Here is a 115,343-nt window from a genome sequence, read left to right as displayed (position 1 = left end):
CGGCGCTCGCGCTGCTGGTACGAACGGATCGCCTCGTCGAAAGCCTCTTCGTCAAAATCAGGCCACAAGCGATCCGTGAAATAGAACTCGGTATAGGCCAACTGCCACACCAGGAAATTACTGATGCGCTGCTCGCCACCGGTGCGGATGAACAGATCGGGCTCCGGCGCATCGGCAAGACACAGGAAAGGCGCCAGATCGGCCTCGGAGTAGGCATCGCGCTTGTCGGGATGCGCAGCAAGCATGCTGTTTACTGCATTGACGATGTCCCAACGACCGCCATAATTCGCCGCCACCGACAGGGTCAGTGCGGTATTGCCCGCCGTCATGGCCTCGGCATCGCGGATCGTCTGCACGAGGGTGGCATCGAAACGCGACAGATCACCGACGATGCGCAGACGGATATTGTTCTTGTGCAACCGGGCAACCTCCGCCTGCAGGGCCTGCAGGAAGAGATTCATGAGGAAAGAAACCTCCTCCTGCGGCCGCCGCCAGTTTTCGGAGCTGAACGCAAACAGGGTGAGGTTTTCAATGCCACGCTCGATGCACAGCTTGACCATGCTGCGCACCGTTTCCACGCCACGTTTGTGGCCCGCTACGCGCGGCAGAAACCGCTTGCGCGCCCAGCGGCCATTGCCATCCATAACGATGGCAATGTGCCGCGGCACCGCTGATGTTTCCGGGATTTCGCGCGTAGAGCTGAACAAACGCGACAAAGGCATGGTGGCCGGGCTCCGCGCGAGGGATAAAGAATCGAAACGACTGAGGATTGCGATGCGAGGCTCAGACCTGCAGCAGATCCTGTTCTTTCTGGGCAAGCATCTTGTCGACTTCGGCAATGTACTTGTCAGTCAGCTTCTGCACATCGTCCTGGGCCTTACGCTCTTCGTCCTCGGCAATGTCCTTGGCCTTGAGCGCATCCTTCAGCGACGAGTTCGCATCACGACGCAGATTGCGGATGGCAACCTTGGCATCCTCGCCCTCGCCCTTCACAACCTTGATCAGCTCGCGACGACGCTCCTCGGTCAGTGCGGGCATCGGCACGCGCACCACGTCACCGACGGCGGAGGGATTCAGCCCCAGATCCGAATCACGAATGGCCTTCTCGACCTTGGCCAGCATGGTCTTTTCCCATGGCTGCACGCCCAGCGTGCGGGCATCCAGCAAGCTCACATTGGCGACTTGCGTGAGCTGGGTCGGCGAACCGTAGTAGTCCACCATGATGTGATCCAGCAAGCCGGTCGATGCACGGCCGGTACGCACTTTGCCGAGGTCGTTCTTCAAGACCTCGATCGACTTCTGCATCTTGCCTTCAACTGTTTTCTTCAGATCGGGAATCATGCTCTGCCCTTTATACGTATACCAAAGTACCTTCGTCCTCGCCCTGAACGACGCGTAGCAGCGCGCCCGGCTTGAAGATACTGAAAACCTTGATCGGCAACTTCTGGTCGCGACACAGCGCAAAGGCCGTGGCATCCAGCACCTGAAGATTGCGTGCGATGGCCTCGTCGAAGGTCACCGTCGTATAACGCGTCGCCGACGGATCTTTCTTCGGATCAGCCGTATAGATACCGTCAACCTTCGTTGCTTTCAAGACGATCTGCGCACCGATCTCGCTCCCACGCAGTGCTGCAGCCGTATCGGTGGTAAAAAATGGATTGCCCGTGCCGGCTGCGAAGATGACGATCTTGCCTTCCTCGAGGTGGCGGATGGCACGACCGCGAATGTACGGCTCGACCACTTGATCAACACGCAGCGCAGACTGGACGCGCGCGGTCAGCCCGGCATGCCCGAATGCATCGGCCAGCGCCATGGCGTTCATGATGGTTGCCAACATACCCATATAGTCGGCGGTGGCGCGATCCATTCCGGATGCCGCACCCGCCATACCGCGGAAGATGTTGCCTCCACCGATCACGATGCCGATCTCCACGCCCAGGCGAGCGATCTCCGCCACATCCTTGACGATGCCCGAAACCACAGACTGGTTGATGCCATAAGCATCATCACCCATCAGTGCCTCGCCGGAGAGTTTGAGCAGAATGCGTTTGTAGGCAGCAGCCATCTTTTCTCCTATCGGGTATCACGGACCATTGCGGTCCGCCTATCGGCAACGTGGGCTCTTGCGAGCCCACGTCCAGAACTACTTAGCGTGCAGCTGCGGCAGCTGCCGCTTGGGCAGCGACTTCGGCAGCGAAGTCGTTCACCTTCTTCTCGATGCCTTCGCCGACGATGAACAGCGTGAAGCTGGCCACCGATGCGGACTTGGCCTTGAGCAGTTGCTCGATGGTTTGCTTGCCATCTTCAGCCTTCACGAACACCTGGCTCAGCAGCGTCACTTCCTTGAGGAACTTCTGCACCGTGCCTTCGGCGATCTTGGCCAGCATGTCTTCCGGCTTGCCGGATTCCTTGGCTTTCTCGATCGCCACGCGACGTTCGGTTTCGATCAACGCTGCATCGACACCCGACGCGTCCAGTGCCTTTGGCTTGCTGGCTGCGATGTGCATGGCGATGTCACGGCCGAGACCTTCTTCGCCGCCAACGATGTCAACCAGCACGCCAACCTTGGCACCGCCGTGGATGTACTGCTCGGCCTTGCCTTGCGCTTCGACGCGCTGGAAGCGACGGATCGAAATGTTCTCACCGATCTTGCCGACCAGTGCCACGCGCACGGCATCAACCGTCGAATCCTGCAGCGGCAGCGCAGCGATGGCAGCGACATCGGCCGGGTTCTTGGTAGCAACGAGTTCGGCAACAGCCTTGCTGAAAGCCAGGAAGTCGTCGTTCTTGGCAACGAAGTCGGTTTCGCAATTCACTTCGACGATGGAAGCCAGCTTGCCATCGGCAGAGATGTAAGTTGCGACAATACCTTCGGCCGTCACGCGGCTGGCAGCCTTGCCGGCCTTGTTGCCCAGCTTGACGCGCAGGATCTCTTCAGCCTTGGCCAGATCGCCATCGGCCTCGGTCAAAGCCTTCTTGCATTCCATCATCGGCGCGTCGGTTTTTGCGCGCAGTTCACCCACCATGCTTGCGGTAATTGCAGCCATGCTTGCTCTCCAGATTTTCAATCAAGCCACCCTGCGCTCGTTGCTGATCAACAAACGCAAGGTCGCAAATACGATTGCACACAAAAAACAGCCGGTTGCGCCAGCGATCAATTGACGCCCACGCCCCCGGCTGCGATTTTCAGATTGCAGTATTACGCTTGTGCAGCAGCGCCTTCCTGCACTTCGACGAAGTCGTCGGACACGGCTGCCACGACGTCTTGCACGAGGTTGTTCTTGCCTTCGATCACTGCATCGGCAATGCCTTGTGCATACAGGCGGATTGCGCGGCTGGAGTCATCATTGCCTGGAATGACGTAGTCGACGCCTTCCGGGCTGTGGTTGGTATCAACCACGGCCACAACCGGAATACCCAGCTTCTTGGCTTCGGTGATGGCGATCTTGTGGTAGCCGACGTCGATCACGAAGATCGCGTCCGGCAGGCCGTTCATGTCCTTGATACCGCCGATGGACTTTTGCAGCTTCTCGAGCTCGCGCTTTGCCATCAGGGCTTCTTTCTTGGAGAGGCGATCTTGCGAGCCTTCCTCGAACATCTGTTCCATTTCCTTCAGGCGCTTGATCGAGCCCTTGACCGTCTTGAAGTTGGTCAGCATGCCGCCGAGCCAACGCTCATCAACGTAAGGCATGCCGGCGCGTTGCGCTTCTTCGGCAATGATTTCGCGAGCCTGGCGCTTGGTGCTGACCAGCATCACGGTGCCCTTGTTGGCAGCGAGCTTCTTCACGAAGCTGATGGCTTCGTTGTACTTCTGGAGGGTCTTCTCCAGATTGACGATGTGGATCTTGTTGCGATGGCCGAAGATGTACGGAGCCATCTTGGGATTCCAGAAACGGGTCTGGTGACCGAAGTGAACACCAGCCTCCAGCATTTGACGCATGGTTACAGACATTTTGATACTCCAGATTTCAGGGTTTAGCCTCCGCCTGCGGTTGCATGCAAACTGCCATGCACAGCGCCCTTGAGAAGAACTTCAGAACTTCCTCAGGGACGAACCCGATCCGCCGGCGTGCGAATTTGTGTTGCTTCCGCTGTACTGAAAGCGACACAGCCGAGCATTGTAGCAGCGGGAGCCTTGAAAATTCAAGTCAAAAGCGCAGTCCGGACTGGCGCTCACATTGCCCCGACCCGCCAAGTGCGTTAGCCTTGACCCTTCCCCGTTTCACAAAGTGCTGTAGCAATGAGTGTTGTCATCAAGACCCCCGAAGAGATCGAAAAGATGCGCGTTGCAGGCCGTCTGGCCTCCGAAGTCCTCGATTTCATTACCCCGCACGTCCAGCCCGGTATCACCACCGAAGCGCTCGACAAGCTTTGTCACGACTATATGGTCAATGTGCAAGGCACGATTCCGGCACCACTCAACTACTGCCCGCCGGGCTACACGCCCTACCCCAAATCGGTCTGCACCTCGGTCAACCACCAGGTCTGCCACGGCATTCCCGGCCCCAAGGCGCTTAAAAAAGGCGACGTCCTGAACATCGACGTGACCGTCATCAAGGACGGCTTTCATGGCGACACCAGCCGCATGTTCATCGTTGGCGACGCCAGCATCCAGGCCAAACGCCTGAGCCAGATCACGTATGAGTGCATGTGGCTGGGGATTGCGGCCGTCAAGCCGGGCGCGACACTGGGCGATATCGGTCACGTCATCCAGAAGCATGCCGAAGGCGCAGGCTTCTCCATCGTGCGCGAGTTCTGCGGCCACGGCATCGGCCGCAAGTTCCACGAAGAGCCGCAGATCGTGCATTACGGCCGTCCCGGCACGGGCATGGCGCTACGCGAAGGCATGATCTTCACCATCGAGCCGATGATCAATGCCGGCAAGGCCGCGATTTCCGAGCTCCCCGATGGCTGGACCATCGTTACGCGCGATCGCTCGCTGTCGGCACAGTGGGAGCACACCCTGGTCGTCACAGCCGACGGCGCGGAAGTACTGACAGTCTCCGAAGGTTACCCGGCGATTCCCGACTTCGTCAGCGGCACCGGCGTCCGCCTCGCCAGCTGACGCATGAGCCTCTCCGCTCCTACACCTGACCGCGGTCAGATCGACGCGCTGCGCAAGAAGCTGGCGGAGGGCAATGCTCTGCTGCGCCAGACTTACGAAACCGACAAGCGTTCCGCGCGCCTGCTGCAAGGGCGCTCACGTCTCGTCGATGGCGTGCTGGGCGAGCTCTGGCAACTCTGTGCGCTCCCGCCTGAAGTAACGCTGGTCGCCGTGGGCGGCTACGGGCGGGGCGAGCTCTACCCTTATTCGGACGTCGACATCCTCGTGTTGATGCCAACGGATGAGCCGGACGAAGTCTTGCGCGGCAAGGTCGAACGCTACATCGGCTTCCTGTGGGATCTGGGCCTCGACATCGGTCACAGCGTACGCACGGTCGATGAATGCATGATCGAATCGGCGCAGGACGTCACCGTGATGACGACCATGCTGGAATCGCGGCGCCTGACCGGCAGCCTGCCGCTGTATCGCGAGTTCCTGCGACGCATCTACATCGAGTTCAACCCGGAGTCGTTTTTCCACGCCAAGTGCGCGGAGCAGGAACAGCGTTACAACCGCTTCAATCAGACGCCTTACGCGCTGGAGCCGAACTGCAAGGAAAGCCCGGGCGGTCTGCGCGACCTGCAAGTCATCATCTGGATCTCCCTGGCAGCCGGCCTCGGCACGCGCTGGTCGAATCTGGCCAAGCAAGGGCTCATCACGCGCGAGGAAATGCGCGACCTGAATGCCGTCGAACGCTTCATGCAGCAAGTGCGTATCCGCTTGCATTACATCGCAGGTCGCCGCGAAGACCGCGTGATTTTCGATGTACAGGAAGCGTTGGCGCGCGCTTTCGGCCTTGAAGCCACCAAGGCCAAGCGCGCATCGGAAGTGATGATGCAGCGCTACTACCGCGCCGCAAAGAAGATCACTCAGCTCAACACGCTGATCCTGCAGAACATCGGCGCCCGTTACGCGCAGATCTCGCACACCGAATCACGGCCGATCGACGAGCACTTCCAGATCACGGGCGAATTGCTCGACATCGTCGACGACCAGGTTTTCGAGCGTCATCCCCCTGCAATGCTCGAAAGCTATCTGCTGATGCAGAAGCACCACGAGCTCAAGGGCATGAGCGCGCGCACGCTGCGTGCGCTGTGGCATGGCCGCAAACTGATCAATGCGGCGTTCCGCCGCGACCCGGTCAATCGCGCCAACTTCGTATCGATCTTCCAGCAGCCGCGCGGCCAGACCCACGAGCTGCGCCGCATGAACCAGTACGAAACGCTGGGCGCCTATATCCCGGCATTCGGTCGCATCGTCGGTCAGATGCAACACGATCTGTTCCACGTTTACACGGTCGATCAGCACATCCTGCAGGTCGTGCGTAATGTTCGCCGCTTTGCGCTGGAAGAGCACGGTCACGAGTACCCGCTGATGACGCGCTTGATGGCCGAGTTCCAGCGCCCCTGGGTGCTTTATCTCGCTGCGCTGTTTCACGACATCGCCAAGGGACGCGGTGGCGATCACTCCAAGCTAGGCATGGCGGACGCGCGCCGTTTCTGTCGCGAGCACGGCTTCGTCAAGGAAGATGTCGAGCTCGTCGTCTGGCTGGTCGAACAACACCTGGGCATGTCACAAGTGGCGCAGAAGAAGGATCTCGCCGACCCGGACGTCATCCGCAACTTCGCTGCAATGGCCGGGACGGAACGTCGTCTCACAGCGCTCTACCTGCTCACGCACGCCGATATCCGCGGCACCAGCCCCAAAGTGTGGAACGGCTGGAAAGGCAAACTGCTGGAAGATCTGTTCATGGCCAGCCGTCAGCTTCTGCGTGGCGACACGCCGCAACAGGCACTCGGCCTCGACGAACGCCGCGAACAAGTGCGCGAACGTCTGCGCTTCTATGGCCTTGTTCCAGACGTTGAGAACGCGCTGTGGGCCGATCTGGACACGGTGTATTTCCTGCGCCACGACATCGAGGAAATCGCCTGGCATACACGCATGCTTTATCACTGCGCGCATACCGAACGCCCCATCGTCAAAGCACGCCCCAGCCCGATCGAAAAAGGCCTGCAGGTCATGGTCTACACGCCCGACCAGAAAGATCTGTTCGTGCGTCTGTGTGCCTACTTCAGTCGCATGGGTTACACCATTCTCGACGCCAAGATCCACACCACCAACCGCGGCTACGCACTGGACAGCTTCGTCGTCTTCGACCCCGGCCATGACAGCGACTATCGAGACGTCATCAGCCTGATCGAACACGAACTGGCAGACAAACTCGCCAACCAGACAGCGATCGATGCCCCCACCTCCGGTCGAGTGTCCCGCCAGCTGAAGCATTTCCCGATCACGCCTGCCGTCAGCTTGCAACCGGACGAACGCGGTCAGCGCTTCATCCTTTCCATTGTTGCCGCCGACCGACCTGGTCTGCTCTTCACCGTGGCACGCACGCTGGCCGAACATGGCATCAACCTGCATACAGCCAAGATCGCCACACTGGGTGAGCGCGCGGAAGACACCTTCCTTGTGAGCAGCCCGTCACTCGAGAACAGCGGCAAGACCGTGCAGCTGGAGTCAGATCTGATGGAGCGCCTGCGGGTCTAGAACACGCCATCAAAGGGCTACGCGTATCGCCGGCCTTGTTGGCTTGCTCGCTGTGCTCAACAGAAAAGCAATTCAGGACAGTCCAAGCGCGGCCTGTGTGTTGGCAGTTGTTTGCCTTGCAATCTGCGCAAGCTCCACGCCACGCAATTCGGCCAGGACAGCCGCGAAACGCGCGACGTTCTCCGGCTCGTTGCGTCCTTGCGGCAACCAGGTCGGCGGAATGTCCGGCGCGTCGGATTCGAGTACCAGCGCTTCGAGCGGCAAGCGCGCCGCCAGTTCGCGAATACGCGTGGAGCCGCTATAGGTCATTGCACCGCCGAAGCCCAGCACGAAACCCAGATCGATAAAGATCTGCGCCTGCTGCACGCTACCGTTGAAGGCGTGTGCAATGCCGCCACGTGGTTTGTAGCGACGCAGGTACTTGAGTACACGATCCTGCGAGCGGCGCACATGCAATATGACAGGAAGATCAAACTCACGTGCCAGCTTGAGCTGTTCGACGAAGAACCATTCCTGACGTGCTGGATCGGCACCCTCGACAAAACCATCGAGGCCGATCTCACCGACCGCACACACGCCACCGCGTGCCAGTTGTTCACGCAGGATGTCGATGTCCGATTCCCGGGCTGCGTCGACGTACAGGGGGTGGATACCGAGGGCGCAGACGCTGCCCGGCAAGCGTGCAGCCAGCTCGCGTACGCTTTCAAAATTGAAGACGCCCACGGCAGGAATGACGAAACGCGATACACCGGCGGCCTGCGCACGCTGGATCACAGCATCGCGATCCGTGTCGAACTCGCCCGCATCGAGATGAATGTGCGAATCGATCAGCGTCAGCGCCGCAGCAGTCAGGTCAGGCAAGGGAGGGACGGAAGCCGCGGACGTGCTCATCTGACCAGCCCTCGCCGAGCGGCGTCAGCCCGCGCAGAAACGATTGGGCTCACCACCCAGCCAGGCGGATGAGTCCTTCGCCAGTCGGGTCACAGCCTCACGCAAAGCCATCGCGCCGGCTGCGGGGCTGGTCTCCTGCATCGGCACGGTTACATCAAAACCCTGTCTCAGCGATGCGGCTGGCACGCCTGTCTGCGCATCGCGCACAACGATGGCGTCTGCCGCCACCACTGCCCGCGACTTGCCGCTGGCATCTACTTCGATGATGAACTCGGCAAGGCTGAACTGCAGGCGGCAGCGCCCGTTGCCATCCGGCGCAAGTTGGCGCACCAGCCCGGTCTCCACCATCGACGCAGGGCTGGCGGCCCAGCGGTTGAGTGCATATTTGCCACGCCGCGTAGGCTGCGCGGCTTCGCGATACTGCATGTCCAGCGAGGCCACCAAGGGCTGGGCCACGACCTGCACGTTGCGTAAGGCCACAGGGCTGCGCGCAGCGCCGGCGGGGAACATGCCACCGAGATCGTGTTGCGTCAGCGTAGGTGCGGCATTCGGCAGAGAGCACGCTGCCACGAGCAGAAGCGTAGCCAAGGGCAGCAGGCTTTTCAGCTGGATGTTTTTCATTTTGATTCTCTCGGCGCGGCTGTCTCACCTGGTCCAAGCAAGCCAGGCTGCTGGCCCAGCAAGAAGCTTTGCGGCGAACGCTGGATGTCATTCAGGAAGAAATTGAGCTGCGCCGAGGTGCTCTGCAGCTCTGTGGTCAGCGCATTGATACGCGGCAAGGTGTCGCCCACCAAGCCGCTCTGCAGATCCGCACCGAGACGATCGATACGCGTCCCCGCCGCCTCGACCCTGCCCAGCGTGCGGTTCCAGTTATCGATGGCCGGCGAGAGCTTCTTGCTTACCTCGCTGAACTGGGCAACCGCCGTGTGCAGCTGCTCAGCAGTCTGCGGCGACACGATGCGGCGCACATCGCCCACCAGCAGCGGAGCCTGCTCCAATGTCTTGTTCAGATGCTCGGTGCTACTCGCCAGGTTCTTGAGCATCGTATCCATGCGGTCGATATTTTCCGGCCGCATCAATCGCGCGAAATTCTGCGAAGCCTCGTCGAGTCGGCCGATAACCTTGCGGCCCGTATCACTCGCCTGTTCGATCAAGCCGGGCTGCAACGCGATGCGCACAGGGTCTTGCCCCTTGGGCAACAAGGGGCGCGGATCCTTGCCCGTGTCATCGAGCAGTACGAAAGCATTACCGGTCAGGCCCTGGAAGCCCAGCGTGGCGACCGTGCCGTAAGTCATCGGCACGTCCTTGCGGACGCGAATCTGAACGATCACCTTGTAGGGGTCGGTATCGTCCAGATCGATGGACATGACCCGCCCCACCCGCACGCCGCGAAAGCGTACGGCAGCCTGATTGTTGAGCCCGGTGACGCCCTTGCTGGTCTCGAGCTCGTAGGTGCGGAACTCCTCTCCTCCGCCACCGAACCACCACAGGGTCAGCAGAATGCCGCTGATCAGCAGCAATGCCACCAAGCCCACAGCGAAGGCATGCGCGCGATTTTCCATTGTCTCCAGCGCCTCGGTTTCTTGTCTGGACGCGCTAGCGCATCCACGGTGTCATGGGTTCGTCGTACTGCCGCAGCGACCGGAAAAAGGTGTCGATGAAGGCATGATCGAGACACATGATTTCTTCCGGCGTGTCACAGGCCAGTATACGGCGATCCGCCATCACGGCAACGCGATTCGCCAGTGCCAGCAGGCTGTCTACGTCGTGCGTGACGAACACGACGGTCAAGCCCAGTGAGTCATGCAGGCTGCGAACCAGGCTCACGAAGCCCGCGCTTCGATCAGGATCCAGGCCCGCCGTAGGCTCATCCAGCAATAATAGTTCCGGCTCCAGCGCCAGGGCTCGAGCCAGCGCGGCACGCTTGATCATGCCGCCCGACAACTGGGCAGGCATCTGCCGCGCCGTATGCGGATCGAGTTCGACGAGCGCCAGACGGCTCATCACCAGCGTTTCCACTTCGTCTTCGTGCAGGCCGCCAAGTTCCCGCAAGGGAAAGGCGATGTTGTCGTAGACAGTCAGGGCCGAGAACAGGGCGCCGTGCTGGAACAGCATGCCGAAGCGTTGCCGGCGCAGACGCCGTTCGCGGTAGCTCCCCTGGTCATAGCGCTCACCGAATAGACGCACTTCACCCGAGGTTGGCGCCGACAGACCGGCAATGTGGCGCAGCAGAGTCGTCTTGCCCTCGCCCGAGCCGCCGACCAGCGCCAGCAGATCGCCCTGCTTCACCGACAGGTTGATGCCATCGTGCACCTGCAAGCGCCCGAAACTGGTCTTGACGTCCACGATATCGACCACACTCATCGCGGCACCCCCAGGGTGCGCGTCAGCACGGCAAAGATCGCGTCGATGATGATCACGGCCGTGATGCTGCTCACCACCGACGCCGTGGTATTCGTCGACAAGCTCTCGGTGTTCGGTTTGACTCGCAAACCATAGTGGCAGCCGATCATGGCGATGGTCATGCCGAATACCGCACCTTTGCCCAATCCGATGCCGATATTGCCAAGCGGCACCACGGTGGGCAGACGCTCGAAAAAATTCCAGATGTCGATATTCAGCTGCATTTTGGCGGCCAGTGCGCCGCCCACCAATGCCAGCCCGGACGTCCAGGCCACCAGCAATGGCATGGCCAGCGTCAGCGCCACGACCTTGGGCAGGATCAGGCGCTGATGACGCGACACCCCCATCGCGGCCAGCGCATCGATCTCCTCCGTCACGCGCATGACCCCAAGCTGCGCGGTGATGGCCGAGCCGGAACGACCCGCCACCAGAATGGCCACCAGCACCGGGCCCAGCTCTCGGATGACGCCAAAGCCCAGGATGTTGATCAGAAAGGTTTCAGCACCGAAATTCTGCAACTGCAGCGCTGACAGATAGCTCAGCACGATGCCGATCAGAAAGCCCAGCAAGGCCGCTACCGGCAAGGCCTGCACGCCGGTCTTGTATGCCGCAGCCGAAGTCTCGACCCAGGGAATTTCTCCCGGGTGCTGCGGTAGCCGCCATAGCTCGGAGGTGACGTGCCCGATGAGTTCGATCATGCCGCGCACATGACTGCCCACCTCCAGCAATCCCTGACCCAGGCGCTGGAACAGGGAATGCATGCGATGTGGCGGCGGTGGCGGCTCAGGTTCTGGCGGGTGCTGGATGCGCTCGAATGAGTTGACCAGCAGGCCCGGCATGACGAGTGCCTCAGGGTAGCGCTGACCCCAGGTGCGCCACAGCAGCAACGCGCCGAAGGCGTCGAGGCGTTCGACCCCCGACAGATCCCAACTCATCTCGGCGGCCGAACTGGCCAGATCGCGCCGCAAGGCATGCAGGCGCGGGCGCATGCAGGCAAGCGTCCAGTGCCCATGCAGGGCAAAGCCGGCGCGGGTGATATCAATGCGCGGCGGCGTCAAGGCTTCTGCATGGTGGGCCCGCAACTTCATCGATTTGCGCTCCGCAGCGCTGCGCGACCGTGCCGGGTAAAGATCACGATCAGCCCGCTGCCAATGGGGTCTGCTGCCCTGCTGCTTGAATCGGCTGTTTGCTGACTTTGAGGCGCAGCGTGCGACCCAGTCGCGCCCACTGCTGCTCTTCTTCCTGCAAGGCCGCGGCGGTCAGCGGCATGTCGTGCAACCAGTCGGCCGCTGCATGCAGGACGTGGCCGCGCTTGTCGCGCTCCACGCCAAGACCGGTCGGCGAACGCGTATCGCGCGCGCGATGTACGACGACAGCCAGGCGCAAGCACAGGATCAGATCCCAGTCCGGGCTGTCCGGATCAATCGACTGGACGCGCTCGAGCTTGCCACGATGCGCCAGGGCCAGACGCGCGAGGCGCCCCTGATCCATGCGCGAAAACCCCGGCATATCCGCATTGGCGAGGATGTATGCGGTGTGCTTGTGATAGCTCGAATGCGCGACCGACAGACCGATCTCATGCAACAGCGCTGCCCATTCGAGGAAGCGGCGATCAGGACTCTCCGGATCCGCGCACTCCGGATGCAACTGGGTCAGCAAGCTCAAGGCGGTGTCAGCGACGCGGCGCGCCTGCTTGCGTTCGACCTGGTAGCGCTTCGTAAACGCCGCGACGGTGGCATCACGCAGGTCATGTCGATGGTAGCGACCCAGCAGGTCGTAGAGCACGCCAAGCCGCAAGGCGCCATCCGAGAACACCATGTGCTCGAGCTCGAACTCCTTGAAGATCGCCGACAAGATGGCAAAGCCACCCATGAAAACGGGCATGCGATCGGACTTCAGCCCTTCAAGCTGCAGGTTGTCGACATGTCCGGCCTTGAGCATCACGTTGCGCAGCTTTTCAAGACCGTCGCGCGTGATGCCACTGGACGAGAAACCATTGAGCTCGAGCACGTCGCACACGGCCTTGGCCGAACCACTGGAGCCGACCGCCAGTTCCCAGCCGCTTTGCTTGTACGCACTGACGATGGCCTGCAACTCCTGGCGCGCGGCCAGTTCGGCCTCGCGCATGCTGGCGCGCTCGATTGCACCATCCGGGAAATAGCGCAGCGTGTAGCTGACGCAACCCATGTAGAGCGATTCCAGCTGGATGGGCTCAAAGCTGCGGCCGATGATGAACTCGGTCGAACCGCCGCCGATGTCCACGACCAGCTGCTGCAGGTCTGGCTCGGGCAAGGTGTGGGCCACGCCAACGTAGATAAGACGTGCTTCCTCACGGCCGGCAATGACTTCGATCGGGAAACCCAGCGCTTCTTCGGCGCGGACGAGAAATTCGGGGCTGTTCTTGGCTACACGCAGGGTATTGGTGGCAACACAACGCACGGCATCCGGCGCAAAGCCGCGCAAGCGCTCGTTGAAACGCCGTAAAGCCGTGAGGCCGCGCATCTGCGCAGCCTGATCGAGCATCTTGTCTGGCCCCAGCCCTGCCGCAAGGCGCACTGGCTCCTTGAGATTGTCCAGCGCATAGATCTGGTCGCCGACCACGCGGCCAACGATCAGCCGGAAGCTGTTCGAGCCGAGATCCACAGCGCAGACGAGTTCATGATTCATGGCTTGAGCGACTTCCTGAAACGGTTAGGGCGCATTGTATCGCGGATACCCGGAGGCCCAAGCTTGCCCGCCAAGGCCTCAGCAAAAAGAGCGCCCGATATCGCATGCCGCCCCAAAGCACGAATTGGCGTCTTTTTTTCAGCCCATTGCCGTAACCAAACTGCAATGAAAGTGTCACACAATAGCCACTGCTCCGCATCAGCATGGCATGAGGCCAGTCATCCCCGTGCTGGTCGCCCATATATCCGCTCCCGCATTCGGGCCACTCCGGAAAGCCACTCGATGAACCATTCCGACCACAAACGCGTTGCCCCGCCCGAGGGCCTGATCAATCGCGAGGTTTCCCTGCTGGCTTTCCAGCGACGCGTGCTGGCGCAGGCCGCCGACGAAACCGTGCCGCTGCTCGAACGGCTGAAGTTCCTGTGCATCGTCTCAAGCAACCTCGACGAATTCTTCGAGATCCGCATCGCCGGCCTGAAAGAACAGATTCGCACCGGCACCGTGCTGCCCGGCGGCATCCGCCCGCAGGCGCTGTATGACGAAGTCTGCGGCGAAGTCCACAAGATCGTTGCCGAGCAATACGCGCTGCTCAATGACAACATCCTGCCTGCCATGGAGCAGGAAGGCATCGTCTTCTTCCGCCGCTCGCTGTGGACCGATGCGCAACGCGAATGGATCGGCCAGCACTTCCTCAACGAAGTCATGCCGGTGCTGACGCCGGTCGGGCTCGATCCGGCCCACCCCTTCCCGCGCGTGCTCAACAAGAGCTTGAACTTTGCTGTCGAACTCGAAGGGCGCGATGCCTTCGGTCGCAACAGCAATGCCGCCATCGTGCAGGCGCCGCGTTCGCTGCCGCGCGTGATCCGCCTGCCGCGCGAGCTGACCGGTGTCGACAACGGCTTCGTATTCCTCTCGTCCGTCGTGCATGCGCATGTCGGCGAATTGTTCTCCGGCATGAACGTGCTCGGCTGCTACCAGTTCCGCGTCACGCGCAACAGCGACCTGTTCGTCGATGAAGAAGAAGTGAAGGATCTGCGCAAGACGCTGCAAGGTGAATTGCAGCAGCGCAACTTCGGCGACGCCGTGCGTCTCGAAGTCGCCGACAACTGCTCGCCGCAGATGACCGACTTCCTGTTGCAGCAATTCGAACTCGGCCGTGACGAGCTGTATCGCGTGCCCGGCATCGTCAATCTCGTGCGCCTGATGCAGGTGCCCGACTGGGTCGAGCGCCCCGACCTGAAGTACGCGCCATTCGTGCCGGCGCTGCCCAAGGGCCTCGACAAGCGCAGCAATATGTTCGATGCCATCCGCAAGGGCGACATCCTGCTGCACCACCCCTTCCAGAGTTTCTCGCCCGTCGTCGAACTGCTGAGCACGGCTGCGGACGATCCGCAGGTGCTCGCCATCCGCATGACCGTGTATCGCACCGGCACCGACTCCGTGCTGATGGAGCAGTTGCTGCGCGCCGCGCGCAAGGGCAAGGAAGTGAATGTCGTGGTCGAGCTGATGGCGCGCTTCGACGAAGAGGCCAACATCAACTGGGCGGCCAAGCTGGAAGATGCCGGCGCCCACGTCGTGTACGGCGTGTTCGGCTACAAGACGCATGCCAAGATGCTGCTGATCGTGCGTCGCGAGGAAGACGAAAATGGCAAAAGCATACTGCGCCGCTACGTCCACCTCGGCACCGGCAACTATCACCCGCGCACCACGCGCTTCTATACCGACTTCGGCCTGATGACGGTCAACGAGGAAATCGGCGCCGACGCGCACGAAGTCTTCAAGCAGCTGACCGGCCTCGGCCGCGCCGAGACCCTGCGTCACCTGTGGCAGGCCCCCTTCTCCCTGCAACCCAGCGTGGTGGCCGCCATCGATGCGGAAGCCGACATCGCTCGTCAGGGTCGCAAGGGCCGCATCATCGCCAAGATGAATGCGCTCATGGAAGGCGAGACCATCCAGGCGCTGTACGACGCCTCGCAAGCCGGCGTGGAGATCGATCTCATCGTACGCGGCCCCTGCGCGCTACGCCCCGGCGTGCCAGGCATGTCGGAGAACATCAAGGTGCGCTCCGTCGTCGGCCGCTTCCTTGAGCACTCACGCATCTTCTATTTCAACGCCGATGGCGAGGAGAAGCTCTACCTTTCCAGCGCCGACTGGATGGATCGCAACTTCTTCCGCCGCATCGAGGCCGCCTTCCCCATCCTCGATCCGAAGATCAAACGCCGCGTCATCAAGGAAGGCCTCAAGCCCTACCTGATGGACAACAGCCAGGCCTGGGAGATGGACGGCGAATCAGGCACCTACCGCAAGCGCAGCAGTCGCGGCGCACGTCACTGCGCGCAAGATCTGCTGCTCAGGGAAGTCGGTGGCGTAGGCGGTATTGTGGGTTGACCCCGTCAATTCGGCCGACGGAATCCATCAGTCCGTACGCTTCGCATAGCGCTGCGCCAGCACCGCGCAGACCATCAGCTGTATCTGATGGAACAGCATCAGCGGTAAGACGATAGCGCCCACCGCATGCACGGGGAACAGGACTTTGGCCATCGGCACGCCGGTGGCCAGGCTCTTCTTCGAGCCGCAGAACACAATGGTGATCTCGTCTTCCTTGCTGAAGCCGAGACGCCTGGCGGCGAAGCGCGTCACTCCCAAAGCAATGGCCAGCAATACTAGGCTGACGACGATCAGGCCGCCCAGGGCAGGCAAAGGCATCTGTTGCCACAACCCCTGGTTAACCGCCTCGCTGAACGCGGTGTAGACCACCAGCAGGATGGAGCCTTGATCGACATACTTGAGCATGCCCTTGTTGCGATCTACCCAGGCTCCGATCCACTTGCGGGCGATCTGCCCCGCGATGAAGGGCACCAGCAACTGCAGGCAGATATCGGCAATGCTCTTCCAGGCATTCGTCTCCGCATCGTGATGCGTTGCCAGCAAAACCCCCACCAGCAAGGGCGTCACGAAAATGCCGAGCAGGCTCGATGCGGAAGCACTGCACACGGCGGCAGGCACGTTGCCACGCGCGATGGCAACAAAGGCAATCGATGACTGCACGGTCGAAGGCAACGCGCACAGGAACAGGATGCCGGTATAGAGCTCGGGCGTCACCAAGGGGGCGAGCACAGGCTTGAGGGCCAGCCCCAGCAGGGGAAACAGCGCGAACGTGCTCAGCATCACCACCAGATGCAGCCGCCAGTGCGTCGCACCGGCAATCACCGCTTCGCGAGACAGCTTGGCGCCGTGCAGGAAGAACAACAGGCCGATCGCGACATTGGTGACGATGTTGAACACATGCGCCGCCTCCCCTTTGCAAGGTAGCAGCGAAGCGATGAGGACAGTCGTGACGAGCGCGAGAGTGAAATTGTCCGGAAGGTAACTTGGGCGTGACATGAGATTTTCTTGATGAAGGTAAAGCTGGATGCAAGCGATCGCACAGCGAAGCGTCGCCCGGCCGACAGCGTAGAGGATTTGGCCCGGGCTTGGGCATCAACCGAACGATAAACAACATCACAGCGGCAAGGCGCAGCAGCGACGGCGGGCTATGGCATGCAGGAAATTGCCGGAAATGCACGCTAGCCAGCCCGAAGGCCGCATCCGGTGCTGTACGTCCGGGCAAGACACGGCATGCCGCGCAGGCGCACAACTAGATTCCTTTACGGAGCCCCCCGCTTGCAAGGAAAGGATCTGTCATGAACCCACAGTCAAAATATCTCGCCCTGGGCGCATTGACGCTTGGCTTGCAAGGCTGCCCCTCGTCCACCGTCCCCTTTGATCCCGGCAGCACGACTGACACCACACCACCCGTGGCGAGTGTGAAGGTCGACACATCGCTTACTACCGTCGACCAATCCGGCGTATCGAGCACCCACCTGCAGGAAAGTCGCGAGGCCACCGGCCAGGTACCCGGCAGGCCGCAGAACGTGGTCGCAACCGTCTCCACCGCCTCCGAACTGGATATCACCGCCTCCGCCTCGGACAACGAGAGCGGCATCAAGGAGCTGGTCCTCAAAGTCAATCGCACGGTGTATTACATCCCCTCCGACCCGAACCTTCCGCCCTCCCCGGCGCTGATGCCTACCCAGGAACTCAAGCGCATCACAAATACCCTCTCGAACGGACAGGTTCCGAAGCTGGCCATCACGGCACTCCGCACGGGCATCGCAGCAGAACGCCACTTCGTCAACAGCAATGGCACGACGGTGACGGGCTCCGGCGTAGTCCTCAAGTACTTCGTGGAATCGAAGAACTTCAACGGTCAGGTCACCAATACCGATGCGGTCACGATCGTCAGCGGCCGGGTTCAATAAACACGGCAGGCGAATACCGGGAGGTCGCTCACTGCATTCATCCGGCACCTCGGGACAAACTGCATACCGCCGGCCAGATCCAGCGGACGTTCATGAAGAAATTCGGCCCGCCACCAACGCATGGCCGATCATGCAAAGTGGCTGGTAGCCCCCGAAACCCTGCGCTACCATGAGCCCCATCGGAACCAATGGAAATTCGACATGACACGCCAATTTCGCCTGATTGCAAGTCTCTGCCTGTGCACGTCGCTCGCCGCCTGCGTCTATCCCTACCCTGCGCCGTATACGACGACAATGGTCCCAGCGAGTTTTGACCGCTCGTGGGACGCTGCTCTGGGCGCGGCTGCCGATGCAGGCGTGCAGATCAGCTCTGCAGATCAGGCCTCTGGCCGCATCACTGGCAGCAAGGCTGGTGCATCGGTCGTGATTCTGCTGCTACGGCAAAACGATGGCAGCTTGCAGGTGAGCTTCAACGCACCCGACTCGCGTGAAATCAACCCGACGCTGAATGATCGCTGGCTTAGCGCCTACAACCGTCGCATGGGGCGTTGAACACGCCTGTCTTCAGGTCAGGGCGAACACGCCAGACGCAGATCGGCGTAGTCGCCCGCAGCCTTGGCGCCGGTGTTGTCCGTGTCGGTCATGACGGCAACGCCAAGTAGCTTGCCGGGCGCCTTGCCCCAGGCGCGTTTGTAATCCTCGATCACATTGCGACTCACGCTCTGCCAGGCACCCACGGTATCCGGCGCAATCGCAATCATCTTGACCTGACTGGTGTGAGCAGAAGGAATCAAGCTGCCGGTGGGCACCTTGTCACTCCAGGTGTACATGAGCACGGCATAAGGCAGGTCTTTGCCGAGAAAAGTCTTCGCGCGACTGAAACGACGCTTCTCAACGGCCGGCAAGGTCTCGATGTCGCCATCAAAGGCGACGATGACACGAAGCGGCGAGTCTTCCTTGCTCTTGTCCCGGTTGTCGGCGCCGGGGATCGGCCCGCTCGTGCGCCAGCGCCAGGCCAACACAGGCTGCGCGGGGATAGCGGGCTTGAAGGCTGTCGCGTCGAACGAAGCCGAACCCTCTGCCTCGGCGTGCAGGATGCTGCTCCCGCCCTCTTCCACTACGCCGTAGCGCGTATCCTTCTTCATTTTGGACAACGGGCGATGCTCCCAGCTGGCGCCGCCTGCGCCGAAACCGAGTGAGCGAGGCGTACAGGCGTCCTGGGCGCTGACCTGTCCGCTCAGGCAAGTCAGTATCAGGGTGCCAAGAAAGAAGGGAACTCGGGTCATGCGCAATCTCCTATGCCAAGCGGGCATCTTACTGCATCCGGCCTGGCCATCCCGGGCAGCACAGGAGCAAGACCGTCAGACGACGCGTCTGTGGGCAATCAACGCCGCGGCGGCGCCCAGTCCGTCAATCCATAGCGCGACAGGATCTCCTTGAGTTGCCCGCTCTTGCGCAGGGAGCGAAGCTCCTTGTCAATCAACTCAGCCAGTTCGCGTGAGTTGCCAAATCTGGGAGACACCGCCACGTAGGTGAAATCCTGCGCAAAGCACCCCGACTCCTTGAGCTGGATCTGGGGCTGTGTCGCAAGCAGATGGCGCACCACATTGTCGTCTTCAATGAAGCCATCCAGTCGTGACATGAAAACCATGGCAGCGAGGCGCGAAGTGAGCGCGTCCCCTGTCTGCAGGTCGAAGCTGTCAGGCTTGCCTTGAATGAGTTTGTTCAGCTGCGGTCCGTAGCTGTAGCCCTTGATGACGCCGATGCGGACGTGTTCCAGTGACGCAGGGCCCGTATAGCGCCAGGGATTGCCGACGCGCGTATAGAAGCAGTAGCTCGCCCTGGCAATCGGTTCGTGCGTGAAAGAAAAGCCCGGCGCCTCCTCGGGATACACCGTGGTGATCAGCGTGTAGCGTCCCTGCCGGGCTTCCTGCAACGCCCGCGCATAGTTCTCGTTCTCGTACCTGAGAACGTGACCGTGCCGTTCAAGAATCTGGCGCAGCACATCCACGATATAACCCTCGCGCGGGCTACCTGCCTTGCAGCTATAGGGGCACCAGTAATCCGGACTCACCACACTGACGGTCTCTGCGTGGGAAGCGGAAGAGGCCAGCGTCAACAATGACAGCGCACACCAGGCACTTCGCCACAAGCGGACGCTCCGCATGCGATATGGAACTCAGGCCACCGATAAGCGTTTGCCTTCGCCGCAGAATTCGCGGTACCAGGCAACGAAATCTTCGGGCGGCAGCGGGCGGCAATACAGATAGCCCTGCGCAACGTGGCAGCCGAGCTTGCCAAGAAGCGTAATCGTACTGCGCTGCTCGACCCCTTCTGCCACCAGCGTCAGGTTCAGCGCACGGCCGAGGGACACGATGGCTTCGACGATGGCGCGGTCGGCCTTGTCGGTTTCGATACCACGGATGAAAGAGCCGTCGACCTTGAGCTTCTGGATCGGCAGGTGCTTGAGGTAGCCGAGGCTGGAGTAGCCCGTGCCGAAGTCATCGATCGCCAGCGATATGCCCATGGTCTTGAGCTTCTCCAGCGCCGCGGCCGTGACGCCGGACTCGTGCATGACGATGCTCTCGGTGAGCTCAAGTTCGAGCTGCTCAGCCTTGATGCCATAAAGCTGCATCGCTTCTTCGACGCGCCGTACGAACTCGGGTTGGCGGAACTGCAGCGCCGACACGTTGACCGCCACCGGGAACGAACCGATGCCATCCGCATTCCACTCGGCACGCTGGCGGCAGGACTCGCGCAGCACCCAGTCGCCGATCTGCAGGATCAGGCCGCACTCTTCGGCGATGCGGATGAATTTTCCGGGCGGCACAACGCCGAACTCTTCGCTCTCCCAACGGATCAGCGCCTCGACGCCGACGAGTTTGCGCGTGGCGACCTCGATCTGCGGTTGATAGTAGAGCGTGAATTCGTCGCGATCCGCAGCGCAGCGCAATGCGTGCTCGAGCGACAGGCTCTCGACCGCAGTCTCCGACAGAGAGGGTTCAAACAGCTGGTAGTTGTTCCGGCCCTGTGCCTTGGCGTGATACATGGCAACGTCCGCATTGCGGATCAGCTCATCGGCGTCGACACCATTCTCTGGATAGGCCGCAATGCCGATCGACGGGGTGATGGCCAGCTCATGGCCCTCGACACGGGCCGTCGGCGCGAGCACGCCCAGGATATGTTCGGCAACCCGCTCGGCGTCCTGTATCGAACGCACCTTGTAGAGCATGACGATGAACTCATCGCCTCCGAGACGAGAGACGGTATCGGATGCGCGCACGGCACGCTTGAGGCGCTCGGCCACCGTTTGCAGCAAACCATCGCCGACCGAGTGCCCGAGCGTGTCGTTGATGATCTTGAAGCGGTCGAGGTCGATGAACAGCACAGCGACCTGATGGCCCTCACGCTCGGCATGCAGCAAGGCCACCCGCAGGCGTTCCATCAACATGGCCCGGTTCGGCAGGCCGGTCAGCGTGTCATGGTGCGCCATGTAGCTGATGCGCTCCTCCTGCGCCTTGCGCTCGGAGATGTCGCTGAAGATGCCCGCGTAATTGGTGATGGCACCATCGCGATTGGTGACGGGGCTCATGGAAAGCCATTGCGGATACGCCGTGCCATCGCGACGCTGGTCCCACACTTCTCCCGCCCAATGGCCATGCACGCGCAGGGCCTGCCACATCTCTTCGTAGAAAGCTTCGTCATGCAGACCGGTGCGCAGGAAGCTGGCAGGCCGGTCGACGGCTTCCTCTTCCGTCGTGCCGGAGACATCGGTGAAAGCCTGGTTCACGTAAACCACGTTGCCTTCGAGATCTGTCACGAAAATCGCTTCGCGTGTCTTGCGGAACACCGAGGTCCAGATCCATGACTCACGCTCGCGCCGGCCAAGTTCGTCAGCCAGCTCACCCAGTACGCGATGCACGTGCACCACTTCATCATTCTCGGGCAGCATCGGCTTTTCAGCCTCGTTACGCACGTAGCGCCCATCCTTGACGGCATCGATCTCGCCAGCCAACTCCACGACAGGCTTGACGATATAGCGGCGCGCCAGGCGCAGGCAGGGCACGGCAGCCAGCGCGCAGGCCAGCAAGGGGACAAACAAGGCGGCGAGAAACACCAGCAAGGCGCGCAAGCGCATGGTGGCTTTGTCATGCAACAGGATCAGCCGTCCCCTGCCCCCGGAAAACTCGGGCACGAACGACAAGGCAAAGGCACGGCCGTAGTTCCGCCAGTTGCCGAAGCGACCCAGGGAAGCTGCCGTCGTCACGGGATGATTCGTGTAGACCTGCGTGGCCAGATCGGGCGCTTCGCGCAGCACCTCATCTTCGGGTATTTGCGTCACGTCACCGAGGCGGCGGTTGCCCGGCAACAGCCACAGGGTTTCGAAACCTTCGCGCGCCGCGGCCTCCTTGATGTCTTCGCTGACCTTGGTGACGAAAATGCCGACGTACCCGACCTGGCGTCGCTTGTCGTCGAACTGGGCGACCACGGGTGCCACGGCTGCCTGCGTCAGCTCGCCGTCAACCATGCGCCACAGCAGACCACGGTCGTAAGCCGGCAAGGCCAGCTCCGAACGCAGCACGGGCCGCAGCGGGCCAGCCCCTGCATTGGTTGGCAAAGGCTCGGCACCACCCGTGGTGATCTGGCCAAACAAGGGCGAGGTGAAACGCCCCATCGCGAAATGCTCGCCACGGCTGTCGAAATAGCCGAGCGGCTCGCCGTCGCGATCATAGGCAACGACCAGCGCCTTGAGGGTGAAACCGACGTGCGCCAGACGCAGGACAATGGCCTGTTGGTCGGCGATGAAGTCTGCAGCGTTGATGTCACGGCGGCCGTACAGCGCGGTGATGGAATCGAGGCGCAATGCCAGCGTGGAGTCAGCCGCCAGCTCGCTGACGATGCGCTGACTTTGCGCTACCTGCCGCTTGAGCGCCGTGCCCAGCTCGGCCTGCACGTTGTCGAAGCTACGGCTGACCGACAGCTCGTAATAGACAAGTACTCCCCAGGCCATGAGGACTGCGGACACCAGCATGACCAGTCCCATGCTGAACCCGAGCAAGACCAGCACCTTGCGTTCAAGACTGAGTCTTTGCAGCAGAGCCTCGACAGGGCGCAGGATGAAATTCATGGGCAAAGCTCAGTCGGCAACGAGTTTGTCGGCGGGCAAGTCAAAACTGGAAGGCTCGGCAGGCAACCAGATCGCAAACTCCCCCCGGAATCTGCGACGCCCCTCAGGGCTTACTGTGCCTTATCGACCCGAATGCCACAAAGGTTTAGCCCCTGATTCTGCCCCAGAGTACGCTCAGCTCGAACCGCCGCTGCCCGGCGGGGCAGCGCAACCACGCTTTCACGGGTAAGCCCCGGCGTCTCGTGGCCGGTTTTCAGCCTTCGAGAGGCTGCGGCCGCTTGTCGAAGAAGGCGGCCAGCTTTTCGGCCGCGAGCGGACGTGACATGAGGTACCCCTGTGCCTGCGGGCAACCATTGGCCTTCAGAAACGACAGTTGCTCTTCGGTTTCCACGCCCTCGGCAATCACGTCCAGTTCCAGCACGTGCGCGAGGGAGAGCACGGCCTGCACGATCTCACGATCATGCTTGTCCGAAACCATGCGCGCGATGAAGGACTGGTCGATCTTGAGCCGGTCGATGGGCAGGCGCGACAAGTAGCTGAGGCTGGAATAGCCAGTGCCGAAATCGTCAATGGCGATGAACAGGCCGAGCGCCTTCAGCTGTTCGAGCACCAGGGTGCTCTCGGCCACGTTCTGCATCAGCCCGCTTTCGGTGATCTCGAGCTCCAGTCGGGATGGCGGCAGGCCCGTTGTCTTGAGAATCCATTTCACGCGATCAACGAGATTGCCGGCATGCAGCTGGCTGACCGACACATTGACACTCATACGGATCGGCGCGTAGCCCAGCTTGTCCCACGCCACAGCCTGCTTGCAGGCTGTTTCCAGGACCCAGTCGCCGACCAGCGGCATCAAGCCGATCTCCTCTGCGATCGGAATCAGCTGCACAGGCGGCACGATGCCGCGCCCCGGATGCACCCAGCGCAACAAGGCCTCGACACCCGTGACGCGCCGCGAACCGACCTCGAACTGCGGCTGGAAGAACAGCACCAGCTCGTTGCGACGCAGGGCCTGACGCACGTTGGCTTCGGCCTCGATGCGATTGATGGCCTCATCGGTCATCTGTGTGTTGTAGAACTGGGCACCGCCGCCGCGTTGGGTCTTGGCCCGATGTAGCGCGGAGTTGGCATTGCGCAGCAGGGTCTCCATGTCTTCGCCATCGCGCGGGAACAGCGAAATACCCGCCGTGGCGCCAATCTGCAGTTCGCGATCTTTCAGCTGCAACGGCAGGCCGATGGCCTCGATGAGCTCGTTGGCCAGCAATAACACATCGTCAGAACGGGCCGCATCCGTCAGCAACACGACGAAGGTATCGGCGGAGACCCGCGCCACGGTGTCTTCCTGACCCACATGCTGCTGTATGCGACTGGCCACCTCGCGCAACACCTGGTCGCCGGTGGCCTGACCAAAACTCTCATTGATGAGGGTGAAACGATCGAGGTCGACTGCCAGCAGCGCCAGCTGCTGACCACTGCGCTGGCCATGATGGATGGCCTGCACGGTGCGATCGAGCAACAGGCTGCGATTCGGTAGCCCCGTCAAGGCGTCGTAGTTGGCGAGGTAGCGGATGCGCGATTCGTATTCCTTGCGGTCACGCACATCTCGCGCAATCGTCGACAGAAACTCGATCGAGCCATCCGGATTCGGATGCGCGATCAGCACCAGCGACACCGGAATGTACTCGCCATGCAGGTTCATCAACTCGGTCTCGCCGCGCCAGGTACCGAACTGCATGGCGTGCGGCATGGCTTCGCGCATCAGCAACTCGCGCGTTGCTGCCGGCAGGTACTCGCTTGCATTCAGACCATGCGGCGGCAACACCTGCAGATCGAGCACTTTCTGGCCGCCTGCGTTGATGTACTTCATCGTCATGTCCACATCGCAGATGGAGACGAAGTCCGGCGTTGCCTCGAGAATGGTTGCGAGCTGCTGGCGGGCTACTTCAAGTGCGTGGCGGGCATCCCGGTCAGCCGTCTCGCGCAGCGCGCGGCGCACGGCGGGCCCGAGCCGGCCGAGATTGGTCTTCAATACGTAGTCGGTCGCGCCATTTCTCAGCGCTTCGATGGCCCGCTCCTCGCCGATGGTGCCGGAGACGAAAATGAAGGGCACATCACTTGCCAGTTCGTGGGCTATCTCCAGCGAACGCAGGCCGTTCATGCTGGGCATGGAATAGTCGGACAGGATGATATTGGGCTCGAACTCGGCCAGCGTCATGACCAGGTCGGCTTCGCTCCACACCCGCCGCGTGACGAACTGCAGCTTGTGACGCGACAACTCGTAGGAGACGAGCTCGGCATCCAGAGCTGAGTCCTCGACGAGCAGGATACGTAACTGCTCCTGTGTAGAAAATGCGTCTTCTTTCATTTCAGGGTTCATGCTGCTTTTCCCACCTGCCACGTCACGACGAGTTACGACCTCGACAAACCGTCTTCAGTTTCCAGCACGATGATTGATTGCCAGCCAGTACATGCCTGCCTGGCGCGCAACTTCGGTCAGATCTTCAAAGTTCACCGGCTTGACGACATAGCTGTTCGCACCGAGGTCGTAGCTCTTAACGACATCCTTTTCCTCTTGTGAAGAGGTCATCACGACCACGGGGATACTTTTTGTTTCGGGATCGCCCTTGAGCGTCGCCAGAACCTCGAGTCCGTCGACGCGCGGCATCTTCAGGTCCAGCAGGATCAGGCCCGGCAGAGCTGCCGCGCGCTGGGCATAGGCTCCCCGGCAATAGACGTAGTCGAGTGCCTCCTGCCCATCCTTCAGCCAGATGATGCGGTTGAACAACTTTGCGCTTTGCAGACCACGCATGCTCAACTCCGCGTCGAGGGGGTTGTCCTCGACGAGCAGGATTTCAACATGCTCAATTTCTTCCATGGTCAAACTCCTTCGGTAGCGTGAAATAGAACGTGGCCCCCTGGTCGAGCACGCTATCTGCCCATACCCGCCCGCCATGCCGGGTGATAATGCGGTGCACCAGCGCAAGTCCCACGCCCGTGCCAGCAAAATCAGATGCGTCGTGCAGACGCTGGAAGACCCCGAACAATTTCGCCTTGTAGCGAGGGTCGAAACCGGCACCGTTGTCGCGTACGAAGAATACATAATCATCGTCTTCCGAGATGGAGCCAATCTCGATCAGCGGGCGCTCCCGCTTGGCGCTGAACTTCAGTGCATTGGAGAGCAGATTGCTCCACACCTGCGCGATCAGGGAGCGGTCTCCTTCAACCTCTGGCAAGGTTCCCAGCAGCAATTCGGCAACAGGCCCCTGATGCTGGGCAGCCAGCGTGGAGAACGTCGATTCCGCCAGGCCGTGCATGTCCAGCACGGTGGGCTGGATAGCTTTGCGGCCAAGCCGCGAGAAAGTCAGCAGATCATCGATCAAGGCCCCCATGCGGGCAGCTTCGCTCTGGATGATGCCGAGCAGGCGCAACCCTTCCGCACTGAGCGTGCTGCTCGCATCCTGCGCCAGGATTTTCGAGAACCCCGTGACAGCGCGCACGGGGGAGCGCAAATCATGCGAAACGGAATAGCTGAAACTCTCCAGCTCCCGATTGGCTTCTTCGAGCTGGGCGGTGCGCTGCGTCACACGCTGCTCCAGCTCGCGATTGAGCGTACGCGCCATCTCTTCGGCCGTACGCCTGTCGTGAATGTCGGAGATGGAGCCGATCCACTCCATCGCCTTGCCATTGTCATCAATACTGGCAACGGCGCGCAGTGTCACGAAACGGCATTCCCGCGTGGCCTGATGCCACAAGCGCACCTCGATCTCGAAAGCCTGGCCTTCGGCCAGCGCCTGAGCCCAGGCCAGGTCCATCGTCTCCCGGTCATCCACGTGAAACGCGTTACGCCAGCCCAAACCCATATAAGCCTGCGAGCTCTGGCCCGTGTAGGCCTCCCATTGGGGGTGTTCGCTGCGCCAGGCGCCATGCTCGTCAGCCAGCCAGGTAACCGCCGCACTGGCCGAGACCAGCACACGATTGCGGCGTTCGCTGACCTGTAGCGCGCGCTGTGCAGCGTTGCGATCACTCACTTCCTGCGCCAACGCCTGGTTGGACGCTTCCAGCGCCACTGCACGCTTGCCGATTTCAGCCAGCATGTCGTTGAAGGCTTCCACCAGAAAGCCGATCTCGTCGCTGCTGGTTTTCTGCGCGCGCAAGGTGAAGTCCCGGCCGTCGACAACGCGACGCGCCACTTCGGTGACGGACAGCACGGGCCCCGTCACTGACCGCTGCAGCCTGTTGGAAAGCAGGAAGGCCACCAGCAGGCTCAACACCATCACGGCCAGCAGGATCCCCAGAGAGGCCAGCAGACGATGGCTTGCGTCGCTCGAACTCTCGATGAACAAGGTGCCGAGGATTTCCTCGTTATCCACCATCCGCTGGTACAGGCTCAGGCGCCCCCCCTCCTCGTGCAGGCCTTCGACACCCGGCAAGCGCGGAATGATGTGCTCCTCGCCGTCGCGTTTGGCATAGGAAGCGAACAGCTCCCCCTTGGCCGTGTAGATGGCGGCTGCCTTGACCGCGGGGGCTGCCTCCAGCAAGGCCAGGTTCTCGGCGGCTTCCTTCTTGTCGTTGAACGCCAGGGCTGGCGCGCTGGCGCGATTGACCACATTGGCCAGGGTCGCCAGCTCCGTCGCCACGAAGCCGCGATACTGCCGCCAGTCATTCAGCATCATGGCGGTGCCAGCGATCAGCAAGGAGAAGAAGGTGGTGATGAGCACCACCAGCATGATCTTCAAACGGATGGAATGAACGGGGATGCCTGTCGTCATGGGGTCACCGTAACGACCTGGCGCGCCACGCTCAACAGGCGGGAGCTGATTTTGAGAGCGCCACGCTCCGCCGCCGGCAGCGAGACATCGAAGCGCACCTGATCATCGATCAGCACGAAATTGATGACGCTGCCGAAGGCCAGCGCATCATCCAGTTCGGTAACAGTCAGCACAGGCTGATTGCGTGTGGCACTCAATATGCGGCCAAGTCGGCTGCTGGCCGCGGTGCCGACAAACAGCACATGACTGCGCACAATGGCATCACCGCCCGACACGCGCTTCACCTGGATGGCATGGCCACTGACCGAGCGGCCCGCCGTCAGGCGCAATAACTCGCTGGCCACCTCGTCGGCATCCACGACGCAAATGACAAGGGGCGCATCAGCCTGCTCGAATGCGATGGATGGCCAATCCACGTAGCTCGTGAACTTGAACAGGAACGTCGCTTTGACCTTGGCCTCGGACGGCCCCTCCGGCACGTCTGCGCTGGCAATCCCGATGACGCCGGCCAGCAACGCAACGGCAAGCCCCGCTTGCAACAGCAGCCTGCGCAAGGGCCGCATCAGGCACATGCCAGTCAGAACGAAGCGGAGGATGTCGTGGCCGCCCCGCATCAGAACCCCACGCTCAAGCCAAGATAAACCGCCGGACCATACTCGCTGCCGGTCTGCACCGTCCCGAACTCGCGGTGCTCGCCACCCTGTGCGTTCAGCACGGCCAGCGTCAGGCTGGTATCACTCAGGATGCGGTACGCCCCGTTGATGTCCAGCGCGGTATAGGAAGGCACGACCGGCTGCGGTAGCGCAGCGACATGCCGCAGATTTGCCGTGAAGCTCAGCTTGCTGGATGCGTCCCAGGTACTACGCGCCTGCCACTGATATTTCGGGTCATTGCCAAGGGAGCTCTGCTCGCCGATGCTGCCCGGATCGGCTGCGTATTTCTGACGCATGCTTACGAAGCCTGCGTCGAACCGCCACGCCCGGTTCAGGCGATACGTCGCCCAGCCTTCCAGCCCGTAGGTGTGGCCACTCAAGCCATTGTTGAACTCCAGCGCACCATTGCCATTGATACGCCCTGCGCGCAACTTGCGGAAGCGCTCATAGAAGGTCGTCAGCGAATACGACAAGGACTGGCTTGCCTGCGCACGCAAGCCGATCTCGGCCGTGTTCGCAATCTCGGACTCGAAGTCCGGCCCACCGGCCACGAGATAGGGAGGCTTCTCCGGCGTATATAGATCGCGATCGATGCGGCTCGGTGCCCGCACGGAACGCGACAGGCCACTCCAGATCACCACGTCGTCGCTGATGCCGTGACTCAGGCGCAGGTTCGGCAGAAATTCCCAATGCGTATAACCGTTGTACTCCGCACGCAGGCCCGCCGAAGCGCGCGTCCTGTCGAAGAGCATCAGATCGTCCTGCGCGAACACGCTGCCCCAGCGCAAGGTCTTTTCGGCGGGCAACAGGGTCAGCGCCGTGCCATTGCTCACACTATCCTGCGCCATACGGTAGCTCGCGCCAAAAATGAAATTCTGGCGCTCGCTGATCTTCATGTCATGCTGGCCGAGCACATCGAAAATATTCAGATGCTCTTCGAATACGCCGGGCGCATGGCGATGGGTATTGTCGTAGATGAAACGCACCGTCTGACGACTACCTGCCGACGTCTCACCGCTCCAGCGCAGCAACAAGTTGGCGCCGGTCAGGGTTTGCCGCTCCGGGCGGACCGGGTCAGCCGAGCCGTCATAGGCGTCGCCCGACACTGTGTACCCATTGCCGGCTTCGCCAATGTCGAAACGGAAGCCGGCCTGGGTTTTCTGCCAGGCGTCCGAGGCGCCGACACCATCTGCCCGTTCAGTCTGTTCGTAATTGTCGCGCTTGGCATAGAAGCGATAGGCCGAGCCAGCGCCCGCCCGCGCACCGTAACGCGCAGCCGCATCATGCTGCTGGGTGCCGGTGGACGCGGTCGCCAACCCGCCCTGCGTCTCGCTTGCCCGGCGCGTGATGATGTTGATGACGCCATTGACGGCGTTTGAACCCCACAAAGTGGCGCCCGGCCCACTGATCACCTCGATGCGATCGACATCGGGCAGGAAAACATCCTGCGCATCCCACAGCACACCCGAAAACAAGGGCGTGTAGAGCGAGCGGCCATCGAGCTGCACCAGCAACTTGTTGGCGGCCGTCGAATTGAACCCGCGGGCGCTGATGGCATATTCGCGCCCGTTCAGACGCGCGACCTGGAGATTGGGAGCCAGCCGCAAGACCTCGGGCAGGCTACGCGCGCCTGAGCGGCGTATGTCGTCGGCAGTGATCACATAGATCGAAGCAGCGGCTTTGGCCAGCGGCTCGGGGCGCCGCGAGACGGACGTCACCCTGATGCTGGACAGCTGCTCCAGGCTCAGGTCGGATAGCTCATCTTTGGTCGTTGCGGCGGCGAGCGTCGGCACACAGCCAATCAGGCCACCGATAAGCAAACCACGGGCGATCGCCGATAAACCTCGCAACCCGTGGCAGCCAGGAGATGGAACGAGTGCAGAGAAAGAAAAACGGACAGCTGGGCCAACGGCAAACTTACCGGCGAGTGTCACGGAGCGCCCGGCCCCCGACCATTCCCGGCAGAAAGAACACGTGACATGCCTGCGCACCTTGCCCCTCCCCTGAAAGCTTGCGTCGAACACCGCGTCGAATGCCCGCCACCTCTCACAACGATTCTTTGAACATCGGCCGCAAAGACGCGTCCTGAAGCCGTTCCTGCTTTGCACAACAGCTTGCAAATCGCATAAAACGGGCGGCTCGACAGTATAGCCGCGAGATTCGACGGGCAGAATGCGCGCTCAACGCCCTGAACAGCCCCTTGTTCTCACTTCTACCTGCTGAGCCTCTCTGCTGGAGCGCCTGCGTGCGCAACAAACATTCCCGGCTCGCCCGCGTTTTGAGGGGGTGGCCCGCGTCGATATAATTGCCGCCTGCTCGCAGTCAGCCTCTCTGCTCAGCCACCTCACGCAGCAAACTCCCGTCGCGGGCGACGCATCGACCATCCGGAAAAACATCAAGTGACTGATTCAAAGGACCTTTCGAGCCACACCCCGATGATGCAGCAGTACCTGCGTCTCAAGGCTCAGCACCCCGACCTGTTGCTGTTCTATCGCATGGGCGACTTCTACGAGTTGTTCTACGAAGACGCCGAGCGCGCTGCGCGCCTGCTGGATATCACCCTCACGACGCGCGGCCAATCCGCCGGCGTACCGATCAAGATGTGCGGCGTGCCGTTTCATGCGCTCGAGCCCTACCTCGTCAAACTGGTCAAGATTGGCGAGTCTGCCGTGATATGCGAGCAAGTCGGCGACCCCGCCACCAGCAAGGGGCCGGTCGAACGCGCAGTTGCCCGCATCGTCACGCCGGGCACGCTGACCGACGCAGCCCTGCTGGACGACCGGGCCGATGCGCCCCTCCTGGCTGTGCAACTGCATCGCGGCGTGCTCGGGCTGGCCTGGTTGAACCTGGCCAATGGCGACTTCCGGATTGTAGAAACGACACCCGAATCACTGATCAGCCACCTCGAGCGCCTGCGCCCGGCCGAGGCCCTGATTCCCGACAGCCTCAAGCTGCCGGCGCTCGAGTCGCGCGTGCCCGCCATCCGCCGCCTCGCGGACTGGCAGTTCGACGCCAAGACCGGCACCGAATTGCTGACCAGCCACTTCGGCACGCGCGATCTGGCCGGGTTCTCCGCTGAGGGACTGGACGTGGCGCTGGCCGCCGCCGCCGCAATGTTCGACTATGCGCGCACCACGCAGCGCCAATCGCTCGGGCACATCACGCGCCTGCAGGTCGAGCGCGACGATGACTATCTGCGCCTTGACGCCCACACGCGCCGTAACCTGGAAATCTCCGAAACACTGCGTGGCGAGCCCTCGCCCACGCTGCTGTCCCTGCTCGACCTGTGCCAGACCAGCATGGGCTCACGCTGGCTACGGCATTGCCTGCACCACCCGCTATCCAATCGGCACGAATGCCGTTTGCGCCACCAGACGGTCGGCGCCTTGCTCGGCGATGCGGGCAACGGGCCAATGAGTGCCATTGCCGATGCACTACGCCCGATTGCCGACATCGAACGCATTGCCACGCGCATCGCCCTGCGCAGTGTGCGCCCGCGCGAGCTGGCCAGCCTGCGCGAAAGCCTTGCCGGGCTGGATGCGCTACGTGCGCCGCTGCCCGTCGAGCAGGCGGACCTTGCGGCCCGCCTGCAGCGCGAACTGGCCACGCCAGTGGAAGCCTTGCTCCAGCTGCAAGCATCCATTGCACTTGAACCCGGCGCGCAGGTGCGCGATGGCGGCGTCATCGCCACCGGCTACGACGCGGAGCTCGACGAGCTGCGCGACATCCAGTCCAACTGCGGCGCTTTCCTTCTGGAGCTTGAAGCCAGAGAACGCGAACGCACCGGCATCAGCACGCTCAAGGTCGAGTTCAATCGCGTGCACGGCTTCTACATCGAAGTCACCCACGCCAACACAGGCAAGGTGCCGGACGACTACCGCCGTCGCCAGACGATGAAGAACGCCGAGCGCTACATCACGCCCGAGCTGAAGACCTTCGAAGACAAGGCGCTATCGGCACAGGACCGCGCCCTGGCGCGCGAGAAGATGCTCTACGAGCAGGTGCTCGAACAGCTCGTACCCCAAGTCACGACGCTGCAGCGCATCGCCCACGCGGTGGCCTTGCTCGATGGCCTGAATGCCTTCGCGCAAGCCGCGGCACGCTACGACTACCGCGCACCCGAACTGGTCGACGAACCCGTCATCGATATTCGCGAGGGTCGCCATCCCGTCGTCGAGCGACAGGTCGACAGCTTCATCAGCAATGACGTACAGCTCGTACCGACGCGTCGCATGCTGCTCGTGACTGGCCCGAACATGGGCGGTAAATCGACCTATATGCGTCAGGTGGCGCTCATCGTGTTGCTCGCACATTGCGGCTGCTTCGTCCCCGCTTCGCGCTGCCGCATCGGTCCGGTAGATGCCATCTTCACGCGTATCGGCGCCTCCGACGATCTGGCCTCCGGCCGTTCGACCTTCATGGTCGAAATGACCGAAGCTGCCGCCATTCTCAACGGCGCGACAGATCGCAGCCTTGTGCTCATGGACGAGATCGGCCGTGGTACATCCACCTTCGACGGCATGGCATTGGCATTCTCGATCGCCAAGCACCTGCTCGACAAGAACCAGAGCTACGCGCTGTTCTCGACGCACTACTTCGAGCTGACACGCCTCGGCCACGAATATCCGGAATGCGCCAACGTGCACCTTGGCGCAGTCGAACATGGCCACAGCATCGTCTTCCTGCACGCCGTGGAAGAAGGCCCCGCATCGCAAAGCTACGGGATCGAAGTGGCCGCGCTGGCTGGCATCCCGGCCGGTGTCGTGCGCGATGCCAAACGCCGCCTGCGCGCGCTGGAAAGTCGCGAAGTGGCGAGTGGGCCACAGGACGACCTGTTTGCTTCGCTGCCCGAACCGGAACCCACCAGCGTGAGCCACCCTGCACTCACGCAATTGTCAGAACTCGATCCCGACAATATGAGCCCGCGTGAGGCGCTGGAAGCGTTGTATGCGTTGCGCAAGGCATTGCACTAGTCCATGACGATAGAGCCTGTCACCGCTGCCGACATCGATTCATTCATCGAATATCTGAACGACCATCTTGCAGATAACGGAGTCGGCGATCGCTATTTCCAGCCGATGCCGAAAGGTACTTCGCGGGTACTTCCTCAGATGGAGGATGCTTTCCGCGCAGGCTTGGGAATACACGTCGGCAAAGCGGGCTGGCGCCAGGTCTGGGTTGCCCGAAACTCGGGCCGGAAAATCATCGGCCATATCGACCTTCGCTCGCGCCCCGAGCCCTTCTCGGAACATCGCTGCCTTCTCGGTATGGGCGTGGATCGCGATCACCGCAAATCAGGGCTGGGCACGGCCTTGCTCTCTCACGCAGTTCGATGGGCAACAGAGATTGCAAGACTCGAATGGATAGATCTTCAGGTCTTGAGCGGCAACGAACCCGCCATACGACTGTACCTTCGCGCTGGATTCATCAAGACCGGCGAGTTGCCAGAGATGTTCAGAATCGACGGGCAGTCACTCTCTTACACATCGATGAGCAAGCGCCTCACGGCGACGTGATCGGGATCAGCGTTGGCCTTCGAACGCCCGGTCCGACGAACGCTGTAAAGAAAAAAGCGCATCGATCGATGCGCTTTTTTCTTTGGAACGCCCACATCACGTCACGGCATTGGCATGACACCCAGCGTGCTCTGCCGCACCAGCAACTCGTGCACCAGCAGCGGGTTCTCGGGCACTGCGCAAGACTCCGGATACGGCTCGCCACGACGCTCGCAGATGCGTCGCACGAGCAGGCGCAAAGCGATCTCGGCCATCAGCGGTGTGTCCTGATGCATGGTCGTTAGCGGTGGCGAGAAGAATGCACTCTGACGGTCGTTGTCGATGCCCATCACGGCGAGATCCTCGGGTACGCGCAGGCCCATCTGGCGCGCTTCGAACAGCACGCCGAGTGCCATGCGGTCGCTGCCGACAAATACCGCGTCGAGCTCGGGGCACATCTCTTTCAGGCGGCGCAGTGCCGGCCCACCGGTAGGCGCTTCCCAGTCACCCTCGACACAGAGATTGCCCGACTCCGGCTGCCCGCCTTCTGCCAGCGCGGCACGCCAGCCTTCAACGCGTTGCTGCGCGACGGAGCGATCCATCGGGCCGGAAATGTGGCCGATATGATGGCGATGCAGGCTCAACAGGTGACGCGTGGCGATCTTGCCCGCCTGAAAATTATCGAAGCCAACCGTGTCGATATTCCCGCGCTTGCGCGCGTTGATCACTACGAGCGGCATCGGCAGGTCATTGACGGGATAGTCATCCAGCCAGGCATGGCTGTCACCGATTTCCGGCCCTGCCCAGATCACGCCGTCGACCTGCCGGTCGATCAGATGGTTGAGCATGATCTCGACGCTGCTGCGCGAAAACTCACGCATCTCTTTTATCAGAAGTGCATAACCGAGGTGGTCAGCCTGGCGCACCATGCCGGTGTAGGCATCGCCCGTCGTCAGGTAGCCAATGGCGGCATTGCTGACTACGCCAAGCGTATAGCTGCGCCCGCTGGTGAGTTGGCGTGCCAGCGCGCTTGGCCGGAAGCCCAGCGTTTCGATGCACTTGAGCACGCGTGCGCGCGTTTCTTCCGTGACGTGCTCGCTGCGGTTGATGACACGCGAGGCCGTCTGCTTCGATACGCCCGCCATCTTGGCGACGTCAGCCAGGGTCGGGCGGCGCCCCTTCGTATTGTGTTGCTCTGTCACTTGTGTTTACTCCCTGCGAGGGTCACATCATCAATATCACAGCGCATGCTGCCTGGCACCGGGCTGCACAATCAGTTTGCGACGTCGCCCAGCGTACTCTGACGAACGATCAGGCGATGCGTCAGCATCGAGCTTTCTTCCTGCGCACAACCTGCAGGATAAGGCTCGCCGTGACGATCGCATATGCGACGCACCAACTGGCGCAGCGCCACCTCGGCCATGCGCGGCGTGTCCTGCGTCATGGTGGTCAGGGGCGGCGTGAAAAATGCACTTTGTGGGTCGTTGTCGATGCCCATCACGGCCAGCGTCCCCGGGACATCGATCCCCAGCCGCTGCGCTTCCATCAGGACGCCAAGCGCCATCCGGTCGCTACTGACGAATACGGCATCCAGATCGGGACATAACTCCAGCAAGCGCTGCAGGCCAGGGCCACCGGATTCGGCCTCCCAACTACCCTCCACGCAGTAAGCCTTGCATTCGGGCAGCCCGGCTTCATCCAGCGCAGCTTGCCAGCCTTCGATGCGGCGTTGCGCCACCCAGCGATTGTTCGGCCCGGAGAGATGGCCAATGCGGCGACGCTGCAGACTCAGCAAATGCCGCGTCGCATTCTGCCCGGCCAGGAAGTTATCGAAGCCCACGACATCGACGCCGGCCCGCGGTCGCGCGTTGATCGCCACGAGGGGCATCGGCAAGTCGTCAAGGGGGTAGTCGTCCAGCCAGTCATGGCTGTTGCCGATCTCCGGACCGGCCAGAATGATGCCGTCGACCTGACGCTCCAGCATCTGCCCCAACATGGCATCGACACTGGCGCGCGAGAAGTCGCTCATTTCCTTGTTGAGCAGCGCGTAGCCCATGCCGTCAGCCTGACGCACCATGCCGACATAGGCATCACCGCACATGAGGTGACCGACCGCGGTGTTGTTGACCACGCCAAGCGTGAGACTGCGCCCGGCAGTCAGTTGGCGCGCCAGCGTGCTCGGGCGGAAGCCCAAGACTTCGATGCATTGCAATACACGCGCACGGGTCTCATCCGTCACCTGCGCGCTGCCATTGACCACGCGTGAGGCCGTCTGCTTTGACACCCCAGCCATTCTGGCGACGTCAGCAAGCGTCACACGTCGTCCAGCCGTGTTCGTGGTGTCCATCAGTATCCCAGCAGTGGTCTGTTCGCCGCGAGGCGATCTTTATTGTGCGCGCGTGTGCGCGTTATACGTTTTCGCTGGATTATGCCTGAATCGGATTTGTAAGCACGAAGTAAGCTTTGTTAAGCGGGATTAACCGCAGCAGCAACGGACAGACAACCCGCCCCCGCAACCGACATACAATTGCGGCCCGACGGCAAACCCTCCCCCGATACTCCATGTCTTCATCCATCGATATCAGCGAACAGAAAGGCGTGCGCTACCTGCACTTCGGCTCCGAATGGGTACAGGGCGCCATGCGCATCGCGCGCCCGGTCAATCTGGAGCTGGCCTATACGCGCGAGATGATGGCTGGCCTGCTGATGCGCGACGAGAAGGCCTGGCCACGGCGCATCCTGCTGATCGGCTTGGGCGCCGCTTCGCTGACCAAGTACTGCTACTGGAAATTGCCGCAATCGCGACTGACCGTCGTCGAGATCGACGCACGCGTGGTCGCCGCCACGCAGCAGTTCTTCAAGCTGCCGCCACAGGACGAACGCCTGCACATCGAGATCGGCGATGGTGTCGAATACATGCAGGAAGGCAAGAGCCTGTTCGACTACATCCTGGTCGACGGCTACGATGAAAACGCCAAGGTCGGCGCGCTCGACTCCCTGCCGTTTTACCAGGCCTGCTGTTCACGCCTGTCCGAAAGCGGCTTGCTGGCAGTGAACCTGTTCGGCCGCACGCGACGCTACGGCCCAAGCATCCAGCGCATGTCAGAAGCATTCGACACGCGCGCTATGGCCTTTCCTTCATGCGACAGCGGCAATGTGATCGCCTTTGCGGCGCGTGGCGAAGCGGTGGAAGTCAGCGCACGTCAGCTGCGCGAGCGCGCCGCCAAACTGGCTGAAGAGACGGGCCTCGACCTGCGCCCGACGGTGAGCCGGCTGGAAGAAGCCAAGGTGCTCGAAGGCGGCGTGCTGCGTTTCTGAGCACGCCCTTGTCCGCAACGAGTACTTACATCGGGCGCACGATCTGGTGCAGTACCAGCGCCGTCGCGCCGATCGCCACCGCTTGTTCGCCGAACCGCGCAACGCTGACTTTCGGCGGGCGTATCAGACCATCTGCAGCGCGCTCATTGAGCGTGGCCAACGCCATATCGACATAGTGCGTGCCGAAGCGACTGCACTGCCCGCCCAGCACAACCTGCGCCGGGTCGAAGGTGGACCAGAGGTTATGGATCAGCACGCCGAGGTAGTGCCCGGCGTTCTCGAGAATCTGCTGTACGGAGTCATCATTGGCCTCGACACGGGCCAGGAACTCCTGCGGTGTGATGCCGGCCGCGCGCGCCATGGCCCCCAGACTGACGATCTCCTCAGCCGTGCGATACGTGCCTTCCGACTTGAGCTGCTGGTTGCCGACATCGCCTGCAAACCCGCCATGCCCGCTCAACAAGCGGTCACTGACGAACACGCCCGCCCCGATGCTCAAACCGAGATGGATGTAGAGCAGCGGCTCCTCGACCTCCGTACAGGCAAACTCCACCTCGCCCAGTGCGGCCGTCGCTGCGCGGCGCTGCACATAGACCGGTAGCTTCGAAATGCCCGCGGCGGCCAGAGCTGTATTCAGCTCGGCACGTACCGGCACATCACGCCAACCGAAATTTGGGGAAAAATGCAGGATGCCGCTCACCGCGTGCACCGGCCCGGGCACCCCCAGCCCGACACCAAGCACCGTGCGGTGTTGCGCCAGCATCGCGCGCACGACTTCGGCGATGCCTCCGGCAAGAACCGCCATGACCTCCTTGACGTCCTTGGTGTCCATCGTGCGTTGTGTGGTGGCGATCACTTCACCCGTCAGCGTCGTCGCAACGACGTCAATCTGGCCAACCTTCAGATCTGCACCGATCAAGGCCAGCTTCTCGGTATTCAAACGCAGTGGCGTGGGACGGCGACCGATACTACCCGTCACCAGCGCATCGTCTTCCGACAACCAGCCTTCATCAATCAGCTCCTGCACCAGCTGGCTCACCGTCGATTTCGTCAGCCCGGTGTTGGTTGCCAGATCGGCACGCGAAAGACCCGGCTGCCCTCTGATAAGCCGGATCATTGCCATGCGGTTTATGTTCTTCAGGAAACTTTGGTCGCCGGTAATAGCCATTACTTTTCACCTGGACTCTTGCCCATGACGTTCGAATACACAGAGCGCCCGCTACGGGCTATCCACTTTGATTTTTATTTGCGTGCTTACGTGCCGCAGACTGGCGCACGCCAGGCAATACCCGATTGATTGTAACGTGCTTGCCTGATTAATTTTTATTCGCGCCACTCGCGGATTTTTGCGGGCAATGACAAACCGCACAAATTGGCGCTATAGGCAGATTTGGCATTTCTGAAATTTATCAAAGGCGTCAAATCCGCAGAAAAAAGCTCCGACGGTAGTGACACCCGCCGGAGCCTGGAGTTCTCTGAAATGGAAAATCAGTTTTCGTTCTTGGTCAACGACACCTTGTCCGTCTGCGTACCCTTGGCTTTGTCGAAGCTTCGCAGACCGGCAATACCCAGCATGCCGGAGACCAGTACCCAAAGCTCATCGGCCTTGAGTACCGGCGGGGGATTCTGGTTGGCCGGGACCCAGCCACGCGACTGGAACCACGCCCAGCTCCATACCATCAGCGGGTAAAGGACAAACTGGTATGCCAATGCCACGCCGCCCACCCAGCCAATGAAGGGGCGCCAACCGGCGACAAACACACTTGCATGCTGCGCCTCGGTCTTGTCGATCTCCATCTGCCCCTTGACCAGCTCGGTCTCGATGGCCTTTTCCTGCAACGCAATTTTCAAGCGCTCTTCATCCGACGTGAACAGGTCGTCGGCCACTTTTCCGATACCTGTCACCAGCTCGCCAATACCCAGCAGTGGAGTCATGTCAGCCCCTTCATCGTGCGATTGATCCAGCCGAGCAGGAACTTGCTTTGCCCGCGATCCTTGTTACAGATCTCCGCATAGCGCGCCACCTTGGCCAGCGCGTACTTGAGCACGAAGACCCCCTCGTCAAGCTCGTTGAGCGCAGCCAGTGTCTTGGGGCCGATGCGTCCGTCAGGCATCGCACTCACGACGAGCTGCGCAAGCTTGGCAGCGGTTCCGGTTCCCGCGTTAACCGCGAAATCAAAAATGCTCGCGGCAATTGCCTGCTGCTTGATCTCATCCCCCGCGATGGGATCCCAGAACGCGGCCTTGTAAAACTCGCGCACCAGGCGTGACAACTCCAGGTTACCCATGTCGCCGCGGTCGATGATCACCCAACCGGGCCAGCTGCCATGAAAATTGCGGGCGATGCCCGCATAGGTCTGACCACCGCGATCATTCGCCACGTTGCTCAGCTTGTATCCGCCTTCGTTCTGGATCATTGCTTCGAAGGCTGGACTGAAGTCCGCCATGACTGCACCTCCCACAAGTAGAAAACCTGCAAGCCCTATGGCACCTGAACGGGCATCCACTGCAAGTTAGGAAGTGGTCCAATCGCCGGCTGCTAAAATGCCCTTTTGGCCGACAGCCACACCCGGTCTGCCTTCTTCACCAGCCCGCCGGGCGATCCCCCCAATGACAACCTCGACACCTTCGCTCAAGTCCCGCTTCGTACTCCGTGCCTTGCTCGCCCACGCGTCGCCCATCCTCATCGCGCAACTGGCATCGATGAGTACGACCATCGTCGACACCGTCATTGCGGGCTACGCGGGCACTGTCGATCTGGCAGCGGTAGGCATCGGCTCCGGCATTTACATCTCTGTGATGCTGGCCTTCGCGGGCATCGTGCAAGGGCTCACACCGATTGCTGCCCAGCACTTCGGTGCAAGGCGCATTTCGGAATTGCCTGCGAGTTTCCAGCAAGGCATCTGGCTGGCCGCAGGGCTTGCGCTGCTCGGCATGGTGTTGATGATCTTTCCCGGCTGGCTATTGAACGCCAGCAGCATGACGCCGGAGATTGAAGCGCGCACGCGGGCCTACCTCACCGCACTCGCTTTCGTCCTGCCGGGTACGCTGATCTACCGCACTTGCGGCGGCATGCTCAATGCCATCGGCGCGCCACGCATGCTGATGTTTTTCGGCCTCGCCAATGCCGGCGTCCACGCACTACTCGCACCCACCCTCGCATTCGGCTGGCTCGGCACGACACCACTGGGCGCTGTCGGCTGTGCCATCTCCAACGTCATCATCACCTCGTCGCTAGCGATCGCAGGGCTGGTCTACCTCGCGCGCTCACAACGCTCGCAGGCTTTGCACCTGCTGTCCGGCTGGCAAGCGCCGTCGCTTGCACGCATCGGCGAAATCCTGCGCATCGGCTTGCCGATCGGCATGTCGGCTTTCGTCGAGATCACCAGCTTCGCGCTGATTGCGCTGATGGTTGCCCCGCTCGGCCCGATCGCCGTCGGCGGCCATCGTATCCTCGGCAGCTTCGGCGGCGTTTGCTACATGCTGCCGCTCTCCATCTCCATCGCCACGCTGGCAATGGTGGGCCAGGCGGCAGGCGCGCAAGACTGGCCACACGTACGCAAGACCGTTCGCGTCGGCATGCTGCTCGGTGTCGGCGCATCCACGAGCCTGGCCTTGCTGCTGTGGGCCAGCGGTGACGCGCTGATCCGCGTCTACACCCCCGACCCGGCCGTGCAGCAGCTCGCCATCAGCCTCATCGGATTGATCGCGTTTTACCAGCTCTTTGACGCGGTACAGACAGTCGCGGCGCAGGCCTTGCGCGGCCTCAAACAGAGCATCGGCCCGATGACCATCCACATCATCTGCTTCTGGGGAGTCGGCATGGCAGGAGGCTGGTGGCTTTGCTACCGCGGCTTTACCCCGCTCGGCATTGCACCCATGGGGCTAGGCGGCTTCTGGTGGGCTGCGACGCTGGCCACCATCGTTGCCAGCGCCATGTTCGCAGCGCTGCTCAGGGCCTCGCTGCAGAAAACAAAAACCACGCAGATCACTTCACGCGCGACGTCGGAGGCGTAGGCGGAACCTCCACAGGAGTTCCGCCCTATGCCGACGCCTCGCGCCCCAACCAGTCGTTGCGCAGCTTGGTGACGGCGGCCGTGGCGCCGGGAGAGCGCACGAGCGCACACTCATCCATGCGCGGCGGCTCGAAGCGCACGCTTGCTGTCGTCAGCTCATCGCGACGGAAATAACTCAGCTCGAACACCTGGCCCTTGTCGTAGCGCAGCAAGAGATTGTCGAGATTGCCGGCGGTTACGCGCAAACCATCGAGCGCCACCAACTCGTCGCCCGCCGACAGGCCTGCGCGCTGCGCACTACCGCCATCCAGGACATTCGCCAGCTTCAGCGCACTGCCCTCTGCGCGAGTCTTGATGCCCAAGCCGGAGAGCAAGTTGCCACGCTTCCGCTCGAGTGCAATGCCATAGGGCTTGAGCAGCTTTTCGAAGGGCACATCGCTGATACCTTCGACCCAGGCGACGATCTCGCGCGACACGTCCACGCCAGTTGCCTGCTTGATGATGGCAGCCATCTCACCCTCGCCCACACCGCGCCCTTGCAAGGCATAGTCAGTCCACAAATGCAGCATGACGTTATCCAGCGAACGCTTGCCTTGCGTCGCTGCGCGTATGGTCAGATCCAGCCCGGCAGCAACCAGTGAGCCCTTGGTGTAGTAGCTGACGATGGCATTCGGACTGTTCTCGTCCTGACGGTAATACTTGATCCAGGCATCGAAGGACGACTCCGCCACGCTCTGCTTGTGGCGCCCGCTGTGTCGCTCGACGCCAGCGATGGTCTTGGCCAGCATGCCGAGATAGTCGGCCTGCGAGATGAGCCCGCTGCGCACCAGAGCGATATCGTCGTAGTACGAAGTAAAACCTTCGAAGACCCACAGCAGACTCGTGTAGCCCTCCTCGCTCAGCGTGTAGGGCAGGAAGCGCGCCGGCTTGATGCGTTTGACGTTCCACGAGTGGAAGTACTCGTGGCTGCACAGGCCGAGAAAACCACGGTAGCGCTCGTCGATGGAAGTCGTGCCCGGCACCGGCAGGTCGTTGCGCGAACATAGCAGCGCCGTCGATGAACGATGCTCAAGCCCGCCGTAGCCATCGCCGACCGCCATCACGAGGAACAGGTAGTTCTTGAACGGCGCCTTGCCGCCAAAGAACTCTATTTGCCATTCGCATATTTTCTTCAAGTCGGCGCACAGGCGCTTCTCGTCGAAACGCGTGCGCCCGGTGACAGCCACCTGATGCGGCACGCCGCCAGCGCTGAACTTGAGCAGCTTGAACGTGCCCATCTCGACGGGATGGTCGACCAGCTCGTCGTAGTCGGCCGCCGTATATACGCCGAAGCCACCGAGCTTCGCCGTGCCGCGTGCGGCAGTCAGCGTAGTGGCCACGCGCCACGCCGCGAAGCCCTCGCCCGCGGGGCGCCTCAACTCGACCTCATGTGGCAGATGCTCGCGGCCGGCGACACTCAGGAACATCTGCGTGCCATTGAAGAAGCCATGCGTCTGGTCGAGATGCGCACAACGCACGGACAGATCCCACGCATAGATCTCGGCAACGACTTCCAGCGGTGCATCGCCGGTCAGCTTGCCGGTGCTCCAGGTGTGCTTGTCCTGCTTCGTCAACACGACTTTGCGCGTGCCTTGCGTGGCACGCAGCGTGACAATGTTCTTGGCGAATTCACGGATCATGTAGCTGCCGGGCAACCAGGCCGGCAGGCTCAGCGATACGCCCGCCAGGTCTGGTTGAGGCACACTCAGACTGACGCGAAACAGATGGGCTGCCGCGTCGGCGATCTCAACGGTGTAGCGCAGGGGAGGCAATTTCATCGGGGCACCGCGGAAGGAGGATCAGTGGCCCAACGATACTACCGATTGCCGTGGCCCGCAGCACACGCGCCTGCAATCTGCAGCCGAACGACGGCTTTCGCTCAACTCACCACAGCTGCGCTGGCACTTCGGGCATCCGACACGATGCGCCCTTGTTGCAGACGAACCTGGCGCCCACATTTTTCTGCGAGATGTTCGTCATGCGTGACCAGCATCAAGGTCGTTCCCGACTCGCGGTTAAGCTCGAAGATGAGCTCGATGATCTGCTGACCGGTCGCCACGTCAAGATTGCCTGTCGGCTCATCAGCAAGCAGCATGGCTGGCTGCATGGCGAAGGCTCGTGCCAGCGCAACGCGTTGCTGCTCACCACCAGAGAGATGTTTGGGGTAATGCTTGAGCCGCGCGCCGAGGCCGACGCGCTCGAGCCAGCGCACGGCAGTTGCACGCGCATCTTTGCGCCCGGCCAGTTCGAGCGGCATCATCACATTCTCCTCTGCCGTCAGCGCTGGCAGCAGCTGGAAGGACTGGAACACGAAGCCCAGCGAAGCACCGCGCAGGCTAGCTCGCGCATCTTCGTCGAGCTTGAAGATATCCTGCTCCATCAGGCGCACGGTGCCGGCACTGGGCTCATCCAGCCCGGCCAGCAAGGCGAGCAAAGTGGATTTTCCGGAACCTGAAGCGCCAACGATTGCCACAGTCTCACCGCCACTGATCGACAGATGGATGTCTTGCAGAATCGTCAGCGTGCCACCATCTGCCAAGGCTACGGTTTTGTTGAGGCCGTCGGCCTCCAATACTTTTTTTCCAGCGAGCTTATTCATGTTGCGATTCTTTTTCCTGTCACTGGTTCTGACGCTTTCGATTGTCACCGGCACCGCAAATGCCGCCGGCATTCTTGTCATGGGCGACAGCCTGTCTGCCGGCTACGGCATCGACCAGAGCAAGGCCTGGCCGAACCTCCTGATACAAAAACTTCAGCATGAAGGCTACCGATACGAAGTCCACAACGCCAGCATCAGCGGTGAAACAACCTCGGGTGGCCGCACACGTATCGCCGAAGCCCTGGCACGCACGAAACCGCAAGTCGTCATTCTCGAACTTGGCGCCAACGACGGCTTGCGCGGTCTGTCGTTGAAGGCGATGCGCGACAACCTCGATGCAATGATCAACGCCGCGCAAACTTCCGGCGCCAAAGTTCTGTTGATCGGTATGCGCATGCCACCCAATCTCGGACAAGCGTATACGGATAAGTTCCACGCCAGCTTCGACGAGCTGGCCAAAGCCCGCAAGACAGCCTTCTTGCCGTTCTTCCTGGATGGCGTGGCAACCAAGCGTGAGTTGATCCAGGCCGACGGATTGCACCCTGTCGCCGCCGCGCAGCCAACCCTTCTCGCCAACGTGTGGCCGAAGCTGCAACCGCTGCTCATGCGCTGATTCAGGCCGCTCGTGCGCTGCAGCGTGTCTCCATCAGGCCCGACACCTATGATGTCGCCTGAGTATCCACACGACACATTGCATGCAATTTCTGCGTCGGCTGTTCTTTTTTGCCCTCCTCCTGACAACGCACGCGCATGCCGCCGAGAGCGTTTCACTGCGCGTTATGGCGCTTCCCGACAATCGGCACCTGTACTACACCAAGCTACTGGAAGCCGCGCTGCGCAATGCGGGTTACGAACCTCGCTTCGAGTGGATTGCCACTGCGCCGCAAGCGCGTATCTGGAGAATGCTCTCAGACAACGACATCTCGCTGATGTGGGGCGTACAGACGACTGAGCGCGACACCCAGTTCGCCTCCGTCACCAACAACCTCACCAACGGCCTGATCGGGCAGCGTGTTTTTCTCGTCAAGCAAGGACAGGAAGGGGCTTACGCCAGCGTTCGCTCGCTGGACGATTTACGCGCCCTCGGGAAAGTGGGCGGTGTCGGGACGGGATGGTTCGATGCAGAGCTATGGCAATTGAACAAGTTGCCCGTGCTCGTCAAAGCGGGCGACTGGCGCCTGCTGTTCCGCATGGTTGCGAGTGGTGATCGCAATGTTGATTACGTCGTGCGGGGCATCAATGAAATCGTGAACGAGGCGCGCGACCATCCTGGTCTGGCCATTGAATCGCACCTGATTCTCATGCATGACCGCGACATGCGCTTCTACCTCTCTCCGGCCGCAACGCGTTACAAGTCCATCATCGAGCGCGCGCTGGCCCAGGCAGATCTCGATGGGCTGAAGAAGAGGACGATTGCGCAGTACATCCTGCCGGAACTCGAAACGCTTCAACTCGACAAGCGCGTCAAGCTCAAGCTGGTCACACCAGCGCCCTGAAAGCAGAAAGCCTCACCGGCTTGCGGCGAGGCTTTCATTTTCGTGACCTGATCAGGATCGCGACTCAGGCCCTTCTCAGGAAGGCCACCAGCGCCATGATGAGGAACACGATGAAGCAGACCTTGGCGATCCAGGCGGCTGTACCGGCGATCACGCCGAAACCAAGAACCGCTGCGATGATCGCAACGACCAGAAAAACAACGGCATAGTGAAGCATGTCAATCTCCTCGTAGTAGATGCGTATTAGCGCGTGATGTCTCAGTTGGTGGCGTCTTTGGCTTTGTCCTTGAGCTCACCAGCCTCTTCCTTGATCGCACTGCCGGCGTCCTTCGCTGCGTCACCGATATCTTCGGCAGCGTCCTTGGCCTTCTCGTGCGGGCGGTTGTCCATTGCATCGCCCACCTTGTCGGTAATCTTTTCGCCGGTCGTCTGTTTCTCGCAGGCTGCCAGGGCGAAGACGCTGGCGCCGATCATGAGCAGATATGAGAATTTCATCTTGTGTCCCTTTCTGTTGATGGATCCGGCCGGACAAAAGGCCGGCTCTCTGGTGAGAAACAGGCTGGCACGATTGGCTGCCAACGCCCGTCTCTTCACATGAGCGACCTGTCGCAAGCGGCGTGCCGCACTGGCGGAAAAAGAAAAGCCACCTGCAAAGGTGGCTTTTCCACGACCGCCGGCAAGCCGGAAGAGACGCCCGCTACATGAGTTCGGCACGGTTCCGGAAGTGCTCGAGCGCTTCTGGGTTCGCCAGGGCTTCGACGTTCTTCACCTCCTGCCCGTGCACCACAGCGCGTACGGCCAGTTCGACAATCTTGCCGCTCTTGGTACGCGGGATGTCTGGCACTTGCAGGATCTTCGCCGGGACGTGGCGCGGGCTGGCATTCTGACGAATGACTTGCTTGATGCTCGCCACCAGTTCATCGTCCAGCGCCAGCCCCTCACGCAATTTCACGAACAACACGACGCGGACGTCGCCCTCGAAGTCCTGACCGATGACGATCGACTCCAGCACCTCGGGCAGTTTTTCCACCTGACGATAGATCTCGGCCGTACCGATGCGCACGCCCCCCGGATTGAGGGTCGCATCCGACCGGCCATAGATGATCATGCCGACATGCCCGCCCGCATGGTGCACCTCCTCGCTCCAGTCACCGTGGCACCAGATATTCGGGAAGCGCTCGAAATAGGCGGCGTGATAACGCGCGCCGTCCGGATCATTCCAGAAAGCCACAGGCATGCAGGGAAATGGCCTGGTGCACACCAGCTCCCCTTTGCCCGCTTCGAGAGGCTTGCCGGTTTCGTCGAACACCTCTACGGCAAGCCCCAGCCCCTTGGCTTGCAACTCGCCACGCCACACCGGGCCATTCGGATTGCCGAGTACGAAGCAGGAAACGATATCGGTGCCGCCAGAAACGGATGACAAGCATATATCTGACTTGATATCGCGATAGACGTATTCGAAGCCTTCTGGCGACAAGGGGCTGCCCGTCGACAGGACAGCACGTAGCGCCGAGAGGTCGTGCGTCACAGCGGGATTCAGACCGAGCTTGGCCGCCGCATCGATGTACTTGGCCGAAGTGCCGAACAGTGAGCAACGCTCGGCACTGACGAAATCCCATAGCAACTGGCCGCGACTGACGAAGGGCGAGCCGTCGTAGAGCAATAGCGTCGCACCGGACGCCAGCGACGACACCAGCCAGTTCCACATCATCCAGCCGCAGGTAGTGAAGTAGAAAACGCGATCATCCGGCCTGATGTCACTGTGCAGCTGATGCTCCTTCATATGCTGCAGCAGCGTGCCGCCAACACCATGCACGATGCATTTCGGTACGCCAGTCGTACCCGACGAGAACATGATGTAGAGCGGCGCGTTGAACGGCATATCGACGAAGTCGATATGTTCCTCACTGGCATGTGGCGCGAGGAAGTCGGCCCACATCGCGCCGCCACGGATCGCCTCCAGCGCATGCTCGCTCTGCGTGTAAGGCACGATGACCGTTGCGCTCAGCGATGGCAGCTGGGCCACGATCTCGGCGATGCGCGCCATCGCGTCCAGGGTCTTGCCTCCGTAGAACACGCCATCTGCAGCGATCAGCACCTTGGGCTCAATCTGGCCGAAACGGTCGAGCACGCCTTGTACGCCGAAGTCCTGCGAGGCCGATGAGAAAACCGCACCCAGACTGCTCGTGGCCAGCATGGCGATAGCAGTCTCGGGCATATTGGGCATGTACGCGGCGACGCGATCGCCGGGCCCAACACCGGCGGCCCGTAAGGCGGCGGCCAGACGCGCGACCTCGGCGTAAAGCGTTGCGTGACTGAGACGACGCTGCAGCTTGTCCTCCCCCTGGAAGACAATGGCATCTGCAGCGTCGCGGCGTCGCAGCAGGTTTCGCGCGAAATTCAGTTGAGCATCAGGGAACCAGCGCGCGCCCGGCATCCTGTCGCCATCGCGCAGCAGGTCTGCATTGTCGTCACTCCCCTTCTTGCCGAGGACGCCACAGAAATCCCACACAGCCGACCAGAAGTCCGTGGCCTGCGTGACCGACCAGCGATGCAGCTCGGTGTAGTCGGTAAAAGTCCGCGCATGGCGCTGCGCGACGAATTGCGTGAAGGCAGTCAGCCGGGTGGCCGCAATATGCGCTGCATCGGGTTGCCACAAGGGCGCAGCAGACGACAGATCACTCATAAATTGGCAGCTCCTGAGTGGGCCCGGGGGACCACTGACGGAACGCCCCGGAAGACTTTGCACTCTAGCCGAACTCATTCGGCCAGCACAGCGGGGCAAACCTGCGTTCATCTGCAGGCGCCATATCCTCAACGCATTGCGCAATAACAAGCAGGCGCCTAAGAAAGCTGCCACAGCACGCGGTGTCCGGGCGAAAATACGGTTTTCGTATCTCACGCGCAGGGACAAGAAGAATGGAACGTGAATCCATGGAATTCGATGTGCTGGTTGTTGGCGGCGGCCCGGCCGGGCTGGCTGCAGCAATCCGCCTCAAGCAGGCCGCGCAGGAAGCCGGTCGTGAAGTCTCCGTCTGCCTGATAGAGAAAGGCAGCGAGCTCGGGGCGCACATCCTCTCCGGTGCCGTCATCGACCCGAAGGGCCTGGATGAATTGCTGCCGAACTGGAAGACCGATGGCGCACCGCTGACCACTCAGGTCACGGAAGACCGCTTCATGTTCCTGACCCCGACCGGCAGCCAGCAGGTGCCGGAAGCGGCGATGATTCCGAGCCTGCGCAACCACGGCAACTACATCGGCAGTCTCGGCCAGCTCGTGCGCTGGCTCGGCCAGCAGGCCGAAGCGCTGGGCGTGGAGATCTACCCCGGCTTCGCCGGCGCGGAGGTGCTCTACAACGAGAATGGCGCCGTCATAGGTGTCGCGACCGGCGACATGGGCGTGCAGCGCGACGGCTCGCAAGGCCCGAACTACCAGCCGGGCATGGCACTGCTCGCCAGCTATACGTTGTTTGCCGAGGGTTGCCGTGGCCACCTCGGCAAGCAGCTCGAGGCACGCTTCAACTTGCGCGCCGGTGTAGATCCGCAAACCTACGGCCTGGGCATCAAGGAACTGTGGGAAGTGCCTGCCGAGAAACATCAACCGGGTCTGGTGATGCACACCGCAGGCTGGCCGCTCGGCTCGGAGACCTATGGCGGCAGCTTCCTGTACCACTACGGCGAGCGCCGCGTTGCGGTCGGTTTCGTGCTGGGTCTGGGTTACAGCAATCCGTACATGTCGGCTTTCGAGGAATTCCAGCGCTACAAGACGCACGCGGTCATCCGCGAGCAACTCACCGGTGGCAAGCGCCTGGCCTACGGTGCGCGCGCGCTCGCCGCAGGCGGTCTGCAATCCTTGCCCAAGCTCGTTTTCCCGGGTGGCGCGCTGATCGGCGACGACGCCGGTTTCCTCAATGCCGCACGCATCAAGGGCACGCACACGGCAATCAAGTCCGGCATGCTGGCTGCAGATGCGGCCTTTGCTGCCATAACAGCATCGCGCAAGCAGGACGAGCTGAGCGCCTATCCGGAGACCTTCAAGGCCAGCTGGCTACACAGCGAGCTGCATGCCACGCGCAACTTCAAGCCGCTGATGAGCAAGGGCCTGTGGCTGGGCACGCTGGCTTTCGGCATGGAGCAGAAGCTGCTCGGCGCACGCGCCCCCTGGACGCTTCATAACTCGGCCGATCACCTCAAGCTCAAGCAGGCCGCAGACAGCAAGCCGATCGACTATCCGAAGCCCGATGGCGTGCTGACCTTTGACCGGCTCTCCTCCGTGTTCCTGTCGAACACCAATCATGAGGAAGACCAGCCCTGCCATCTGCAGTTGAAGAACCCGGCTGTGGCGATCGGCATCAACTACGAGCAATACGCTTCACCCGAGCAGCGATACTGCCCGGCCGGTGTGTATGAGATCGTGCAGGACGGTGGCTCCAATGGGAATTCGCCACGCCTGCAGATCAACGCCCAGAACTGCGTGCACTGCAAGAGCTGCGACATCAAGGACCCGACGCAGAACATCAACTGGGTTGCGCCGCAGGGTGGCGAAGGACCGATCTACACCGAGATGTAACACCTGGTCACATTCAGAGGCGGGTTCGACCGGAGGCATACAGGCTTCACGGTCGGCCCGCTTTTTTCGTTGTCCAGCCCGGCAAATGTCACATTCTGGGTCGACGTGACATCCTTCGCTCGGGGCAATCCCTTACCTTTGGCGCCGTACCAGAGGCTCTGCCGCGAGACCGTGAAAAATCTCGCAGATGGCGGTGAAACCCGACTGCCGTCGATCGGAACTTAGTGCAAGGATGCAACCAACGCGTCGCCAACGGAACCGGTCACAGAACCTCCGGTGCGACGCGTAGAAGAAAGACAAGAGACAAATCGAGGCAGACAACACAAAGAGGAGGCCCACTGGCAATGCGGTGGGAAGACATCATGACAATGCAGGCAGCACAACAAGTAGCCCAGGGTGCAGGCTTCATCATCGAAGCCACCAGTCACTGCCGCAACGGCAAACTGCCGCGCTGGACCTTCCTGATCCAGGGCATCAATGGCAATACACGTCACGGCATGATCGGCACCAACGAGCAGGGACGCGGGCTCTATTTTTATGCGTCGCCCCTAGGGCAATCTGCAGCACGTCAGCAACTCATTGCAGCGGACGATCTGTTCCTGCCCGACACCCTCAGCCGCCATCAGGCCAATGACGAAATCATGAAGCTGCTTAATCGCCTCGACTGGGAGAGCCCGCAATACGCGCTTCAGGCAAAGGCCCCACGCGCCCAGCTTTACGCTGTTCGCTGACAGCTGATCCGGAGGCATCGAACGACGCCACCTCGCTTCGAAGACAACAATAAAAAAGGACGCCTGAGCGTCCTTTTTTTTGTTGAAACACACGTAATGCTTATTGCGCGGTTTCAGGTGCAGCGGCCGGAGCGGCTTCGTCCAGCAGTGCCTTCATCGACAGCTTGACCTTGCCGCGATCATCGGTTTCCAGAACCTTGACGCGTACGACCTGGCCTTCCTTGAGGTAGTCGCTCACCGCGTTCACGCGTTCCTTGGCGATCTGCGAGACGTGCAGCAGACCGTCACGGCCCGGCATGATGTTCACGATCGCGCCGAAGTCCAGGATGCGAATGACCGGGCCTTCGTAGACCTTGCCGATTTCGACTTCGGCCGTGATCGCATCGATGCGACGACGTGCCTCGTCGGACTTGGCCTGATCGGTCGAGGAGATGGTGATGGTGCCGTCGTCCTGGATGTCGATCACGCAACCGGTTTCTTCGGTCAGCGCACGGATCACGGCGCCGCCCTTGCCGATCACGTCACGGATCTTTTCCGGATTGATCTTGAACGAGGTCATGCGTGGCGCGAAGGCCGACAGTTGCGCCGGGCTGTTCAGGCTGGTTTCCATCAGGCCGAGGATATGCAGACGACCTTCCTTGGCTTGCTCCAGCGCCTTGTTCATGATGGCCGGGCTGATCGAATCGATCTTCAGGTCCATCTGCAGCGCGGTGATACCGTTGGTGGTACCGGCCACCTTGAAGTCCATGTCGCCGAGGTGATCTTCGTCACCCAGGATGTCGGTCAGCACGGCGAAGCGACCACCGTCCTTGATCAGACCCATGGCGATACCGGCAACAGGTGCCTTCAGCGGCACGCCTGCGTCCATCATTGCCAGCGAACCGCCGCAGACGGACGCCATCGACGAGGAGCCGTTCGATTCCATGATTTCCGACACGACGCGGATCGTGTAGCCGAATTCCTTGGCATCCGGCAGCACGGCTGCGAGCGCACGCTTGGCCAGACGGCCGTGGCCGATTTCGCGACGCTTCGGCTGACCGACACGGCCGGTTTCACCGGTCGAGTACGGAGGGAAGTTGTAGTGCAGCATGTAACGCTCTTTGTACTCACCGGCGATGGCGTCGATGATCTGCTCGTCACGGCCCGTACCCAGCGTCGTGACAACCAGCGCCTGTGTTTCACCACGGGTGAACAGTGCCGAACCGTGAGCGCGCGGCAGCACGCCGGTACGGATATCGATCGGGCGCACGGTGCGCGTATCACGGCCATCAATACGTGGCTGACCTTCGAGGATGCGGCTGCGAACGATGGCTGATTCGAGTTCGAACAGCACGTTCTTGACGTCGTTTTCCTTCGGCGCGCCTTCTGCGCCCGTGACCAGCGCAGCAACGGCCTTCTTCGTCACATCCTTCAGCAAACCGCTACGCACGGACTTGCTGGTGGTGCCGAAAGCCGCTTCCAGATCCGCTTGCGCCACTTCCTTGACGGCAGCGTGCAGCGCTTCGTTCTTGGCAGGTGCGCTCCAGTCCCACTCTGGCTTGCCGGCAACTTCGACGAGCTCATGGATGGCCTGGATGACTTTCTGCATCTCCTGGTGACCGAACACCACGGCGCCGAGCATCACATCTTCGGGCAGTTGGTTGGCTTCCGATTCGACCATCAGCACGCCGACTTCGGTACCGGCGACGACCAGATCCATCTGGCTGTCCTTGAGCTGGCTCACGGTCGGGTTCAGGACGTACTGGCCATCGATGTAACCGACGCGTGCAGCGCCAATCGGGCCATTGAATGGCAGGCCGGAAACAGCCAGCGCAGCGGAAGTCGCGATCATCGCCAGGATGTCACCATCGACTTCAGGGTTCTGCGACAACACGGTCGCGACCACTTGCACTTCGTTGTAGAAACCATCGGGGAACAGCGGGCGGATCGGGCGATCGATCAGACGCGAGGTCAGTGTCTCCTTCTCGGTCGGACGGCCTTCACGCTTGAAGAAGCCACCCGGGATACGGCCCGCAGCGTAAAACTTCTCCATGTAATCGACGGTCAGCGGGAAGAAGTCCTGACCTGGCTTGGCATCCTTGGCACCGACCACGGTTGCCAGCACGACGGTGTCATCAACCGTGACGATTACGGCGCCATGCGCCTGGCGAGCCATTTCGCCGGTTTCGAGCGTGACGGTATGTTGACCGTACTGAAAGCTTTTCTTGATAGCTGTAGGCACTTGGAATCCTTTCAATCAGACGTGCGTGTTGCCGCACACGCGGCAGACGCTTGGGAATACTGGAACAGCTGGAATTGCAAAGCATGAACCCCGCGATCCGCCGCCTGCAGGCGCAAGGCGAAAGACCGCGAAAAACTCGTCGGGGAATGCGGAGCTATGGAGGGCGCGATAGAACAGGACAACAAAAACAAAAAGCCGGCGTACCCTCAAAGGGCTGTCGCCGGCTTCGCCTGCCTAGTTTGCAAGCGCTCCTTGCGGAGCGCCACGACCAGCCAGAGTCTGCATTTGCGTATTACTTACGCAGGCCCAGACGTTCGATCAGGGTGCGGTAGCTGTCGTACTTCTTGCCCTTGAGGTAGTCCAGCAGCTTGCGGCGCTGGCTGACCATCTTGAGCAGACCACGGCGGGAGTGGTGATCCTTGGAGTTGACCTTGAAATGATCGGTCAAACCGTTGATACGCGCCGTCAGCAGCGCGATCTGCACTTCAGGCGAACCGGTATCGCCTTGGGCGCGTTGGTATTCGCCAACAACCTGTGCCTTGATTTCAGTCGTAATAGCCATATACGTTAACTCGTTGTCTGTACACTTTGGTGAGTCCGCGATTGTAGTACGGCGCGGGCCCGCAGGCAAGCCCCTGTCGGCATTGAATTTTCGCCCTAGTCGTCCGGCTGTCCTGCCAGTTCCGGAAACATCACGTCGGTGAAACCGAATTTGGTCAGGTCACGGATCCGGCGCGGATAGAGGACGCCATCCAGGTGATCGCATTCGTGCTGGACCACGATGGCGTGGAAACCGCTGACTTCCCGCCGGATCTCCCGCCCATACTGGTCGAAACCGCTGTAGCGCAATTGTGTATAGCGCGACACCAACCCCCGCATGCCCGGAACGGACAGACATCCTTCCCAACCTTCCTCCATCTCGTCGGAAAGGACTTCAAGCACGGGATTGATGAGGATGGTCTCGGGCACTGCCTTGGCATCCGGGTAGCGCTCGTTGCTGGCGAACCCGAAAATCACGACGCGCAGATCCACACCGATCTGTGGCGCGGCCAGTCCGACGCCACGCTCGTGACGCATGGTGTCGAACATATCGGTAATCAGGTCATGCAGGTCCGGCGTATCAAAAGCCTGGACTTCCTGCGCGCGACGCAGCAGGCGCGCGTCGCCCATGCGCAATACCGGTCGAATCATGGGGTGACCGCGAAGAAGTGCTGCAGCAGCGCCTTCACCTGCCCCATGGCCTGATGCAGGGTCTGCTCGATCACGTCCATCGTGATGCCATGTGCGCTGTCGCCACGGCCGGCTGCGTAATTGGCCACGACGCCGATGGCCGCATAAGGCAGCTCGAGCTCGCGCGCCAACACTGCCTCCGGCATGCCGGTCATGCCGACGATATCGGCGCCATCACGTTCCAGACGGTTGATTTCCGCAGCGGACTCCAGACGCGGGCCTTGAGTCGCGGCATAGACGGCACCGTCGATCATGGCCTGATTGGCTGCCTTGGCCGCCGCCAGCAGGCGCGCGCGCAGGATCGGGCAGTACGGCTCGGTGAAGTCGACATGGACGACCTTGGTTTCGCCGTCGAAGTATGTCGCTTCACGACCGGAGGTGTAGTCAATGATCTGGTCCGGTGCGACCAGCGCGCCGGGCAGCATGTCAGCACGAATACCGCCGACCGAGGCAACCGAGATGACGCCATCCACGCCTGCATTCTTGAGCGCCCACATATTGGCGCGGTAGTTCACCTTGTGCGGCGGAATGGTGTGCCCATAGCCATGACGCGCCAGGAAGACCACTTCTTGCCCGCTGATGCGGCCAAACAACAAGGCACCGGAGGGCTCGCCATAAGGCGTACGCACCACCTCACGACGCTCAACGTCGAGGCTGGAAAGCTTGCTTAAACCACTACCACCAATGATTGCGAGCATGGAAACCGGACAGCTGTTTGAGAGCCTTGAATGTTAGCACGCAGGCCCCCCGCGGATTCTGGATGGAGGATCGAGCTGCGCGAGTGCCACGGGCTATCACCAGGGGTTTGACGGCCCGCCGTACGTCGCCTGAGCGCAACACCTCTGACCAGCTGCACGGGCTGAATTCCGCCACTGGCATAGGCCGGAATCCGTACCAATTCGGTGCAGCACACCAAACACGGGCACAAGCCGAAGTCCTTGTAAGCATTGATTACACGCGGGACAACCCGGATGCGCGAATCGAGAATTGCGGCACCGCGTCATGTCATTTTCATAAATATCGCCAGCAAACCCCCGCCCCGCCTGAGTTTTGCCGTTAGTGACAATTTCAATTTTTTTGTCAAATTTATGGCGACAGTGCATTTTTCCGGTGATAGGATCGCGCCGTCCGTGGAAGCAAAAGAACACGCTGCGGGCACCCAAAAGTGGCAAGGGGCAGCAAGACTTCCGCTGACATAGAAACAAGAACGACCATTTCATTGGCCAGGAGACTAGAACATGCTTAGCAAATCAATCATCGCGGCCGCGCTCGCACTGGTAGGTACCAGTGCCTTCGCTGCTGCCGACGCCCCCTCGGGCTGGACCAAATGCGCCCAACCCGGCGCGACCTGCACCATGAGCGGCACACACCAGGCAGCCATGGGTAAGTCCGGCGTGTTCGGTTACGCCACCTTCACGGGCAGCTTTGCATGCTCCCTGACCAATTTCCCGAGCGCACCGAGCAATTCGTCCTGGTGCTCATATGACCCGGCAGCCAGCAGCAGCTCGTCGTCCACCGCATCCAGCGTTGCGTCAAGCAGCGTGTCCTCCAGCTCTTCGTCGAAGTCCAGCTCATCGGTCGCGTCGAGCAGCGTGGCTTCCTCGGTGGCTTCCAGCAGCGTCGCCTCGAGCGTTGCTTCCAGCAGCGTGGCGTCTTCCGTAGCTTCCAGCTCGGCAGCCTCCAGCGTTGCCAGCGGCACCATCGATGCACGTACCCTGACCGGCGCTACCACTCCGCTGCAGAACGTGAACGGCTCGTACACCTATGGCGTGCGCAACTATGCAGCACCGGCCACCATCGACGGTCTGCACAACCCGTCCAACTACAAGGCCGCTCCTGTCCTGCCGACCTGGCAATTCGCAACGGTTGACCCAACCGGCGGCGCATTGACGAACGGCGAACGTGACGTGGCACCTGCCAACGGCTGGCACACCTACTCGCAGCAGGGCAAGGTCACGGTCACCGGCGGTTCCGCTGCTTCGACCAATCGCATCTACACCGTCTTCAACGGCCAGCAATTCGTCGCTGCACTGGCTGAGGCCGGCCTGGATCCAAAGATCATCCGCGTCGTCGGTCACATCGACCTGCGTTACAGCAGCAACAACACCGTGTTCAAGGAATACACCAGCTACCTCGACCAGAAGTTCGGCGGCTCGATCATGCTGCCATCGAACACGACGGTCGTCGGTATCAACAGTGCAGCGGGTGTTGCCCCACGCATTACCGGCACGACGATCCTGATCGGTGGCGAACTGGCCAACGGTGCGGCGGATGCAGAAACGGGCTACAAGGCCTGGATCGCAGCCGGCAAGGCCAGCGATGACTACCCGACCTGGACGCGCAACATCATTCTGCGCAACCTGCGTATCGATGCTCCATGGGACGTGAATCCGGAAGACTCGGGCAACGCCTATGCAGACGCTATGACCCTGTCGCGCGCGCAAAACATCTACATCGAGCGCCTGTCGATGGGTGATGGCGACACGCCTGACTCGCTGGCTGGCGACACGCGCCACGACGGTCTGCTGGACATCGTTCGCGGCAGTGACTACATCACCCTGACCGGCAACTACTTCTACAAGCACCACAAGACGACGCTTATTGGCAACGGTGACTCCGGTCGTGCGTGGAGCGATGAAGGCCGCCTGCATGTGACGCTGTTCAACAACTTCTACGACCGCCTGGAATCGCGTCTGCCACTGAACCGTTATGGCCAGGTGCACATGTTCAACAACTACATCTACGCTCGCACCGATGGCAGCGCACCTGCTGACCTGAAGTTTGGCAGTGGTGTTGATCCACGCTACAAGTCGAACATGCTCGTACAGAACATGTACTTCGAGATCACGGAACTGGCCACGGACAGCTTCTGCAAGAAGGGCATCGACGGCGGCAACGGCACCAACCCGATCGGCTTCCGTTCTTCCGGTCACCTGATGCTGTCGAACAAGAAGGTCAACAACGTCGCGAACACCACGCCAGTGGCCTGGGATGGTCAGTGCGGCTACGCAGCACCGACCGGCGCCAACATCTGGACGCCTCCGTACAGCTACTCGCTGCGTACGGCTGCCGCGACCAAGGACTATGTGTCGGCCAACGCCGGCGCGGGTTCGCCAGTCTGGCGCCTGCCACGTGACGCAAACGGCCTGTAAGACAACGCCGACAAGTACGTAACCAACAAGAAGCAAGGCAGTAATTTGAATGGGCAAGTCCACGGACTTGCCCATTTTTCATTGGAGAGACGCTTTAAGTTCCCCCTAAGCGACGGGCCCCAAGATTCAAACCGTCGACAGGCACCCGCCTGCCACGCTTGAACAAGGAGCTCATCATGAAAATCCGTACCGTTCTCTCTGCACTGGCCGCAACAAGCAGTCTCATCCTCATTGCCCTGCCTGGCCAGGCCTCTGCTTTCACCATTCCCAACTACCACGTCACCCAGGCGCAGATTGATTCACTGCAGGCGGGAGCATCCGCCAACGACGTGATCGAGGCCCTCGGCAAGCCGGAAGACACGGCGAGCTGGCGTGATGGCACCCGTTCGATGGTGTATGAGACTTACGACAATGCGGACGGCAACCGCCGCGTCTATGTTGACCTGGATAGCAGCGGCAAGATGATTGACGTCGAAGTGCTCACGCCGTAAGCCTGCTTCCGGCAGACTGACCCCGGCGGCGGGAACTTTCCCGCCGTGTCGTTTCTCATCTGTATGCGTGCCGCTCTACCGCAAAAGTACGGGCGGCACGACGCCACAACTGTCACGGAGCACGACTGGCAATGCGACTACTACTCGTGGAAGACGACCACATGATTGGCGAAGCGGTGCTGGATCTGCTGCGCGCCGATAGCTACGCCGTTGACTGGGTGCGAGACGGTCACATGGCGGATACCGCAATCGCGACACAGGACTACGATCTGATCCTGCTCGATCTTGGGCTACCGCTCAAGGATGGTCTCGACGTATTGCGCGGTCTGCGTGCCCGCAAGTCACGCACGCCCGTGCTGATCGCCACGGCACGCGACGCCATCGTGCAACGCGTGGCCGGCCTCGACGCAGGGGCTGATGACTACATCATCAAACCCTACGATCTCGACGAATTGCTGGCCCGTATCCGTGCCCTGATCCGCCGTAGCGCGGGACGCGCCGAACCCATATACGAACACCGCAACATCAGCATCAACCCGGGGACACGCGAAGTGCTGGTCGATGGCCAGGCGGTCATCCTGTCATCACGCGAATGGGCTGTGCTGGAGCCTCTGCTGGCCCGCCCTGGCATGATCCTGTCGCGCGCGCAGCTCGAAGAAAAACTCTTCAGCTGGAAAGACGAGATCAACAGCAATGCTGTCGAAGTCTACATTCATGGCCTGCGCAAGAAGCTTGGCGCGGGCTTGATCCAGAACGTGCGTGGCGTAGGCTATCTCGTCCCGAAGACCTGAAACCCGCCCATGCCCAGCGCATACTCCATTCGCCGTCGCCTGATCATCCTGCTGGGGTTCGCCATCACGCTGGCCACGCTGATCCAGGCCGGCGTGGCCTATCGCGTGGCCCTGCGCGAAGTCGACGATATTTCCGACTATCACATGACGCAGATCGCGTTCGCCGTGCGTCGCGGCATGCCGGAATCCGCCCTGCCCCCGCGCGAGCATCACGCGCTGGAAGAAGAGGATCGCAGCTTCAGCCTGCGAGTCACGCCGCTTGCCAGCCCACAGGGCTCCGCCTTCAAGCGCGGCTTCTCGACACAGCGTGTCGGAGAAAGGGAGTTCCGCATCTTTACCCTGCCGACGCAGACACAGCTCATCGAAGTCATGCACAACGAGGCCGTACGCAGCAACAACGCGCGCCAGCTGGCCCTACGCACCATCCTGCCCATCCTGATCCTCGGCCCCCTCCTGCTGCTGACTGTCTGGTGGGGCATCTCACGCGCGCTGCGGCCGCTGGTCAAATCGCGCAACGAAATCGCGCAGCGCGGCGCCGATGATCTGCATGCGCTCGAGACACAGGGCGTGCCGGAAGAATTGCTGCCTTTCATCCTCGAGATCAACGTGCTGTTCACACGTATCAGCAAAGCCTTCGTGGCCCAGCAACACTTCGTTGCCGACGCCGCTCACGAACTGCGCTCGCCGCTTGCAGCCCTGCGCTTGCAGGTGCAGGGCCTGCAGCGTGCCACGACAACCGAAGCACGCAGCGTCGCGGCCGAGCGCGTGATGGCCGGCATCGACCGGGCCACGCGACTGATCGAACAGATGCTGGTGCTGGCACGCGAAGAAGCCACCGAACCTGAACTCACGCCTTGTGATCTGCCACAGATTGCGCGCCTGGCCATCTCCGATGTCTTGCCGCTGGCACAGGCACGCCATATCGATATCGGCGCCAATCTCGCCGACGAAGCCAAGGACACTTTCAGCGTGCCCGGCAATGCCGAGGCCTTGCGCATCCTGCTGCGCAACCTGCTCGACAATGCGGTGAAGTACGCGCCAGAAAATGGTGTCGTCAATCTCACCCTGCAGCGTGAGTCCGGGCACATCGCCTTGAGCGTGGAAGACAATGGCCCGGGCATCCATGGGCAGGAGCGCACCCGTATCTTCGAGCGCTTCCACCGCGGCGGCGACCACGAGATCGGCGGCAGCGGTCTCGGCCTGGCGATCGTCCAGGCGATCGCCAGACGCCATCACATCCGCCTGGAATTGGGCGACTCCTCACAACTCGGCGGCCTGGCCATCACCCTGCGCTTTGCTGCGGCCTGAGGCCTGGCTCAAACAAGTCGCCGGGATTTGTTCTCCCCCGGCTCTTGAAATCGCGCATGCACGCCGCAACTGCTATCGACGACCAACGCGGCGCCCCCTCTTTCACACAGCAGCACGGAGCATCCATGATCGACCTGCATTACTGGACAACCCCCAACGGCCACAAGATCACGCTTTTTCTCGAAGAGACGGGTCTGCCCTACAAGCTTTTCCCCGTTGCCATCGGCAAGGGGGAGCAGTTCAAGCCGGAGTTCCTGAAGATTGCGCCGAACAACCGCATTCCGGCCATCGTCGATCACGCACCTGCCGACGGCGCCGAACCCATCTCCATCTTCGAATCCGGCGCCATCCTGCTCTACCTCGCTGACAAGACGCAGCAGCTGATCCCGCAAGACCTGCGCGGCCGCACAGAAACGATCCAGTGGCTGTTCTGGCAAATGGGCGGCCTCGGCCCGATGGCCGGCCAGAATCACCATTTCACGCAGTACAGCGAAGCCATTCCCTACGCCATCGAGCGTTACGTCAAGGAAACCGCCCGCCTTTACGCTGTGCTCAACAAGCGCCTCGCCGATCGCGAATTCATCGCAGGTGAATATTCCATTGCGGATATCGCCTGCTACCCGTGGATCGTGCCGCACGAGAAGCAACGCCAGAACCTCGATGACTTCCCCAACCTCAAGCGCTGGTTCGAAGCCATCCAGGCACGCCCCGCTACCAAGCGCGCCTACGCGCGTGCCCAGGAAGTGAATCCAGGCAGTGCTCCCGCAGTGAATGAGGCATCGAAGAAGATTCTCTTCGGACAGGATGCCAATACCGTGCGCTAGGAGCGCCACGCCATCGGCGCTGGGAACATGACAATCGATTTCAAGGAATCGGCCCGTCGTGACCCGCGCCCTCTTCCCGGGCTCAACCCGATCCGGACCTGCGCCGCGCCGCCAGATCGGGCGCGTCACGCATTCCACTTATATGTTCATTCAAGCATGAGATTTGGCCCGGACGCTGTTTGAGGCACAATTACGAGCTCTACCGGATGCACCCCGCCGTCGCGCCAGTTCCGCACCCTCCCGTTCTCCGGTGCCGACGGCTACGCGCAGAATGAAAAAAATGTTCAGCTTCGATCACATCTCTCACGCCACCCTGCCCACGCACCACGGCGATTTTGTTGCCTACGCCTTCCGCGAGTCCGACCCCGGCCGCGAATGCCTGGAACACCTTGCATTGGTACGTGGCGACGTCCAGAACGCCAGCGATGTGCTGGTGCGCGTGCACTCCGAATGCCTCACCGGTGATGTGTTCGGTTCGCGCCGCTGCGATTGCGGCGAGCAGCTGGACCTTGCTCTGCAACGCGTGGCCGAAGCCGGTCGTGGTGTGGTGATTTATGTGCGCGGCCATGAAGGGCGTGCCATCGGCCTGGTCAACAAGATCGCCGCTTACGCGCAGCAGGACGAAGGCCTCGACACCGTGGAGGCCAACATCGCCATCGGCCAACCCGTCGACGCACGGCGCTACGATGCAGCCGCTGAAATCCTGCGTCATCTGGGCATCAAGAGCATTCAGCTACTCAGCAACAACCCCCGCAAAGCCACCGAACTCAAGGCCCTCGGCATCACGGTCAGCGAACAGTTGCCGCATGAAACCGCTTCGCATGCGCTGAACCACCACTATCTCAGCACCAAGCGCGACCGTATGGGGCATTTGCTGGAACTGCCCTCCGATACCCGGGAGCGCTGAGTCCCATCCGGCATCTGGCGCAACAGCCTGGCTTCGCGGCGAGCGAGCCCGGCGGCAAGGCTTAGCTTGTGATCAGCCGTTGATCACGGCCAGGATAGCGCGACGCAACGGCGCCACCAGCGCCGCACGGTCCAGGTCTCCGCAATGCAGCGCGCGCTGGCGCAGCCCTTCGAACAGCGCAATCAGCATGTGCAGCCGGCCAAGACGCTGCGGATCCTGCCGATATGCCAGCGCTTGCTCGCTCGACATCAGCATCTCGTCGAGGCGCTTGCTCAACATCTCCTCCGCGGCGTGCAGCTTGCTGGCGACAGCAGGGTTGCGCGCGGCCTCGGCGGAGACTTCGGCCATCAGGGCCACGTGCGGCAGGTCGGTGTTCGTGCGCACCGATTCGGGCACGTCATCGAGAATCGACTCCAGCACGTCGCGTCCGTCACTGACGATGGCCCGCAGGATCGCCAGCACATCCTCCGTGTGACGATCCACGATGCCGAAGATGATCTCTTCCTTGCTCTCGAAGTAGTTGTAGATGTGGCCGGCACTCATGCCCGCACTCTTCGAGATCTCCGCCATGCTGGCGCCATGAAAACCTTTCTGGCGAAAGCATTCCGCGGCCGCATCCAGCACCTGGTCACGGCGCGCCTGGGCGGCCACCGGGTCGAAGTGCTTGCGTGGGCTCTTGTTCATGTCCTGTCCCCGTGTTCAGCTCTTGCCTTCGACTACGCCGCCACCGAGCACCTTGTACAGCGTGACCAGATTCGTCTGGCGTGACAGGCGCGAGGCAATCAGCACCAGTTGCGAAGCGTACAGCGAACGCTGCGCGTCGAGCACGCCGAGGTAGCTGTCGATGCCGCTGCGCAGGCGCGCTTCCGACAACTTGAGGCTCTCGGTGTTGGCATCGACCACGGTGCGCTGTGCATCCAGCGCCTCGTCTATCGTGCCGCGCACCGCCAGTGCATCAGCCACTTCGCGGAAAGCCACCTGGATCGCCTTGTCATACTGCGCGAGCGCAATATCGCGATCGGTCTTCGCCACATCGAGGTTGGCCGAGCGACGGCCATAGTCAAAGATCGGCAGGCTGATCTGCGGCGCGAAGCTCCAGATGCCCGAGCCCGAATTGAACAGTGCATCGAGCGCATTGCTGGCATAACCCGCCGACGCCGTCAGCGTGATGCTGGGGAAGAAGGCCGCACGTGCCGCGCCGATATTGGCATTGGCCGCCTGCAAGCTGTGCTCGGCCCGACGGATATCCGGGCGCAGCTGCAGCACTTCAGAAGGTACGCCTGCGGGCAGGTCACGCAGCGCACTCACATTGGCAGACAGTTCGGGCGGCAGCAGATTCGCAGGCAGCTGTGTGCCGATCAGGACGGTCAGGGCATTCTCGTCCACCGCGACCTGCTGGACGTAAATGGCCACATCCCTGCGTGCTGCCTCCACGGTACTCAAGGACTGCTGCAGCGTCAGCCCGGAAGCAGCCCCAAGTTCGAAGGTCCGCTGTGTCAGCGCATGCGACTCCTGGCGACTCTTGTAGGTGTCCTTCGACAGCTGCAGACGCTCGCGGTCCGCAGCGAGGTTCAGGTAGGTATTGGCCACCTCGGCAATCAGCGCAATCTGCGCGCTGCGCTGCGCCTCATCAGTCGCGAGGAAGTTCTGCAGCGCCGCGTCCTTCAGGTTCTGCACGCGGCCGAAGAAATCCAGCTCGTAGCTCGAGAAGCCGACGCCCACGTTGTAGGTGTGCGAGATCTGCGGCTGGCCGCTCGAGTTGAGCGTGGCGGCGGTGCGCGAAGCGGTTTCACCCGCGACGGCGCGCACCGTGGGCAACAGGTCAGCACGCTGGATCTGGTACAACGCGCGCGCCTTCTCGATGTTGAGCGCGGCCACGCGCAAGTCACGGTTGTTCGCCAGTGAAAGCTCGATGAGCTTGCGCAGGCGCTCGTCGGTGAAGAACTCTCGCCAGCCGATATCGGCGACGACGGTCCGGTCCGTGCCCTGCACGGCAGGCTTGTACGCGGGCCCCTGCGGCCAGCTGGCGGCAGTCGGCGCAACGGGTGTCGCGTAGTCAGGCGCGAGGTTCACGCAAGCGCTCAGCGCCAGCGACACCGCCAGGCCCAGGGCGGACTTACGAATCAATGACGAGTACATATCAGTTTCCCTCCTGCGAAGGATGAGGCAAGGCCGCGGGCGCATTGCCCTCACCGGCCTTGCTCTTGAAAAGACTGCGCACGACCACGAAGAACACCGGCACGAAGAAAATGCCGAGCACGGTCGAAGTGATCATGCCGCCGAGCACGCCGGTACCGATGGCGTTCTGGCTACCCGAGCCGGCACCGTGCGATATGGCGAGCGGCACGACACCCAGCCCGAAGGCCAGCGAGGTCATGAGGATGGGGCGCAAGCGCAGTCGCACGGCTTCCAGCGTAGCGTCGAAGAGACCCTTGCCGTGTTCCATCTGCTCCTTGGCGAACTCCACGATCAGGATCGCGTTCTTCGATGCGAGACCGATCGTCGTCAGCAAGGCGACCTGGAAGTACACATCGTTGGACAAGCCACGCGCACCCGCCGCGAGCAAGGCACCCACCACACCGAGCGGCACCACCAGAATCACCGAGAACGGCACCGACCAGCTTTCGTACAGTGCAGCCAGGCACAGGAACACCACCAGCAGCGAGATGGCATACAGCGCGGGCGCCTGCGCACCCGAGCGACGCTCTTCGAACGAGGTGCCGGTCCATTCATAGCCGATGCCCGCAGGCATCTTGGCCATGATTTCCTCCACCGCCGCCATGGCATCACCCGAGCTGAGACCCGGCGCGCCCTGGCCCTGCAGCTCGACCGAAGGCTGGCCGTTGTAGCGCTCCAGACGTGGCGAGCCATAGTCCCAGTGCGCCTTCGCAAACGCCGAGAACGGCACCATGTCGCCCTTGTTGTTACGCACGTACCACTTGTCCAGGTCTTCCGGCAGCATGCGTGCCGATGCGTCGGCCTGGATGTACACCTTCTTGATACGACCGCGGTCGATGAAATCATTCACGTACTGACTGCCCCACGCCGTCGACAAGGTGCTGTTGATATCGGCCACCGTAATGCCGAGTGCGCCGGCACGCGCATGATCGATATCCAGCTTGTATTCGGGCTGGTCGTTCTGGCCGTTCGGACGCACGGCAACCAGCCGCTTGTCCTGCGCAGCCATGCCGAGGAACTGGTTGCGCGCGGCAATCAGCGCCTCATGACCGAGGCCGCCGCGATCCTGCAGCTGCACATCGAAACCATTCGACGTACCGAGCTCGATCACCGCAGGTGGAACGAAGGCGAACACCATTGCATCGCGGATCTTGGCGAACGCGCCCATGGCACGCCCGGCAACCGCCTTCACGGAGTTCTCCGCGCCCTTGCGCTCGCTCCAGTCCTTCATCTGCACGAAGCCGAGCCCCATGTTCTGGCCCGAACCGCCGAAGCTGAAACCGGCAATCGTGAACAGCGAAGCCACGTTGGCCTTCTCGTCTTCGAGGAAGTGATGCTCGACCTGCTCCAGCACCTTGAGGGTGCGCTCCTGCGTCGCGCCGGCTGGCAGCATGACTTGCGTGAACATGATCCCCTGATCCTCTTCCGGCAGGAAGGAGGTCGGCAAGCGCATGAACATGAACACCATCACGCCGATGAAGGCTGCGTAGATCACGAGGTAGCGACCGGTGCGCTTGATCATGCGGCCCACGATGGACTCATAGCGCTGCGTGCCGCGGTCAAACATGGAGTTGAACCAGTCGAAGAAACGCCCCTTGCCAGCGTGATGCCCCTTTTCGACCGGTTTGAGGATGGTCGCGCACAGCGCCGGCGTAAGCACCAGCGCCACGATCACGGACAGCACCATGGACGACACGATGGTGATCGAGAACTGGCGATAGATCACGCCCGTGGAGCCGCCGAAGAATGCCATCGGCACGAACACTGCCGACAACACCAGCGCAATACCGATCAGCGCTCCCGTGATCTGGTCCATGGATTTGCGCGTTGCCTCCTTCGGCGAAATCCCCTCCTCGGTCATGACGCGCTCGACGTTCTCGACCACGACGATGGCATCATCCACCAGCAAGCCGATGGCCAGCACCACGCCGAACATGGTCAGCGTATTGATCGAATAACCGAAGGCGGAAAGCACGCCGAAGGTGCCCAGCAACACCACCGGCACGGCAATCGTCGGGATCAGCGTGGCGCGGAAGTTCTGCAGGAACAGGTACATTACAAGGAAGACGAGCACGATGGCTTCGGCCAGCGTCTTCACCACTTCCTCGATCGAGATCTTCACGAAGGGCGTGGTGTCGTATGGATAGACAGCATCCATGCCGGCCGGGAAGAAACGACTCAGTTCGCTGATCTTGGCTTTCACCGCATCGGCCGTTTCAAGCGCATTCGAACCAGCCGCCAGCTTGATACCGATACCGGCCGCAGGCTTGCCGTTGAAGCGCGCCACGAAGCCGTAGTTGTCTGCCCCCAGTTCGATACGCGCAACATCACGCAGGTAGACATTGCCGCCCTGCGTGGAGGTACGCAGCAACACATTGCCGAACTGCTCGACCGTCTGCAGGCGACTCTGAGCGGTAATCGAGGCATTCAACTGCTGACCGGGCACGGCGGGGGTCGCCCCCAGCTGGCCTGCCGACACCTGCGCGTTCTGCGCCTGCAAAGCAGCCGTCACGTCAGACGGCGTGAGTTTGTAGTTGTTGAGCCTGGAGGGATCCAGCCAGATGCGCATGGCATACGGCGCACCGAACACCTGCACTTCGCCGACGCCCGTCACGCGAGACAAAGGATCCTGCACGTTGCTGACGAGGTAGTCCGACAGGTCCGTCTGGCCAAGGCTACCGTCCTTCGAGACGAACCCCACCACCAGCAGGAAGTTGCGTGCTGACTTGGCGACCTGCACGCCTTGCTGCTGCACGGCTTGCGGTAGCAGCGGCAGGGCAAGCTGCAGCTTGTTCTGCACCTGCACCTGGGCGATGTCGGGATTGGTGTCTGCGTTGAAGGTCAGCGTGATCGACACGCGCCCCGACGAGTCACTCGACGAGCCCATGTAGAGCAGGCCGTCGAGGCCGGTCATCTTCTGCTCGATGACCTGCGTGACCGAGTCTTCCACCGTCTTCGCGGAAGCACCCGGGTAGGTTGCGTTGATGACCACGGCCGGCGGCGCAATGGTCGGGTACTGGGCGATCGGCAACTGCTCGATGGAGAGCAGGCCGGCCAGCATGATGATGATGGCGATCACCCATGCAAAGATGGGCCGATCAATGAAAAAACGTGCCATGAGTGCGCCCCTTTACTTTGCTGCACTACTGTTGGCAACGCCGGCCGCCGGCGCAGAAGCCTGCTCGGCAGGTACAGCCGTCGCGCTGGCACCCGGACGCACCTTCTGCAAACCATCGACGATCAGGCGATCACCGGGCTGCAAACCCTCGTTAACCACCCACTGGTTACCTTGGGCGCGCTGGATCTTCAGGGTACGTTGCTCGACTTTGTCCTCTGCGTTGAGAACCATCGCCGTCGCATTGCCCTTCGGGTCGCGCGTCACGCCTTGTTGCGGCACCACGATGGCCTGATCGCGCACGCCCTCCTCCACCACGGCACGCACATACAGACCTGGCAGCAACTGGCGATCAGGGTTCGGGAAGACTGCACGCAACGTCACCGAGCCGGTTCCCTGATCGACGGTGACGTCGGAGAAAGTCATCCTGCCCTGATGCGCGTAGGTGCTGCCGTCTTCGAGCAGCAGCTTCACCGACGCCGAACCCGTATTCTTCAGGCGCCCGTCGCCAAGCTCGCGGCGCAGGCGCATCAGATCGCTTGCAGACTGCGTGACATCGACATAGATGGGATCGAGCTGCTGGATCGTCGTCAGCGCCGTCGCCTGATTGGCCGTCAGCAAGGCGCCAGGCGTCACACTGGACTTGCCGATACGGCCGGCGATCGGCGCTGAAATGCGCGCGTACGCGAGGTTGATGCGCGCTGTCGCGAGATTGGCCTTGGCCACCGCCACGTCAGCTTCAGCCTGTTTGCTCGTTGCAAGCGCGTCATCGCGGTCCTGCTGGCTCACGGCCTTGATCGCCACCAGCTCTTCATAGCGCTTGGCGCGCGCAGTCGTCGACGCCACATTGGCTTCCGCCCTGGCCAAGGCAGCCTGCGCACTGTCGAAGCTCGCCTGGAAAGTTGCCGCGTCGATCTGGTACAGCGGCTCACCTGCCTTCACTTCCGCGCCCTCGCGGAATAGCCGCTCCTTCAGGATGCCGCCCACCTGCGGCCGCACTTCGGCGATCTGGTAAGCCACGGTACGCCCCGCCAGCTCGGTGGTAATCGGCAGGCGCTGCGCCGCCACGGTGAACACCCCGACCCGTTGAGCGCCGGCAGCGCCACCCGGCGCCCCTCCCTGCTGCTTGCTGCACGCAACCAACAAGAAGAGACCGGCAAGAAGAACAAGACCGGTGCGAGCCCGGGTCAGCGGAAGGTCAGCATGCATGAAGCACCTCGGAACAGGATCAGGATGAGTCACCACGGATCATGGCGACCGGCAGTACAATGAAGAATGAACGATCATTCTAAATTGATGCAGCGCACACAGCCAAGTAGGAAAATAGAAAAATCCTGTTAATTCCGCATTTTTTTCTGACGGGATGGTTCCCGCCCCAGACAGAGCCCGTGAGGCAGCGTCACGCGGTTTTCCCACGGCTTCCACCACGGAGCGAGGACCACTCGTGGTAGCAACGGCCCCTGTGGAGGCCCCGTTGGGTGACGGAATACGGCGAAGCGGCGTCGATGCGGTCGCGCCCGACTTTCAACTGGCAGGCCTTGCGATCATTCCGCCGCGATCGACTTGTCGAGCCCGCGCAGCAGGGGCAGCACCACATCCAGGGTCGGCGTTGCCACGTTCTGCTGGCGCGCGAAGGCCTGTACCTGGCCAAGCAATGCATCGACCTCGAGCCGGCGGCCGGCCAGCGTGTCCTGCAGCATCGACGAGCGATTGTCACGCGAGGTGCTGGGGCCACCACTTTGCAGAATGGCCTGCACGTCTTCGTCCTGGCGCAGATCCCAGCCCAGCGAAGCGGCGACGTCGAGCACTTCGCTCATGACCTTGCGCACCAGATCGGGCAAGCCCGGCGTCTCGGCGCGCTGTCTGCCGGTCAGCCGCGTGAGTGCAGAGATGGGGTTACCTGATGCGTTGAGCAGCAGTTTCTTCCAGATGACGCGACGGATGTCTGCGGCGACTTCCGGGTTCAATCCTGCAGCCTTGAAGGCGGCTATCGTCGCTGCAAGACGTGGCGTGCTGACGCCGGATGGCTCGCCGATGACAAAACGGGTCGGGCCGTGATTGGTGATGACACCGGGCTCGCTGACCTCGTTCGGCGAATACACGACACCACCGAGTACGGCATCGCTGCCGAGCACGTTCCAGAGCTTCTGGTTGGCATCGAGCAATTCGAGCGTGCCAGACTTGCTGGCGCTATTGCCTAGGCCATGACTCCACCACCACGGAATGCCGTTGGTGAGGAACAACACAGGCACATCGGGCTTGCGCAGGCGTGCGATGCGCTCCGCTTCGCTGCCGAGCGAATGCGCCTTGAGGCCGACGACGATCAGATCCTGCGGCGGCAACTCGGCGGGGTTGTCAGTCGCGATAACCGGGCGCCCGACAATCTCGTCCGTCGGCGTGCGCAGGATCACACCGCGCTCGCGGATCGCCTGCAGGTGCGCGCCGCGCGCGACGACGGAGATATCGCCCGGGAATGTCGCGGCGAGTCGTGCTGCAACGTTGCCGCCGACGGCCCCTGCCCCATATACGCAGATATTCATGATGCTTGCCTCGTGATTCTGGTGACGCGTCAGGCCTTGATGGCTTCCAGCGCTGCCACGTGTATGACATCCGCCTTGACGTTGGAAGTCTTAGCGTAAGGGCCGTACTTCGGTTCGGCAAATACGCGATTCAGCATAGGTTCGAAGAATTCCAGCGGCAGGTGTTCGTAGTCGGGATCGAACGCAGCACCATCGTATTTCTCGCAGAACTCGACGGTCTGCTGGTACTGCGGATGCGCCAGGTACTTGTCGCGCGAGTTGCGGTCGCGGCCCTGGAAATGGAAGAAGTAGTAACCCTGAAACAGGTTGTGCTGCTCGACCATCCAGTGATTCGCTGGCGTCACGAAAGGCTTGACGATGGCGGCGGCGATGTCGGCGTGGTTGTAGCTGCCGAGCGAGTCGCCGATGTCATGGATCAGCGCGCAGACGACGTACTCCTCGTCCTTGCCATCGCGATGCGCACGCGTGGCCGTTTGCAGCGAATGGTCGAGACGGTCGATGAGGAAGCCGTCCGTATCGCCTTGCAGCAACAGAAGGTGATCAAGGATGCGCTCCGGCAGGCGACGCTTGTAGACCATGCGACGACGCAGCAGGATGTCGGAATCCGCTTGCGTGCGGTCTTTCATGTGGCGGAAGGAAACGGATTCTTCGGTCATGGTGATCCTCGTTTCGACGCAAACGTCGGGCTTGATAAAAACTGACAAGCCTCAACTTCGTCATTCCCGCGAAAGCGGGAATCCAGTGGCTTTATCAACCTCACGGCAACGCCGCTGGATTCCCGCTTTCGCGGGAATGACGTTCAATTTTGGTGTTGGTTACAAACGCGACGTCACGTCGTAAGACTGGCCCAGGTGATACTTACCCACCGTCGCCGCTGTCTTGTCCGTGTTCTCGTGCAGGGTCTGGTAACGCAGGTCACGGATGAAACGCGACAGCGCACTGTCGGCATCGAGCGCGCTCGAGCCAGCAATCTGCGATGCCAGTTCGATGGTCTTCACGGCTGCGCCGAGTGCCTGGTACTTGGCGTTCATCGAGAACAGCTCGGCCGCAGCAACGTCCTTCGGCCACAGCCATGCTGCGCGATACACCAACCAGCGCGCGGAATCGATGGCGATGCGGATCTGGCCCATGCGCAGTTGCGTGTAGCTGTCACCCGCCGTGCCACGCTTCGGCAGGTAGTCCTTGAGAATGTCGAAGACACCTTCGGAACCGCCGATGTATTGCGCGGCGAAGCTGAGGTGGCTCTTCGCCTGCCATTTGCCCTTGGCAGATTCGCCCGGGCCGCCGAGCACGTTCTTGTCTTCGACGAACAGATCCTTCAACACCAGCACCGGGCTGAACGCACCGCGCATGCCGAGCGGATTCCACGAACCCTTCTCGATGGTCAGGCCGGGCGCGCCTTGCGGGATCGCGAAGGAGATGTGGCCGTCGGGTGGCGGCACGTCCTTGATGATGGTCGACAGCGTGTTGTAGTGAACGATGTCGGCGAGCGTGGCGTAGTTCTTCACGCCATTGAGCACCCAGCCACCATCGACCTTCTCGGCCGTCGTCTGCAGGTTGTAGAGACCGCGTGCAGTACGTCCCGGCTCACTACCCGTCGAGTTGAGCCACACGCCCTTTTCGATGATGGGGCGGATCAGGCGCTCGCGTTGCTCCGGCGTGCCGATCTGGTCGACACGGTGCGAAGCGTTGTAGTGGATGTGGATGCACTGCGCGGTCGACAGACAGTAGCGCGCCGTCTGCTCGACGACCAGCAGGGAGACCAGCGGGTCGGTGCCGAGTGCGCCGCCGCCGAGTCCGCCGATGTCTTCGCGCAGTGATGCGCCAGCGACGCCTGCATCGAACAGGTCCTTCATGTTCTCGACGGGCGAGCCGGTTGCCGCTTCATATTGCTGCGCTCGTTTTGCGAATTTCTCGCGGCCCAGCGCGCCTACGACTTCGTAGACCTCCTGGTGCTTCTTGCTGAATGAAAAGTCCATCTCGTTCTTTCGCTATCTATCGTTGCTGTCAATCGTGGTACTGCGTGGGAAAAACTGAAAATCAGACGGCATAGCCGGGATCGTCGCGGTCGATCTTGCGGCGGAAAGCCGCCCACTCGACGCGCGCATGTGGCGACCAGCTGTTGTCGGCGTAGATGCGCTTGCCCCGCTCGATGGTGCGTGCGAGCACGTCCGGATCGATCGGCGCGATCTCGCCGCCGGCCTGCGCTGCCAGCTGGATCTGGCAAGCGCGCTCGATGCGTGCAATCAGCGCGAAGGCTTCGCCGATGGTGCGGCCGGCGGAGAGCGTGCCGTGGTTGCGCAGGAACAGCACGCTGCCATCGCCGAGGGCGGCAACGAGCTTGGCGCACTCTTTCGAGTCGATGCCCGAACCACCGTAGTCGTAGTAACGCGTGCGCACCTGCAGCAGGATGGCGTTCTGCGAGATCGGCAGCAGACCACCCTTCTGCGTCGCGACACCGGTGCCGGCGACGGAATGCAGATGCATGATGGCGTTCACGTCGGGGCGTGCCGCGTAGATGCCGCCGTGGATTTCATCGGCTGCCGGATTCACGCCGTGCTCGCTGGCGCTCAGCACATTGCCATCGGTGTCGATCTTCACCAGCGACGAAGCGGTGATCTCCTCGAAGAACAAGCCGAAGGGATTGACCAGATACTGGTTCGTCGTGCCGGGCACGCGCACCGAGAAGTGTGTGCCGAGCAGGTCATGCCAGCCGAACTGGCCGGCGAGGCGGTAGGCGGCGGCGAGATCGAGGCGTGCAGCCCACTCTTCGGGTGAAAACTGCTCGGGGACACTCTTGAGATGCTGCAGATCATTGACGGACATGGCTGCTCCTTGAAACGGGTTGGGATCTGGTTGGATTCGGGCGTTGCTCAATGCACGGCCGAGCTGGCTTTCGATTCATTCGCGGGGATTCGGAAACCGGCTTTCTCCGCCGAGCCGATGAGCTTCGGCAGTTCGCCTTCCCACGCGAGGTATGCGCGCGAGGCTTCCGCATTGCCAAGGTGACGGTCGTAGAGCCAGAACAGGAAGTCGATGCGCTCGGCGTCGGGCGGGGTCTGTGGCGACTCCTCGACGACGAGGCCAGCCACGCGCCAGGCGTCTGCATCACCGCGCACGACGAGAACAGTCTGCGAGGCGTTGCGCTCGATCAGATCATGCGCAACGAGTTGCGCCGCATCACGATCGTGGGCGAACACCAGCAAGGTCTGCGCACTGGCGATCTCCTCTGGTAGCACAGCGAGGCGCGAGCGATTCGCCCACAGCACACCAACCGGATGTGCCTTGCGGAAATCTGCACTGGCATCGACAGAGATGGCGCGCGCGCCCTGTTCCAGCAACTGCTTCGCCTTCGCACTGTCGATCTCTTCAGCAGCGGGACGCACCGGCGTCTCCAGCGTTGCCTTGCCTTGTTCGAGCGACGCTGTTGCAGCGTCGTAACGCAGTACAACGGCATCCCAGCCGAGCTGACGCAACCAATGCGCGGTCACGTCGGCACGCACTTGCTGGTCATCGGCGAGCACAAGGCGCGCACCGCGCACCGCAGCCCACTTGTCGAGCGTCTGCACGATCTGACCACCTGCGACCGACACGGCGCCGGGCAAGTGGCCGGCGAGGAATTCGTCCGGCGTGCGCACGTCGAAGAGATAAGTCGTGCGGCTGGCGTCCTTGCGCCAGGCATCGAATTGCGCCACGTCGATATACGGCACATCGAAGCGGGCAGCGAGTGCAGCAGAGCGCTTCAGGCCTTGCGCGCGCGCTGCATCACTGGCCGGGCCATAAGCGGCCACGCGGCCCTTCTCCACCGGCAGGCCAGCAAGCTTCCAGCCCTGCGTGCCACCTTCCAGCGCCGCGACGCGGTTCGGCACGCCGGCGTTGATGAGCGCCTGCGCACCGATGATGCCGCGCGTGCGGCCAGCGCAGGAGACGACGACGAAGGTATCCGGCGACGGCACGAGGTCAGCGAAGCGGTAGACCAGCTCGGCGCTCGGGCAACTGATGGCGCTCGGCACATGAAAGCGGTCGTACTCTTCGAGCGTGCGGCTATCGAGCACGACGATGTCGGCCTTCTCCTCGATGAGTTTCGACAGCGCTTCGGCCTTGATGGCGGGTGTGTGATACGCATGCTCGACGACTTCGGCGAACGCCTTGCTCGGCACGTGGATGCTGGTGAACAGCGAACCACCCGCCGCACGCCATGCTTCGACGCCGCCCTGCAGCTTGTTTACATCGGTGTAACCCAAGGCATCCAGACGCTTTGCAGCGAGCACACCATTGCCACCCTCGCCGATCAGCACGATGCGCGTAGCCGTGCGCGGCACGAGGCGCGCGATGTCGCGTTCGAGGCGGCTGTACGGCAGGTTCGTCCCGAACAGCAGATGCCCTTCACCGAACAGGCCTTCTTCGCGCACATCCAGCAAGGCGATCTCGGCGCCGTCATCAAGCCATGCTTCGAGCGTGGCCACGTCGATCAGGTTGGGGGTGTATTCGTTGCTCATGAAAAACTCCAGATGATTTCAGGCGGCCTCGGCTTCGCGGACCGAGGTAGCGTTGGTGTGCAGCGTGATCGGCGACTGGCCGGCATCGAAATGCAGATGGCAGGACACGACATGCCCCGGCGCAACCGTGCGCAAGGCAGGCGCCACGCTGCGGCAGGTGTCCGTCGCATGCGGGCAGCGCGTGTTGAAGCGGCAACCGCTTGGTGGATTGAAGGGGTTGGGCAGGTCGCCCGCCAGCAGATGCTTGTCGGCGATGCGGCTCTTCGACGGATCCATCACCGGCACAGCATCGATCAACGCCTGCGTGTAGGGATGCGCCGGGCGCTTCCACAACTCGGTCCGTGGCGCGATCTCGACGATCTGGCCGAGATACATCACCGCCACGCGATCGGCGAGATGCTGCACAACCGACAGATCGTGGCTGATGAACAGGTAGGCCATGCTGCGCTCGCGCTGCAGGTCCGACAGGAGATTCAGAATCTGCGCCTGTAGCGATACGTCGAGCGCCGACACGGGTTCATCGCAGACGATGAGGGCTGGGTCGAGTGCCAATGCGCGCGCAATGGCGATACGCTGGCGCTGGCCGCCAGAGAACTCGTGCGGCAAGCGGTTGATGACATCCGGGTGCAGGCCGACTTTCTCCATCAGCGCCAGTACATGCTGATGCCGCTCGGCTTTGTCACCGACTTCGTGGAACTTGAGCGGGTCTTCGATCAGCTTGCCGATGCGCTGACGCGGATCGAGCGAGCCGCCTGGGTCCTGGAACACCATCTGGAAGCGCCGACGATGCGGACGCAGTTTCGTCGGCGATAGATGCGTGATGTCCACGCCGTCGAGATGGATCGAACCCGACTGCGGTTCCAGCAGCCGCATGATGGCTTTGCCCAACGACGACTTGCCGCAACCGGACTCACCGACGAGGCCCAGCGTCTCGCCGGCCTTCACATCGAACGACACCTTGTCGACGGCCGTCATGTGGCCGCGCTGTGTGCGGTAGCCGACTTCGAGATCTTTTACTTCGAGCAACGCGCCCATCACGCCACCCTCGCCAACGGCTGTTCTGCCGGTGCGCGCTCGATGAACTGGATGCCTTTCGTGGCAACTGCAGCAGCAACCTCCGCCGCATCGAGTTGCTCGCTCTTGTGGCACGCAATGAGACCATGCCCTGCATGAGATTTAAGCTCGGGGCGCACGCTGTGGCAAACGTGGTCCGCCATATCGCAACGCGTGCTGAAGGCGCAACCGGCGGGCAGTTGCGTAAGTTGCGGCACAAGACCGGGGATTTCCTGCAGGCGCTGTGGCGTGCCGACGCTGTCCTGCTCGAGGCGCGGCTTGGCACCCATCAGGCGTTGCGTATAGGGGTGCAACGGCTGCTCGAAGAGACCATTCACGCCTTGTTGCTCAACCTTGCGGCCGGCGTACATGACCAGCACACGATCAGCCGTCTCGGCGACAACGCCAAGATCGTGCGTGATGAGGATCAGCGCCATTCCCAGATCGCGCTGCAGGCGATGCAGCAGGTGGAGTATCTGCGCCTGGATGGTCACGTCCAGCGCCGTCGTCGGTTCATCGGCGATCAGCACCGAAGGCTTCGATGCCAATGCCATGGCGATGGCCGCGCGCTGGCGCATGCCGCCGGAGAAACGATGCGGGTATTCGTCGAGACGGCGGCGCGGCTCGGGGATGTGCACGAGTTCGAGCAGCTCTTCGGCACGCTTGCGCGCCGCTTCCTTGCTCACCTTTTCATGTGCGCGAATGGCTTCGACAATCTGGTCGCCGATGGTCATCACCGGGTTCAGCGCAGCCATCGGGTCCTGGAAAATGATCGCCATGCGATTGCCACGCAGGTCGCGCATCTGGCGCTCGGGCAGCGTGGTCAGTTCGCGATCTTCGAAACGGATCGAACCGCTGACTTTCGTGGATGGCGTCAGCAAGCGCATTAATGCCAGCGCGGTCACGGATTTTCCGCAGCCGGATTCGCCGACGATGGCCAGCGTCTCGCCGGCATCGACGGAGAACGACAGCTTGTCGACCGCCGTGAGCGTGCCGCCCGGTGTCTTGAAGTGGATGGAGAGATCTTTTACTTCGAGCAGACTCATGATGCTTACCTCACTGGCGTGCGCGGATTGAGCACGTCGTTCAAACCATTGCCGAGCAACATGAAGCCCATCACCGTGATGAAGATGGCGAGGCCGGGCAACGCCGTCATGTACCAGGCCGTGCGCAGCACCGCCCTGCCCGCGCCGACCATGCCGCCCCAGGACATGACGGTGGTATCGCCGAGGCCAAGGAAGGACAGCGAGGCTTCGGCCAGGATCACCTGCGCGATCATTACGGAGGCAGCAACCATGACCGGCGACAGGCTGTTCGGCAGGATGTGCTTGAGAATGATGCGCACGTGGCCCATGCCGATGGTGATGGCGGCGCTCACGAAGTCGTACTGGCGCACCCGCATCGCCTCGGCACGCACCAGACGTGCGATCTGCGGCCAGGATGTGAGGCCGATGGCGAGCGCGATGCTGCCACCCGATGGGCCGAGGATGATCACCAGCGCGATCGTGAACAACAGCGTCGGCATGGTCAGGAAGATTTCCGTGAAGCGCATCAGGCTGTCATCGACGAAGCCGCCGAAGTAGCCGCTCAGCACACCGATGACAGTGCCGACCAGCACGGCCAACGAGGTCGCTGCAAAACCGATGAACAGGGACTGGCGTGCGCCGTGGAAGATGGCGGCGGCCATGTCGCGACCGAGCATGTCGGTGCCAAGTAGATAGTGCGCATCCTGCCCCGGCCAGATGGAGGCCTGCGCCACCATGTCGCGCGGGTCGCCCGGATACAGCACGGAAGCAAACGCGGCGCTGAACAGCACGAGGATCAGGATCACGCTGCCCGTGACGGCTGCATGCGAACGGAAGAAGCGACGCCGGAAAGACGTGTGGTCGATCGCAGCAACCCTGGTCGGCTCGACCGCGGCTACAACGGAATCGATGGAAGCGGTCGCAGCACTCATTGCGCCACCTCGATACGTGGGTCGAGCACGACGTAAAGCAGGTCGACCAGCAGATTCATGAAGATCACCATCAGCGAGCTGCACAGGAAGATGGCGAGGAACAGGTTTATGTCGCGCGCAGCGACGGCGTCATAGGCAAGACGCCCGATGCCGGGCCAGCCGAACACGGTTTCGATGACGACAGTGCCACCGAACAGGCCACCGAGTTGCAGGCCGGTGATCGTGACGATGGGCAGCAAGGCATTACGCAAAACGTGACGCGTGATGACGCGCCACTCCGACACACCCTTGGCGCGTGCCGTGCGCACGAAGTCGAGGCCATACACCTCCAGCATTGCCGAGCGCGTCAGGCGCACATACATCGACAGGAAGAAGCAACCCAGCGACAACGCAGGCAGCACGAGATGCCTGGCGACGTCGAGCGCGTATTCCCAGTGGTTGGCGTAGTCCATGCCAACCGTGACCATGCCCGCGACCGGTAACCAGCGCAGCTGAATCGAGAACAGCACGATGAGCATCAGGCCGATCCAGAACAGCGGCGTGGCGAAGCCGATGGTCGAGATGACGGAGATGGCGGTGTCAAGCACGCTGCCGCGATATTTCGCGGCCAGTGCACCGAGCGCCACACCGACGACCAGCGCGAAGCCGATGCTGGAGAGAGACAGCAGAACAGTCGCCGGCAGACGCTCGAGAATGAGCGACGACACCGGCATATTATCGCGGAACGAATAGCCCAGATCGAAATGCAGGACCCTGTTGATGAAATGCACGAACTGCATGTGCGCGGGCACGTCGAGGCCGTAGAGCTCACGCATCTGGTCCATGTATTCCTTCGTCGCACCGCCCGACTCGGCAGCGATCACGTCCACCATGTCGCCCGGTGCTGTCTTGAGCAGCAGGAATGACAGGAGGACGATGATCACCGAGGTCGGAATGACCTGCAGCAGGCGACGCGTAACGTATTTGCCGGGCTTTTTCATTTGCTACTTTTCTGCGTTACAGGACCGGCTTCTGACCGCCGTCGACCGGGATCAGCGCGCCGACCACATAGCTCGCTCGCTCACTGGCGACGAAGGTCACCACGTCGGCCACTTCTTCTGCGCGGCCGAAGCGGCGCAGCGGTGCCGAGGCCTCGCCCTGCTGGCGCGCCTGCGCCTTGTCGATGCCGAGACGCTGCGCTTCGAACGTCAGCGTCTGCTCGACGCGTTCGGTCAGCGTGACACCGGGGTTCACCGCGTTGATGCGGATGCCGAACTTCGCGTAGTACTGCGCGAGGCCGATGGTCGACAGCAGCAGTGCTGCGTTCGCCGAGCCCCCGGTGATGTGCGTTTCGTTGGGAATCTTGCCGCCCGTGCCGACGATATTCACGATGGCACCGACCTGTTGCGTCGGCGGCGTGTCGCCCGTCAGGCCAAGTGCTTCAGCACGTTCTCGGAAGCGCTTGAGCACGGCATCCTGTGCGTGCACGTAAGGGAAGAACTTGGCGTCCAGCGCAGCCTTCCAGCTGGCTGCATCGAGCTCTTTCGCGGCCTTGCGCTTTGCGGCACCCGCGCTGTTCACCAGCACATCGATAGGGCCGACTTCGCGCTCGACTTCGGCGACGACGCGCTCCGCTTCATCCGGGTTGCTCAGGTCGCCGACGGCGCCGTGAACCTTGAAGCCTTCCTTGGCCAGCACGTCGCGTGCGGTGGCAATGTTGTCTGCGCTGCGCGAGACGATGGCGACCTTCGCGCCCTCGGCGAGGAAGCTGCGTGCCGCGGCCAGGCCGAGGCCCTTGCTGCCGCCGGTGACGAGCACGATCTTGTTGGCGAGCTTCAGATCCATATGTTTTTCCTTCCGTCCTTGAATCGGTTCGTGGGTTTCGGCAAGCCGAGGTTGTCGCGCAGGGTGCGGCCTTCGTATTCGGTACGGAACAGGCCGCGACGCTGCAGGACGGGAATGACGTGATCGACGAATTCCTCGAGGTTGCCCGGCAGCCAGGGCGGCATCAGGTTGAAGCCGTCGGCGCCGCCTTCGCGCAACCAGCTTTCCATCTGGTCGGCGATCTGCTCGGCCGTGCCAGCGACGATCCAGTGACCGCGCGACCCGACGACGCGCTCGTAGAGCTGGCGCAGCGTGAGACCGTCGCGGCGCGCCATGTCGAGCAGCAAGCGCTGGCGACTCTGGTTGCCTTGCGTGAGCGGTAGCTCGGGCACCGGGCCATCGAGCGGATAGGCCGACAGGTCGACGCCACCGAGATGGCGCGACAACACGACCCAGCCGATCTGCGGATCGATGAGGTCCTGCAGGCGCTGGAATTTCTCCTGCGCTTCGGCTTCGCTGCGACCGACGATGGGCATCAGGCCCGGCATGACCTTGACGTGATTCGGCGAGCGTCCGGCCGCTTCCACCTGCGCCTTGATGTCGGCGTAGAAGGCCTTGGCCTGTGTGAGGTCGGGCTGCGCGGTGAAGATGACTTCCGCCGTCTTCGCCGCGAAGTCACGGCCATCATCCGACGAGCCGGCCTGCACCAGCACCGGATAGCCTTGCGGCGAGCGCGGCAGGTTCAGCGGTCCGCGCGCCGAGAAGTATTCGCCTTTGAAGTTGCTGACGTGCAGCTTCTCCGGGTCGAAGAAGCGTCCCGAATCCTTGTCGTGCAGGAAGGCATCGTCCTCCCAGCTGTCCCACAGGCGCGTCGTGACATCGACGAACTCCAGCGCGCGGCGATAGCGCAAACCATGCTCGAGCAATTCGCCGCGATTGAAGTTGAGCGCTTCCTTGTCGTTCCATGAGGTAACGATGTTCCAGCCCGCACGGCCGTTGCTGAAATGATCGAGCGTCGAGAACTTGCGCGCCACGTGGTACGGCTCGAAATAGCTGGTGGACACCGTCGCGACGAGACCGATGCGCTCGGTCACCGCCGCCAGTGCGGACAGCAACGCGATGGGCTCGGGCCGCAGCACGCGCGAGGTACGCCCGATGCTTTCGTCATCGGGGTACTGCGCAGCCATCTGGTCGCCGAAGAAGATCATGTCCAGCTTGCCCCGCTCCGCCACCTGCGCGAGGTGACGGAAGTAGGACAGATCGGTGGCACCGCCGGGCGGCACATCCGGGTGGCGCCACGCTGCGATGTGGTGGCCCACATCCAGCGGAAACACACCCAACTTCATCTTGCCGCTCATGCTGTGCTCCGCTCGCTTACTTCGACAGCCAGACGTCGCGGAACGAGGAACGCGCACCGTCCGGGTTGAAGTCGAGGCCATGCACGCGCTTGTTGTAGAGCGTGAAGAACGGTGCATCCATGATCGGCAGCAGTGGCAGGTCGGCCAGCTCGATACGCTGCAGTTCGTGGAACAGCTTCACGCGCTTCGCCGGATCGGTCTCGCGCTGATAGCCCTCGACCACCTTGTCCATCGCCGGGTTGTTGTAGCCACCGGCATTGACGTAAGGCACGCCCTTGGAAGCGCCCTTCGACCACAGCAGACGCGTCAGGCCCATCTCCGGGTCGAACAACACGGAGTAGCCCTGGATGTTTATGTCGTAGTCATAGTCCGTGAACACCTTCTTCAGGTAAGCCGGCGGATCGTTGGAGATCGGCTTGAGATCGATACCGATCTTCTTCAGGTTCTGGCGGATGTATTCGCCAGCTGGCACAAAGGCGTCTGCACTCGGCGACAGGTCAGCCGTCAGCGAGAAGCGGATACCGTCAGCCTTCTTCGGATAGCCGGCTTCGTCGAGCAGCTTTTCAGCCTTGGCCAGGTCGTACGGATACTTCGGCTTGTCGGTCGTGTAGTACTTCGTCAGCGACGGAGGAATCGGACCATCGACAGGCTGCGACAAGCCGTACCAGACGGTATTGATCAGGCCTTGTTTGTCGATGGCATGCGCAATCGCCTGGCGCACTTTCACATTGCCGGTGATCGGGCGACGCTGATTGAAGTCGAAGAAGTAGATCTGCGAGTTGTAGGCATAGCCGCGCGAATCGAACACGAGGTTCGGATCCTTGCGCAGGCGCGCCACGTCGGAGAACGGCACACCGGCGTATGGCAGGTACAGGATTTCTCCCGTCTCCAGCGCAGCGGCACGACCGGCTGCGTCAGGGATGTTGCGAACGATCACCTTGTCCAGGTAAGGCTTGCCCTTGTCCCAGTACTCAGGGTTGCGCTCCAGCTCGACGTATTGGCCCTTCTTCCATTCCTTGAACTTGAACGGACCCGTGCCGACCGGCTTCTGGTTGTACGGATTGGTGCGGATGTCCGTGCCCTCGTAGAGGTGCTTCGGAATGATCTGCGCTTCAGCCGAGTTCAGCGAACTCAGGATCACAGGTGCCGGGCGCTCGAGGCGCAGGATCACCGTGTAGGGATCAGGTGCTTCCACATCCTTGATCGGTGCGAACGTGATGCGGCCGCGCGGGTGTACCTTTTTCAACACTTCGAGGAAGCTGTACTGCACGTCGGCCGACGTGAACAACACGCCGTCGTGCCACTTCACATCCTTGCGCAGCTTCAGCGTGATGGCGAGGCCATCCTTGGACACGTCCCAGCTCGTCACCAGCGCCGGTTGCGGCTTCTGGTTGGCGTCATAGGTCAGCAAGCCGTCGAAGATGTTCGCGGAAACAGCCGAGTTGGCGTACTGGTTGTGATACGTCACGTTGAGCACGGCCGGCTCGGGGTCGATCGCCGTGATCAGGGTGCCGCCGCGCACCGGTGTTGCCGCAGCCTGGGCGAATGCCACGCCCGACATCAATGTCGAAACGAGTGCCGCAGCCGCAAAAACGCCGCTACGCATGCCGCTCATTCCACTCTTTTTCCCGCCCGTTGCCATTGTCATTTTCCTCAGAATTATCAGTTGCTTGAATCGAGACGGGCGACTATATCCAAAGTGATATGCGCGTCGAAAGAAACAAGTTCTGCTTTTCTTAGAGGAAATTGCGTATAGGTTTATGCGACTTTCTTCGCAGCTAATCCGTGTTTGTGATTATGAAAATGGCAATTTTTATTGCCACTCTATATTTCCATATGGCATTTCTAAAATAAAAAAGGCGCACCACGAAAACCGCGGCGCGCCTTGCTTTTGAGCCTCATCAAAATCATCCGGCATGTGCCGGAAAGATTTTGTGTTCGCTTCTATACAGTCAGGCCGTCAGCCTGCTTTTCCGCCTCTTTCTGCCAGATCGAATGCGCGTACTCGGCACCGGTCAACTCGAATGCACCGGAGCCGGTAATCCGTTGCAGATGCAGGTCGTAATCTTCAAGGAAAAAATCGCGGCTGATAGCGGAAACGAGTCGCGGCACACCTGTAGTGAGGCTCGACACGTCGCCCACGTGGCGTCCGTAACTCGTGATCGCGGAATAATTGAAGCAGTGGATGTTCCTCAACAGCGGCGCGCGACCCGGCACCTTCTCCGTGAATTCGTAGCCCGCGCCCAGGTATGGGAAACGCAGCGCGGAGGACTGCGCATCGCGCTCGGCATCCACGACCGGCTTGTCGGCCCACACGGCGATGTCTTCCGCGAATGCGGCGAGTTCGGGGCGAAGCGCTGCATCAATGCGGTAGCCGGTGCCGGCAATCACGTAGTCGAATTCGAACAGCTCGCCATCCACATCCAGTTCGACGCCGCCTTCGATCAGCGTGGCCCCGCGCACGCTGGCGTTGAAGTGCAGATGGAAGTTGTCGAAGCGCGTCGCGCGCTGCACCGTCTCCAGCATCGGACCCGGGCTGCGCCCACGTAGATGCTGTGCGAGGCGCCAGCGTTCTGTGTCCGGCAGATCGAAGAAATGATTCGCTGCGCCCGGATACGTCACCTGCTTGCCCGGCGAAGCACGCACCACGTCGGCACTGCGCGCGAAGAGATGCACACGCGCGGCACCGGCCTCCAGTGCGACACCCGCAGCATCGAAGGCCGACGAAGCCGCGCCGATCACGGCAACGCGTTTGCCAGCCAGTGCGGCGAAATCGATCGCGTCATCGGTATGCGCCCGCAGGTTCGCCGGCAGCTGCTCGATGAGCTGCGGAATGAAAGGCAGCCCGCCACCGACAGCACCTGTCGCCAGCACGATCTTGCGCGCAGTCTCGACGAACGCCTTGCCCTCTGCTTCAAGGTGCAAACGGAAAAAGTCCACGCCCTCACTGCTCGCCCGCACCGCCTCTACGCGCAACAGCCGCGTGCCGAAGCGCACAGGCACACGCAGCGTCTTGCGCACCCAGGCGAGGTAGTCGATCCAGTCCGACGTCGCGACACGGGTGATCGCCTCGTAGGCCGCTTCGCCATGTTGCGTCTCGTACCAGGCGCGGAAGCTCAGCGCAGGGATGCCCAGGTCCGGGCCGGTATTCTTTTTCGCAGTACGCAGCACGCGCATGCGCGCCTTGGTCTGCCAGGCGCCGACGGTATTCTCATCGGCCGAGTCGATCACGCTGACATTGTGAATGCCATTACGGCGCAGACCGAACGCCGTGGTCACTCCACTCTGGCCACCACCGACGATGAGCACATCGTGATCGACACCCTCGCGCGACGGCACCCAGTTCTCCGGCGCATCACCGAGATAGCGCAACGAGCGCGCGACTTCCTTTTCGAGTTGTTCCAGAGCTTCTGCGGTATTACTCATCACTACTTTCCTGATCAATCTGTCTTGCCAGGCTTGCTGGCGAAATAGCTTTGCGGCCGCTTCAGGCCGAGGTTGTCGCGCAAGGTGCGGCCCTCGTATTCGCGGCGGAAAAGACCACGCCGCTGCAACTCCGGCACGACGTGATCGACGAAATCATTGAGACCCGCGGGCAGCACAGCCGGCATGATGTTGAAACCATCGGCGGCCTCTTCCAGGAACCAGCTCTCCAGCTCATCGGCGATCTGGCTGGCCGTGCCATGCACTGCGTGATGGCCACGCGCACCGGCGACCTGCTTGTAGAGATCGCGGATCGTCAGCTTGTCACGACGTGCCGCTTCGACCAGGAGCGCCTGGCGACCCTTGCCGGCATTGGTGGCGGGCAACTCGGGCAGAGGCCCGTCGATATCCGCTCCGGACAGATCGACATTGCCAAGCATTGCCGACAGCAACGACAGGCCGACGACGGGGTCCAGCAACTCCTGCAACTGCGCATGCTTCTCCGCAGCCTCGGTCGCGCTGGCGCCAACCACGGTAGAGAATCCTGGCATGATCTTGATGTCTTCCGGCGCACGGTCGTACGCCGCCGCACGCGATTTGACATCGGCATAGAAGTCGCGGGCGCCGGCAATCGAGGACTGCGCGGTAAAAACCACTTCCGCGAACTGCGCTGCCAGATCGCGACCAGCCTCCGAGGCTCCCGCCTGCACCTGCACAGGGTGACCCTGCGGTGGGCGCGCGACGTTGAGCGGACCCTTCACCGAGAAATGCTCGCCACGGTGATTGAGGAAGTGCAGCTTGTCCTGGTCGAAGAAGACGCCCGAAGACTTGTCGCGCAGAAACGCATCGTCGTCCCAGCTGTCCCAAAGACGCGCGACCACGGCCGCAAACTCTTGCGCACGGTCGTAGCGATCCGCGTGCTCGGGGTGTTTGTCGCGGCTGAAGTTCTGCGCTTCTGCCTCGTTGTTCGAGGTAATCAGGTTCCAGCCTGCGCGGCCGCCGCTGATGTGATCCAGCGTGGCGAACTTGCGCGCCAACGCATAGGGCTCGTTATAGGTGCTCGTCGCCGTGGCGACCAGACCGATATGTGATGTCACCGCCGCCAACGCAGGCAACAAGGTCAGCGGTTCGAGAAAGACACTGCGTGAGGCAATGCGACTCAGCGATTCGAGATGCTCGGCGCCGCGCAGGGCCGAACTGTCGGAGAGAAACAGCAGGTCGAACTTGCCGCGCTCGGCAGTCTGCGCGAGCTCTACATAATGGCGGAAGTTCGTGCCCGCATCAGCCGCCGCTTCTGGATGCCGCCAGCCCGCGACGTGGTGGCCGGTTGGGTACAGAAATACACCCAGCCTGATCTTGTCCTGCCTGCTCCTGCTCATTGCTCTCTTCTTCCGGATATCTTTAATGCATAAACCAAAGTGATAATCCGGCAATTTCAGAAGCACCGCCGAATCCACGCCGCAGGATGTTAATCCTCGCGATATTCGCGTTTCAAATTGAAATTTACTGCGCTGCTTATACCTAAATATCGGTTAGTACTTTAGTCGTAGGCTGCTAGGCTCCCGCCCAAATTCACGGAAGCATCAGGAAAACGAAATGGGCGCAAAGGAAGAGTTGAAGGTTGCTGAACGCTGGTCGCCCGTCGAGCAGCGCGTGCGTGAAGAGCTGGCCGCCACAGCGCGTGCGCTGGCCGAACTGGGCTGGACCAAGCTGATCTTCAACCACATCACCGCGCGCATTCCGGACGATCCCGAACGCTTCCTGATCAATCCGTACGGCCTGTTCTACGATCAGGTGCGCGCGTCCGACTTCGTCAAGATCGACTACGACGGCAACCTCGTCGGCGAGAACAAGTGGGAAGCAGGCCGTGCTGGCTTCGTCATCCACAGTGCGGTGTATCGCGCACGCCCGGATGTGTTCGCGACGATCCACACACACACCGACGGCGGCACCATCGTGTCGACGCTGGAAGAAGGTCTGCTGCCACTCACGCTCGAAGCGGCGCAGTTCTACGGCCGCGTTGGCTATCACAGCTATGAAGGCATGGCGCACGACACGGACGAGCGCGAGCGCATTGCCGAAGCACTCGGCCAGCATCCCGCGCTGATCCTGCGCAATCACGGCCTGGTCGTGACCGGCTCGACGATCGCTGAAGCTTTCCATCGCAACTACAACCTCGAGTACGCCTGCCGTATCCAGGCAGCGGCACTCGCGACAGGTCGCCCGCTCACTTATATCTCGCACGAAGCGGCGACGAAGACGGTGCAGCAGGTTGTCGGCAGCCCCAAGCGCAGCGAACCGCTGCTCGAAGCGATCCGTCGCCGTCTCGACCAGAAAGATCCTTCGTATCGGCTGTAGGTGTTTGCGTAGCCCGGACGAAGCGCAGCGTAATCCGGGGCAGGTCTCACGATCATGCATGCATTCGTCAGCGCCGAGCCGCAACCAATGTAGGAGCGGGTCATGCCCGCGACAACGCAGGCATCAATGTAGCGCTGGCCTTGTTATACGTGCGGTGTCGCGGGCATGGCCCGCTCCTACACGCAACACCGCAAATCGCACGCCACGAACGTTTTTGAAATACTGAATCACCACCATGGCAAACAAAGCCAAGCAGCTGGCGCTCGGGCTATTCATCCGCGCACACGGTCATCACCTCGCGGCCTGGAAACAGCCCAACGTACCGAATGAGGCCGGGCTGACGCTCGCGCACTATCGCAACATCGTCACCACAGCAGAACGCGCCAAGCTGGATTTCGTCTTCCTCGCCGACAGCATGGGCGTGCGCGCCAGTGTGCAGCCCGACGCCGCTTTCGAGCGCACGCCGCACCTCACACACTTCGAACCGATCACGCTGCTGTCCGCACTCGCGACGTTCACCCAGCACATCGGTCTGGTTGCCACTGCATCGACGACATACTACGAGCCCTTCCACGTGGCGCGCCTGTTCGCGTCGCTCGACTACCTCAGCGGTGGTCGTGCAGCCTGGAACGTCGTCACCTCGAATGGCGTCGGCGAAGCAGAAAACTTCTCCGCGCAAGCACACCCGAAACACGATGCACGCTACGCACGCGCCATCGAATTCCTCGACGTGGTGAAGAAGCTGTGGGACAGCTGGGAAGACGACGCTTTCACGTGGAATGAAAACTCCGGCGTGGTGTTCGACAAGTCGAAGCTGCATCAACCGAATCACGTCGGCGAACACTTCAGCGTCGCCGGCCCGCTCAATGTGTCGCGCCCGCCGCAGGGCCACCCGATCATCGTGCAGGCAGGCGGCTCCGGCCCCGGCATCGAGCTCGCCGCGCTCACCGCCGACGTCGTGTTCGCCGTGCATCCCACACTCGCCGACGGCCAGGCCTTCTACTCGAAACTGAAGGGCCGTCTGAGCGACGCGGGTCGCGATCCTGCGAGTCTCAAGATCATGCCCGGCATCTTCCCCGTCGTCGGCCGCAGTCGGGCCGAGGCAGACGAGAAGTATGCGCAGTTGCAGGAAAGCCTCGACCCGGTGCTCGCCATTTCGCAGCTATCCAATCTGCTCGACGGAGTCGACCTGTCCGGCTACCCGCTCGATGGGCCTGTGCCCGATCTGCCCGGCACCAACGCAAGCGTCACGCGCCTCAAGGTGTTGCGCGAGACGGCAGAACGCGACGGCCTCAACCTGCTGCAACTCGCGCAGCGCATCGCTGGCTCGCGTGGTCACCACCAGGTGTTCGGCACGGCTGCCGACATCGCCGACCGCATGGAAGAATGGTTCCACAAGGAAGCCGCTGACGGCTTCAATCTGCTCCCCGCCACCTTGCCCGGTGGCCTCGAAGACTTCGCCGAACTGGTCGTGCCTGAGTTGCAACGTCGCGGCCTGTTCCGCACCGAATACAGCGGCGCGAGCTTGCGCGAAAACCTGGGGCTTTCACGCCCGGTACATCCGGCGCTTCGCACTTCGAGCGCGGCGTGATCTGCGCACGTCTTTCGTCGAGCGCTCAGAAAAAAATCATCGTCATCCCGGCGAAGGCCGGATAGGTTTAGGAACGGTGATGCACCTAGATGAACCGAGATGCAAATTTTGCTTTTTGCATCAGTGGGTTAATACGCTAGAGCATACACCCAGAGAGCACCTAGATGCATGCAGATGAACCGTCTAGCACGGTGCATTTGTGAGTATCGATGTGCGTACGAAATCCTAAACCGAGGCTGTCGCAATGGCACTTTCAGACAAGACAATCCGGGCGCTTTGCCCGGCCGACAAAATCTACCGCAAGGCCGATACAGGGGGCCTTGAAATCGAAGTCAAACCGCAGGGTCGCAAGACTTGGCGCCTGCGTTATCGCGTCCGTGTGGGTGCCGCATGGGTGGCACGTATGGGCACGCTGGGCACCTATCCTGATGTAAGCCTTGCGGAAGCGCGAGACAGGGCCGCAGCGATGCGCGCGCTCATCAAACAGGGCTTTGACCCGGTTCATCATGCGCGCATGGAACGCGCGGGTCTCGCGACGGATCGCGCAAACAGCTTTGAGGCGGTCTGTCGTCGCGCACTTGCCGAGAAGTCGCGCACGTACAAGCCAGACACCCTGCAGCAAATGACGCGCGGCCTTGAAGCGCACTTCTTTCCCAAGCTGGGCACCTTGCCTGTCCGCGCCCTGAGTGCTGCCGAGCTTCGGGAAGTCACCGCCGCATGCAATGCGGCCGCACCCAGCCATTGCCGCAAGCTGCTGCGCTTCGTGGTGTCTGCGCTGCGCACCGCCAAGGTCGACGGGCTGGTCGACACGAATGTGGGAGAGGATTTGCGCGGCCTGTTTCCGCGTCCCGAGTCGACACCCCGGGCAGCGCATACGGGGCTTGAGGCGGTCTCCGGTTTGATGCGTGCGGTCTATAGCCTTGCAGACCCGCGCAAGCGTAATGGCCTGACCCTGTTGGCGATCTTGATGCCGCGCCCCTCTGAGCTGTGCGCTATGCGCTGGGACCAGATCGACTTTACGGGTGCGACGTGGACCGTAGATGCCATCGACATGAAGATGAAACGCCAGCACGTCCAGCCCTTGCCAACCCAAGCCCTTGCCATCCTGCGTGAATTGAAGATGCTTTCAGGCGGTTCCGATTGGGTATTTCCGCTGGGTAGCGATGGTGACAAACACATTGCAAGGCAAAACCTCAATTCATGGCTGCGTGAGCTGGGAGACGCGTCAAAGGGCCACACAGCGCACGGTTTCAGGAGCATGGGCAGCACGCTGTTGCACGAAGCCATGTTCAATTCAGACGCGGTGGAACTCTCGCTTGCGCATGCCTTGCCGGGGGCAGTGCGGCGCATTTATGCGCGAGGCGGGATGCTGGACTATCGGCGTGCCATGCTCGCGCGCTGGGCGGGCTTCCTTGATGCGGTCGGGCGTGGTGGCACGGTGGACGACGCGTTCGCGATGCTGGGCGAGGGGCAACGGCTGGCTGCTTGATGCACGCCCATTAAAAAATTTCATCATGAGTCACCAAAAGAACAGGGCGCTACGGCGCCTTTTTTTCTTGCGCACTTCATTGGCTTGATTAGTCAGGGGAAGGGCTCTTAAAAACATGCCTTATGCATAAGCCATCCGTGCGCAGAAACTGCAGGCAACCGTTAGGAAGTGGAATAAACTGCAAGTAAATGCTTATAAATCAATTACTTGCGTGTTGCAAAGGTGGTTTTCTTCGGTCTAGGATGCATCACGATTCATCGGGAGATAACACCATGCTTAGTGATGCACACAATCCCGCCAGCGATCCCGTTGGCGTTCCGACTTACGTGACCATGCAGCAACTGGCGGACGTGGTCCGTTGCAGCAAGCGCGCCGTCCAATACTGGGAGGAATCAGGCGTCATTCCGCCCGCCATGCGTATCGGTCGCTTCGTGCGCTTTGACCTGCATGCGTCATTGGCTGCACTGCGTGAAAGGGCAATCGCAACGCAGCGCGCGAAGGAAGAAGCAGCGCTGCGCGCAAGGGAGCCAGCATGAGCACGCCCACGTTCCCCGAGGTCATGGAAGCTTGCCGCGCAGCCGCCAAGAATGCCCGCCACGTCCGCACGGTGATGGCCGATAAAGAGTTGTGGATCACCGTCGATGGCGGGCGCTTTACGCCCTTCCTCGCTCGGTTCCACGCCACGCAGGAAGAGAAAGCGGAAGCCCTGCTAGACGCTTGCCTGCTGCGTGACCATGCCGTCATCATCGAGCAGATCAGCAATGACGTACTGTCCGAGCTGCTGAAAAAAGCAAGCGACAACGCCAAAAAATAACGCACTGCGCGGGAAGACCCGGACAGTGCGCAAGGCATAAAACGATCAATGCCAGTGTAGACGCCCGGGCTCTCCGCAACAAGGAGACCCCATGAGTTCAGATTCAGGAATTAGCCCGGGCTACTTCAGCCTGCGCTATCAAATCGACGACGTTTACTCGGTGCGCTTTGTGTGGAAACGCCCGCGCTACTTCATGCGCGTGTGGAAACCTGAGACGCCTCAGCCCGACGTGCTAGCCCGGTTGGTCATGGCACCGCCGTTTAAAGAGGCATGGCTTACTTTCGTGACAAACGTCGAATTGCTTGAAGTCTGGGAGACTGAAGCTGTCGCGGGGTATCAGCAATGAACAAACCCGAACGCGCCCCTGTCGCCGTCCCAATCACTGACGATGAACGCGTACGGCATATTTCATTTGTCGATGATGTGCACTCCCCTGTTGTTCGTACGCGAGTCATCGGCTTTGAAGGGCTGGCAGGGTTTTTAAGCGCCCCCACACTGGGGCCCAAAGACGGCCCTGCAATTATCCCCGGACACATTCCACCGGGTGCGCGCAAAGCAGAGCGGGTTATCAGCGTGGACTTTCTGATGCTGGACGTAGAAGGCTCGACGGAAAACGTCAAAGACGAACACGCCCAGCCATGCAGGGACGAGCACGGTGATATCAAGAAAAGGGTGATTGGCCCGCAGCCACCTGACCCGCAAACCATGCTTGACGAGCTGGAGAAAATGGCTTTTCGTGCCATGTTGCATACGTCATATTCACACGCGTCGCAGAGCCCGCGTTATCGGCTGGTGTTCGATCTGTCGCGCCCACTCAAGCGGGATGAAGTTCGCCCACTCATGCAGTACGTCGCGTGGGTGCTGGGGATTAATGGTTGCGTCGACACGTCCTGCATGGAACCGGCACGGCTGTTTTTTTTGCCCCGTTGCCCGAGCGAAGAACGCCGTGATCTTTTTCTCTTCGGGATGGTGGACGGCGATGCACTGGAGGTGGATGCCATGCTGGCACAAGCCAAAGGTATCGACGAAGCCGCGAAAACCGTCAGGAAACCTGCGCCCGATTCGGTGAATGTGATTGACGCTTACAACGCAAAAAACAGCGTAACGGCCGTTCTCGAGCGTTGTGGCTATATCCCGAAAGGTCCGGGGCGCTGGATGCATCCAGACTCTGGTACGGGAGTACCCGGCGTGCGCTTGCTGTCTGCGACTGGGGAGGTAGAGCGGGTATTTTCCAGCCACAGCAAGTGCAAGCTTGCTGATGAGCATTCGCATGATGCCTTTGATTGCTTCCGCATCCTTGAGCATGGTGGTGATAGGACTGCCGCGCTAAAAGCCGCTGCGCTGGCGTTGGGCATGCCTGCGCCTATCAAGAGGCCGGTTAAGTTCGGTTCGGTAGCGTTGGCAGGCAAAGCCGCGATTGACGACTTTGAATCTTATCTGCCTTCCGCGCAGTACCTGCACCGCCCCACGGGCGCGCTTTGGCCTGCAAAGTCGGTGAATGCTCGCGTGGCGTGGATGGAAGAGAAAAACAAACGCACAGCCCCCGCGAAATGGCTGGATATGTACCGTCCTATTGACCAGCTTGTGTGGGCGCCGGGACGTCCCGACATCATTGTGGACGAGGTGTTTCTAACGGCTGGATGGGTGAAGAAGCCCGGGGCGCGTGTGCTGAATCAATATCAGCCACCGCTTTGCATTCCGGGCGATGCGAAACAGGCCGGGCCGTGGCTGGAGCTAGTGAGGCGCACCTACCCGGACGACCATGCGCACATCATTCGATATCTTGCGCAGCGCATTCAATGCCCTGACGTGAAGATCAATCATGCCCTTGTGTTGGGTGGTGCGCAGGGCATCGGAAAAGACAGCATGCTTGAGCCCGTACGCGCCGGGGTTGGGCCGTGGAACTGGCACGATGTAAATCCCCAGCAAGTTATCGGACAGTTTAACGGGCACCTGCGGGGCACCATGCTGCTCATTAGCGAAACCCGCGATGTGGGGGAGTTTGACCGCTTCAAGCTGTATGACCATTGCAAGACAATCATTGCTTGTCCGCCCGACGTCATCCGGGTGAACGAAAAATTCCGGGCGGAACTATACGTCGCAAACGTCATGGGCGTGATCTTCACTACGAATGATGAAGTAGGCGGCCTGTATCTACCAGAGGACGATAGGCGTCATTACGTTGCATGGTCGCCGCTCACGCGTGATGTGTTTGAGGCTGACTACTGGGCAACCCTGCATGCATGGTATGCCGGTGGCGGTATTGGGCACGTCGTGGACTACTTGAAGTGTCTGGACTTGTCGGGGTTCAACCCGAAGGCGCCGCCTGTAAAAACGGCTGCATTCTGGAAGATGGTCGTCGCTGGCGTCGCTCCTGAGGAGTCCGAACTGTGCGACGTGTTTGATGCATTGAGCAAACCCCGTGCACTGACCCTGAAAATGGTGATCGACGCGGCAAAGACAAAGGGCATGAACGAGTTTGCTTACGAGCTTGCAGACCGCAAAGGGCGCCGGACGATTCCGCGCAAGATGGGAAATGCTGGGTACGTGACCGTCCGCAACCCGAAAACACAAGACGGGCTGTACGTCATCAACAAGGATCGACAGGTCGTCTATGCAAGGCGTGAGCTGACGCTGGCCGAACAATACGCGGCAGCGGATGCGCTGACCAAATCGGTGAATCGGTGAAATCGGTGATCCTCTATCCCCCGGTTTACATTTTTCTCACGCGTACGGGGTTGTGCACTTTGTGTGGGGGGGTCAAGAGGGGTCATGGAAGGACCAAAAAGGAGGGAAAAAAGAGAAGTAGATATAGGGGGATAGAGGATCACCGATTTCACCGATTCACCGACTGGCCGCGCGCCGTGATCGCAACCGGCAACAGTGGCGGTGCCTGGCACCAACTGGCACACAGTGACAATGAGTCATGCGTGAGCCCATGACCCTATCCGGCTTTGATCTGGCTGCGCTTGATACCGCGCTTGACATGCTCGGCGGCGCCGATGTCGACCTGATTGCTCAAGCGCTGCAACTGGCACGCGAAGCCCGGGAGCGTCTGGATGCTCTTGAAGGCGGGCAGGTGCACACGCGTGAAGAGGCGGCCCGGGCGTTGGGGCTGACCGTCGGCCAAGTCGACCACACCGAGCGCCGCTTGTTTGCCAAGGTGCGGCGCATCCTCAAGCGCAATGGATTCGATGGTGACGAACCACTACTTGGCAGTTTCTTGCACTTGCTGCTATCCGAACATTCGGATCAACAGGACATCGATCACCTGTTGCGGCAAGCATCGTCAATTCAGAAAAAATAGTCCGCGAGTCTTTCAGAACCGGGCTTATGGTCGTCCATGTCATCGACATTGGAGCGCCAACCATGCCACCTGAAGCCGTCGCAACCGATAGCCCCGAACTGGCCGCCGCAAGGCATGCCCTTGCCAGTCGGACTGCGCACCTGAAAGCCGCAGTGGACGAGCTGGACGCCACTCCCGATGACGCAACATTGCAAGAGCTTGTGCAGGCGCTGACCGAACAGGTCATGGCCTTGACCGAACGCGTGGCGGCACTGGAAGACGCCGCCGATCCCGCACCGACTGACACACCCCCGAACAAAGGAAAAACCGCCATGACTGGTCCCGCCATCATCACGCGCCAGCAAGGCGCATTTTCCGTTTCCAAGCTGCTGCTTGGTCTGGTCGACCCGACCTTCAGCGATTGGGGCTATGAGCGCGAAATCTCGCAGGAGACCGCGCGCAAGTCTGGCCGTGATACTTCAAAGCCGCATGTCCCATGGGGCGCACTGGCGCCGATCCGCAAAGCACAGGATTCCATCACGCCACCATCGGGCACGCCGCCTGTGGACGTCGGCCAGTCATTGGCTCGCCCTGCCAACGATGAAAGCCTGTTTTCCTTCACGGCCGCTGCAAGCTGGCTTCCGGCTATCGCTCCCTTGCTGGGTATCAATGTCCACCAAGCCGCTGCGGGTGCCTTCTTCGCGCCGCGCATGGTGGGCAATGTGCAATTGGGCTGGGTGCCCCGTGACACGGCAGTGAACAACACGACGGCCACGTTTGACAGCCTGCCTGCCGATCCGCACACCACGGGGGCCGTGGCCGAAATCCGCCGCTCTGCGTTGATCGATTGCCGCCCGTTGATGGACGCGCTGATTACCGGGCAATTGCGCTTTGCAGCCGCTGCGGCAATGGACGATGCGGTCATCGGTCATCTGGTGGCGCTGGCAAATGCCCCTGAAGGCCTGCTGACCGTCGCCACCAATGGCGGCGCCTTCACCACCTTTGCCGAACTGCAAGCAGCATTGCGTGTGGTTGAGATTGCCAACGGCGCTACGCCCAAGGTTGCCATCGGCCCGGCTGTGCGCGATTGGCTCGGCGTTACGAGTGCGGGGGACGCGTTGCTGGGTGTGAATGCCATGTCGGCCATGGCGTCGTCGCCTGCTGTCTCTGTGAAGCTGGATAAGGCCGAGCCGAATAAATCTTTCGTGCTGGCTGGCGACTTCGCGTCATGCCATCAAGTTGTCTTTGGCGCGGGCATCGAGGTTGCCGCGAATCCGTACGCGTCGGGTATGTACGAAAAGGGCTCCGTCCTGCTTCGCGTGATGCTCGACTGCGAATTCCTGGCAACCGACCCGGCGCGCGTGACGTTCGCCTATCTGGACACCACGCCCGTAGTCCCTTGAGCCATGCTGCTTGTTAGCTCCCTGTCTCGCTGGCTGGGTTGGCCCCGGCGTGAGCTGCCCGCCCGTTATTCGGACGGTTGGCAGGCGGGTACGTCGCTGGACGATGCCAAAGGCCCCGGCCCGGTGGAAGGTTTCGCAGCGCTGCGCCGTGGCGTCGAGATTCTGACCGGGCAGCTTACAAGCACACCCTTGCTGGTCTATGGCCCTGATGGCACGGAAGCCCCCACCAGTGGCGCAGCACGTTGCCTGCGTGCCACAGACCCGGCCCACCTTGAAGCAGGCATCAGCGATTGCTTGTGGACCGGCAATGGATGGCTGCACATCGTCCGCAATGCCGCAGGGGTGGCGTCAGCGCTGGAACATGTGCAGGCCTTCCGCATGTCCGCTGCTATCGAACAGGAGGGCGTGGTCTATCGCTGCGATGGTCAGCCCATCAACCCGCAAGACTATCTGCACCTGATGTGCCGTAACGCATATAGCGCCTATGTCGGTGACGGCCTGACGGAGAGCTACGGCACATCCATCGGCGCACTGATGGCGACAGTGTCGATCTACCGGCAACTGCAAACGAACGGCAGTCACGCGGAAGCCTTCCTGTCGACCGATGAAAAACTCACGGTCGACCAGATGAAGCAATTGCGCGCGGCGTACATGGAACAGACCAGCAATCGCGGCGCTGCCGGTGGCGCGGTGATTCTCTCGTATGGTCTGAAGCCGGAAACGCTACGCCGTCTGCCGTCCGCGCTGGATGCCGACATCGTCAAGACTCTGGACTTCAGCGTGGCAGAGGCAAGCCGCATGACGGGCGTTCCCTTGATGCTGTTGAGCGTCAAAGATGCAAGCGCTTATGCCAGTGCGACGGAATCGCACCGCGCGTTTTACAGGACAACGATTCGCCCGCTGATGCATCGCGTCGAGCAGGAGCTATCCCGCAAGCTTGGACAGACGATCAAGTATGACGTGGGTGAAGTGGCGTTAGGCTCAGGCGTTGAGCGTGCCGACGTTCTGTCAAAGCTTCTATATGCAGGCATCATCAATACAGACGAGGCACGCGCGGCCGTGGGCTATGGCCCGGTCGATGGTGGCGCCGTTATCGGCAAGCCTGCCAACAGCCTGCCGCTGCCCGCGTGGCTCGCCACACAGGCCAAGGCACAGCAACCCGCACCGCAGGAGCCACAGCCATGAGCAAGGTGCACGAATACTTCGCAGGCTTACGCAAACAGATAGAGGCTGTCCCGGAGCTGGCGCCGTACGCCGTGGACATCATGGCCTTTCAGGCTATTTCCTTACTGGAAACCATTGCAAGTGAGACAGGGGGCACATTGCAGAGCGGGGAGACGGAGCGCCTTTACTGGTTCGCCTTGCGCGACAAGGATGCATACGCCTTTGCGTTCAAGCACCCGCTGTCACAAGATGAAGCCCTGCAAGCCATTCAAGCTGTCGTGCCCGTGTCAGGGCAAGCCGTGGGGGAAGTCAGTCCCCCTGATGATTCACCTGTCTGAGCGTGTCAGCTCTCTGGACCGCTGGCCGTGAGGCTGGCGGCCCAACCCCATAGGGGTCGAAATGTTTTTCCAAATTGCCAAACACCGGCCGCCTACCTTTTTCTTTAGCGCGGGCCTGCTTTAAATCCACCCTTTGGGTATCTGTCAGTAGGAAATTCCGGACATGCATCTTGTATGCTATTGGAAAACTACGGGCTTGCGGTTGAGTCAGCCAGTCCGCACTATTGACCTTGGACGGATTGGTGCATCCGTCTACTACAAGTTAGATTTCTCATATCCGAGGTTGCGATGGACTTACGGCAATTCGTTTCAACGACGTTAACTCAAATCGTCGAAGGCATCGTCGATGCCCAAAAGGCTGTTGCGCAGCACGAGGCCTACATCAATCCCGGGAATCTGATGCGGAACGGAACGAATACGAGCGAATCCGCGATATGGGATAACCGCACCAACAATTACGCTAGATCGGTTGTTTTCGATGTCGCCCTGACGGTAGAGGAAGGAACAAATACAGGGGCAAAAATTGGGGTCGTGGCCGGAGTGTTCAACTTAGGTGCGAATGGTGCAAGTGAAAACAAACAGGCGTCCGTTAGCCGTGTTCAGTTCACGATACCAGTGCTATTTCCGGCTACGGCACTTCCTGTAGAGGCAAGGCAAGCAAAGCCGTGATGGATCACCAATCTAACCTGTCAATCGATTGGAACGTCCACAAGCTGCGCTTGAGGTTCCCATCGGCTCCACGTTAGGCCACAACCATGTTTCCACAATATGTCGTGACCCTTAAACGTCCTTGCGGTGGCACGATGCGAGTCGTGACGGTTCGCTTGGGTCGCTTTGGTGATAGCGAATCTGCGGAACGGAGCGCGCGTAAAAAATGCGATGGTATAAATGGAGATGAGTTAGTGGGGGTACGTCTAGAGACTCGTCTGGAGGCCTTCATGTATGTAGCCCCGAGAGTCATCATCCGTACGATTCGCATCGTCTGCGGAGTGACTCTTGGTCTAGTTGTCTATGGATGGTTTAGCGGTGCACCCGAGATTGGAAATGTTCCATTCGCCAGCCTGACGCTAGAGATGCTGGGCTCCGCAATTGGCCGTATTGTTATCCTTCTTGGAGCAATTTACCTCTCATGGCACATTGCATTCGGCAAAGGGCCACAGGAGTGAAACCGCCTAACCCGCAATCGATAGGCGCGTCCAGACGTTAGCGCTTGCGGCCTCTTCGCCTTCGGCTCTGCGTCAAACATTCTTGACCCGTCGCTTCTGCAAGCCAACCAGCACCTCACGACTGACTGCCGCTGTCATACGTTGCCCGCTGATAGGATGCACCTAGCGATACCGTGATGCACCAAGCGGCACTCCACAGCAAACGCCCATTGTGAGTACCCGTGTGCGTATGAAAATGACTCGTTTTCACGAAACCCAACAGCCACGCGGGTTAGCGTCCGCTATTGACATTCCGGCGAAGGCCGGGATCCAGTACCCAACGCACGATCTGGATCCCGGCCTTCGCCGGGATGACGAGCTTATGTTGCGGTCTGGGCCGTCTCTAGCGCACGGCGGTCAAGCCATCAAACAAACGGCTCAGATCTTTCACCTGCTCCAGATTGTCGATGCGCTCGATCAGGCTGTCGGCAGCATGTGTGCTCAAACCAGCTTCGCCATGCTGCAGCGAAGCGCGCGCCTTGGCTCGCACCTCCTCACGCGACAGAGGCAAGGCCAGACTTCCCGGCAGTGCCTCGACGCGATTAAGGAAACGACGATCGTCCTTGAGTTGCACCGTGACTGTCGACGGCGTCATGCGACCCGGCGAATCTTCGTCGATGCGCACGCGCACCTTGTCCAGCAAGGGGCGCAATGCGGGGTCGAGCACGGCGGCTGGCTCGATCTCGGCCGGCGTGAAGCGCCGCTTCGCCAGCGTCGCTGCCACCGTGTATTGCACGCAGAACTGCCCCGTCACCTCGGCATCGCCTTCGGTGGTGAACGCGCCACCGACCAGACGGTTCTGATAAGGCGTGATCAGCACCTCCACGGCTTCGATCGCTTCGGGCGTGATCTCTTCATGCTGCTGAACGAGATGCAGCGCAGCTTCGATGGAAGCGTGCGTACAGCCACAGGACGGGAACTTCTTCAGCACCGTCAGCGGCAACAGGAAGTTCGTGCCGAGATCGGCGAAAGCCTCCGATGGATTGCCGGCGTCATACAGCGCGAACAACCCGAACTGGCCGTCGAAAGGATGCTCGGGACCACTGATGCCCTGCTCTGCCAGTTGCGCAGAGAAGACGCCTGCACGCGCCGACAGCGCGGATTGCACACGCTTGCTGAGCTTGCGTTCGATATGCCCCTGCTGCGTACCGGCCGCCTGCCCCAGTGCGAGGCCGAGCGCGGACTGCAGCTTGTCAGCGTCGAGCCCGAACAGCTTTCCGGCCGCAGCAGCCGCACCGAACACACCATAAGTCGCGGTACGAAACCAGCCCGTCGTCGACTCGGTCGCCCTGCCGATGCGGAACATCAGCTCGGCGCCTGCTACATACGCAGCGAGGAAACTGCGTCCGTCGGCATGCACGGCTTCAGCCGCCGCCAGCGCAGCCGGAATCACTACCGCGTCGGCATGCACGCCGCTGTTCTCGTGCAGCGAATCGAAGTCCAGCGCCGCAGCGAGGCTGCCGTTGTAGAACGCCGCAGCCGCAGGCGGCACACGATGATCGCCACCCCACAGATGGCTACGCTCGGCACCGCCATCAGCCAGCGCCACGCGCAATGCTGCCTGCATGCCGGAAGCATTCTGCGCGGCCCATGCCACCGCCAGCGTATCGAGCAGCAAGGTCTTGGCGTTCGCCACGACTTCGGCAGGCAAAGCCGCATAGTCGAGTGCGACCAGGCGTTCGGCGATGTGGATGGACTGAGGAATTTTCGCGACGCTGCGCGGGGCAATGACTTGCATGAGGGACTCGGCGGAAGAGTTGGATGGCGCGAGCGGCCGCGCGATCAGATAGCCCGCAATTATAAAAACGCGGCCCTCACGGCTTCAGATCATTTCCGGGATAGCAAAGCTGCGGGTGTGCTTAGAAGCCGGGGCCCCACACCCGTCATTCCCGCGAAAGCGGGAATCCACGTCACCCAATAGCAAGTTCATCGCGCAAAAGTGGATTCCCGCTTTCGCGGGAATGACGAGCAAACTATTCGTCCCAGACTTACAGACATTCCGAACCTCACATCAACAAACCCAATGCACGCTCTTCGCTTCCGTAATTACCGCCTCTACTTCGTCGGCCAGGCCATCTCGATGATCGGCACGTCCGCCCAACAGGTCGCCCTCGCCTGGCTGGTCTACCGCCTCACGGGCTCGGCCGTCCTGCTCGGCGTCACGGCGTTCGTGTCGCAAGCACCGCAACTGCTCATCGCACCGCTCGCCGGCGTGATCGTCGACCGCCACGACCGGCGACGCGTCTTGCTCCTCGTGCAATGGCTGCTGCTCACGCAGGCGCTGATCCTCGCTGCGCTGACCTACACGAACCTCATCGCGCCGTGGAGCATCATCGTCATGTCGCTCATCCTCGGTCTGCTCAACAGCTTCGACGCGCCAGCGCGGCAATCGCTTGCTACGCGCCTCGTCGATCACCAGAGCGCACTGCCAAGCGCCATCGCACTGAACTCCGTGGTGTTCAATATCGGCCGCTTCGTCGGCCCGCCCGCTGCGGGCATATTGTTGAGCGCGACTTCGGAAGCCACCTGCTTCCTCGTCAATGCGCTGTCCTTCCTCGGTCTGATCCAGGCACTGCTGCGTATCCGCGTCGCCCCGCATGTCGCGCCATCCAGAGCACAGCGTGGCACCTTCAGCGAAGGGCTGCGCTACGCAGCTTCGTCTCACCCGGTACGTACGCTGCTCTCGGTCGTTGGCCTACATAACCTGACGGTCGCCAGCTACATCGTGGTGATGCCTGCCATCACCGCACAGGTGTTCCGCGGCAACCCACAGATTCTGGGCATGCTGCTCGGCGCGGCAGGTCTGGGTTCGCTGGCGGCGGCAGCGTTCCTTTCGACGCGGCGTTCGGTGCTGGGCATGCCACGCATCGGCATCATCGGCAGCGTGGGCTGCGCCGTCGCGTTGATCGCTTTCAGTTTTGTCGAGCAACAGACTCCCGCGCTCATCCTGTTGTTCATCGTCGGCTTCGGCATGACCACAACGAACATCTCGTCGAACACCCTGCTGCAGACGCTGATTTCGGATCAGTACCGCGGCCGCGTGATGTCGCTCTACACCGCCAGCGTCTTCGGCATGGCGGCAGTCGGCGGCCTGATCATCGGCTTGCTGGCTGACTGGCTGGATGCATCGTGCGCACTGACGGTCGAAGGGGCGGCATTCCTCGTGGCAGCACTCGTCCTCGTGCCGCAGCTGAATCGTGTGGGAAGGCAGATCGGCGCAGCAAGTGAGGGTATCGGGAGTGCGATCGCCCGATAAGCCTGCGGCTGCCGAAGGCGGGCGCCAACGGTCTGTTTGCTGGTAGCCCCCAAGCAGAACGCAAAAGCGCCCGGCATCAGTGGCTTATCGTTTGCGCTGGCGGCGTCCGGGGCACGCACTCTGATCACCCCGGGGATTCTCAAAGCGGCATCTTCGCGCTACGACACCCAGAAAAGCAAAAAGCCCCTTGCGGGGCTCATTTTGCTTTGGCGGAGAGGGCGGGATTCGAACCCGCGTCAGGATATTATCCTGAACACGCTTTCCAGGCGTGCGACTTAAACCGCTCATCCACCTCTCCGGAAAGAGGCGGGAGTATAGCAGCGTCAGGGCGTTTCGGGAATCTTCGATAGCGTCTTCGTGCGGAATGCCCTGCCCGCGTACTTACGCGCCTTCCGGTTTGCGCAAATCTTCGACCAGACCCCTTGCGATTTGCCCCGGCGGCGCGGTCACCAGGCTTGTCAGCACCAGCGCTGCAAAGCCTGCCACGACGCCAAATACCCCGCAGGACACCGGCTGGATGCCGAACCAGGCATTGCGCATCGAGCCGCCGAACGCGGGATGGGTAGCAAGCGCATACGCGGCAGCGACGCCCGGGCCGACCAGCATGGCAGCGACCGCGCCCCACTTGTTGGCACGACGCCAGAAAACGCCAGCAACCATTGCCGGAAAGATGGCCGATGCGGCGATCGAGAAAGCGAATCCCACGGTAAACAGGATGCTGTCGGGCCGCAGCGAGGCCACCCACGCGGCAAGCGTCGCCACCACCATCAGCGTTGCTTTCGACACCAGCAGGCGACGCTGCGTCGCAGCGGCAGGGTTGATCACATGGAAATAGACATCGTGCGACAAGGCGCTGCACATGGTCAGCAGCAGGCCATCCGCCGTCGACAAGGCGGCTGCGAGGCCTCCCGCCGCGATAAGGCCCGAGACGAAATACGGCAGGCCGGCGATCTCCGGCGTGGCGAGCACGATGACGTCCGGGTTGATGCTTAGCTCGGCGAGTTGCAGGATGCCGTCGAGGTTCATGTCCTCCACCTTCACCATGCCGAGCTTGCCCCAGGAGGAGATCCACGATGGCAGGTCTGCGATGGGGGTGCCGACGACGTGGTGGTAGATCTCCCATTTCGCCAGCACGGCATAAGCCGGGGCGACCAGATACAGCAGCAGGATGAAAAGCAGGGACCAGAAAACGGAATTGCGCGCAGCCGCCACGCCCGTGACCGTGTAGTAGCGCGCCAGCACATGCGGCAAGCCGGCCGTACCTATCATGAGCACGAACACAAGCGCGATGAAGTTGTTGCGCGCCTCCTCGCTGCTCTGGCGGGCCGTCTCGGGGAAAGCCTGCGCGTGCGGCGTCGGTGGCTGAGAACGCGCCAAGGCGTCACGGGCGTCGCTCTCCCATTTCTCGCGCGCACTCGCTGCATCCGCGGGCAAGGCCCGTAGCTGACGCTGAACCTCCGCAATATCCCGCGCTGGCGCATTTGCGTCCTGCAAGGTTTCGAGACGCCCGATGAGCCCCACCCGCTCCTCCAGCAAGGAGACCGGCAGGGCCGCGACACGCTGCTCCAGACTCTCGGCACGCTTCACGAGCGCGGCGCGCGCCTGCTGTTCGGCTGGAGACGCGGCCAGGCGAGCCTCTTCGGCACCCAGTCGTTCCAGCACCTGCCCGTATGCGATCTGCGGCACCGGAATGCCCGTCGTTTGCCACGACATCATCACCACCGGCGTCAGGTAGGCCACGATGATCACGAGGTACTGCGCGACTTGCGTCCAGGTAATCGCACGCATGCCGCCAAGAAAGGAGCACACCAGCACGCCGGCCAGCCCTACAAACACGCCGATCGAAAAATCGATGCCGGCAAAGCGGCTGGTGATGAGGCCAACGCCATAGATCTGCGCCACCACGTAGACAAAGCTCGCCAGCATGACCGCAATGACGCCCAGCACCCGCGGCAGCCGGCCCTCGTAACGCGTGCCGAGAAAATCGGGAATGGTGTACTGGCCGAAGCGACGCAGATAAGGCGCCAGCAGCAGGCTCACCAGCACGTAGCCGCCCGTCCAGCCCATGACAAAGGCAAGGCCGCCAAAACCCGTAACGTAGAGCGTACCGGCCATGCCGAGAAAGGAGGCGGCGCTCATCCAGTCCGCCGCCGTCGCCATGCCGTTGTAGACCGCCGGCACGCGACGCCCCGCTACGTAGTACTCGGTGACGTCTGCGGTGCGGCAGAACACACCGATGATGGCGTACATGAAGATGGTGGCCAGCAGGAAGCCATAGCCCAGCCATTGCAGCGAAGCGCCGAGCCATTCGCCTAGCGCCATGCAGGCAACGAACAGGAAAAACCCCGTCGCGAAAAGCAGGTAGTTGCGCGAGATGACGCTCATGGAGCAAGCGCCGACCAGGCAAGGCCGCAGCAAGCATGGCGCATCACCGCCTGCCGGCTGCGTTTTCTCACAGTTTGTATTCCGCTTTGAGGCGTTGCTGCAGGCCACGCGACTGCATGAAGGCATGACGCAATATCTGCCGCTCAAGCCGGTTCAGCTTGTACGGGTTGAGCCGGTCCGCGCTGGCGTCGCCGTTGCCGTGCTGTTGCTGGTTGCGCAAGCGCAGCATCTGCAGGAACTGGAAGCCGTCGATGGCGGCCTGCGCGTCCTCCTCCGAGATCAGCTGTGCTGCAACCAGCGCGCGCAGGCGCTCCACGGTGCCGGTCGCGCTGATACCGTGCGTCAGTGCCAGAACGCGCACCGCATCCACATAGGGCCGCACGCCTGTCGCCTTGAGGTCGATGGTGTTCGGTGCGGCATTCTTCTTGTCGACAATGAACGTACGCACCATGCCCAGCGGCGGCACGGCCAGCAAGGCATTGCTGGCCATCGCCTTGAGAAACGCGGGCTGCGACCTGGCCAGAGCGAGTACGGCACTACGCAGCGTCTCGACGAGTTCGCCACATCCGTACAGTGAGCGGAAATCAAAGAAAAGGCCGCTTGAAGCGAGACCCTTGCTATCTGCGCTACTCGTCCAGCTGCGGAAACGATCCTGCCATTCGGTCAGCGCAAGACAGTACTCCGCGTTGCCCGCCATGCCCTGACCTCGACCCAATGGAAAACCGCATTCATCGAGCAACTGGTTGACGGCCTGCGCGAAAGGCAGGAACTGCGCACGCACTTCCGTCGCCGTCAGTGCAGCACCCGGCGCCTCCGGCAACGCGAAGACAATCCCGTTGTTCTGTTCGGTCGACAGGGTCTGCTCCAGCCGCCCCTTCGAACCGAAGGAGACCCAGCTCCATGCAAGATCCGGCAGCGGGAAGCGCACCTTCATCAGTTCGATGGCGCGCGCCGTCACCAGATCATTCAAGGAAGAGGTCCACTGGATGACTTTCTCGGCGGCCAAGCCTTGTGTCACCAAGCGTCGCGCAAGACGGCGCGCCGTCGCTGCCGCATCGGCCAGCTCATTGGGCGAGCGCGCCGAAGCCAGCGGGCCGAGGATCTCTTCGGGCACGATCTGCTGCGTGCCATACACGTCGGTGCGCGACACCACCCCTACCAGACGTTCCCCGCGCCCTACGACGAGCACATAACGCACCGCGTGGCGCGCCATCACCCGCAGGGCATCCTGGGTCGTCGCTTCGGGCGGCAGCGTGACCAGCTGCGTACTCATGACGCCGTCGATGGACGCATCCAGGTCGCCACCGGCCAGCAGCACACGCGCCAGCAGATCGTGAGCCGTCACGATGCCCAGCGGCGACATGTCGCCATTGACCACGACGATCGCGCCGAGATGCTCGGCAACCATGCGCGCCACGGCCTCGCGCAAGACAGTGCCTGTCGGACAGGTCACCGGTGCGCGCCGGATCAGCACGCTCAGGGGTTGATACAGTGAAAACGCGGCGGGCTCCGCCGCATGCCTTGCATGTGCAACGACTGTTGCTGGTACGGCCATACCTTCCCTCTCCAGAAACGGCTTCCGGCACAGCGCCGGGAGCCTTTCCGTTCAGACTCAAACAGACTGTTTGAGTTGCTCCAGGATTGCAGGGTTTTCCAGCGTCGATACGTCTTGCGTGATCTCTTCACCCTTGGCGAGCGAACGCAGCAGGCGACGCATGATCTTGCCCGAGCGCGTCTTCGGCAGGTTGTCGCCGAAGCGGATGTCTTTCGGCTTGGCGATCGGGCCGATTTCCTTCGCCACCCAGTCCTGCAGTTTCTTGACGATCGCCTTGGCGGCATCGCCAGTCGGGCGCGGCCCCTTGAGCACGACGAACGCGCAGATCGCTTCACCGGTCAGGTCATCGGGGCGTCCCACCACGGCGGCCTCGGCGACCAGTTCGGTACACGACACCAGGGCAGATTCGATTTCCATCGTGCCCATGCGGTGCCCGGACACATTCAGCACGTCATCGATGCGGCCCATGATGGTGAAGTAACCGGTCTTGGCATCTCGCACCGCGCCGTCACCCGCGAGGTAAAGCTTGCCGCCGAGATCCCCCGGAAAGTAGCTGTTCCTGTAGCGCTCAGGGTCGCCCCAGATCGTGCGGATCATGGATGGCCACGGGCGCTTGATGACAAGGAAACCGCCCTTGCCCCACTCCACGTCGTGGCCGGACTCATCCACCACAGCCGCGGCAATACCGGGGAACGGCAGCGTGCACGAACCGGGCACGAGTGGCGTAACGCCGGGCAATGGCGTGATGACATGGCCACCCGTCTCGGTTTGCCAGAAGGTATCCATCACCGGGCAACGCGAACCACCGATCTGCTCGTAGTACCACATCCATGCTTCTGGATTGATCGGCTCTCCGACGGTGCCGAGCAGACGCAAGCTCGTCAGGTCATAGTTACGCGGGTGGGCGGTCGCGGTCGTCTCCGCAGCCTTGATGAGCGAACGGATCGCCGTTGGCGCCGTGTAGAAAACACTCACCTTCTGGTCCTGAATGACGCGCCAGAAACGACCGGCGTCCGGATACGTCGGCACACCTTCGAAGACGATCTGTGTCGCACCACAGGCCAGCGGCCCGTATGCGATGTAGGTATGGCCTGTCACCCAGCCGATGTCGGCGGTGCACCAGTAAACGTCTTCCGGCTTGAGGTCGAAGGTCCACTTGTTGGTCAGGATGGCGTGCAGCAGATAGCCCGCGGACGAGTGCTGGACGCCCTTGGGCTTGCCGGTCGAGCCCGAGGTGTAAAGCAGGAACAGCGGGTGCTCGGCACCGACCCATTCCGGCTCGCAGGTGGCGCTTTGCCCTTCGAGCAGATCGTGCAACCACACATCGCGTCCCGCCGACATGCCGATGGCATTGCCCGTGCGTTTGTAGACGACGACGCTGTGGATCGCTTCGCAGCCGCCCATCGCAATCGCCTCATCAACCACTGCCTTCAGCGCAATGTTCTTGCCGCCGCGGCATTGCTCGTCGGCAGTAATGACAGCCGTTGCCCCCGCGTCGACCACGCGCTCCTGCACGCTCTTGGCCGAAAAGCCGCCGAATACCACCGAATGCGTCGCGCCAATCCGTGCACAGGCCTGCATCGCAGCCACGCCCTCGACCGACATCGGCATGTAGATGATGACCCGATCGCCCTTCTTGATTCCGCGCGATTTCAGGCCATTGGCAAACTTGCAGACCAGTGAATGCAGCTCGCGATATGTCGTGCGCGTGACCTTCCCATCATCTGCCTCGAAGATCAGCGCCACCTTGTCGGCATTGCCGTTCTCCAGATTGCGGTCGAGGCAGTTGAAGGAAACATTCAGCGTGCCATCTTCAAACCATTTGTAGAACGGCGCGTTGCTCTCGTCGAGCGACTGGGTGAAGGGTTTCTTCCACAGCAGGTGCTCGCGCGCCAGGCGCGCCCAGTAACCGGCGTAGTCGGTCTCCGCTTCCTTGCACAGGGCCTCGTAGGCCGCCATGCCGCTGATTGCGGCGCGGGCGATGGTTTCAGCGGAAGGTGGAAAAACACGGTGCTCTTGCAGGACGGAATCGATGGAAGCCATCTGGCACATCTCCTTTGGGCTGAACGCCTTGTTCTGATTCGTCACCACGGCATCGGGAATACCGGGGACCTGTCTCGTGTTTAACAGCAGTACGGGAAGCAACGAGGCCTTGTCGCGGGACAAGAACGATCGCCTGGCAGTTGCCATCACTGACGTCTGTCTTGGACTACATATTGTCGCGCAAATATCGTCGCCGAAATTAGATGCAAGCGAGCTTACATCCCACTTACGCAGCAACGACTGTGCAACGCAGCATCCCAGCCGTGACGGGGCTCACGGGCACGTCGATGCGACAGTCGCCATTGCCGGCAACCCCTGTGCCAGACCCGCAGGCAACCTGTTACGATCAGGCCCATGCGGCCACGATGGCCGTCGCAGCGGACCCCCAGTACGACATGCACAGCCAACAGGACATCGTCGCCGAAATCCCCCGCCTGCGTCGCTATGCGCGCGCGCTGACGGGCGACACTTCACGCGCCGAAGACCTCGTGCAGGACACGCTGGAACGCGCACTGTCACGCTGGATCCTGTGGCGACCGGGCAATCTGCGCGCCTGGCTGTTCACGATCATGCACAATATTTTCGTCAATCAGCTGCGCGGCGCGGCGCCGCTGGACTATCGCCCCGACGAGCTCGTGCCCGAGCTGCCCGTGCGGGCCGAGCAGGAAGACGGCCTCGGCCTGCGCGATCTCGACAAGGCGCTGCAGCAACTCTCTGTCGACCAGCGAGAAACCCTGCTGCTGGTGACGCTGGAAGAGCTTTCCTACGACGAAGCCGCAAAGGTGCTCGACGTTCCCGTCGGCACCATCATGTCGCGCCTGTTCCGCGCTCGCGAGCGCCTGCGCCTGTCCCTGCAGGGGCAAGCCGGCCTCACCCACCTCAAGGTGGTCAAGTGAGGAGCGCCCGATGAACATGCGTGACAAGAACAAACACGAAGCACCCGTCTCGAAGATGGACGAGGTCTTGCTGCGCTATGTCGATGATCGGCTCGATGTCGACGACCGCGTGGCGGCCGAGACCTGGCTACGCGAGCATCCGGACCAGCAACAGCGCATACAGGCCTGGCGCGAGCAGGACGACGCCTTGCAACGCCATTTCAATCCGATCAGCCACGCCGCCGTGCCAGAGCGCCTGCTGCGCGCGTCCAGACGCGCCTCGCAACGCTCGCCACTACGCAACGCTGCGGCCTTTGCCTGGCTGACTGTCGGCCTGATCGTAGGTTGGGTCATTGGCCATCGCACACCGGCAACGCCCGAAGCACCGGTCGCCTCGCTGTCGCACATCGCCGCGCTGGCACATGCCACCTACGTGCCGGAGAAGCGCCATGCAGTTGAAGTGCTGGCCGCGGAGGAAGCGCATCTGGTGACCTGGCTTTCAAAGCGCCTCGACCGGCAGCTCAAGGTACCGCAGCTCAATGACATGGGCTACGCCCTGGTCGGCGGCCGCATGTTGCCGAGCGAGACCGGGCCGGTCGCGCAGTTCATGTTCCAGAACGAAGACGGCAAGCGCCTCACGCTACATGTGCGCACAAGCAAGGGCGATGTCGGCGAGACCTCCTTCCAGTACTCGCAGGAAGGCAAGGTCAGCGTGTTCTACTGGCTCGACGACCAGACCAGCTATGCCCTCTCCGGCGAGATCGAGCGCGAAAAGCTGCTCGCCATCGCCCGCGAAACTTACCGGCAACTCGACGGCAACTAGTCGGCAACTCATCGCCAAACAGGCTGCCCCGATGTCGAACCTTGTCGGCGCAAGCAGGTCACACACATTGCATGCGCCACGCCATCCCGAGGAAGTAGAACGATGCTGATCCGCAAACCCTCCGATATCGTCCCGTCCGAAATCACGCCGCGCGAACTTTACGAAGGCCGCCGCGAATTCCTGGGCACAGCCGGCAAGCTTGCCCTGGCTGGCGCAGGGCTTGTACTACCCGGCGCAGCGTATTCGGCCAACAAGCTGGCGACCGTACCCGGTCCCTACAAGCTTGACGACAAGCTCACGCCACTCAAGGACGTAACGCATTACAACAACTTCTACGAGTTCGGCCTCGACAAGGAAGAGCCCGCAGAAACATCGGGCAAGTTCAAGACCCGCCCCTGGACCGTCGCCGTCGAGGGCTTGTGCGCCAAGCCACAAACCATCGCCATCGAAGACCTTCTCAAGATCGCGCCACTCGAGGAACGCATCTATCGCATGCGCTGCGTCGAAGGCTGGTCGATGGTCATTCCCTGGGTCGGCTTTCCACTAGCGACGCTGCTCAAGCGTGTCGAACCGCTCGGCAGCGCAAAGTTCGTGGAGTTCGTTTCGGCCTACGACAAGAGCATGCCGCTCTATGGCAAGGCCGTGCTCGACTGGCCCTACACCGAAGGCCTGCGCCTCGACGAAGCACAACACCCGCTGACCCTGATGGCAGTCGGTCTCTACGGCGAAGAACTGCTCAACCAGAACGGCGCACCGATCCGCCTCGTCGTGCCATGGAAATATGGCTTCAAGGGAGCCAAGTCCATCGTCAAGGTCCGCCTCGTCGACAAGATGCCGGGCACGGCCTGGAACAAGGCTGCAGCCAACGAGTATGGCTTCTACTCCAACGTCAATCCCGACGTCGATCACCCCCGCTGGAGCCAGGCCACGGAGCGCCGCATCGGTGAATTGCTCAAACGCAAGACGCTGATGTTCAACGGCTATAACGAAGTCGCCTCGCTGTATGCAGGCATGGACCTGAAGAAGAACTTCTAGATCCCGGCAATCCACACAACACGACTTTGCTCATGTGGACCGCATTCACCAAGAAGTTCGTCATCCTGGCGAAGGCCGGGATGATGGCTCGTTTGCACGACAGGGCACGCACCATTGAAATCCCTGCCTGACCGACTGCGGCGTTTTCGCAACCCCTCGCCGCGCATCATCAGCCTGATCAAGGTTGTCGTCTTCCTGCTCTGCCTGCTACCCGTCGGGCATATGGCGTGGGGCATCTACACGGACAATCTCGGTGCCAATCCGGTCGAATACATCACGCGCGGCACCGGCGACTGGGTACTGCGCTTCCTTTTGATCACACTCGCGATCACGCCGCTGCGCAAGCTCACGGGCCTGCCCTGGCTGGTACGTCTGCGCCGCATGCTCGGGCTGTTTGCTTTCTTCTACGTGGTGCTGCACCTGATCACCTACCTGTGGCTCGATCAGTCCTTCGACTGGCAGGCCATCGTGAAGGACATCGTCAAGCGGCCTTTCATCACCGTCGGCTTCGCTGCCTTCGTACTGATGACGCCACTGGCTGTCACTTCCACCAATGCCATGATCCGTCGCCTTGGCGGCAAGCGCTGGCAGGCGCTGCATCGCGCCATCTACGCCATAGGAGTTCTGGGCGTCGTGCACTACTGGTGGCTGGTCAAGCGCGACATCAGCGAACCGTTGATGTATGCGGCAATTCTGGCGGTGCTGCTGGGCTTGCGGGTGTGGTGGAAATGGCAGGAAAAGCGCGGAATACGCAGAAGCGTCGTCAGCTAGAAATTTCCGTCATCACGGCCTTCGCCGGGGTGACGAAATCCCGATCGTTCTGGAACCTGCTTCACAAGCACCAGGTTCTGGCGCGACTCACGCATCCGGATGCAGTCAAAATAGCGACATCTGCGGTCCATCCCGTGGTGGCTTGAACGCTTGCGTATTGAGTTCACGCCGTACCTGATTGAGCCCCAGTTTTTCCAGCGCCAGCCGCGCGCGCTTCGCATACATTTCGGCAAAGATGCCCTCGCCCGTCATGCGCGTACCGAAGCTGCTGTCGTAGTCCTTGCCACCACGCATCTGGCGAATGATGCTCATGACATGGCTGGCCCGGCCAGGGTAATGGGTCTGCAGCCAGGCCGGAAACATATCCGACAGCTCGTGCGGCAAGCGCAGCAGTGTGTAGTGCGCTGACTCGCCGCCGCAGTCTTTCACGGCAGAGAAGACGGCTTCCATTTCATGATCATTGAGCGCGGGAATCAGCGGCGCGAACAAGGCGCCGACTGGCACGCCTGCCGTGTGCAATGCGCGCATCGCCTCCAGCCGACGCAGCGGCGTGGCCGCGCGCGGCTCCATGCGCCGCGCCAGCTCCCGATCCAGCGTGGTCACGCTGAACATGACCTTCACCAGGTTGTCGCGCGCCATATCGGCGAGCAGATCTATATCGCGTTCAATCAGGGAATTCTTGGTAACGATGGCGACTGGATGGCGACACTCTGCCAACACTTCGAGCAGGCCACGCGTGAGACGTAACTTGCGCTCGATGGGCTGCCAGCCATCCGTGTTGATGCCCAGCGCGATGGGGCTGCAACGATGGGACTTCTTGGCAAGCTCATTGCGCAGAATCGCCACGGCATCCGGCTTGTAGGCGATCTTCGTCTCGAAATCGAGACCCGGCGAAAAACCCAGGTAGCTGTGCGTCGGCCTCGCGAAGCAATAGATGCAGCCATGCTCGCAGCCGCGGTACGGATTGATGGAGAGGGAAAAGGAAATGTCCGGCGAGTCGTTGCGTGTGATGACACTCTTCGCGGTGTCTATGATCAGCTCGGTCGGTAACGTCCTGTCTTCTTCCTCTTCGTTCGGTCGCGCCCAACCATCGTCAAACGCTTCGCGCCGCTGCGATTCGAAACGGCCGTCCGGGCGCTGCGTCGCGCCACGCCCGCGAAACAGCAGTGGCCGCACGACTGTCACCGGCTCTTCGTGCGCACACTCATCGCTTGCGGCCTCGCTGCGCGGAGAGGTTTGATTGTCTGTCTGCTGAGTTTTCACGACGGCCTGCGTGCTGGAGGAGTGCCGGAAGTGAGCAACAAGCCACCATCCGAAAAGCTGTAAATATATACAGCACTCTAACTCAGCAAGGCCATGGCAAACAAGCTATCGGCGCACGCGGTGATCATTCGCCGTCCCAATAGACCTCACGCCTGTAATGCTCATGCAGCCGCATTTCGTAGTCGCGTGAAAGCGTCAGGTCCGGGTCGTATTCCGGGCTGGCTTCAATGGCGGCCTTGTCCAGACCCAGCGACGCGGTGTGGTCCGCCCACTCGACTTTGGTGATCCATTGCGGACGCACGACGACCTTCCGGCCCACCCACCACTTCGCTGTATCCACTACCGCATAGCGGATCGCCCAGGCTTCGTCGTCGAGCAGGAATTCTTCGAGGTGGCCGACCTGCTCGTCACCCGCACGCACGTGGTAGCCCGTCACTTCGTCGGCGCTACGCAGATGGTGGTCGCCTTCAAAGCGGTGCTTGTCGCGTAGTGCAAGCTCAGCTGCAACGACGGACGAACCCGCCATGTCATCGGCGAGTATGGGATAAGGCCCCCACAGGAAACCGCCGCCCCAATAGGTCGGATAACCGTAATAAGCGTAGAACTCGGCCTCTTGCTGACGCGATACGGGCTGATCGGTATCGATGTCGGGGCTGTCCTTGACCTGTTGCTGGCTAAGCGCAACGTAGATCGTCTCTTCATCCCAGTCGACGCTGTGAATCGCACGCGGCGAGATGAGCACCTTGCGATTGGACAACCAGCCACCGGTGTCCACGACGAGGTAGCGAACACCCCAGGACACGTCGTCGAAATAGACGTCTTTCACTTTGCCGATGTCGCCATCCGTGGCGCCGAGTGTCATGCCATGCAGTTTCTTCAAGCGATGCAACATCTTTGAGCCTCCGCGACTGTCCCGCCGGTCTTGTTACCGGCAATGACGGTCAGGTCGCAGAATGCATGCCCAAGCTCATGGCAAGGCTTATGGCAAGGATTGACAGATGGCGGCGGGAAGAATTGCGTTGGGGGAATCGCTCTCAGTTCGTCACGCCAGCACGCTTGAGCTGCTCCGCCATCTGCACGGCGAGCTGTGCCAATGCGCGGCTCCAAGCGGCCACGACCGCTTCGGGCGTAGTGCCTTGCATGGGCTCACGCTGGCTGATGCGCCAACTACGACGTTGCCCATCCGATTCGCGCCTGAGTGTGTACACCAGTTCGATGCTGACGGCATCTCCCGGCATGGCCTCGAAGCTCTGCACATCCAGCAGGATGTGCCAGGCAGCGCTGGCCGCGGCCTGCTGTGGATAGGCCGCCACCTGCGCCGCAGGTATCAGGCTGGCGAGGTTTGCCGCCAGCACGCGCGGAATCTCGCGCTTCGGCGTATCAACCCAACGGTCCTCCTCCAGCACGTCGAGCTTGGTGGCAGAGCGCCGCACCACCAGTTGTGGCCGGTCAATCGCTTCGGCCACCGTTGCCGGTCCGACAGCAATGCTCACCGCAGGGCTGGCCTGCCCGGCAGGTTGCGGCGGCGAGCTGAGCGCGTAGTAGCGTACGTTCGGTGAGGCGCAAGCGCCCAGCAACAGGCAGACCCCCAGTGTCGCGACACGCACGCACTGGCGAATGCGCAGGCCATCACGGGTTGTCGTCACGATCCTCATGGTTTGTCCTCTGGCGTCCTGCCGCGAATCAGCGCTTCAGGATGTCGGTCGAGATAATCAGTCAATGTGCGCAGCGACTGTGCCGAACGTCCGACCTCACGCAAGGTGTCACGCATTTCAACCTGCAGCGGAGAGTCCTGCTGCAGCAAGCGCTCGGCACGTGACACCGTCTCGCGTGCCTCCTGCACTGCCCGTTTGAACTCGGGCGCAACTTCCTGATTGAGCGTGCGCATCAGGCCGTCGGCATTCTTGAGCGTGGCATCGAGCGAGCGAATGGCCGTGTGCAAGTCCTTGCCGATCTCGTCGAACGGGATCTTGTCGAGCTTGCGCGCGATATTGGCGAGGCTGGCCTCCAGCTCGTTCAGGCTGCCATCCACGGTGGGAATTTCCTGCAAATCACCAGCAACCTCGACCGGCGTGCTTTTCTCACCCTTGCGACGCAATTTGCCCGGCGCCTGGGGAGCCACGCCTGGCGCGTTGGGGAAGAAGTCGAGCGCGACATAAAGTTGCCCGGTCAGCAGGTTGGCCGTGCGCAACTGGCCGCGCATACCCCCTTCGATCATGCCACGCACGATCTCGGGGCTGGCCGAGCCCGGCGCAGGCAAGGTCTTGCTGTACTTGCGCAAGCGCTCCGGATACACCTTGATGTCGACCGGAACGTCAGCCCTGTGCGTGCGTTCGTCGTAATGGATGCCGATGGCCGACACCTCGCCGAACAGCAGCCCGCGAAACTCGACGGGCGCCCCTACGGTCAAGCCGTGCACGGATTGGTGAAACACCAGACGGTAGTACTCGATCGTGGTGTCGTGATCGCTCATGGCCACAGCTTCGCTGTCATACAGCGGGAACTGCCAACCCGGTGCAGCAGGTGCCGCCTTCGGCTGCCCGGCGGGCGCACCGAATGCCAGCCCGCCCAATACCAGCGTGGCGAGCGACTCGGTATTGAAGCGCAAGCCATTGGCATCGACCGTGAAGTCGAGGCCACTGGTCGCCCAGAAGCGTGAATTGGTGGTCACGAATTCGTCGTATGGCGCGCGCACGAAAATACTCACCGTGGTCGCATTGCCATCCTTGTCGAGGTCATAGGCAACGACCTGGCCAACAGGCAGTTTGCGGAAGTACACCGGCGAGCCATAGTCGAGGGAGCCCAACGTGGCCGCGTGCAGCGTGAAGCGTTTGCCGGGCGCACCTTCGGTCAGGATGGGCGGCACTTCAAGGCCAACGAACTCACTGCGGGAGCTGGTGGATTTGCCTGCGTCAACACCGATGTAAGCACCGGAAAGCAAAGTTCCCAGGCCGCTCACACTGCCCGCCGCTATGCGCGGCTTGACCACCCAGAAACGCGTGTCCTCAACGGCGAAATCACGCGCCTGTTTGTTCAGCGCCGCCGTCACGATGACCGATTTGGTGTCTGCGGAAATCTCGACCTTCCTGACCTCGCCAACATCCACATCCTTATACTTGATGCGCGTCTTGTTGGCCTCGATCCCCTCTCCGCTCTGGAAGACGATCGTCACTGTAGGTCCCTGGCCGGTGAAGGCCTGTATCGCCAGCCAGATGCCGACCAGAATTGCGACGCCAGGCACCAGCCATACCAATGGCAGTTGCCAGCGGCGCCGGGGGACGGCCTTCGCAGCGGGTAAATCCTCGGGCAGATCCTGATCTGCGGGCTCCGGGGTGTCAGGCATTGTTCTTCTCTTCCCTGGTTTTCAATCGGGCCGTTCCTTGCGCTTCGTCGTCGTGCGCTGCGTCCCACAAGAGGCGTGGATCAAACGCCTGCGCTGCCAGCATGGTCAGCACCACCACCCCGCCGAACGCCAGCGCTCCGCTGCCCGCATGCACCGACATGAATGCATCGAACCGCACCACGGTCGCCAGCAGGGTGACCACATATACATCCAGCATCGACCATTTGCCAACCATTTCGACCAGCCGATACAGACGTGACAGCTGCCGCAGATTCCCCAGCGGATGGCGCTGCACGCTGAAAAGCAAAACCACCAGTGCAAGAAGCTTGCCCAAGGGCACGACCATGCTCGCGATGAAGACGATGAGCGCCAGATCCCATGAGCCGGAGTTCCACAGCACGATGATGCCGCTCAGGATCGTATTCGACTGTGTGTCGCCGAACGAGGTGGTGATCATGATGGGCAGGACGTTCGCCGGTACATACAGCACCATTGCGGCGATAAGGAATGCCCAGCAGCGTGACAGGCTGTTTGGCTTGCGCAAATGCACGGAGGAGCCGCAACGCGGGCACTGGGCACGCGCCTCAATACCCAGACGCACGATCTGGCCGCAGGCATGGCAGCCCGTCAGGCCCGATCGGGCAGCCGATCCGGCAGGAAAATGCGCCGCGAGGGCAGCAGGGCTATCGGCTGCGTGCTTCATGGCGTCACCTGTGCAACGCCGCCATCCGCAGTCTCCTGTGCATGTCGATTCCGCATGGCCCGTTCATGATGAG

Annotated in this window: 98 protein-coding genes and 1 tRNA gene (2 of these 99 cut by a window edge); 36 read left to right on the top strand and 63 right to left on the bottom strand. The window is 61.5% G+C overall.

Translation table 11 applies throughout. From position 1 onward, the window contains the following. The 5 genes from uppS to rpsB all read right to left on the bottom strand — a co-directional run. Positions 1 to 722, bottom strand: the 5' portion of a protein-coding gene (gene uppS / locus VVD49_RS12215) for a polyprenyl diphosphate synthase (RefSeq protein ID WP_327599458.1). The gene continues 64 nt to the left of window position 1, outside the view; only the first 722 of its 786 coding nucleotides appear in the window; it begins with the start codon at positions 720 to 722; its stop codon lies beyond the left edge, outside the window. Positions 723 to 783: 61 nt separating this feature from the next. After that, positions 784 to 1,341 carry a ribosome recycling factor gene (gene frr / locus VVD49_RS12210; RefSeq protein WP_327599457.1) on the bottom strand — a complete coding sequence of 186 codons (558 nt, stop codon included), beginning with the start codon at positions 1,339 to 1,341 and terminating at the stop codon, positions 784 to 786. Positions 1,342 to 1,351: 10 nt separating this feature from the next. Further along, positions 1,352 to 2,065 carry a UMP kinase gene (gene pyrH / locus VVD49_RS12205; protein WP_327599456.1) on the bottom strand — a complete coding sequence of 238 codons (714 nt, stop codon included), beginning with the start codon at positions 2,063 to 2,065 and terminating at the stop codon, positions 1,352 to 1,354. An 82-nt stretch (positions 2,066 to 2,147) separates the two neighbouring features. Beyond that, entirely contained in the window at positions 2,148 to 3,047 is a 900-nt protein-coding gene (gene tsf, locus VVD49_RS12200) for a translation elongation factor Ts (protein WP_327599455.1), read from the bottom strand. Positions 3,048 to 3,199: 152 nt separating this feature from the next. After that, the gene (gene rpsB / locus VVD49_RS12195) at positions 3,200 to 3,952 is read right to left on the bottom strand and encodes a 30S ribosomal protein S2 (RefSeq protein ID WP_327599454.1); all 753 of its coding nucleotides are present in this window, start codon (positions 3,950 to 3,952) and stop codon (positions 3,200 to 3,202) included. 288 nt (positions 3,953 to 4,240) lie between these two features. On the opposite strand from rpsB, the gene map reads away from it, so the two are divergent. Further along, positions 4,241 to 5,065 (top strand): type I methionyl aminopeptidase, encoded by an 825-nt coding sequence (map, locus tag VVD49_RS12190; RefSeq protein ID WP_327599453.1) that lies wholly within the window; start codon positions 4,241 to 4,243, stop codon positions 5,063 to 5,065. Positions 5,066 to 5,068: 3 nt separating this feature from the next. Beyond that, on the top strand, positions 5,069 to 7,651 hold the full coding sequence (locus VVD49_RS12185) for a [protein-PII] uridylyltransferase (RefSeq protein ID WP_327599452.1): 2,583 nt from the start codon (positions 5,069 to 5,071) through the stop codon (positions 7,649 to 7,651). Positions 7,652 to 7,723: 72 nt separating this feature from the next. On the opposite strand, the gene VVD49_RS12180 is transcribed toward VVD49_RS12185, so the two are convergent. From VVD49_RS12180 to ppx, 6 genes are read right to left on the bottom strand one after another with little or no spacing between them, the layout of a single operon-like run. Beyond that, positions 7,724 to 8,542: a TatD family hydrolase gene (locus VVD49_RS12180; RefSeq protein WP_327599451.1), complete on the bottom strand. Its 819-nt coding sequence runs from the start codon at positions 8,540 to 8,542 to the stop codon at positions 7,724 to 7,726. 24 nt (positions 8,543 to 8,566) lie between these two features. Continuing rightward, on the bottom strand, positions 8,567 to 9,163 hold the full coding sequence (locus VVD49_RS12175; protein ID WP_327599450.1) for a hypothetical protein: 597 nt from the start codon (positions 9,161 to 9,163) through the stop codon (positions 8,567 to 8,569). Continuing rightward, positions 9,160 to 10,104 (bottom strand): MlaD family protein, encoded by a 945-nt coding sequence (locus tag VVD49_RS12170; protein ID WP_327599449.1) that lies wholly within the window; start codon positions 10,102 to 10,104, stop codon positions 9,160 to 9,162. The genes VVD49_RS12175 and VVD49_RS12170 overlap by 4 nt, the downstream gene beginning before the upstream one ends. A 34-nt stretch (positions 10,105 to 10,138) precedes the next feature. Then, on the bottom strand, positions 10,139 to 10,906 hold the full coding sequence (locus tag VVD49_RS12165; RefSeq protein WP_327599448.1) for an ABC transporter ATP-binding protein: 768 nt from the start codon (positions 10,904 to 10,906) through the stop codon (positions 10,139 to 10,141). Continuing rightward, positions 10,903 to 12,033 carry an MlaE family ABC transporter permease gene (locus VVD49_RS12160; RefSeq protein ID WP_327599447.1) on the bottom strand — a complete coding sequence of 377 codons (1,131 nt, stop codon included), beginning with the start codon at positions 12,031 to 12,033 and terminating at the stop codon, positions 10,903 to 10,905. Before VVD49_RS12160 ends, VVD49_RS12165 begins: the two co-directional genes overlap by 4 nt. 49 nt (positions 12,034 to 12,082) lie before the next feature. Next, on the bottom strand, positions 12,083 to 13,612 hold the full coding sequence (gene ppx / locus VVD49_RS12155) for an exopolyphosphatase (protein ID WP_327599446.1): 1,530 nt from the start codon (positions 13,610 to 13,612) through the stop codon (positions 12,083 to 12,085). A 282-nt stretch (positions 13,613 to 13,894) separates the two neighbouring features. Between ppx and ppk1 the strand changes: the two genes are divergently transcribed. After that, a complete protein-coding gene (gene ppk1, locus VVD49_RS12150; RefSeq protein ID WP_327599445.1) occupies positions 13,895 to 16,000 on the top strand; it encodes a polyphosphate kinase 1 in 2,106 nt (701 codons plus the stop codon). 27 nt (positions 16,001 to 16,027) lie between these two features. Here the strand turns inward: ppk1 and VVD49_RS12145 are convergent, their stop codons facing one another. Beyond that, on the bottom strand, positions 16,028 to 16,996 hold the full coding sequence (locus VVD49_RS12145) for a bile acid:sodium symporter family protein (protein WP_327599444.1): 969 nt from the start codon (positions 16,994 to 16,996) through the stop codon (positions 16,028 to 16,030). 299 nt (positions 16,997 to 17,295) lie between these two features. On the opposite strand from VVD49_RS12145, the gene VVD49_RS12140 reads away from it, so the two are divergent. Then, a complete protein-coding gene (locus VVD49_RS12140; RefSeq protein WP_327599443.1) occupies positions 17,296 to 17,913 on the top strand; it encodes a hypothetical protein in 618 nt (205 codons plus the stop codon). 201 nt (positions 17,914 to 18,114) lie between these two features. Next, a complete protein-coding gene (locus tag VVD49_RS12135) occupies positions 18,115 to 18,465 on the top strand; it encodes a hypothetical protein (protein ID WP_327599442.1) in 351 nt (116 codons plus the stop codon). Positions 18,466 to 18,482: 17 nt separating this feature from the next. Here the strand turns inward: VVD49_RS12135 and VVD49_RS12130 are convergent, their stop codons facing one another. From VVD49_RS12130 to VVD49_RS12095, 8 genes are all read right to left on the bottom strand, one after another. Then, entirely contained in the window at positions 18,483 to 19,199 is a 717-nt protein-coding gene (locus tag VVD49_RS12130) for a DUF3047 domain-containing protein (protein ID WP_327599441.1), read from the bottom strand. Positions 19,200 to 19,297: 98 nt separating this feature from the next. After that, positions 19,298 to 20,065 (bottom strand): substrate-binding periplasmic protein, encoded by a 768-nt coding sequence (locus VVD49_RS12125; RefSeq protein ID WP_327599440.1) that lies wholly within the window; start codon positions 20,063 to 20,065, stop codon positions 19,298 to 19,300. Between the two features lie 27 nt (positions 20,066 to 20,092). Further along, the gene (locus tag VVD49_RS12120; RefSeq protein WP_327599439.1) at positions 20,093 to 23,041 is read right to left on the bottom strand and encodes a putative bifunctional diguanylate cyclase/phosphodiesterase; all 2,949 of its coding nucleotides are present in this window, start codon (positions 23,039 to 23,041) and stop codon (positions 20,093 to 20,095) included. Between the two features lie 253 nt (positions 23,042 to 23,294). Then, positions 23,295 to 25,400, bottom strand: a complete 2,106-nt coding sequence (locus VVD49_RS12115) for a putative bifunctional diguanylate cyclase/phosphodiesterase (RefSeq protein ID WP_327599438.1) — start codon at positions 25,398 to 25,400, stop codon at positions 23,295 to 23,297. Between the two features lie 66 nt (positions 25,401 to 25,466). Beyond that, the gene (locus tag VVD49_RS12110) at positions 25,467 to 25,910 is read right to left on the bottom strand and encodes a response regulator (protein ID WP_327599437.1); all 444 of its coding nucleotides are present in this window, start codon (positions 25,908 to 25,910) and stop codon (positions 25,467 to 25,469) included. Further along, the gene (locus VVD49_RS12105) at positions 25,897 to 27,804 is read right to left on the bottom strand and encodes a sensor histidine kinase, YfiR-like protein-associated (RefSeq protein ID WP_327599436.1); all 1,908 of its coding nucleotides are present in this window, start codon (positions 27,802 to 27,804) and stop codon (positions 25,897 to 25,899) included. The genes VVD49_RS12110 and VVD49_RS12105 overlap by 14 nt, the downstream gene beginning before the upstream one ends. Then, complete coding sequence (locus VVD49_RS12100) at positions 27,801 to 28,358, bottom strand: TOL_0243 family YfiR-like periplasmic protein (RefSeq protein ID WP_327599435.1); 558 nt, start codon at positions 28,356 to 28,358, stop codon at positions 27,801 to 27,803. Before VVD49_RS12100 ends, VVD49_RS12105 begins: the two co-directional genes overlap by 4 nt. A gap of 59 nt (positions 28,359 to 28,417) precedes the next feature. Next, on the bottom strand, positions 28,418 to 30,250 hold the full coding sequence (locus VVD49_RS12095; RefSeq protein ID WP_327599434.1) for a TOL_0244 family TonB-dependent receptor: 1,833 nt from the start codon (positions 30,248 to 30,250) through the stop codon (positions 28,418 to 28,420). Positions 30,251 to 30,895: 645 nt separating this feature from the next. Here VVD49_RS12095 and mutS point away from each other — a divergent pair. Beyond that, a complete protein-coding gene (gene mutS, locus VVD49_RS12090; RefSeq protein ID WP_416384903.1) occupies positions 30,896 to 33,430 on the top strand; it encodes a DNA mismatch repair protein MutS in 2,535 nt (844 codons plus the stop codon). Between the two features lie 3 nt (positions 33,431 to 33,433). Beyond that, on the top strand, positions 33,434 to 33,973 hold the full coding sequence (locus tag VVD49_RS12085; protein ID WP_327599433.1) for a GNAT family N-acetyltransferase: 540 nt from the start codon (positions 33,434 to 33,436) through the stop codon (positions 33,971 to 33,973). A gap of 101 nt (positions 33,974 to 34,074) precedes the next feature. On the opposite strand, the gene VVD49_RS12080 is transcribed toward VVD49_RS12085, so the two are convergent. Together VVD49_RS12080 and VVD49_RS12075 are read right to left on the bottom strand one after the other, a co-directional pair. Beyond that, positions 34,075 to 35,154, bottom strand: a complete 1,080-nt coding sequence (locus tag VVD49_RS12080; RefSeq protein WP_327599432.1) for a LacI family DNA-binding transcriptional regulator — start codon at positions 35,152 to 35,154, stop codon at positions 34,075 to 34,077. Between the two features lie 71 nt (positions 35,155 to 35,225). Next, on the bottom strand, positions 35,226 to 36,299 hold the full coding sequence (locus tag VVD49_RS12075) for a LacI family DNA-binding transcriptional regulator (RefSeq protein WP_327599431.1): 1,074 nt from the start codon (positions 36,297 to 36,299) through the stop codon (positions 35,226 to 35,228). 215 nt (positions 36,300 to 36,514) lie between these two features. Between VVD49_RS12075 and VVD49_RS12070 the strand changes: the two genes are divergently transcribed. Further along, positions 36,515 to 37,270, top strand: a complete 756-nt coding sequence (locus VVD49_RS12070; protein ID WP_327599430.1) for a spermine/spermidine synthase domain-containing protein — start codon at positions 36,515 to 36,517, stop codon at positions 37,268 to 37,270. Between the two features lie 25 nt (positions 37,271 to 37,295). Here the strand turns inward: VVD49_RS12070 and VVD49_RS12065 are convergent, their stop codons facing one another. From VVD49_RS12065 to VVD49_RS12055, 3 genes are all read right to left on the bottom strand, one after another. Next, the gene (locus tag VVD49_RS12065) at positions 37,296 to 38,438 is read right to left on the bottom strand and encodes an ROK family transcriptional regulator (RefSeq protein ID WP_327599429.1); all 1,143 of its coding nucleotides are present in this window, start codon (positions 38,436 to 38,438) and stop codon (positions 37,296 to 37,298) included. A 320-nt stretch (positions 38,439 to 38,758) separates the two neighbouring features. Continuing rightward, positions 38,759 to 39,205 (bottom strand): 3TM-type holin, encoded by a 447-nt coding sequence (locus VVD49_RS12060; protein ID WP_327599428.1) that lies wholly within the window; start codon positions 39,203 to 39,205, stop codon positions 38,759 to 38,761. Then, positions 39,202 to 39,717, bottom strand: a complete 516-nt coding sequence (locus VVD49_RS12055) for a glycoside hydrolase family 108 protein (protein WP_327599427.1) — start codon at positions 39,715 to 39,717, stop codon at positions 39,202 to 39,204. The genes VVD49_RS12060 and VVD49_RS12055 overlap by 4 nt, the downstream gene beginning before the upstream one ends. A 163-nt stretch (positions 39,718 to 39,880) precedes the next feature. Here VVD49_RS12055 and VVD49_RS12050 point away from each other — a divergent pair, with 163 nt between their 5' ends. Next, the gene (locus VVD49_RS12050; protein WP_327599426.1) at positions 39,881 to 41,287 is read left to right on the top strand and encodes an MATE family efflux transporter; all 1,407 of its coding nucleotides are present in this window, start codon (positions 39,881 to 39,883) and stop codon (positions 41,285 to 41,287) included. Between the two features lie 25 nt (positions 41,288 to 41,312). Here VVD49_RS12050 and VVD49_RS12045 read toward each other — a convergent pair whose 3' ends face one another. Together VVD49_RS12045 and VVD49_RS12040 are read right to left on the bottom strand one after the other, a co-directional pair. Next, complete coding sequence (locus tag VVD49_RS12045) at positions 41,313 to 43,103, bottom strand: M61 family metallopeptidase (protein ID WP_327599425.1); 1,791 nt, start codon at positions 43,101 to 43,103, stop codon at positions 41,313 to 41,315. 101 nt (positions 43,104 to 43,204) lie between these two features. Next, complete coding sequence (locus VVD49_RS12040) at positions 43,205 to 43,924, bottom strand: ABC transporter ATP-binding protein (RefSeq protein ID WP_327599424.1); 720 nt, start codon at positions 43,922 to 43,924, stop codon at positions 43,205 to 43,207. Between VVD49_RS12040 and VVD49_RS12035 the strand changes: the two genes are divergently transcribed. After that, positions 43,923 to 44,537 carry an arylesterase gene (locus tag VVD49_RS12035; RefSeq protein ID WP_327599423.1) on the top strand — a complete coding sequence of 205 codons (615 nt, stop codon included), beginning with the start codon at positions 43,923 to 43,925 and terminating at the stop codon, positions 44,535 to 44,537. The genes VVD49_RS12040 and VVD49_RS12035 overlap by 2 nt on opposite strands. An 82-nt stretch (positions 44,538 to 44,619) precedes the next feature. After that, positions 44,620 to 45,420 carry a hypothetical protein gene (locus VVD49_RS12030; protein WP_327599422.1) on the top strand — a complete coding sequence of 267 codons (801 nt, stop codon included), beginning with the start codon at positions 44,620 to 44,622 and terminating at the stop codon, positions 45,418 to 45,420. A 64-nt stretch (positions 45,421 to 45,484) separates the two neighbouring features. Here the strand turns inward: VVD49_RS12030 and VVD49_RS12025 are convergent, their stop codons facing one another. From VVD49_RS12025 to VVD49_RS12015, 3 genes are all read right to left on the bottom strand, one after another. Then, entirely contained in the window at positions 45,485 to 45,637 is a 153-nt protein-coding gene (locus VVD49_RS12025; protein ID WP_327599421.1) for a DUF1328 domain-containing protein, read from the bottom strand. Between the two features lie 41 nt (positions 45,638 to 45,678). Beyond that, a complete protein-coding gene (locus tag VVD49_RS12020) occupies positions 45,679 to 45,915 on the bottom strand; it encodes a hypothetical protein (protein ID WP_327599420.1) in 237 nt (78 codons plus the stop codon). Positions 45,916 to 46,117: 202 nt separating this feature from the next. Further along, on the bottom strand, positions 46,118 to 48,106 hold the full coding sequence (locus VVD49_RS12015; protein WP_327599419.1) for an acetoacetate--CoA ligase: 1,989 nt from the start codon (positions 48,104 to 48,106) through the stop codon (positions 46,118 to 46,120). A gap of 233 nt (positions 48,107 to 48,339) precedes the next feature. Here VVD49_RS12015 and VVD49_RS12010 point away from each other — a divergent pair, with 233 nt between their 5' ends. Beyond that, positions 48,340 to 49,989, top strand: coding sequence for an electron transfer flavoprotein-ubiquinone oxidoreductase (locus tag VVD49_RS12010; protein ID WP_327599418.1), 1,650 nt, complete (start codon positions 48,340 to 48,342; stop codon positions 49,987 to 49,989). 362 nt (positions 49,990 to 50,351) lie between these two features. Continuing rightward, complete coding sequence (locus VVD49_RS12005; RefSeq protein WP_327599417.1) at positions 50,352 to 50,720, top strand: hypothetical protein; 369 nt, start codon at positions 50,352 to 50,354, stop codon at positions 50,718 to 50,720. A 100-nt stretch (positions 50,721 to 50,820) separates the two neighbouring features. On the opposite strand, the gene pnp is transcribed toward VVD49_RS12005, so the two are convergent. The 4 genes from pnp to VVD49_RS11985 all read right to left on the bottom strand — a co-directional run bounded on the left by pnp (position 50,821) and on the right by VVD49_RS11985 (position 54,869). After that, complete coding sequence (pnp, locus tag VVD49_RS12000) at positions 50,821 to 52,941, bottom strand: polyribonucleotide nucleotidyltransferase (protein ID WP_327599416.1); 2,121 nt, start codon at positions 52,939 to 52,941, stop codon at positions 50,821 to 50,823. A 292-nt stretch (positions 52,942 to 53,233) separates the two neighbouring features. Continuing rightward, positions 53,234 to 53,503: a 30S ribosomal protein S15 gene (rpsO, locus tag VVD49_RS11995; protein ID WP_327599415.1), complete on the bottom strand. Its 270-nt coding sequence runs from the start codon at positions 53,501 to 53,503 to the stop codon at positions 53,234 to 53,236. Between the two features lie 95 nt (positions 53,504 to 53,598). Beyond that, entirely contained in the window at positions 53,599 to 54,132 is a 534-nt protein-coding gene (gene def / locus VVD49_RS11990; protein WP_327599414.1) for a peptide deformylase, read from the bottom strand. Then, positions 54,129 to 54,869, bottom strand: coding sequence for an S-methyl-5'-thioinosine phosphorylase (locus VVD49_RS11985; RefSeq protein ID WP_327599413.1), 741 nt, complete (start codon positions 54,867 to 54,869; stop codon positions 54,129 to 54,131). Before VVD49_RS11985 ends, def begins: the two co-directional genes overlap by 4 nt. A 540-nt stretch (positions 54,870 to 55,409) precedes the next feature. Between VVD49_RS11985 and VVD49_RS11980 the strand changes: the two genes are divergently transcribed. The 6 genes from VVD49_RS11980 to ribA all read left to right on the top strand — a co-directional run bounded on the left by VVD49_RS11980 (position 55,410) and on the right by ribA (position 61,644). Beyond that, positions 55,410 to 57,323 (top strand): pectate lyase family protein, encoded by a 1,914-nt coding sequence (locus VVD49_RS11980; protein WP_327599412.1) that lies wholly within the window; start codon positions 55,410 to 55,412, stop codon positions 57,321 to 57,323. A 176-nt stretch (positions 57,324 to 57,499) separates the two neighbouring features. After that, positions 57,500 to 57,814 (top strand): hypothetical protein, encoded by a 315-nt coding sequence (locus VVD49_RS11975; protein WP_327599411.1) that lies wholly within the window; start codon positions 57,500 to 57,502, stop codon positions 57,812 to 57,814. 131 nt (positions 57,815 to 57,945) lie between these two features. Continuing rightward, positions 57,946 to 58,605, top strand: coding sequence for a response regulator (locus tag VVD49_RS11970; RefSeq protein WP_327599410.1), 660 nt, complete (start codon positions 57,946 to 57,948; stop codon positions 58,603 to 58,605). Positions 58,606 to 58,614: 9 nt separating this feature from the next. After that, entirely contained in the window at positions 58,615 to 59,913 is a 1,299-nt protein-coding gene (locus VVD49_RS11965) for an ATP-binding protein (protein ID WP_327599409.1), read from the top strand. A gap of 125 nt (positions 59,914 to 60,038) precedes the next feature. Then, on the top strand, positions 60,039 to 60,737 hold the full coding sequence (locus VVD49_RS11960; protein ID WP_327599408.1) for a glutathione binding-like protein: 699 nt from the start codon (positions 60,039 to 60,041) through the stop codon (positions 60,735 to 60,737). Between the two features lie 271 nt (positions 60,738 to 61,008). Next, entirely contained in the window at positions 61,009 to 61,644 is a 636-nt protein-coding gene (gene ribA / locus VVD49_RS11955) for a GTP cyclohydrolase II (RefSeq protein ID WP_327599407.1), read from the top strand. 72 nt (positions 61,645 to 61,716) lie between these two features. On the opposite strand, the gene VVD49_RS11950 is transcribed toward ribA, so the two are convergent. From VVD49_RS11950 to VVD49_RS11865, 18 genes are all read right to left on the bottom strand, one after another. Further along, on the bottom strand, positions 61,717 to 62,328 hold the full coding sequence (locus VVD49_RS11950) for a TetR/AcrR family transcriptional regulator (RefSeq protein ID WP_327599406.1): 612 nt from the start codon (positions 62,326 to 62,328) through the stop codon (positions 61,717 to 61,719). Positions 62,329 to 62,343: 15 nt separating this feature from the next. Then, complete coding sequence (adeC, locus tag VVD49_RS11945; RefSeq protein ID WP_327599405.1) at positions 62,344 to 63,783, bottom strand: AdeC/AdeK/OprM family multidrug efflux complex outer membrane factor; 1,440 nt, start codon at positions 63,781 to 63,783, stop codon at positions 62,344 to 62,346. Between the two features lies 1 nt (position 63,784). Continuing rightward, positions 63,785 to 66,940 carry an efflux RND transporter permease subunit gene (locus tag VVD49_RS11940; protein WP_327599404.1) on the bottom strand — a complete coding sequence of 1,052 codons (3,156 nt, stop codon included), beginning with the start codon at positions 66,938 to 66,940 and terminating at the stop codon, positions 63,785 to 63,787. A 12-nt stretch (positions 66,941 to 66,952) separates the two neighbouring features. Continuing rightward, the gene (locus tag VVD49_RS11935; protein ID WP_327599403.1) at positions 66,953 to 68,146 is read right to left on the bottom strand and encodes an efflux RND transporter periplasmic adaptor subunit; all 1,194 of its coding nucleotides are present in this window, start codon (positions 68,144 to 68,146) and stop codon (positions 66,953 to 66,955) included. Positions 68,147 to 68,481: 335 nt separating this feature from the next. Then, on the bottom strand, positions 68,482 to 69,477 hold the full coding sequence (locus VVD49_RS11930; RefSeq protein ID WP_327599402.1) for a ketopantoate reductase family protein: 996 nt from the start codon (positions 69,475 to 69,477) through the stop codon (positions 68,482 to 68,484). Positions 69,478 to 69,506: 29 nt separating this feature from the next. Continuing rightward, positions 69,507 to 70,133: an HD domain-containing protein gene (locus tag VVD49_RS11925; protein WP_327599401.1), complete on the bottom strand. Its 627-nt coding sequence runs from the start codon at positions 70,131 to 70,133 to the stop codon at positions 69,507 to 69,509. Between the two features lie 159 nt (positions 70,134 to 70,292). Then, on the bottom strand, positions 70,293 to 71,456 hold the full coding sequence (locus tag VVD49_RS11920; protein WP_327599400.1) for an acyl-CoA dehydrogenase family protein: 1,164 nt from the start codon (positions 71,454 to 71,456) through the stop codon (positions 70,293 to 70,295). Between the two features lie 61 nt (positions 71,457 to 71,517). Then, positions 71,518 to 72,303, bottom strand: a complete 786-nt coding sequence (locus VVD49_RS11915) for a class II aldolase/adducin family protein (protein ID WP_327599399.1) — start codon at positions 72,301 to 72,303, stop codon at positions 71,518 to 71,520. 47 nt (positions 72,304 to 72,350) lie between these two features. Next, positions 72,351 to 73,976, bottom strand: a complete 1,626-nt coding sequence (locus VVD49_RS11910; protein WP_327599398.1) for a rhodanese-like domain-containing protein — start codon at positions 73,974 to 73,976, stop codon at positions 72,351 to 72,353. Positions 73,977 to 73,994: 18 nt separating this feature from the next. Further along, positions 73,995 to 75,011 (bottom strand): ABC transporter ATP-binding protein, encoded by a 1,017-nt coding sequence (locus tag VVD49_RS11905; protein WP_327599397.1) that lies wholly within the window; start codon positions 75,009 to 75,011, stop codon positions 73,995 to 73,997. After that, the gene (locus VVD49_RS11900; protein WP_327599396.1) at positions 75,011 to 76,075 is read right to left on the bottom strand and encodes an ABC transporter ATP-binding protein; all 1,065 of its coding nucleotides are present in this window, start codon (positions 76,073 to 76,075) and stop codon (positions 75,011 to 75,013) included. The genes VVD49_RS11905 and VVD49_RS11900 overlap by 1 nt, the downstream gene beginning before the upstream one ends. 5 nt (positions 76,076 to 76,080) lie before the next feature. After that, the gene (locus VVD49_RS11895; RefSeq protein WP_327599395.1) at positions 76,081 to 76,986 is read right to left on the bottom strand and encodes an ABC transporter permease; all 906 of its coding nucleotides are present in this window, start codon (positions 76,984 to 76,986) and stop codon (positions 76,081 to 76,083) included. Continuing rightward, positions 76,983 to 77,966, bottom strand: coding sequence for an ABC transporter permease (locus tag VVD49_RS11890; RefSeq protein ID WP_327599394.1), 984 nt, complete (start codon positions 77,964 to 77,966; stop codon positions 76,983 to 76,985). The genes VVD49_RS11895 and VVD49_RS11890 overlap by 4 nt, the downstream gene beginning before the upstream one ends. A gap of 16 nt (positions 77,967 to 77,982) precedes the next feature. Beyond that, positions 77,983 to 78,810: an SDR family NAD(P)-dependent oxidoreductase gene (locus VVD49_RS11885; RefSeq protein ID WP_327599393.1), complete on the bottom strand. Its 828-nt coding sequence runs from the start codon at positions 78,808 to 78,810 to the stop codon at positions 77,983 to 77,985. Continuing rightward, positions 78,801 to 80,147 carry an LLM class flavin-dependent oxidoreductase gene (locus tag VVD49_RS11880; protein ID WP_327599392.1) on the bottom strand — a complete coding sequence of 449 codons (1,347 nt, stop codon included), beginning with the start codon at positions 80,145 to 80,147 and terminating at the stop codon, positions 78,801 to 78,803. The genes VVD49_RS11885 and VVD49_RS11880 overlap by 10 nt, the downstream gene beginning before the upstream one ends. Before the next feature lie 16 nt (positions 80,148 to 80,163). Then, positions 80,164 to 81,762, bottom strand: a complete 1,599-nt coding sequence (locus VVD49_RS11875) for an ABC transporter substrate-binding protein (protein WP_327599391.1) — start codon at positions 81,760 to 81,762, stop codon at positions 80,164 to 80,166. A gap of 329 nt (positions 81,763 to 82,091) precedes the next feature. Further along, positions 82,092 to 83,573 (bottom strand): NAD(P)/FAD-dependent oxidoreductase, encoded by a 1,482-nt coding sequence (locus VVD49_RS11870; RefSeq protein ID WP_327599390.1) that lies wholly within the window; start codon positions 83,571 to 83,573, stop codon positions 82,092 to 82,094. 14 nt (positions 83,574 to 83,587) lie between these two features. Further along, a complete protein-coding gene (locus tag VVD49_RS11865; RefSeq protein ID WP_327599389.1) occupies positions 83,588 to 84,949 on the bottom strand; it encodes an LLM class flavin-dependent oxidoreductase in 1,362 nt (453 codons plus the stop codon). A 217-nt stretch (positions 84,950 to 85,166) separates the two neighbouring features. Between VVD49_RS11865 and VVD49_RS11860 the strand changes: the two genes are divergently transcribed. The 12 genes from VVD49_RS11860 to VVD49_RS11805 all read left to right on the top strand — a co-directional run bounded on the left by VVD49_RS11860 (position 85,167) and on the right by VVD49_RS11805 (position 96,682). Further along, a complete protein-coding gene (locus tag VVD49_RS11860) occupies positions 85,167 to 85,928 on the top strand; it encodes a class II aldolase/adducin family protein (protein WP_327599388.1) in 762 nt (253 codons plus the stop codon). A 235-nt stretch (positions 85,929 to 86,163) separates the two neighbouring features. Continuing rightward, positions 86,164 to 87,519 (top strand): LLM class flavin-dependent oxidoreductase, encoded by a 1,356-nt coding sequence (locus VVD49_RS11855; RefSeq protein ID WP_327599387.1) that lies wholly within the window; start codon positions 86,164 to 86,166, stop codon positions 87,517 to 87,519. 244 nt (positions 87,520 to 87,763) lie between these two features. Then, positions 87,764 to 89,008: a tyrosine-type recombinase/integrase gene (locus tag VVD49_RS11850; RefSeq protein WP_327599386.1), complete on the top strand. Its 1,245-nt coding sequence runs from the start codon at positions 87,764 to 87,766 to the stop codon at positions 89,006 to 89,008. Between the two features lie 272 nt (positions 89,009 to 89,280). After that, a complete protein-coding gene (locus tag VVD49_RS11845) occupies positions 89,281 to 89,544 on the top strand; it encodes a helix-turn-helix transcriptional regulator (RefSeq protein ID WP_327599385.1) in 264 nt (87 codons plus the stop codon). After that, the gene (locus VVD49_RS11840; protein ID WP_327599384.1) at positions 89,541 to 89,822 is read left to right on the top strand and encodes a hypothetical protein; all 282 of its coding nucleotides are present in this window, start codon (positions 89,541 to 89,543) and stop codon (positions 89,820 to 89,822) included. Before VVD49_RS11845 ends, VVD49_RS11840 begins: the two co-directional genes overlap by 4 nt. A gap of 91 nt (positions 89,823 to 89,913) precedes the next feature. Continuing rightward, the gene (locus tag VVD49_RS11835; RefSeq protein WP_327599383.1) at positions 89,914 to 90,168 is read left to right on the top strand and encodes a hypothetical protein; all 255 of its coding nucleotides are present in this window, start codon (positions 89,914 to 89,916) and stop codon (positions 90,166 to 90,168) included. Beyond that, the gene (locus VVD49_RS11830; RefSeq protein WP_327599382.1) at positions 90,165 to 92,510 is read left to right on the top strand and encodes a primase-helicase family protein; all 2,346 of its coding nucleotides are present in this window, start codon (positions 90,165 to 90,167) and stop codon (positions 92,508 to 92,510) included. The genes VVD49_RS11835 and VVD49_RS11830 overlap by 4 nt, the downstream gene beginning before the upstream one ends. Before the next feature lie 250 nt (positions 92,511 to 92,760). Further along, positions 92,761 to 93,129 carry a hypothetical protein gene (locus VVD49_RS11825; protein WP_327599381.1) on the top strand — a complete coding sequence of 123 codons (369 nt, stop codon included), beginning with the start codon at positions 92,761 to 92,763 and terminating at the stop codon, positions 93,127 to 93,129. Between the two features lie 62 nt (positions 93,130 to 93,191). Continuing rightward, complete coding sequence (locus VVD49_RS11820; protein ID WP_327599380.1) at positions 93,192 to 94,511, top strand: phage major capsid protein; 1,320 nt, start codon at positions 93,192 to 93,194, stop codon at positions 94,509 to 94,511. Between the two features lie 3 nt (positions 94,512 to 94,514). Next, on the top strand, positions 94,515 to 95,696 hold the full coding sequence (locus tag VVD49_RS11815) for a phage portal protein (RefSeq protein ID WP_327599379.1): 1,182 nt from the start codon (positions 94,515 to 94,517) through the stop codon (positions 95,694 to 95,696). Next, the gene (locus VVD49_RS11810) at positions 95,693 to 96,013 is read left to right on the top strand and encodes a hypothetical protein (protein WP_327599378.1); all 321 of its coding nucleotides are present in this window, start codon (positions 95,693 to 95,695) and stop codon (positions 96,011 to 96,013) included. The genes VVD49_RS11815 and VVD49_RS11810 overlap by 4 nt, the downstream gene beginning before the upstream one ends. A gap of 288 nt (positions 96,014 to 96,301) precedes the next feature. Next, positions 96,302 to 96,682, top strand: a complete 381-nt coding sequence (locus VVD49_RS11805) for a hypothetical protein (protein WP_327599377.1) — start codon at positions 96,302 to 96,304, stop codon at positions 96,680 to 96,682. Between the two features lie 879 nt (positions 96,683 to 97,561). On the opposite strand, the gene VVD49_RS11800 is transcribed toward VVD49_RS11805, so the two are convergent. Continuing rightward, the gene (locus VVD49_RS11800) at positions 97,562 to 98,956 is read right to left on the bottom strand and encodes an MmgE/PrpD family protein (protein WP_327599376.1); all 1,395 of its coding nucleotides are present in this window, start codon (positions 98,954 to 98,956) and stop codon (positions 97,562 to 97,564) included. 285 nt (positions 98,957 to 99,241) lie between these two features. Between VVD49_RS11800 and VVD49_RS11795 the strand changes: the two genes are divergently transcribed. Further along, the gene (locus tag VVD49_RS11795) at positions 99,242 to 100,474 is read left to right on the top strand and encodes an MFS transporter (protein ID WP_327599375.1); all 1,233 of its coding nucleotides are present in this window, start codon (positions 99,242 to 99,244) and stop codon (positions 100,472 to 100,474) included. Positions 100,475 to 100,681: 207 nt separating this feature from the next. On the opposite strand, the gene VVD49_RS11790 is transcribed toward VVD49_RS11795, so the two are convergent. The 4 genes from VVD49_RS11790 to acs all read right to left on the bottom strand — a co-directional run bounded on the left by VVD49_RS11790 (position 100,682) and on the right by acs (position 106,457). Then, positions 100,682 to 100,772: transfer RNA gene (locus VVD49_RS11790), tRNA-Ser, on the bottom strand. Between the two features lie 83 nt (positions 100,773 to 100,855). Then, positions 100,856 to 102,859: a VC_2705 family sodium/solute symporter gene (locus VVD49_RS11785; RefSeq protein WP_327599374.1), complete on the bottom strand. Its 2,004-nt coding sequence runs from the start codon at positions 102,857 to 102,859 to the stop codon at positions 100,856 to 100,858. A gap of 67 nt (positions 102,860 to 102,926) precedes the next feature. After that, complete coding sequence (locus VVD49_RS11780; RefSeq protein WP_327599373.1) at positions 102,927 to 104,414, bottom strand: putative nucleotidyltransferase substrate binding domain-containing protein; 1,488 nt, start codon at positions 104,412 to 104,414, stop codon at positions 102,927 to 102,929. Between the two features lie 57 nt (positions 104,415 to 104,471). After that, entirely contained in the window at positions 104,472 to 106,457 is a 1,986-nt protein-coding gene (gene acs, locus VVD49_RS11775; RefSeq protein ID WP_327599372.1) for an acetate--CoA ligase, read from the bottom strand. A 242-nt stretch (positions 106,458 to 106,699) separates the two neighbouring features. Between acs and VVD49_RS11770 the strand changes: the two genes are divergently transcribed. From VVD49_RS11770 to VVD49_RS11755, 4 genes are all read left to right on the top strand, one after another. After that, a complete protein-coding gene (locus VVD49_RS11770; protein ID WP_327599371.1) occupies positions 106,700 to 107,353 on the top strand; it encodes a sigma-70 family RNA polymerase sigma factor in 654 nt (217 codons plus the stop codon). 10 nt (positions 107,354 to 107,363) lie between these two features. Next, a complete protein-coding gene (locus VVD49_RS11765; protein WP_327599370.1) occupies positions 107,364 to 108,155 on the top strand; it encodes an anti-sigma factor family protein in 792 nt (263 codons plus the stop codon). A 102-nt stretch (positions 108,156 to 108,257) separates the two neighbouring features. Then, positions 108,258 to 109,190, top strand: a complete 933-nt coding sequence (msrP, locus tag VVD49_RS11760; protein ID WP_327599369.1) for a protein-methionine-sulfoxide reductase catalytic subunit MsrP — start codon at positions 108,258 to 108,260, stop codon at positions 109,188 to 109,190. A gap of 123 nt (positions 109,191 to 109,313) precedes the next feature. Further along, positions 109,314 to 109,961 (top strand): protein-methionine-sulfoxide reductase heme-binding subunit MsrQ, encoded by a 648-nt coding sequence (locus VVD49_RS11755; protein ID WP_327599971.1) that lies wholly within the window; start codon positions 109,314 to 109,316, stop codon positions 109,959 to 109,961. A gap of 105 nt (positions 109,962 to 110,066) precedes the next feature. Here the strand turns inward: VVD49_RS11755 and VVD49_RS11750 are convergent, their stop codons facing one another. From VVD49_RS11750 to VVD49_RS11725, 6 genes are all read right to left on the bottom strand, one after another. Further along, positions 110,067 to 111,224, bottom strand: a complete 1,158-nt coding sequence (locus VVD49_RS11750; RefSeq protein ID WP_327599368.1) for a PA0069 family radical SAM protein — start codon at positions 111,222 to 111,224, stop codon at positions 110,067 to 110,069. Positions 111,225 to 111,348: 124 nt separating this feature from the next. After that, the gene (locus VVD49_RS11745; RefSeq protein ID WP_327599367.1) at positions 111,349 to 112,116 is read right to left on the bottom strand and encodes a PRC-barrel domain-containing protein; all 768 of its coding nucleotides are present in this window, start codon (positions 112,114 to 112,116) and stop codon (positions 111,349 to 111,351) included. A 142-nt stretch (positions 112,117 to 112,258) separates the two neighbouring features. Next, positions 112,259 to 112,870: a PqiC family protein gene (locus tag VVD49_RS11740; RefSeq protein WP_327599366.1), complete on the bottom strand. Its 612-nt coding sequence runs from the start codon at positions 112,868 to 112,870 to the stop codon at positions 112,259 to 112,261. 5 nt (positions 112,871 to 112,875) lie between these two features. Next, positions 112,876 to 114,567, bottom strand: a complete 1,692-nt coding sequence (locus VVD49_RS11735; protein WP_327599365.1) for a PqiB family protein — start codon at positions 114,565 to 114,567, stop codon at positions 112,876 to 112,878. Beyond that, positions 114,560 to 115,270, bottom strand: a complete 711-nt coding sequence (locus tag VVD49_RS11730) for a paraquat-inducible protein A (protein WP_327599364.1) — start codon at positions 115,268 to 115,270, stop codon at positions 114,560 to 114,562. The genes VVD49_RS11735 and VVD49_RS11730 overlap by 8 nt, the downstream gene beginning before the upstream one ends. Further along, a protein-coding gene (locus tag VVD49_RS11725) for a paraquat-inducible protein A (RefSeq protein WP_327599363.1) crosses the window boundary here: on the bottom strand, positions 115,267 to 115,343 show its 3' portion. The gene runs 625 nt beyond the window's last position; 77 of the gene's 702 nt are visible here — the last part of the coding sequence; its start codon lies off the right edge, out of view; its stop codon occupies positions 115,267 to 115,269. The genes VVD49_RS11730 and VVD49_RS11725 overlap by 4 nt, the downstream gene beginning before the upstream one ends.

Origin of the sequence: Uliginosibacterium silvisoli (genome assembly GCF_036017035.1) — a bacterium.
Lineage (GTDB): Bacteria > Pseudomonadota > Gammaproteobacteria > Burkholderiales > Rhodocyclaceae > Viridibacterium > Viridibacterium silvisoli.
This window is presented reverse-complemented; position numbering and strand designations above follow the sequence as displayed.

Excerpts from the sequence above, each read along its gene's own strand:
- VVD49_RS12120 (WP_327599439.1), bottom strand. The coding sequence starts at position 23,041 with ATGAATTTCATCCTGCGCCCTGTCGAGGCTCTGCTGCAAAGACTCAGT.
- VVD49_RS11975 (WP_327599411.1), top strand. The coding sequence starts at position 57,500 with ATGAAAATCCGTACCGTTCTCTCTGCACTGGCCGCAACAAGCAGTCTC.
- VVD49_RS11935 (WP_327599403.1), bottom strand. The coding sequence starts at position 68,146 with ATGCATGCTGACCTTCCGCTGACCCGGGCTCGCACCGGTCTTGTTCTT.
- VVD49_RS11840 (WP_327599384.1), top strand. The coding sequence starts at position 89,541 with ATGAGCACGCCCACGTTCCCCGAGGTCATGGAAGCTTGCCGCGCAGCC.
- VVD49_RS11900 (WP_327599396.1), bottom strand. The coding sequence starts at position 76,075 with ATGAGTCTGCTCGAAGTAAAAGATCTCTCCATCCACTTCAAGACACCG.
- VVD49_RS12055 (WP_327599427.1), bottom strand. The coding sequence starts at position 39,717 with ATGGCGGACTTCAGTCCAGCCTTCGAAGCAATGATCCAGAACGAAGGC.
- VVD49_RS12105 (WP_327599436.1), bottom strand. The coding sequence starts at position 27,804 with ATGACGACAGGCATCCCCGTTCATTCCATCCGTTTGAAGATCATGCTG.
- VVD49_RS11875 (WP_327599391.1), bottom strand. The coding sequence starts at position 81,762 with ATGAGCGGCATGCGTAGCGGCGTTTTTGCGGCTGCGGCACTCGTTTCG.
- VVD49_RS12085 (WP_327599433.1), top strand. The coding sequence starts at position 33,434 with ATGACGATAGAGCCTGTCACCGCTGCCGACATCGATTCATTCATCGAA.
- VVD49_RS11930 (WP_327599402.1), bottom strand. The coding sequence starts at position 69,477 with ATGAATATCTGCGTATATGGGGCAGGGGCCGTCGGCGGCAACGTTGCA.
- VVD49_RS11950 (WP_327599406.1), bottom strand. The coding sequence starts at position 62,328 with ATGAACAAGAGCCCACGCAAGCACTTCGACCCGGTGGCCGCCCAGGCG.
- VVD49_RS11980 (WP_327599412.1), top strand. The coding sequence starts at position 55,410 with ATGCTTAGCAAATCAATCATCGCGGCCGCGCTCGCACTGGTAGGTACC.
- VVD49_RS11915 (WP_327599399.1), bottom strand. The coding sequence starts at position 72,303 with ATGTCCGTCAATGATCTGCAGCATCTCAAGAGTGTCCCCGAGCAGTTT.
- VVD49_RS12160 (WP_327599447.1), bottom strand. The coding sequence starts at position 12,033 with ATGAAGTTGCGGGCCCACCATGCAGAAGCCTTGACGCCGCCGCGCATT.
- VVD49_RS12035 (WP_327599423.1), top strand. The coding sequence starts at position 43,923 with ATGTTGCGATTCTTTTTCCTGTCACTGGTTCTGACGCTTTCGATTGTC.
- VVD49_RS11920 (WP_327599400.1), bottom strand. The coding sequence starts at position 71,456 with ATGGACTTTTCATTCAGCAAGAAGCACCAGGAGGTCTACGAAGTCGTA.
- VVD49_RS11890 (WP_327599394.1), bottom strand. The coding sequence starts at position 77,966 with ATGAAAAAGCCCGGCAAATACGTTACGCGTCGCCTGCTGCAGGTCATT.
- VVD49_RS12135 (WP_327599442.1), top strand. The coding sequence starts at position 18,115 with ATGACACGCCAATTTCGCCTGATTGCAAGTCTCTGCCTGTGCACGTCG.
- VVD49_RS11745 (WP_327599367.1), bottom strand. The coding sequence starts at position 112,116 with ATGTTGCATCGCTTGAAGAAACTGCATGGCATGACACTCGGCGCCACG.
- adeC (WP_327599405.1), bottom strand. The coding sequence starts at position 63,783 with ATGTACTCGTCATTGATTCGTAAGTCCGCCCTGGGCCTGGCGGTGTCG.
- VVD49_RS11960 (WP_327599408.1), top strand. The coding sequence starts at position 60,039 with ATGATCGACCTGCATTACTGGACAACCCCCAACGGCCACAAGATCACG.
- VVD49_RS11835 (WP_327599383.1), top strand. The coding sequence starts at position 89,914 with ATGAGTTCAGATTCAGGAATTAGCCCGGGCTACTTCAGCCTGCGCTAT.
- VVD49_RS11850 (WP_327599386.1), top strand. The coding sequence starts at position 87,764 with ATGGCACTTTCAGACAAGACAATCCGGGCGCTTTGCCCGGCCGACAAA.
- VVD49_RS12025 (WP_327599421.1), bottom strand. The coding sequence starts at position 45,637 with ATGCTTCACTATGCCGTTGTTTTTCTGGTCGTTGCGATCATCGCAGCG.
- VVD49_RS11905 (WP_327599397.1), bottom strand. The coding sequence starts at position 75,011 with ATGGGCGCGTTGCTCGAAGTAAAAGATCTCGAAGTCGGCTACCGCACA.
- tsf (WP_327599455.1), bottom strand. The coding sequence starts at position 3,047 with ATGGCTGCAATTACCGCAAGCATGGTGGGTGAACTGCGCGCAAAAACC.
- VVD49_RS11845 (WP_327599385.1), top strand. The coding sequence starts at position 89,281 with ATGCTTAGTGATGCACACAATCCCGCCAGCGATCCCGTTGGCGTTCCG.
- map (WP_327599453.1), top strand. The coding sequence starts at position 4,241 with ATGAGTGTTGTCATCAAGACCCCCGAAGAGATCGAAAAGATGCGCGTT.
- VVD49_RS12030 (WP_327599422.1), top strand. The coding sequence starts at position 44,620 with ATGCAATTTCTGCGTCGGCTGTTCTTTTTTGCCCTCCTCCTGACAACG.
- VVD49_RS12015 (WP_327599419.1), bottom strand. The coding sequence starts at position 48,106 with ATGAGTGATCTGTCGTCTGCTGCGCCCTTGTGGCAACCCGATGCAGCG.
- VVD49_RS11940 (WP_327599404.1), bottom strand. The coding sequence starts at position 66,940 with ATGGCACGTTTTTTCATTGATCGGCCCATCTTTGCATGGGTGATCGCC.
- VVD49_RS11880 (WP_327599392.1), bottom strand. The coding sequence starts at position 80,147 with ATGAGCGGCAAGATGAAGTTGGGTGTGTTTCCGCTGGATGTGGGCCAC.
- VVD49_RS12165 (WP_327599448.1), bottom strand. The coding sequence starts at position 10,906 with ATGAGTGTGGTCGATATCGTGGACGTCAAGACCAGTTTCGGGCGCTTG.
- VVD49_RS11965 (WP_327599409.1), top strand. The coding sequence starts at position 58,615 with ATGCCCAGCGCATACTCCATTCGCCGTCGCCTGATCATCCTGCTGGGG.
- VVD49_RS11805 (WP_327599377.1), top strand. The coding sequence starts at position 96,302 with ATGGACTTACGGCAATTCGTTTCAACGACGTTAACTCAAATCGTCGAA.
- VVD49_RS12175 (WP_327599450.1), bottom strand. The coding sequence starts at position 9,163 with ATGAAAAACATCCAGCTGAAAAGCCTGCTGCCCTTGGCTACGCTTCTG.
- VVD49_RS11870 (WP_327599390.1), bottom strand. The coding sequence starts at position 83,573 with ATGAGTAATACCGCAGAAGCTCTGGAACAACTCGAAAAGGAAGTCGCG.
- mutS (WP_416384903.1), top strand. The coding sequence starts at position 30,896 with ATGCAGCAGTACCTGCGTCTCAAGGCTCAGCACCCCGACCTGTTGCTG.
- frr (WP_327599457.1), bottom strand. The coding sequence starts at position 1,341 with ATGATTCCCGATCTGAAGAAAACAGTTGAAGGCAAGATGCAGAAGTCG.
- VVD49_RS11735 (WP_327599365.1), bottom strand. The coding sequence starts at position 114,567 with ATGCCTGACACCCCGGAGCCCGCAGATCAGGATCTGCCCGAGGATTTA.
- VVD49_RS12110 (WP_327599437.1), bottom strand. The coding sequence starts at position 25,910 with ATGGAAGAAATTGAGCATGTTGAAATCCTGCTCGTCGAGGACAACCCC.
- VVD49_RS12040 (WP_327599424.1), bottom strand. The coding sequence starts at position 43,924 with ATGAATAAGCTCGCTGGAAAAAAAGTATTGGAGGCCGACGGCCTCAAC.
- def (WP_327599414.1), bottom strand. The coding sequence starts at position 54,132 with ATGATTCGACCGGTATTGCGCATGGGCGACGCGCGCCTGCTGCGTCGC.
- ribA (WP_327599407.1), top strand. The coding sequence starts at position 61,009 with ATGAAAAAAATGTTCAGCTTCGATCACATCTCTCACGCCACCCTGCCC.
- VVD49_RS11865 (WP_327599389.1), bottom strand. The coding sequence starts at position 84,949 with ATGAGCAGGAGCAGGCAGGACAAGATCAGGCTGGGTGTATTTCTGTAC.
- VVD49_RS12140 (WP_327599443.1), top strand. The coding sequence starts at position 17,296 with ATGAACCCACAGTCAAAATATCTCGCCCTGGGCGCATTGACGCTTGGC.
- rpsO (WP_327599415.1), bottom strand. The coding sequence starts at position 53,503 with ATGGCTATTACGACTGAAATCAAGGCACAGGTTGTTGGCGAATACCAA.
- VVD49_RS12060 (WP_327599428.1), bottom strand. The coding sequence starts at position 39,205 with ATGACTCCACTGCTGGGTATTGGCGAGCTGGTGACAGGTATCGGAAAA.
- VVD49_RS11825 (WP_327599381.1), top strand. The coding sequence starts at position 92,761 with ATGACCCTATCCGGCTTTGATCTGGCTGCGCTTGATACCGCGCTTGAC.
- VVD49_RS11730 (WP_327599364.1), bottom strand. The coding sequence starts at position 115,270 with ATGAAGCACGCAGCCGATAGCCCTGCTGCCCTCGCGGCGCATTTTCCT.
- VVD49_RS11885 (WP_327599393.1), bottom strand. The coding sequence starts at position 78,810 with ATGGATCTGAAGCTCGCCAACAAGATCGTGCTCGTCACCGGCGGCAGC.
- VVD49_RS12005 (WP_327599417.1), top strand. The coding sequence starts at position 50,352 with ATGACAATGCAGGCAGCACAACAAGTAGCCCAGGGTGCAGGCTTCATC.
- VVD49_RS11785 (WP_327599374.1), bottom strand. The coding sequence starts at position 102,859 with ATGAGCGTCATCTCGCGCAACTACCTGCTTTTCGCGACGGGGTTTTTC.
- VVD49_RS11985 (WP_327599413.1), bottom strand. The coding sequence starts at position 54,869 with ATGCTCGCAATCATTGGTGGTAGTGGTTTAAGCAAGCTTTCCAGCCTC.
- acs (WP_327599372.1), bottom strand. The coding sequence starts at position 106,457 with ATGGCTTCCATCGATTCCGTCCTGCAAGAGCACCGTGTTTTTCCACCT.
- VVD49_RS12145 (WP_327599444.1), bottom strand. The coding sequence starts at position 16,996 with ATGTCACGCCCAAGTTACCTTCCGGACAATTTCACTCTCGCGCTCGTC.
- VVD49_RS11780 (WP_327599373.1), bottom strand. The coding sequence starts at position 104,414 with ATGGCCGTACCAGCAACAGTCGTTGCACATGCAAGGCATGCGGCGGAG.
- VVD49_RS11895 (WP_327599395.1), bottom strand. The coding sequence starts at position 76,986 with ATGAGTGCTGCGACCGCTTCCATCGATTCCGTTGTAGCCGCGGTCGAG.
- VVD49_RS12075 (WP_327599431.1), bottom strand. The coding sequence starts at position 36,299 with ATGGACACCACGAACACGGCTGGACGACGTGTGACGCTTGCTGACGTC.
- VVD49_RS11860 (WP_327599388.1), top strand. The coding sequence starts at position 85,167 with ATGGGCGCAAAGGAAGAGTTGAAGGTTGCTGAACGCTGGTCGCCCGTC.
- VVD49_RS12130 (WP_327599441.1), bottom strand. The coding sequence starts at position 19,199 with ATGACCCGAGTTCCCTTCTTTCTTGGCACCCTGATACTGACTTGCCTG.
- VVD49_RS12020 (WP_327599420.1), bottom strand. The coding sequence starts at position 45,915 with ATGAAATTCTCATATCTGCTCATGATCGGCGCCAGCGTCTTCGCCCTG.
- VVD49_RS11795 (WP_327599375.1), top strand. The coding sequence starts at position 99,242 with ATGCACGCTCTTCGCTTCCGTAATTACCGCCTCTACTTCGTCGGCCAG.
- rpsB (WP_327599454.1), bottom strand. The coding sequence starts at position 3,952 with ATGTCTGTAACCATGCGTCAAATGCTGGAGGCTGGTGTTCACTTCGGT.
- VVD49_RS12170 (WP_327599449.1), bottom strand. The coding sequence starts at position 10,104 with ATGGAAAATCGCGCGCATGCCTTCGCTGTGGGCTTGGTGGCATTGCTG.
- VVD49_RS11925 (WP_327599401.1), bottom strand. The coding sequence starts at position 70,133 with ATGACCGAAGAATCCGTTTCCTTCCGCCACATGAAAGACCGCACGCAA.
- VVD49_RS11855 (WP_327599387.1), top strand. The coding sequence starts at position 86,164 with ATGGCAAACAAAGCCAAGCAGCTGGCGCTCGGGCTATTCATCCGCGCA.
- VVD49_RS12070 (WP_327599430.1), top strand. The coding sequence starts at position 36,515 with ATGTCTTCATCCATCGATATCAGCGAACAGAAAGGCGTGCGCTACCTG.
- VVD49_RS11970 (WP_327599410.1), top strand. The coding sequence starts at position 57,946 with ATGCGACTACTACTCGTGGAAGACGACCACATGATTGGCGAAGCGGTG.
- VVD49_RS12045 (WP_327599425.1), bottom strand. The coding sequence starts at position 43,103 with ATGAAATTGCCTCCCCTGCGCTACACCGTTGAGATCGCCGACGCGGCA.
- VVD49_RS11800 (WP_327599376.1), bottom strand. The coding sequence starts at position 98,956 with ATGCAAGTCATTGCCCCGCGCAGCGTCGCGAAAATTCCTCAGTCCATC.
- VVD49_RS11910 (WP_327599398.1), bottom strand. The coding sequence starts at position 73,976 with ATGAGCAACGAATACACCCCCAACCTGATCGACGTGGCCACGCTCGAA.
- VVD49_RS11810 (WP_327599378.1), top strand. The coding sequence starts at position 95,693 with ATGAGCAAGGTGCACGAATACTTCGCAGGCTTACGCAAACAGATAGAG.
- VVD49_RS12185 (WP_327599452.1), top strand. The coding sequence starts at position 5,069 with ATGAGCCTCTCCGCTCCTACACCTGACCGCGGTCAGATCGACGCGCTG.
- ppx (WP_327599446.1), bottom strand. The coding sequence starts at position 13,612 with ATGAATCATGAACTCGTCTGCGCTGTGGATCTCGGCTCGAACAGCTTC.
- VVD49_RS12115 (WP_327599438.1), bottom strand. The coding sequence starts at position 25,400 with ATGAAAGAAGACGCATTTTCTACACAGGAGCAGTTACGTATCCTGCTC.
- VVD49_RS12065 (WP_327599429.1), bottom strand. The coding sequence starts at position 38,438 with ATGGCTATTACCGGCGACCAAAGTTTCCTGAAGAACATAAACCGCATG.
- pyrH (WP_327599456.1), bottom strand. The coding sequence starts at position 2,065 with ATGGCTGCTGCCTACAAACGCATTCTGCTCAAACTCTCCGGCGAGGCA.
- msrP (WP_327599369.1), top strand. The coding sequence starts at position 108,258 with ATGCTGATCCGCAAACCCTCCGATATCGTCCCGTCCGAAATCACGCCG.
- ppk1 (WP_327599445.1), top strand. The coding sequence starts at position 13,895 with ATGAACCATTCCGACCACAAACGCGTTGCCCCGCCCGAGGGCCTGATC.
- VVD49_RS11765 (WP_327599370.1), top strand. The coding sequence starts at position 107,364 with ATGAACATGCGTGACAAGAACAAACACGAAGCACCCGTCTCGAAGATG.
- VVD49_RS12010 (WP_327599418.1), top strand. The coding sequence starts at position 48,340 with ATGGAACGTGAATCCATGGAATTCGATGTGCTGGTTGTTGGCGGCGGC.
- VVD49_RS12050 (WP_327599426.1), top strand. The coding sequence starts at position 39,881 with ATGACAACCTCGACACCTTCGCTCAAGTCCCGCTTCGTACTCCGTGCC.
- VVD49_RS11830 (WP_327599382.1), top strand. The coding sequence starts at position 90,165 with ATGAACAAACCCGAACGCGCCCCTGTCGCCGTCCCAATCACTGACGAT.
- VVD49_RS11820 (WP_327599380.1), top strand. The coding sequence starts at position 93,192 with ATGCCACCTGAAGCCGTCGCAACCGATAGCCCCGAACTGGCCGCCGCA.
- VVD49_RS11815 (WP_327599379.1), top strand. The coding sequence starts at position 94,515 with ATGCTGCTTGTTAGCTCCCTGTCTCGCTGGCTGGGTTGGCCCCGGCGT.
- VVD49_RS12180 (WP_327599451.1), bottom strand. The coding sequence starts at position 8,542 with ATGAGCACGTCCGCGGCTTCCGTCCCTCCCTTGCCTGACCTGACTGCT.